Here is a 112380-nt window from a genome sequence, read left to right as displayed (position 1 = left end):
CGGGCACCTTGGCGGCCCGCAGTGCGGCGATCGTGTCGACGGCCAGCTCGGGACGCTTGTCCGCCGACAGCCGGCTGCAGTAGACGACCAGCAGCTCGTCGGGACGGGCGTACCGGGAGCGGAGGGCCTCGTCGGCGCGGCTCGGGTGGAACTGCCGCAGGTTGACACCGAGCGGCACCTCGACGAGGTTCGGCACGCCGAGGCGGCGGAACTCGGCCGCGGCGAACGCCGTGGTGCAGATGATCTGGTCGAACGCCTCGGCGGTGCGGCGGTTGAGCCGGTCGGCCAGGGAGTCCCGCGCCGGCATGCCCCAGACGCCGAGCAGCCCGGCCAGGCTCTCGTGCGAGACCATCATCGAGCCGACACCCCGCTCGCGGGCCCAGCGGCCCGTCCAGCGCAGCGTCGACCGGTCGGACACCTCGATGCGGTCCGGCTCCAGCTCGTCCAGCACCCGGGTCAGCTCGCGGCGGGACGCCAGCACGCGGTAGCCGCCCGTACGCGGAAGGTGGTGGCCGGGAAGCGTGATGACCCGGCCCTGGGAGGTCATCTCGTCGGAGCGTTCACGCCCCGGGACGATCAGGACGGGCTCGTGCCCCGCCTGCAGATATCCCTCGCCGAGGTTGCGCAGCGCAGTGCGCAGCCCGCCCGAACGAGGTGAGACGAAATTCGCCAGTCGGACGATGCGCAGTCCACGCTCACCCACTGATCGACCGCTCATTCAAGCCACTCCAGGGTTACTTGTCGGTGGTCCGTCGTGCCGCCCCCCGGCAAGCTCAGAGATCGTAGCGGGAGCCGGGCCGGACAACCTCCACCGGACCCGCGTAAGCAGCCGAGGCGGCCTCCACAGTAGATGCTTCGCTGACCCAGGCGGGAACCAGATGGGTCAGCAGGAGCTTGCCTACGTCGGCCTTGGTCGCCGCCTCACCCGCTTCACCCCCGGTGAGGTGCAGGTCAGGCGGATTTTCCACCCCGTCCAGGTAACTGGCCTCACACAGGAAAAGATCTGCGCCCTGCGCCAGACGCAGCAGCGAGTCGCACGGCGCGGTGTCCGAGGAGTACGCGAGAACCTTGCCGTTGTGCTCGACCCGCACGCCGTAGGTCTCGATCGGATGGTTGACGCGGTCGGCCGTCACCGTGAACGGGCCGATCGGGAACGTGCCCGGCTGCAGCCCGTAGAACGTGTAGACGTCGTCGACCGGCTCGTTCTCGGAGCTGTACGCGGCCGAGATGCGTTCGGCGGCACCCATCGGCGCGTAGACCGGCAGCGGCGGCAGCGGGCCACCCGGGGCGTACCGGCGCACGACGACGTACGTGCACGCGTCGAGCATGTGGTCGCAGTGCAGGTGGGTCAGCATGATGGCGTCGACGGCCCCGATGCCCGCGTACCGCTGGAGGGCCGACAGGGACCCGGAGCCGAAGTCGATCAGCAGCCGGAAACCCTCGGCCTCGACGAGGTAGGCGGAGCAGGCCGACTCGGGGCCGGGAAAAGAGCCGGCGCAGCCGAGAACGGTCAGTCGCATCTGGGTACCTCTGGTTCACGCTCGGTCGTCCACTCGCCCAAGATCCTTGCTCCTTGAAAGACGCTTGCCCCCAAGAATCGGCCCTCGGTCGAGACGGCAGACCAGTCAATCACGCTGCGCAGCCTACGCCGGGACCAGCGCGTCACGTAAACGTCTGATCGATTTGTCGCCAAATCGACAACGTATGTCACACCCGCCGTGAGCTGGGTCATTTTCCCATCCGTTACGCCACGTGAGTCGCATCCGTTGCACAGGGTGAAGGAACGACACCGGTCAAATCGGAGGGGCACTGTGACGACGACGGACGTGGAAGAACCGAGACGGACCCGGGTACCGGTCCAGGATTCTCCCGCGCCGGACGTGGTCCCGTTCGGCTGGGAAACCGGACCGGCGGACGCCCCCGAGCCGATCGACGGCGAAGAGGTGTATTTCCGCTTCCCGGGTGTCGACGATCCCGCCCCCGGCACGCGGCGGCTGCTGGCGATGTCCATCTACGCGTCGTTCCTCGGCCTCGCCGGTGTCGGCGTGGGGATCCGCGGTCTCGTCTCGCAGATCGGCGGCGGCGTGCCGGGCTGGTACGTGCCCGTGCTCGCGTTCCTCGGCATGGTCAGCGTCGCGTTCTCGGTGGGGGCGTTCCTGTCCATCCACCGGCGGGTGCTGCCGTGGTTGCTGCTGCTGGGCGCGGCCGTGCCGCTGATCGCGGACGTCATGCTGGCCGTGGCCTACTGACCCTGAGCAGGCGGGGCGGTGTGACCGCCCCGCCCCTTGCTCAGGCCCAGAGCTGACCTTCGAGGGCGTCCTCGGCCTCGGCCAAGGTGCCGCCATAAGCGCCGGTGGAGAGGTATTTGTAGCCACCGTCGCAGACCACGAAGGCCACGTCGGCCCGCGTGCCGGCCTTGACCGCCTCGTGGGCCACCGCCAGCGCCGCGTGCAGGATCGCGCCGCTGGAGAAGCCGGCGAAGATGCCCTCGACCTCGACCAGCTGCCGGGTCCGCAGCACCGCGTCACGGGTGCCGACAGAAAAACGCCTGGTCAGCACCTTCTCGTCGTACAGCTCGGGGACGTAGCCCTCGTCGATGTTGCGCAGGCCGTAGACCAGTTCGCCGTACCGGGGCTCGGCGGCGATGATCTGGATGCCCTCGACCTTTTCCCGCAGGAACCGGCCGGTGCCCATCAGCGTGCCCGTGGTGCCCAGACCGGCCACGAAATGCGTGATGGTCGGCAGGTCGTGCAGCAGCTCCGGCCCGGTCGACTCGTAATGGGCGCGGGCGTTGGCCGGGTTGCCGTACTGGAAGAGCATGACCCAGTCGGGGTGCTCCGCCGCGATCTGCTTGGCCGTCGCGACCGCCTGGTTGGAACCGCCCGCCGCCGGCGAGAAGATGATCTCCGCGCCGTACATCCGGAGCAGTTGCACACGCTCCGACGAGACGTTCTCCGGCATCACGCAGACCAGGCGGTAACCGCGCAGCTTGGCCACCATGGCCAGCGAGATGCCGGTGTTGCCGCTGGTCGGCTCCAGGATGGTGTCACCCGGGCGCAGACGGCCGGCCTCCTCGGCCTCGCGCACCATGAACAGCGCGGGACGGTCCTTGATGCTGCCGGTCGGGTTGCGGTCCTCGAGCTTGGCCCAGAGCCGCACCGGCGGTGCCCCCTCGGGCACCGTCGGCGAGAGGCGGGGCAGGCCGACGAGCGGCGTGCCCCCACAGGCGTCCAGGAGGCTCTCGTAACGAGCCATGAGCTAGTTGCCTTCAGTCCGCTTACGGGCGGCGGTGGGGTGGTTGGACGGGCGGCCGAGCAGGGCGGCCGCCGCCGCGAAGCCCAGCGCGCCACCGGCGACGGCCGGCAGGATCGTCACGGCGTCGCCGTCGTTCAGCTTCGCGTCGAGCGCGCCCAGGAAGCGGACGTCCTCGTCGTTGACGTAGATGTTGACGAACCGGTGCAGGCCACCCTCGGGCGTGAGCAGCCGGCCCTTGAGGCCCGAGTGCTTGGCGTCGAGGTCGTCGATCAGGCCCGACAGAGTCGCACCGGAGCCCTCGACGACCTTCGAACCACCGGTGTAGCTGCGCAGGATGGTCGGGACGCGAACTTCGATAGCCATGACTGTGATGCTCCTAGTAAAGAGAGAAGTCGAAAGAGTTCAGGGCAAGGTCGGCAGGGTCGCGTCAGCGACACTCGTAATAGACCGATGCGGGGCTCTGCCCGAACATGTACGACTGGACGGCGTTGCCGTCCGCACTCCCACTCACGCGTCAACCGTCGCATCCACGATGTTGACCTTTTCCTCGGTCACCACACCGTCCACGATACGGAACGAGCGGATCTCCTCGGAGTCCGGCTCGCGGGTCGAGACCAGCACGTAATGGGCACCCGGCTCCCCGGCGAACGAGATGTCGGTGCGGGACGGGTACGCCTCCGTCGCGGTGTGCGAGTGGTAGATGACCACCGGCTCCTCGTCGTTGTCGTCCATCTCGCGCCAGACCCGCAGCTGCTCCATCGAGTCGAACTCGTAGAACGTCATCGAGCGGGCCGCATTGTCCATCGCGATGTGCCGGGTGGGCAGGTCGCTGCCGATCGGGCCGGCGACGACGCCACAGGCCTCGTCGGGGTGGTCCCGGCGGGCGTGGGCGACGATCGCGTCGACGATCGCACTGTCGATGGTCAGCACGTTGTTCACATTACCGTGACACAGCGGAAGACAGGGCGTGGCAGTGCTCACGCGCGTACGACGCGGGTGCGGGGGTAAAGCTCCTGAAATGAAGCAGCGAACAATCGGAAACGTCCAGGTGGGCGCCATCGGGCTCGGCGGCATGCCGATGTCCATCGAGGGACGCCCCGACACCGACCGCTCGGTCCGGACCATCCACGCCGCGCTCGACGCGGGAGTGACGCTGATCGACACGGCCGACGCGTACCACCTCCACGCGGACGAGGTCGGCCACAACGAGTCGCTGATCGCCCAGGCGCTGAGCAGCTGGAGCGGTGACACCTCCGGCGTGCTGGTCGCCACCAAGGGCGGCCACCTGCGCCCCGGCGACGGCTCGTGGACGGTGGACGGCTCCCCCGCCCACCTGCGCGAGGCCGTCGAGGGATCACTCAAGCGCCTCGGCGTCGACGCGATCGGCCTCTACCAGTTCCACCGCCCCGACCCCGGCACGCCGTACGAGGAGTCGGTCGGCACCATCCGTGACCTGCTCGACGAGGGCAAGATCCGGCTGGCCGGCATCTCGAACGCCACCGTGGACCAGATCCGCCAGGCGCAGGAGATCCTCGGCGGCCGGCTGGCCTCGGTCCAGAACCAGTACTCGCCGGCGTTCCGCTCCTCGGAGCCCGAGCTGCGGCTCTGCGACGAGCTGGGCATCGCCTTCCTGCCCTACTCCCCGCTGGGCGGCATCGCCCGGGCCGGCGAGCTGGGTGACCGGTTCTCCGAGTTCGCCCGCATCGCCGAGATCCACGGCGTGAGCCCGCAGCGGGTCACCCTGGCGTGGATGCTCAGCAAGAGCGAGCACGTCATCCCGATCCCCGGTGCGAGCCGCCCCGAGTCGATCATCGACTCGGCCCAGGCCGCCGACCTGACCCTCACCGCCCAGGACCTCGTCCAGCTGGACGCGGTCTAGCGTTCCTGGATCTCGGGGAGCGCGTTGAGCAGGGATTCCTGGAGATAACCCAGGTACGCGTAGACCGAGAGCTGGAAGACCCGGCTCGAGGCGGGGTCACGGATCACGGCGTCGTCCAACTCGTCGCCGAGGTCCGTGTCGCCCTGGATGTCGAGCCGGGTGCCCATCGCGAGACGGGCGTCGTTGATCGCGCGCAGCCAGGCCTCGGCCTCCTCGCCGTCGAGGCGCACCTCACCGGGGCCGTCGTCGGGCAGGGCGGCGAGGATCGCACCGGCCTGATCGATCTTGCCCGTCTTGAGGTCACCCTCGGTGTAGAGGCGGAACTCGGCGGAGTCGTCGGGCCGGTCCGGGTAGATGTCCGGGAAGAGGCGCCCCACGACCGGATCGGTGTGGTCGAAACCGTCCATGAGCAACCCCACGACCTCGCCGGCGACCTTGCGCAGCACGCGCACCTCGTCGACGGCGAAGGTGGCCACGCACTGACTGCCGTTGCGTCGGAACATGTTGTCAGTTCACCCGCCCACTCACCCCCGGTCCACCGTCGCCCACAGACCGTAGCCGTGGAGTTGCGAGGCGTCCATTTCCATACGCTCGCGCGCGCCGGTCGACACGATCGCCTTGCCCTTGTTGTGCACGTCCATCATCAGCTGCTCGGCCTTGTCGTGGCTGTAGCCGAACAACTTCTGAAAAACCCAGGTCACGTACGACATGAGATTGACCGGATCGTCCCAGACGATGGTCACCCACGGCCGATCATCAGCCGGTACCTCCTCGATCTGCGGCGTCTCTGCGGGAGCGACCTGAGGCAACGCCATGCCCCCCATCGTGCCACGCCGATTCGGGCAGGGGTCGAACCGCCGACTCAACCGCGCCGTACGGGCGTGGGATATGGGCGTCCCCGAGCCCGTTCCGGCACCGGAGTCCCCGGCGGGCGCCCGGGTCCGCCCCGCCAGGCTGGACCCGGGCAGTCGCGCCGGCACCGCCGAACCGTATGGGACTCCGGAGGGTCCGGACAGATGTCTCATTACTCACCGTTTCCACCCCGGTTACTCATTCTCGAACGCGGTACGACCCGTGACCTGAAGGTGACGGATCTCGATATGCTGACGCGGTGGAGCACTGGGAATTCGTCGGTCGCGCCGACGAGTTGGCCCGCCTCACGACGGTCGCGACGATCGATGCCGAGCGTGGCCTGATCCTCAGCGGAGCCGCGGGCATCGGCAAGAGTCGCCTGCTCAACGAGGGTGTCGCCGAGCTCCCACCCGAGCACTACGCGGTGCACTACGCCTCGGCCAACATCGCCAGCTCCGGTCTGCCGTTCGGTGGTCTGGCCCAGATCCTGCCGCCCGATCCACCCGCCGGGCTCTCCCCCGCCGGGCTGCTGCGCTGGGCGGTCGACGGCCTGCACGACGCGGCCGGCGACCGGCCCATCGTGCTCGCGATCGACGACGCGCACCTGCTCGACGCACCCTCCGCCGCCCTGGCCCATCTCCTGGTGCGCGAGGGCGCCACCCTGCTGGCCACCCTGCGCATCGCCGAGCCGGTGCCGCCGCCGATCAGCGCACTGTGGACCGAGGGACTGCTCAGCCACGCCGAGCTGGCGCCCCTGACCGAGGACGAGTCGCGGGCCCTGCTCACCGGTCTGGTCGGCGGCCCGGTCGAGGCGGGTTCGGCGCAGCGGCTCGCACGCCTCGGCGGCGGCAACCCCCTACTGCTGCGCGAGCTGGTCCTGGCAGCGGTCGGCGGGGGTGAGCTTGTCCGGACGTACGGATTCTGGCGCTGGACCGGCCGTCTGACGCTGGCACCGAGCCTGGCCGACCTGGTCGACACCCGCATCGGCGGTCTCACCGGCGGCGTCCGCGACGTGCTGGAGCTGGTGTCCTTCGGCGAGCCGGTCGGGCTGTCGCTGCTGTTGCGCGCCGCGGAGCCCCGCGACGTGGAGACCGCCGAGGAACGCGGGCTGATCCGGGTCGGCGTCGACGAGCGCCGCCGCGACGTCCGGCTGGCCCATCCGCTCTACGGCGAGGTCGTGCGCCGCCGCTGCCCGGTCACACGGTCCCGGCGCCTGCTGGCGACCCTCGCCGACCTGGTCGAGGGGGCCGGCGCCCACCGCCGCGACGACCTGCTGCGGGTGGCGGTCTGGCGGCTCGACTCCGGGACGGCCCAGGGCGGCGCCCTGCTGCTCGACGCGGCCCGGCAGGCGTTCGCCCGGTTCGACATCGACCTCGCGCGCCGCCTCGCCGCGGCGGCCCACGACGCCGGCGCGGGTTACTCCGCCGCCGAGCTGCTCGCCACCGTGCTGCTCTTCGCCGACAGCCCCCAGGAGGCGCTGGCCGTCCTCGACGCCACCCCGGACGACAGCGCCCGCCGGCTGACCTCCCGCGCCGCGGTCGAGTTCTTCGGGCTGGGCCAGGCCGCCGCGGCCGACCGGCTGGCCGCCGCCGAGCTCGCCGATCCGGCCGAGGCCGCGCGGGTCCGGGCGTTCGAGGCGTTCATCCGGCTCCAGCTCGACGAGCTGGCCACGGCCCGGTCCCTCGCCCGCGGTGTGCTCGACGAGCCCGCATCCGGCGTCGCGACCAAGGCGCTGGCCCGGTGCGTGCTGGCGTTCCTGGCAGCGGCCGGGGGCGACCCGCGCGGCAGCGCCGAGCTGATCGCCGCGGTCGAGGCCGACACGGCGGCCTGGCGGCGCGACACCCCGACCCTCCAGTACGCCCTGCAGATGGCCGAGGGCACGCTGGTCAGCGTCTCCATGGACCTGCCCGCCATCGACAAGATCCTGGCCGCCGAGTTCGCCCACCTGGCCCAGGCCGGCGGTTTCGGTTTCGGCTCCGGCTGGGTCTCGCTGCTGCAGGCCCAGGCCTGCCTGCTGCGCGGGCAGACCGAGGAGGCGTTGCGCGCCACCGAGCAGGCCTGCGCGGCGCTCGCCCCCGCCCGCGTCTACGACGGCAGCGCCCACTTCGCCCGCGCCAACGCCGCGGCGCTCCGCGGTGAGGTCACCGTGGCCGTCGACTCCCTCGCCGTGGCCGAGGCGTCCGCGGGCACCGCCGTCGGCCTCTACTACGCCTGGCAGGAGCAGGCCCGCGCCTGGACCCTGGCCTGCCGGGGCGAGCTCGCCGACGCCGTACGGGTGCTGCACCGGTCCGCGACCCGGCTCCGGGCCGACGGATTCCACGCCCACGAGCTGCTCGCCCTCTACGACCTGGTCCGCCTCGGCCGCCCGGAGCTCGCCGCCGACCGCATGGACGCCCTGGCCACGACCGTCGGCGGGCGCGCGACACCGCTGCTCGTCCGGCACGCCCGGGCCGCCGCCGACGAGGCCGCCGAGGACCTGTTCGCGGTGGCGCGCGAGTTCGCCGTACTGGGATATCAGCTCTTCGCCGCGGAGGCCGCGGCCGGCGCGGTCCGGATCTTCCGGCAGGCCCGGGATCCGCGGGCGCTGGCCGCCAGCACGCTGATGGCCGACGTGCTGGCCCGCTGCGGTGTCATGCGCACACCCGCCCTGATGGCCGTCCAGCCGGCGCTCACCGTCCGCGAACGCCAGGTCGCCGAGCTGGCCGCCGAGGGTGTCCGCAGCCGCGAGATCGCCGACCGCCTCTACCTCTCGCCACGCACCGTGGAAAACCACTTACAGCGCGTCTACACCAAGCTGGGAGTCAACGGGCGGGTCGAGCTTGCGCCCGCGCTTCGCCTGCTCCCGCAATAAGGTTGGCGGCGTGACAACTCCCTTCGCGCCCGCGCTGCTGACCGACCAGTACGAGCTGACCATGGTCAGCGCCGCTCTCAAGGACGGCACGGCCGACCGCCGCAGCGTCTTCGAGGTGTTCGCCCGGCGGCTGCCCAGCGGGCGCCGCTACGGTGTGGTCGCCGGTCAGGGACGCCTCATGGAGCTCATCCGCGACTTCCGGTTCACCGACGAGGACATCACGTTCCTGCGCGGCGCCGGTGTCGTCGACGAGACCACAGCGGCGTGGCTCGCGGATTACCGCTTCACGGGCGACATCGACGGGTACGCCGAAGGTGAACTGTTCTTCCCCGGCTCCCCGATCCTGACCGTCTCCGGGGGCTTCGCGGAGTGTGTGGTCCTGGAGACGCTCATCCTGTCGGTGCTCAACCACGACTGCGCCATCGCGGCGGGTGCGGCCCGGATGGTCACCGCCGCCCGGGGACGGCCGATCATCGAGATGGGCTCCCGGCGTACGCACGAGGAGGCCGCGGTGGCAGCGGCCCGCGCGGCCTACCTGGCGGGTTTTGCCTCGACGTCGAACCTCGCCGCGGGCGGCCGCTACGGCATCCCGACGACCGGCACGTCGGCGCACGCGTTCACGCTGCTGCACGACGACGAGCCGGCCGCGTTCGCCTCGCAGGTCGCCGCGCTGGGCAAGAACACGACGCTGCTCGTCGACACCTACGACATCGCCCAGGGCATCCGCAACGCCATCGCGGTGGCGGGCCCGGACCTGCGCGCGGTCCGCATCGACTCCGGCGACCTGTCGGTGCTCGCGCAGCACTCCCGCGAGCTCCTCGACTCCCTCGGCGCCACCGAGACGAAGATCATCGTCTCGGGCGACATGGACGAATACTCGATCGCGACGCTCGCCGCCGAGCCCGTCGACATGTACGGCGCGGGCACAGCCGTGGTCACCGGCTCCGGCGCGCCGACGGCCGGCCTGGTCTACAAGCTGGTCGAGGTCGAGGGCCGCGCGGTGGTCAAGCGCTCCGAAAACAAGGCCACGGTCGGCGGCCGCAAGACCGCGATCCGGCGGCACAAGCCCACGGGTACGGCCACCGAGGAGATCGTCGTCTCCCAGGGAGTGCCGGACCACGTCGCCAACGACCGGCTGCTGCAGCGCTCGTTTGTCGTCGGCGGCGAGGTCACGGCCCTGCCGACCCTCGCGGAGTCCCGCGACCACCTGCGCCAGTGCCTGATCTCGATCCCCTGGGAAGGCCTGAAGCTGTCCGCCGGCGACCCGGCCATCCCCGTCACCGTCGTCCCGACCGCCTGAGAGGTTTCTCATGTCCCGCGCCCTCATCATCGTCGACGTCCAGAACGACTTCTGCGAAGGCGGCTCCCTGGCCGTGGCCGGCGGCGCCGGTGTCGCCGCCGGCATCACCCAGGCCCTGACCAGCGGTTCCTGGGACCACGTCGTGGCGACCAAGGACTACCACGTCGACCCGGGCGCCCACTTCAGCGCCCATCCCGACTTCGTCGACTCGTGGCCGGCGCACTGCGTGGTCGGCACCGGTGGCGCCGACTTCCACCCGGCGCTGGAGACCGGCAAGGTCGAGGCGGTCTTCCACAAGGGCGAGCACGCGGCGGCGTACTCCGGCTTCGAAGGCCACACCGCCGAAGGCCAGGGCCTGGCGGACTGGCTCCGCGCCCGCTCGGTCACCTCGGTCGACGTGGTCGGCATCGCCACGGACCACTGCGTCCGCGCCACCGCCCTGGACGCGGTAGCCGCGGGCTTCTCGACCACGGTCCTGCTCGACCTCACCGCGGGCGTGGCGCCGGCAACCACCGAGGCCGCGCTGACCCAGTTCGCCGACGCCTCGGTGGCCACGACCGGCCGGCCGGTGGTGAACTCCGTCTAACCGATTTGGGGTTGTCGTACCCCCGGCGCAGACTGTCCGCCGGAGGTTAGGACCGCAATGACACTCACGCCTTACCGGGAAACCCTCGCCCTGCCCGGGATCCGCTCCCTGCTCGTCGTGGCGACGCTCGCCCGCATCCCCATCACCGCCGGCACGGTCACCCTGACCCTGCACGTCACCCAGGACCTCAACCTCGGGTACGGCGCAGCCGGCCTCGTCGGAGCCGCCTTCACCGTCGGCAGCTCCGTGGGTGCCCCGGTGATGGGCCGCATCACCGACCGCAAGGGCCTGCGCCCGGTGCTGGTGCTGACCACGGTCGCCGAGGTCGCCTTCTGGACGTCGGCGCAGGCCATGCCGTACTGGGCGCTGCTCATCGCAGCCCTGGTCGGCGGCTTCCTGACCCTCCCGGCCTTCGCGGTGGCCCGCCAGTCGATCGCCGCCCTGGCCCCCGAGAGCCATCGCCTGCCGGCCTTCGCCCTCGACTCGATCACCACTGAGCTTTCTTTCATGACCGGCCCCGCCCTGGGCGTCCTGGTCTGCACCACCGCAGGCCCCCGCGTGGCGATGCTGGCGGTCGGCGCCGGCATCCTCATCTCCGGCGTAGGCCTGTACCTGCTGAATCCCCCCATCCGCGGCAAGGACGAGGCTCCGATCTCGGCGGCCTCCCGAGTCCCCCGCAACACCTGGCTCCGCCCCCGCCTGGTGGCCGTCCTCGCCATCAGCAGTGCCGCAACCCTGGTCCTGAGCGGTACGGACGTCGCCGTGGTCGCAGTCCTCCAGAACTCCGGCGAGGTGGAATGGACCGGGGCCGTGCTCGGCATGTGGGCGGCGTACTCGCTGGTCGGCGGCTTTGCCTACGGCACGGTCCGCCAAGGCCTCTCGCCTCTCACCCTGCTCGCCCCCATGGCTTTGCTGACCATTCCCGTAGGCCTGGCGGGCGGCCATTGGTGGCTCCTGGGCCTGCTGCTGCTGCCCGCGGGCGCCCTCTGCGCGCCCACCATCACAGCGACGGCGGACGCGGTCAGCCGCCTGACCCCGGCTTCGGCCCGCGGCGAGGCGATGGGCCTGCACAACTCGTCGCTCACCGTGGGGGTGGCCCTGGGGGCTCCGCTGGCGGGCGTTGTGATGGACACCTGGTCGCCGGCGTGGGGCTTCGCCGCGGTCGGCGGGGTAGGCCTTGTGGTGGCGGCGCTGGCACTGCCCGCAGAGCTCCAACGCCGCCGCGACGTGGCAACGTCGCCGTTGAACCCCGAACTCCCACCGCAGCAGACCGGCGGCATGCCGGCTGGGCCGGTCGACGCCGACGCCGACGCCCCACCCCAGCCGGCCGCCGACCGGCCGACCAGCTCGGCCGACGCGGGGGTCTAGCCCTGCCTTGATGGGCTTCACCCGCACACGGGGCCGCACAGGGCCAGACGATGCGCTGCGTTTGCTCGTCGGTGTTGGCCGGCGTCGTTATTCGGCGAGGCTGGGTGCCTGGCGGGACCAACGGTGCGCGTCGAGTTCCTCGACGATGAAGCGCGCGACGTCGGTGCGTGTGATGCGCCAGCCGCCCTGGGGTGTGCTGTTGTCGGTGGCGCGGTAGCCGCCGGTGGGTTCGCGGTCCTGCAGGTAGGTGGGTCGCACGAAGGTCCAGTCGAGATCACTGTCACGCACGATCTGCTCCATGCGGGTCATGTCGGCGTACAGGTCTGCGCCGATGGGGCGGATCAGACCCCGGTACCACCAGGCGTGGTGGGGGTCGTCGCGCCGGACGCCGACGGAGGTGATGGCCAGCAGCCGCTTCACCCCGGTGGCCTGCATTGCCGACACCGTGGCGCGGGCGCCGTCGGAATAGAGGTTGTCGGCTTTGCGGCCGGAGGCGCCGATGGCGGAGACGACAGCGTCGTGACCTTGGATCACGGCGCGCAAGTTGTCCGCGTCGCGGACGTCGGCACGTTCCACCCGGAGACCCGGGGCCGCCGGGACACTTGCGGGGCTACGGACGGCGGCGGTGACCTGGTGGCCGCTGTGCAGGGCCTCCGCGACGATCAGGCGTCCGGTGCGGCCGGCGGCCCCTAGAACCACGATGTTGAGGCTCATGCTGCTGCGTTCCTTTCAGCGGTGGGCAGGGCGAGGACGACGACGGCGCAGAGCACACAAGTGGCGGCCACGATGAGCGCGCCGGTGATCAGGGCGTGGGCCGGGGCGGCGTCGGCGAGGAAAACGGTGCCCAGGACGGCGACGCCGAGGGCGGTGGCGATCTGCTGGACGGCGTTGATGGTTCCGGAGGCGCTGCCCACCTCGCCGGGGGCGGCGACGGCGAGGGTGCTCTGGATCAGGGGGCCGAAGAGCAACCCCAGTCCGAGGCCGCTCACCAGCCCGGCGGCGGCGAATGCCAGGTCCGTCGGGCCGACGGCCGCCACAACGGCGAATCCGAGCACGCCGATCAGTTCCACGCCGAGTCCGATGTGAAGGAGGCGGCGGCCGAGGCGCGAGAACAGAGCTGGGACGAGCAGCGAGGAGGCCGCGATACCCACGGCCACGGGGGCGAGCGCCAAGCCCGTGTGCAGCGCCGAGTAGTGCAGGCCCAGCTGCAAGAACAGCGACAGGATGAGCATCAGCCCCCCGGTTCCGGCGAACAGCAGCACTGCCACGGACAGCCCGGCGACGAAGGGGCGCTTACGCAGCAGAGCCGGAGCGAGGATCGGAAAGAGACTGGTCGTCTGGCGTCGTGCGAGGGCGGCGAACGCGAGTACTGCGATGGCCGGCAGGGCGAAGGTCCACCACGGCCAGCCCGCTTCCCGGCCCTGGATCAGGGGCAGTACGAGCCCTGCGGACCCCGCCGCGACGAGTACCGCGCCGATCGGATCGAGACGTGCTGCGCGGTCGCCGTCATCGGCCGGCATCCAGGCCAGCGCTCCGAGGATGGCGAAGGCCCCCAGTGGCACGTTGATCAGGAAGATCAGGCGCCAGTCGAGGCCGCCGAGGTTCCAGGCGATCAGCAGGCCGGCGAGGATCGGACCACCGATCCCGGCCAGCGCGCTGACCGGGCCGAACAACGAAAAGGCTCGGCCGCGTTCCCGAACACCGGTGAACACGGTCGACAGCACGCCGAAGCCTTGCGGAATCATCAATGCGCCGAGTGCTCCCTGCGCCACCCGTGCCGAGATGAGCATCGTCGGCGACACGGCGAGCGCGCAGACCAGGGAGGCGAGCGTGAATCCGGTCGCGCCGATGAGGAAGAGCCGTCGTCGTCCCCACCGGTCACCGAGCCTTCCGCCGATGACGAGCAGGACACCGAACGGGAGCACGTAGCCCGCTGTCAGCCACTGCAGAGTGGCTTCTGTCCCGCCGAGCCCAACCCGTACGGAGGGACCGGCGACGGTCATCACGGTCGAGTCGAGCAGATCCATTACGCCGCCCGTCAGCACCACCACGAGCACCCACCAACGCTTCTCCATCACATCTCCTAACGAACGTTGTTCGTCACGAACCATGTTCGTTGCGAACGGGGTTCGTCAACAGCTAAGTTGATCCAGTGACTGACAGCACCGGCCGCGTCCGAGACACCCCGCGTACGCGCCCTGCCAAAGCGCCGTTGAGCCGCCACGCCGTCGTAGCAGCCGCACTACAACTGATTGACGAGGTTGGCTACACCGCGGTGACCATGCGCCGCGTTGCCCAGGCGCTGGACACCGGCCCGGCATCGCTCTACGTCTACGTGGCCGACCGGGACGAGCTGATGGCCGAGGTCTACGACCTTGCGCTGGCCGGAATCCACCTGCCGGGCCCGGCCGACGGCGACTGGCGGGCCCGGCTGGAGCTGCTCATCAGCCGGGCCATCACCACCCTCGCGAGTCATGACGACATCGCCCTCGTCGCCATCGCCCGGGTGCCGACCGGACCGCACGCCCTGCGCATCCTCGAAGCGACGATGACCCTGCTCCGCGCCGGCGGCATCGACGACAACCTCTGCCCGTGGGCAGCAGACCTGCTCGACCAGTTCGTGACCTCATCGGCCCTGGAGCTCGCCGCGAGGCTGCGCGACCAGCGGGCCTTGATCGCTGCCGAGGGTGCGGCCGGGGCCACCGAGAGGGCTATGTCCGAAGCCGCCGGGTCTGAACTCGACGCCGTCTACGGCGGCCTACCAGCCGACACCTATCCGACCATCCATGCCCTGCGCCCGGCCATGACCACCGCCGGCCGCGACGGCCACGCCTACGCCAACTGGAAACTCAGCGTCATCATCGACGGGCTGCTGACCCATCGCGGACCGTCGTAGAGACTGCCGCGTTCAGGGCCTACCCGTCGCCGTTACAGCAGTTGACGTCAGCCCACTCCGGCTGATCGGGCAGGATCGGTGGAGCCGACCGCTACGGCGCCACATCGGCCGAGCTGTCGAACAAGCTTCGGGCCGCTGCAAAAGGCTGGGAACGAAGCGACCCGCCCCGGGCGTCCGGGACGGGTCGGCTTTGCTGGTTCAGGTCAGTGCTTGTTGCGGTCGCTCAGGTCTTCCTGGTAGGTCGCGCCGCCGTCGGACTCGGAGGTCAGGGGGCGGGCGCCGCCTTCCGGCGGGCCGGCGACGGATTGGGCGCCGGCGGCCAGTTCGGGGAACTTCGCGTCGAAGGCCGGGCGTTCCGAGCGGATGCGCGGCATCTTGTCGAAGTTGCGGAGCGGCGGCGGGGAGCTGGTTGCCCATTCGAGGCTGTTGCCGGCGCCCCAGGGGTCGTCGACGGTGACCAGCTGGCCGACCTTGTAGGACTTCCACACGTTGTAGATGAACGGCAGGGTCGACGCGCCGAGCACGAAGGAGCCGATCGTCGAGAACGTGTTGAGGAAGGTGAAGCCGTCGCTGGGGAGGTAGTCCGCGTAGCGGCGGGGCATGCCTTCCGCGCCCAGCCAGTGCTGGACCAGGAACGTGGCGTGGAAGCCGAGGAACGTCAGCCAGAAGTGGATCTTGCCGAGGCGGTCGTCCAGCATTCTTCCGAACATCTTCGGGAACCAGAAGTAGATGCCCGAGAACACCGCGAACACGATCGTGCCGAAGAGCACGTAGTGGAAGTGCGCGATGACGAAGTACGAGTCGGAGACGTGGAAGTCGATCGGCGGGGCCGCGAGGAGCACGCCGGACAGGCCGCCGAAGAGGAACGTGATGAGGAAGCCGATGGCGAACAGCATCGGTGTCTCGAAGCTGATCTGGCCGCGCCACATCGTGCCGATCCAGACGAAGAACTTCATGCCTGTCGGTACGGCGATGAGGAAGCTCAGGAAGCTGAAGAACGGCAGCAGCACCTGGCCGGTGACGAACATGTGGTGCGCCCACACGCTCATCGACAGCGCCGCGATCAGCAGGGTCGCGCCGACCAGGCCCTTGTAGCCGAAGACGGGCTTGCGGCTGAAGACCGGGATGACCTCGGTGATGATGCCGAAGAACGGCAGCGCGACGATGTAGACCTCGGGGTGCCCGAAGAACCAGAAGAGGTGCTGCCAGAGCATCGGCCCGCCGGTGTCCACGTCGAAGACGTGCGCGCCGAGCACCCGGTCCGCGGCCAGGGCGAAGAGCGCCGCCGCGAAGAACGGGAAGACCATGATGACCAGGAGCATCGTGACCAGGATGTTCCAGGTCAGGATCGGCATCCGGAACATCGTCATGCCCGGGGCGCGCAGCGTGATCACCGTGGTGATGATGTTGACGCCACCGAGGATGGTGCCGAGGCCGGACAGTGCCAGGCCGACGACCCACATGTTGCCGCCGACGCCCGGCGAGTGCAGAGAGTCGCTGAGCGGCGTGTACGCGAACCAGCCGAAGTCAGCCGCGCCACCCGGCGTCAGGAACCCGCTGATGGTGATGGTGCCGCCGAACAGGTACAGCCAGTACGCGAACGCGTTGAGCCGCGGGAACGACACGTCGGGCGCGCCGATCTGGATCGGCACCAGGAAGTTCGCGAAGGCGAACACGATCGGCGTCGCGAAGAACAGCAGCATGATCGTGCCGTGCATCGTGAACAGCTGGTTGTACTGCTCGGGCGACAGGACCTGCATGCCCGGGCGCGCCAGCTCGGTGCGCATGAGCAGGGCCATGAAGCCGCCCAGGATGTAGAACACGAAGGCGGTGATCATGTACATGATCCCGATCTGCTTCGCGTCCGTCGTCCGCAGGATCCGCGCGAGGGCCGAGCCCTTGACCTGCTGCCGAACCGGCCAGGGCCGGGTCACGATCGGCTTAGGCGCAACGGTCGTCACGGATAGCCTCCGGTGTCTCGTTCGTCCCACTGCGTACACCCGAGTGGAAAGGCGTACCTCGCAGGCAGAATAGTCCCCCGCCGACCCCCGGCGGGCGCGGGGTGACCAAAGAGCACCCTGGTCTCAGAACGGTTCGGTCAGTCCCCTGTACTGATCCGCAAAGATCCGCTGACCCCGCCTCCGCAGCATAGGGTCGCGCAACGCCGGGGGCACATCACGGGTCCGATCCCGCTCCCGGGTCCGCTCGCGGACCTGGTCACAGCGCCCCTGGCGCCTCTTCTCGTACGCACTGAGCGCCGCCGGCACGTCGTGGGGGTTCGCCTTGAGCACCTCGCCGAGCACAACAGCGTCCTCGAGGGCCATTGCCGCGCCCTGCGCCAGCGTCGGTGCGGTCGCGTGGGCAGCATCACCGACCAGCAGGACGTGGCCCTTGGACCAGCCCTCGGGCACGACCTCGTCGGTGCGGGCGACCTGCACTTTTTCCATCGCGTCCAGGATGGCCGGGACGGGCCCGCCGAACTCTCCGAAGAGCTCGCGGACGCGGGCGAGCGGGTCGGCCGGGTTGGGTGTGTCGGGTCCGGCGGTCTCGTCGGCGTGGCAGTAGAGCCGCCGGCCGCCCATCGGCATCACGACGAACTGGGACCGGCGGCCGAGCAGGGCCGTCCAGTCGGTGATCGGCGGTCCACCGGCGACCACACTGCGGTAGACGATCTGGCCGGTGGGGACCGCGGGCCCGCCCAGCCCGGCCTTGTCCCGGATGGTCGAACGCCGGCCGTCGGCCCCGATGACCAGGTCGTACTCGGCGACGGCACCGGTGCCGAACTCGACCTTGACGCCGTCGTCGACGAGCTCGAGGTCGCGGACGACCGTGTCGTAGCGCACCTCGCCCCCGACGCCGGTGAGCAGCACCTGCTGGAGGTCGCCGCGGGACAGCGCACGGCTCTCGCCCACGCCCGCCCAGAGGCCGGCGACGTCCATCTCGAACAGCTCGCCGCCGTCGGAGTCCTGGAAGACCTGCCGGAAGATCAGGTGGCCGAGCGGCCGGAGCGGCGCGTCGAGGCCGAGCAGGCGCAGGGCCCTGGATGCGTTGCCGGGGAGGTAGATGCCGGCGCCGGGGACAGTCGTGGCGGGCAGCTCCTCGACCACGTCGGGCCGGAAACCCGCGACACGAAGCCCTCGGGCCGCCGCGAGGCCGCTGATGCCGGCGCCCACGACGAGGATGCGCAAGGTCATCGCAGCAACGCCTCCGAGGGGTGTTCGATACGCGTCGGAGCCAAGACACTACCCGCCGCCACCGGGAGGGGGAACCCACGATCATGTCCGCGTCCGATTTGTTCGAAACGAACAGTCGTCACTGCTCGGGTCGCTCCCCTCTGGAGCCCCGCGACGCCGCCACGGCGCTGGTCAGCTGACAAGGTCACCGAGGGGCACCCCTGCCAGCGCTTTCACGTCCCGGGAGAGATGCGCCTGGTCGGCGTAACCGGCCGTCGTGGACACCTCGGCGAACGGTCGTCCGGCCCGGGCCAGCCCCACCGCTCGCTGCATCCGCAGAATTTTGGCCAGCGACTTCGGGCCGTACCCGAAAGCGGTCCGGCAGCGACGCTGCAGCTGGCGCGGGCTGAGGCCGGACCGGTCGGCGATCGCGCCGACCGGTCGCCCGGCCCGCGCCTGAGCGGCAACGGCGACCATCACGCTGTCGGGCGCGTGCCAGCGGCGCCGGGTGAAGCGGTCCAGGGCGGCGAGCGGGTCATCGGCCTCGGACAGGGCTCTGACCTCGGCGGGTGCGCAGATCTGGTCGAGCGGGACTTGCCGGTCGGTGAGCTCGTCGGCGGGCAGGCCGAGCACTCCCGGACCCGTCCCGGCGGCGAAGCGCAGGGCGAAGAACGTGCTGCCCGCCGACGCACCGGAGACCTGCGCCGTGGTGTCGGGACCGGCGACGAACACCGTGCCGTCGTGCCAGATCACGTCGAGGCAGCCGTCGGGCAGGATGCGCGTGGGCGGGGTGCCCGGCGCCACCGTGCTGCGCCAGGCGATCACGTGCGGCAGCTCGGCCGCCCATTCGACGTACATGCCTCGACCCTGGCACGGGGGTACGACAGGTCTGCGAATGACAACTGTGTAACTCCGGCGGACAATCGTGGTATGACCGACCAGCTGGAGGAGTACCGACGGCGGCGGGACGCCCGGCGTACGCCGGAACCCGTGCCGCGTGCCCGGCCCCGCCCGACCACGGGGAACAGGTTCGTCATCCAGCAGCATCACGCCCGCAGCCTGCACTGGGACGTCCGGCTGGAGCGTGACGGCGTGCTCGTCTCGTTCGCCGTGCCGCGGGGTCTGCCTCGCGATCGCGCCCGCAACCACCTCGCCAAGCACACCGAGGACCACCCGCTCGAATACCTGGACTTCGCGGGCGAGATCCCGGCCGGTGAGTACGGCGGCGGCCGGATGACCATCCACGATCGGGGCACCTTCGAGACCGACAAGTGGCGCGACGACGAGATCAGCGTCACTTTCCACGGTGAACGCACCAGCGGGCGCTACGTCTTCTTCCAGACGGGCGGCAACGACTGGATGGTCCGCCGGATGGACCCCTCCGAGCCGGGCTGGGAGACCATGCCCGAGGCCGTCGAGCCCATGCTCGCGACCCGGGCCGCCGGCCTGCCGCCCGACGACCAGGACTGGGGGTACGAGCTGAGCTGGGCCGGCCGCCGCACCCTGATCCAGGTGTCCGGTGGACGGGTCAAGGTCACCGACGCCGAGGGCACCGACGTCACCTCGTGGTACCCGGAGCTGCGCCCACTGGGTGAAGCGCTCGCCCCGCTCGAGGCCGTACTGGATGGGGAGATCGTGGCTTTCGACGGCGCGCGGGTCTCTCCGGAGCTGCTGGAGCGCCGTAAGGCGCCGAAGGATTCCGCGGCCGCGCGCCGGGCCGCCGAGCGCACGCCGGTGCAGTTCCTCGCCTACGACCTGCTCTGGCTGGAGGGCCATTCCACGGTGGAGCTGGTCCGGTACGCCGAGCGCCGCGAGCTGCTGGAGGGCCTGGACCTGGCCGGTGACAACTGGCAGACGCCGCCGTACTTCTCCGGTGGCGGGTCGTTCGCGCTCGACGCCGCCCAGGCGCAGGGCCTGGACGGCGTCGTTGCGAAGCGGCTCGACTCCCCTTACCTACCGGGTCGCCGCAGCCGGCTCTGGCTCTCTGTCACTACCTAGGCGACGTCACTGCCTAGGCGACGAAGCTGGTCCGTCGCCGGCGAGCCACGAGGATGCCCGCACCGCCGGCGATCAGCAGGGCCAGCCCGGCCGCACCGACAGCACCCATCGGTCCGGTGACCGGCAGTCCGCCACCCGCGCCTCCACCGTCACCGTCATCGTCGGCGTTGACGACGATCGCCGACTTGTTGTTCGACAGGTCGAGGTCGTCGGCGAAGCGGTCGCACTCGCACGGCTCGTTGACAACAACGCGGCCCGAGGCGTCGGCGACAACCCGATCGATGCGCAGGCGGAAGTCGTACGTCTCGGAGTCACCCGCGACCAGCAGGTAGCTGCCGTCGCAGTAGTAGGCCCAGTTCTCGTCGCCGTCCCTGACGCAGGACTTGGGGGCGCCGACGACGGTGGTGCCCTGGGGGATGTTGACCCTGATCGTCGCGGCGGGTGAGCCGGCCCGGCCGAAGTCGAGCGTGGCCGGCCCGCTGTTGCGGACGCCGACGGTGGCGGTGACCACGTCACCGGCCGCCCCGGTCACCTTGTCACCGATGGCGACCAGGTCGGTGCCGTTCTTGCCGGTGGCGTTGACCTCGACGTTGGACCAGTTGTTGTCCGGGTTCGTGTCGGCCTGCCGGGTGGTCTTCGTCGTGTCGCGGCTGAGCTTCAGGACACCACCGTCGCCGGCGGCACCGCGCACCTCGCGGTCCTCCAGCTCTGCCGGTGTGAGCCACTCGAGCTGGTTGACGGCCGTGCTGGGGGCGTACGTGTCGGCCCGCAGCTTGTAGGGCGTGGCCGACCGGTAGGTCTCGCCGGGCGCGAGGGCCTGGTCGAAGACGCAGGCCCGGACGTCGCCGGCGGAGCTGTAGATGCAGTTGCTGAACTTCCTGGTCGACTCGAACGCGTAGTCGCGGTTGAAGATCACCGCGGCGCCCTCGGCCTCGGTCGAACCGGCGTTGCGGACCACCAGCGGCACGTCGAACGCCGCACCGGGCTTGCGGGAGAGGGTGAGGTCCGGACCGGCGGCCAGGTCGACACCACCGACGACCCGGACGGCTGCCGTCTCCGTGATCGGCGCGACGTCGTCGGCGCTGAACGTGGCCTTGACCGTGCCCGCGCTGCCGAGTTTCGCCGACTTGTCCGCCTTGATCAGCGCGGCGAAGTAGCCGGTGATGCCGTCGGGGCCGAAGCTCATCTCGTAGTTCTCGGAGCAGGCCAGCTTGGTCGGCGACTCGCTGACGCAGCTCCCGGCGCCGTCACCGTCGAAGAGCGCCACGTCGGTGAGACCGCTGAGCTCGTAGACCAGCTTCGCGCCGGTCAGGGTGACCTCCTGCTCCGCGTACCACTGCGGCCGGAGCTCGGATCCCGGACCGTTCAGGGCGACGGTGACATCGGAGACGATCATTTTTATGCCGGCGGCGGCCGGTTCGGCCGCGAACGCCGGGGTGCCGGCCGCGAGAGCGGCAGCGGCAACCGTGAGCCCGGCCAGCGCGCGCCGGACCGAAAGAGACAACATCGAGAAAATCCTCCCGTGAGCCAGTTGAGGCCGTCGCAGCCTAGGGCTGGCCACCGTTCCGCGCTGCCCCGCAACAGGAACATTTGCCACAAGGCTTCTCCGGATTTCCTTCAGCCCGGCGTGTACCACCCGATCTCAGGGGTTTGGCGGACCGAGCGACGGAAAGGTCTATACATAGATGCGTTGCCCGATGCCTGCACCAACCGTCGCTGTGAACTCGGATATGTCTGCTGATCTCTGGAATTCCGCTGCCCACGTCCTCGAGGCCAACTGGTCGCACGACCACATGGTCCCGTCCCGCCGCCTCTATCCCCATCAGTGGAGCTGGGACGCCGCCTTCATCGCGATCGGGCTCGCCTACACGAACCCGACCCGCGCCTGGCGCGACCTTCGCAGCCTCTTCGAGGCCCAGTGGCCCGACGGCCGGGTGCCCCACATCGTCTTCGACCCGGGTACGCCCGAGAACGACTACTTCCCGGGGCCGACCTTCTGGGACGTCCCCGCGTACGGAGGCCGGGCGGCCCGTGGCAGCACCGGTCTGGTGCAACCGCCGCTGCACGCGGTCGCCGCGTGGGAGGTCTACCGCCGCGCCGCCTCGCACGGCACCAGCTGCGCCCGCGCCGCCGGCGACGAGCTCGCCTGGCTGTACCCCCGGCTCGTCGCGCAGCAGGAATACCTGACCGGCCGCCGCGACGCCGGTGGCGACGGACTCGCCAGCATCGTGCACCCGTGGGAATCGGGCCTGGACAACAGCCCGTCCTGGGACGCCGCCATGTCGGCCGTCCCCGCCGATCTGACCCTGCTCACCCGTTTTCAGCGCCGGGACATCGAGAACGCCGACGCGGCTCACCGTCCGACCGACGTCGACTACGCGCGTTACCTGGGGCTGGTGCTGAATTACCGCGACGGCTCGTACGCGGACACCGACCTGGCCTGGCGGCACGACTTCGTCGTCGAATGCCCGTCCTTCAACTCGATCCTCGCGGCTGCCGAGCTGGCCCTGGTCCAGATCGCCGGGGTGGTCGGCGCCGACCCGGAGGTCCACCGCGCCCGCGCGCAGAAGATCACCGAGGCGATCTCCCGGCACCTGTACGACCCGGCGACGCGGACGTTCCGGTCACGTGACGTGCGTACGCGTACCTTGAGCCCGGCCCGGTGTGTCAACGGCCTGATGCCGCTGCTGCTGCCCGGACTGCCCACCGAGCAGGCGGAAGCCATCATGGCCGAGGCGGCCTCGCCGCGTTTCGGCCTGCCGGAGCAGACCGGTCTGCCCGTGCCGAGTTACGACCGGACCGCGCCGGACTTCGACCCGCTGCGCTACTGGCGCGGGCCGATCTGGATCAACGTCAACTGGCTGCTGCGCCGCGGCATGCTGGTCCACGGGTACCGCGGCGAGGCCGAGGACCTGCGGACGGCGATGGTCCGGCTGGTGCACCGGTCCGGGCATTTCGAATACTTCCACCCGGTGACCGGGGAGGGGATCGGCGCCCCGGCCTTCAGCTGGACCGCCGCCCTCTCCCTCGACCTGCTCGCCGACCGCAGCGTCCCCGCCTACGCCAGGGCCGCTTAGAAAATTTCGTCTCCGATGGTCGTGTCCGCACCGTGCCCGGTGTGCACGACCGTCGCGGGCGGGAGCGTCAGCAGCCGGTCCTTGATCGACCGCTCGATCGTGGGCTTGTCGCTGTATGACCGGCCGGTCGCACCCGGCCCGCCCTGGAACAGCGTGTCGCCGGTGAAGACGCACTCCAGCGAGGGCGCGTAGAGGCAGACAGCACCCGGGGCGTGCCCCGGCGTGTGCAGCACCCGCAACGGGCCGATCTCCTGCCCGTCGTGCAGCGGCGCCGGCATCGGCTCGCTCGGGTGGGTCAGCTTCCACAGGACCTCGTCGGCCGGGTGCAGCAGCAGCGGCGCACCGGTCTGCCGGGCCAGCTCGGGAGCGACCCGCACATGGTCGTCGTGCGCGTGGGTGAGGACGATCGCGGTCACCTTGCGGGCACCAACGACATCCAGGATCACGCGGACGTCGTGCGGGGCGTCGATCACCACGCACTCCTGGTCGTCACCGACCACCCAGACGTTGTTGTCGACGTCGAACGTCTCGCCGTCCAGCGAGAACGTCCCGTGTGTCACCGCATGATCGACCCGCATCAGAAGAGCACCACCGAACGCAGGACGCCGCCGGTGTGCATCTTCGCGAACGCCTCCTCGACCTGGTCGAGACGGATCTCCTCGGACACGAACGCGTCCAGGTCGATCCGCCCCTGCAGGTAGAGCTCGGTGAGCATCGGGAAGTCGCGGGTCGGCAGGCAGTCGCCGTACCAGCTGCTCTTGAGGGCACCACCGCGGCCGAAGACGTCCAGCAGCGGCAGCTCGATGGTCATCTCCGGGGTCGGCACACCGACCAGGACCACGGTCCCGGCCAGGTCACGAGCATAAAAAGCCTGCTTGTACGTTTCCGGCCGGCCGACCGCCTCGACGACGACGTCGGCGCCGTTGCCCCCGGTCAGCTCCTGCACGGCGGCGACGACGTCCTTGCCGCGGGCGTTGATGGTGTGCGTGGCGCCGAACTTGCGCGCCCACTCCAGCTTCTGGTCGTCGGTGTCCACGGCGATGATCGTCGTCGCGCCGGCCAGCGCCGCGCCCACGATCGCGCCGTCCCCGACGCCACCGCAACCGATGACCGCAACCGAGTCGCCCCTGGTCACGCCGCCGGTGTTGATCGACGCGCCGATGCCGGCCATCACGCCACAGCCGAGCAGGCCCACGGCCGCCGGGCGCGCAGCCGGGTCGACCTTGGTGCACTGACCGGCGTGGACCAGCGTCTTCTCGATGAACGCCCCGATGCCCAGCGCCGGCGACAGCTCGGTGCCGTCCTCGAGCGTCATCTTCTGCTTGGCGTTGTAGGTGTTGAAGCAGTACCACGGCTTGCCCTTGCGGCAGGCCCGGCAGTCGCCGCAGACCGCACGCCAGTTGAGCACCACGAAGTCACCAGGGGCCACATCGGTGACACCCTCGCCGACCGACTCGACGATCCCGGCGGCCTCGTGGCCGAGCAGGAACGGGAACTCGTCGTTGATGCCGCCTTCGCGGTAGTGCAGGTCGGTGTGGCACACGCCGCACGCCTGGATCTTGACCACGGCCTCGCCGGGACCGGGATCCGGCACGACGATCGTGGCCACCTCGACAGGGGCACCCTTGGCCCGGGCGATGACTCCGTTGACTCGCTGGCTCATGGTCACACTTTCTCACCTCCGCCTGTCTCCGCGTTCTGTCGGACCCAGGATCTACGGTGGGCAGGTGAAATTCCTGGGCCGCACGGCCGTTGCTCTCGTCGCGTTGTTGCTGCTGGCGCCTGCCCCTGCGCAGGCCGACGCGCCGTCCCGGCTCGCGGTCCAGGTCACCGACGCCGCGGGGGCGCTGGGCAGCCGCGCCGCCGCCGTCGACAGCGCCCTCGCCGCGCTGCAGCGCGACACCGACGTCCAGCTCTGGGTGATCTTCGTCGACTCGTTCGACGGCACGCCGGCGGAGCAGTGGACCGAGGCGACCGCCCGGCTGAGCGACCTGGGCGACAGCGACGCCCTGCTCGCGGTCGCGACCCAGGACCGCAGCTATTACGTCTCGTTCCCGGCGGACCCGCGCTTCACCGACGCCGAGCTCGCCGACGTGGCCAACCGGGATCTCGAGCCCGCCCTCTCCCGCGGCGACTGGCCCGGAGCCGTGATCGCCGCCGCCTCGGGCTACTCGGACGCCGCGAACAGCTCGAACAGCTCGCTGATCTGGGTCGTGGTGATCTTCGTCGTGATCCTGGCGGGCGCGCTCATCTGGGTCGTCCTCCGCCGCCGCCGGGCCCGGCCTGCGCCCGCCGCACCCACCGGCCCGCCGACCGCCGAGCTCACCGCCTCGGCGAACGCCCTGCTCATCGAGCTCGACGACGACCTGCGCGCCAGCGAGAGCGAGCTCTCCCTGGCCACCGCGCAGTACGGCGCCGAGGCCACCGCCCCGTTCAAGGCCGCGCTGGAGGCATCCCGCCAGGACGTCGCCGAGGCCTTCCGCCTGCGGATGACCTTGGAGGAGGTGCCCGCCCCGGACGAGGAGACCCGCCGCCGCACGCTCACCGAGATCATCGCGAAGTGCCGAGCCGCCGACGACCGCCTCGACGCCGAGTCCGAAGCCTTCGACCGCCTGCGTGACCTCGAAGGCCGCGCCGCCGAGGTCGCCACCGAGCTCGAAACCCGCCGCCTCACCCTCGAGGCCACCCTCCCGGCAGCGAGCAAAACCCTCCAGGACCTCACCCACCGGTACGCAGGCCCGACCGTCACCGGCATCTCCGGCAACCTCGACCAGGCCCGCGAACGCCTCCAGTTCACCGCCGAGGCGATCGGCCGCGCCCGCACCGCACTCCCGGCCAACCGCGCAGAGGCCGCCCTCGCCGTCCGCGCCGCCGAACAAGCCGCCGACCAGGCCGCCCAGCTGATCACCGCCATCGACCGCGCCGCCGCCGACTTCACCACCGCCCGCACGGCAGCCGACGCCCTCCTCACCGAGCTGGAGTCCGAGATCGCCGCCGGCCGCGCAGCCCTCACCGGCGGCAGCGTGGTGCCACCCGGCCTGGGTTCCGCGGTCACCGGCGCCGAGCAGGCCGTCGTCGAGGTCCGCACCCAGCTCGCCGCCCCCAAAACCGACCCGGTGACCGCCGTCGCGACACTCCAGGCCGCAGACGCCGCGCTCGACCATGCACTCGCGGAGGCCCAGGACGCCGCCGAGCGCACGGCACGCGCCCGCAGCCTGCTGGCCCAGGCCCTGCCCGTCGCCCGCGCCGAGGTCGCCGCCACCACCGACTTCATCACCACCCGCCGCGGCGCGATCACCACCACCGCCCGCGCCTCCCTCTCGGAAGCCCAACGCCACCTCGCCCTGGCCGAAAGCCTCGCCGCCACCGACCCCGCAGCCGCCCTCACCGAAGCCCAGCAAGCCCAGCAACTCGCCGCCGCCGCGGGCCACTCCGCCCACACCGACGTCCAAGGCTGGGGCGGCTACACCACCCAACCCACGGGCGGCTTCGACGCCGGCGCCTTCGCCGGCGCCGTCCTCGGCGGCATCCTCTCCGGCGGCGGCCGCTCCTACGGCGGCGGCCGGTCGGGCGGCTGGGGCGGCGGCGGCTTCGGCGGCAGCGCCACCCGAACCCGCCGAACAGGCGGCAGCTCCGGCGGCAGCGCCCGCCGAGGCGGCGGAGGCCGCTTCTGAGCCCCGAACCCACCCGCGGCTGGGGCGGCGGCGGCTTCGGCGGCAGCGCCATCCGAACCCCGCCGAACAGGCGGCAGCTCCGGCGGCAGCGCCCGCCGAGGCGGCGGAGGCCGTTTCTGAGCCCCGAACCCACCGGCGGCTGGGGCGGCGGCTCCGCCGGCAGCGCCACCTGAAGCCGCCGAACAGGCGGCAGCTCCGGCGGCGGAGGCCGCTTCTGACCCCCGAACCGGGTCTGACGCCCGCCTGGCTTCATTCGCGAGGTCGGGCGTCGGGTGCGCCGAAAGGTTCGCGGGAACCGGCACCACTCGTGGATCCTGGCCACAGGTCGTGCGGGCGGTAGCTCCGGAGGCCCGTTCACCGTCCGAATATGCGATCAGGGGGCGCACCGGGGGGGGTACGGGCCTCACATCCTGGCCGAGGCGTTCGATGGTGAATCACCACGTCAGCTCGCCGGCAAGAAACACGGCGGGGCAGATCATTAGGTGTTGGATCTGGTCAACGCCTGACGCGGCAAAACCACCAAGGGCCGTTGCGTTGCTCGCCGGCCTGCCCGGTGGGCCTACGACCCCGTGCCCATACTCGGCGCGACGCTCAGGATTCGCCGCGGGCCTTCGTTCGCGGCGCGATGATGACGGCCCAGGCCGCCACACCCAGGGCCGAACCCAGCCCGACACCGAGAGCGACGTTGTCGAAGAGAACCCCGGCGAGGACGCCGGCGGCGGCGCCGAATGCGACCCAGATCCCGAGATTTCCCCAGATCCCCAGACCTGCCGCGCGCGGGGGCGTGTCGTTACTCGTCATCGCATCTCCCCAGAATGTGGGTGGAAGGCTGACAATCTGGCGGCCCACCGCGACGGAGGGCGCACGCACCTTCGCCCACAAGTTATCACCGGACATCAAAGGCCATCGTCGTCGAGGAATCGGTCACCGCGCCGTCGCCTTCACCCGCTTGCCAAGATCACCAGCCCCGTTCATGGATGCACACCACCGGGACGGCCTGGGCTCATTCGAACGCAGGCCCGAGCGGTCCGGCGCAGACCGCGCTCCATCGACAGGTCCTGCGTCGCGCGTCAAGAACGGTGAGGCCGAGGGCCAGGACGGCCGCCCAGGCCAAACGGCTAGGGCCAAGCACAGGCCGCCCAGACCAAACGGCAAAAGCCGAGCACAGGTCGCCCAGACCAAAACCAGACGCGGGCCGGCCGGGTTGGCCGGGGTGACCCGGGTGGCCGGGCTGGCGGGGTGGCCGGGCTGGCCGGGGTGGCCGGGCTGGCGGGGTGGCCGGGGTGGCGGGGTGGCCGGGGTGGCCGGGGTGGCCGGGGTGGCCGGGGTGGCCGGGGTGGCCGGGGTGGCCGGTCGGACCGTGACTCTCAAGACTGGCTGGCTACGGCGGGCGGGTTGTGGGCTTGCGAGCATGCAGCTGGCAGGGTGCGGGCGGCTGTTTACGAGCCGCTGGGCGAGTGGCCGGTCGCGCCCGGTCTCGGCGTGAGCGACGGTCAGTGCCATGCAACCAGGCACGACACGGTTCAGATCTTGACCTTGCCCGGAGAGCTGATCACGTTGTGTCGGGGCGTTTGGGGTCGGGCGGTTCGAGGAGGGATTCGCAGAGTTTGGCGAGTTGTTTGACCTGAGGGGCGGTCAGGCGGTCGAAGACGAGTTCCTGGACGGCTGCGGCGTGGCCGGGGGCGGCTTCGATGACTTTTTGGAGGCCGGCGTCGGTCAGGACGGCGATCTGGACGCGGCCGTCCTCGGGGTCGCGTTCGCGGCGGACCCACCCTTGGGCTTCGAGGCGGGCCACGACGTGGGAGAGGCGTGACAGGGAGGCGCTTGCCTGCCGGGCCAGGCGGCTCATGGGGAGGCGGCGGTCTTCGCGCTCGGAGAGGGTCGAGATGACCTGGTAGCCCATGTGGGTGAGGCCTGCTTCGCGCTGGAGCTGGCCTTCGAGCGCTGCCGGGACCTTGACGAGGACTTCGACGAAGCGGCGCCAGGCCTGCTGTTCCTCGTCGGTCAACCACCGGGGCTCGTCCATGGCTGCAGGTTAGTAACCCGGGGTGGACGGCTCTTCGGCCGGGTGGCCCGATCTTGGGTGGGGGCGGGAGGTGTGAAGCGCAAACCTTCGGGAAACGCAGGCAGAACAATCGGGCACGTCGATCGACTTCCTTGAAGTGTCAAGAGTAGGGTTCGCGGCAGACTTTCCACCTCGATACAGCGCCGGGGCCGGCTGGCTGGGGGGCCTCGGCCGGCCCCGGCGTTGTGTCGCTTCCGGGGCCGCGCCGGACCGGGGTTTCCGCCGTCGTTGGCGCGACCGGCCGGGCCGGACACCGGAGTGCCCGGCCTCGCCGGGGATGAGCCTCGTGAGCCTCGCGGGATAAGCCTCGTGAGCCTCGCAGGGATGGCTCAGGAGGACGGCGGCTCGTCCTTGCCGGCTTCCTCGAGGCGGTCGGCCTCTTCCTTGGTGTGGTGGACCGCACCTTCGGCGTGCTCGGCCGGGCCGTAGATCGTGTAGAGGACGAGTGGGTTCGGGCCCTCGTTGGTGAAGTTGTGCTTGCGGCCGGCGGGGACGACGACCAGGTCACCGGCGGCGACCTTGCGGGTCTCGCCGCTGATCTTGGCTTGGCCGACGCCGCTGACGAAGGTCAGGATCTGGTCGACCTCGTGGACTTCCTCGCCGATCTCACCGCCCGGCGGGATTGTCATGATCACGAGCTGGGTGTGCTTGCCGGTCCACAGGACGCGGCGGAAATCCGGGTTCTTCTCGGCAACGGTGGCGATCGTGAAGTGTTCCATGACCCCGAGTTACCCGGATCAGGCCCGGTTTGAACGCCTCAACCGGGTCTGCGGGCGCAGCTCCTCGACGGGCGCCGGGCGGCCGATGAGGTAGCCCTGGACGAAGTCGACGCCCAGCTCACGCAGCATGCGCAGGGTGGCCTCGTCCTGGACGAACTCGGCGACCGTGTGGATGCCGTACGCCTGGCAAACCTGCACGAGGGCGCGGACGAGGACCTGGTCCTCGGGGTTGCGGACAAGATCGACCACGTACTCGCCGTCGATCTTCACGAGGTCGATCGGGAAGAGGCGGAGGTAGCGGAACGAGGCGTAACCCGAGCCGAAGTCGTCGAGGGCGAGCTGGCAGCCGAGGTCACGGATGCGGTCGGCGAAGTGGCGGGCCTCGCTCAGATTGCCGATCAGGGCCGTCTCGGTGATCTCGAACGTGAGCTGTTCGGGGTTGACGGCGTACCGCTCGATGAGGGCCTCGACCTCGGCGGTGAGGCGTGGGTCGCCGACCGAGCGGCCCGACAGGTTGATCTGGAGGGAGAGGTCGCTGCGTTCGGCGGCGAGCTCCAGGGCGCGTTCGACGACCCACAGGTCGATGTCGTAGATCGCGTCGAGGCGTTCCGCGGCGTCGAGGACGTGCGTCGGTGACTGGTGGCCGCCGGCCTCGTCGAGGACGCGGAGCAGGAGCTCGTGGCGGAGGACGCGGTTGGTCTGGAGTTCGAGGATGGGCTGGGCGTACAGGGTGAAGCGGTCGGTGCCGAGCGCCGCGGCGACGCGGTCGCGGTAGGTGCCCTGGCGGTCGCGGACAGCGATCGGGTCGGCGACCAGGGTGACCGGGCGGTTGGCTTCGCGGGCCTGGCGCCAGGCGTGGTCGGCGTCGATGAGCAGGTCGTGGCTGCCGGCCTCGCCGCCGGGGCGGAACCGGACCAGGCCGGCCCAGGCGCGGGCGCGGAGCCAGGCGTCCGGGAGCACGAACGGCTGGGTGCGGAGCGCTTCGACGAACAGGTCGGCCTGCCGGCGGGCCATCACCCAGGACGCGCCGGGGAGCAGGACGGCGATCTCGTTCGGGCCGGCGTGGCCGAGCATGTCGTCGGGGCGGACGATGCCCTCGAGGACACGGGCGGCGCGTTGCAGCAGCTCGGTGTTGCCGTCGAAGCGCACACCGTCGGTGTGGTCGGGCTCGACGCGGACGATGAGCAGCGCGCCACCGCCGCGGCGCTGGGCGCGGTCGAGCTCGTCGGCGAAGCGGGCGCGGGTCATCAGGCCGGTCGACGGGTCACGTTCGATGACCGACGCCTGGACGGTCTCGCCGCGGCGGCTCAGGCGGGCGACCTCGCGGCGGGCCCGCTCGCGGGCGGAGACGTCACGCAGGGTGCCGCGGAGGCCGTGGACGGTGCCGTCGGGGTCGGTGATCGGCTCGAGGCGGCAGTCCACGTCGAACCAGCCGCCGTCGGAGCGCACCAGCCGGACCGTCGTACGGACCGGCTCGCGCCCTGTCCAGGCCTGGGTGATCGCGCCGAGGGCCTTGGAGTGGTCCTCGGTGTGCACGTGCTTGGAGAGGATCTGGCGGCTCAGCCCGCTGTCGGTCGCCGGACGGCCGAGCAGCACGGCGAGCCCGTCGGACCAGACGATCTCCTCGCCGGCCGCACGGTAGGTGAACCACGCCTCGTCCTCGACGGGCGTGCGCGGCTCGGGCAGGGGCAGCTGGGGGCCTTGATTGGGGCTCATCCGGGGGCGACGGGAGAGGCGGTCGCGCAGGGCGCGAGGACGGGGGAAACGTTCGTCTGGTGCCGTCATGTGCCGTCGTAACCTCCCGCCCGAGTGAGTCGAAGTCCCTGACCTATTACGACCCGTCACGGGTCGATGTAACAGGGCACGCCGCCGACAATGTTTTCGCAGCTGGCCCAACAAAACAAAGAACTGCGGTTTCTCCACCGTTCAGAGAGTGAATTTAGCTGATCGGATGAACGCCACGCTGCGCCGTGTTCTCACCCGGTTACGGTCGGATCCATGACGGACAGTTACTGGCAGTGGTGACTGTGGAACCTACTGCGACACCTACCCCCTGACCTCGGTCGCCATGCACACAAAGCTGCGACAGGTATGCGCCCCGTAACGAGATCGGGAGGCGGTGGATATGGTGGCCCTTCGGACACGTGAGCGAGGACGACGACGCATGGGCATCATTCGGGACATGCAGCGGGCGCACGCGACGCAGGCGGCCGCGACACACCGGTCACAGACCGCCGCGGAACAGCAGCGCCAGCTGATCAGGCGCAACGCCGACCTGGCGGTCGCCGCGGCGCAGCAGGCCGCCTCCGACGCGGAGCGGCAGCGCGAGCACCGCCGCCTGTACGCGGAAGCACGCACCGCCGACGCTGCGGCAGCCAACGCCGACGTGCGGGCACGCCTGTCTGACCTGGACTCGCTGCTGCTCTCCACGTTGGACGTCGACGACCACATCGACCTGGACCGCTTCAAGAAGCCGGTGCAGGTGCCGCCCTTCGACCCGGGCAAACTGGGCCGGCCGCTCCCCCAGCCCTCGTGGGACAGCTTCGCGCCGCCCGAGCCGCGGGGTGTCGGCAAGATCCTCGGCGGTGAGCGCATCCACCAGCAGCAGGTCGCCGCGGCGAAGCAGGCGTTCCAGGCCGCCCGCGACCGCTGGGTCGACGCGGAGACCCGGCGGCTGCGGCAGCTGGGTGAACGCGAACGGCAGTACGAGGCGAACCGCAAGCGCTACGAGGCGAAGCTGATCTCGTACAACGCGGAGGTGGACCGGTTCGCGGCGGCGGTGGCCGGTGCCGACCCGTCCTCGGTTGTCGAATACTTTGCGATGGTTCTCGGCAATTCGGTGTACCCGGACGATTTCCCCCAGCATTTCCGGCTCGCGTTCCTGCCGAAACAGGGAAGTCTGCTGGTCGAGTACCACCTGCCGCCGGTCGAGGTGATCCCGGTGGTGAAGGAGTACCGCTACGACCGGGTCCGCGACGACCTGACCGCGGTGCCGCGCGACGAGGGTGAGATCCGGCGGCGCTACACCGAGATCATCTCCATGGTGGCGCTGCGGACCGTCCACGAGATCATCGAGGCGGACCGGGGCGGGCTGGTCGCCGAGGTGCTCTTCAACGGCATCGTCGACACGATCGACCGCCGGACCGGGCGCTTCGTGCGCCCGTGCCTGGTGTCACTGCGCACCGACCGGGACACGTTCGCCGCGATCAAGCTGCGCCGGGTCGACCCGGTCGCCTGCCTCAAGCACCTGCAGGCCGGTCTGAGCGGTGCGCCGGACCAGCTCGAGGGCGTCACTCCGGTGATCGACTTCGACCGGGAGGCCGAGCACGACTTCACCGGCGAGTTCAACGTGCTGGCCGACATCGACGAGCGCCCCAACCTCGCGACCATGGATGCCGACGAGTACGAGCAGCTGCTCTGTGACCTGTTCGGCAATATGGGCCTGGAGATGGGCCCGGCCGGTGAGGGCCCGAGCTGGCTCGCCACCGACCCGCGGCCCCTGTTCGGCGGCACGGTGGTGATCCACGCCGTCCGTGGCGCGGCGGTCGGCGCGGACACCGCGGTGGCCGTGGCCGAGGAGGTCAGCGCGTCCGGTGCCACCAAGGGCATCCTGGTCGCCCTCGACGGGTACGAGGCCGAGGTGCACGAGGCGGTCTCGGGCCGCCCGCTGGAGCTGCTGGACGGCCCGGCCCTGCTCAACCTGCTCGCCGAGCACTCCAGGGTGAAGGCGCGGATCGAGGCGCCGGCTAAAGCTTGAGGGTGTGACCGGTCGTCGCGTCCACGTGGTCGGGGACGTCGTCGTGCCGGTCGCCGACGGTCGGTGTGCCGGTGGGCTCGAACATCAGGATGTGCGCGCCACCGGGTGACGACGGCTTGTGCTCGGTGCCCTTCGGCACGGTGAAGACGTCGCCTTTGTGCAGCTCGACCGTGCGGTCCCGCAGTGCGATCTGCAGGTCACCGTCGAGGACGAGGAAGAACTCGTCGGTGGTGTCGTGGGTGTGCCAGAGGTGGTCGCCCTGCACCTTGGCGACCCGGACGTCGTAGTTGTTGACGCTGGTCACGATGCGCGGGCTCCACAGCTCGTCGAAGGAGGCGAGGGCGGCGGCGAGGGAGATCGGGTCGTTGGTCACCCTCTCATCGTCCGGCTTGTCCGCGGGTACGCGGGAGTGCTAGGAATCGCACATGCCGCAAGAATCCTTGCACCGAGTCGTCGTGATCGTCGACGCGAACTCGAACCCGTTCGAGCTGGGCTGCGCCACGGAGATCTTCGGCCTGCGACGCCCCGAGCTGGGCCGTGACCTGTACGACTTCCGCCTGTGCTCACCCGAGCCCAGCACCCTGATGCGCGACGGCTTCTACACGCTGAGCGGCGTCGCGGGCCTGGAGGCGACCACAAGCGCAGACACGGTGATCGTGCCGAACCGGCCCGACGTCGAGGTCCCCCGCCGGCCAGCGGTGCTGGAGGCGATCCGGCAGGCGCACGCCCGTGGGGCCCGGCTGCTGGGCTTCTGCAGCGGCGCGTTCACGCTGGCCGAGGCCGGTGTGCTCAACGGCCGCCGGGCCACCGCGCACTGGCAGTGGGCCGACGACTTCCGTGCGCGCTTCCCGGCTGTGACCCTCGAACCGGACGTCCTCTTCGTCGACGACGGCGACATCCTCACCTCGGCCGGCAGCGCGGCCGCCCTGGACCTGGGACTGCACGTGGTCCGCCGCGACTTCGGCGCGGAGATCGCCAACGCCGTCAGCCGCCGCCTGGTCTTCGCGGCCCACCGCGACGGCGGCCAGCGTCAGTTCGTCGAGCGGCCGATGCCGGTGGTCCCGGACGAGTCGCTGGCGCCGCTGCTCGCCTGGGTGCAGGAACACCTCGACCGGCCGCTGACCGTCGCGGACCTGGCCGCCGAGGCCGCGGTCAGCCCGGCGACGCTGCACCGGCGTTTCCGGGCCGAGCTCGGCACCACACCGCTCGCCTGGCTCACCGGCGAACGGGTCGCCCTCGCCTGCCGGTTGATCGAGCGCGGCGAGTCCCGCTTCGAGGTCGTGGCCCGGCGTACGGGCCTGGGCACCGCGACTAACCTGCGGTCTCTGCTGCGCCGGGAGACGGGTCTGAGCCCGACGGAGTATCGGCGGCGGTTCGGAACGGCGCCACGTTGAGCTCCTCGATGCGCTGCCAGAGCGGTCGCAGGGCCGCCTCGGGCTCACGGGCGAAGATGCTGCCCCGGATGCGGACGAAGACGCAGTTGCCGACACGTTCGAGCACCGCCTGCCGGCGCATGTCGCTCTCCCACTGCTCCGGCCCGTGGTACGCGTCCCCGTCGCACTCGATCGCCAGCCGGCGCCCGTCCGGGGCGTTCAGGACGAAGTCGATGCGGTAACCGCCGATGCGGAACTGCGGTGTCGGGCGGTAACCGCGTTTCACCAGCCGGCGCAGCACGTCGCGTTCGAAGCCGGATTCGCAGAGGAGTTCCAGGTCCGGTGCCGTGGTCTGCACCGGCAGGTTCTGCGCGTAGTTCAGCAGCAGCGCGCGGGCGTCGTCGGCCAGCAGTGACTGCGGGCGTACCGAATGGAAGATCCAGAGTTGGTCGCGGGCGCGCGACGCCGCGACGTTGACCCGGCGGTGATATTCGCGCTTGGTGAACGCCGCGAGCCGCCCGTCGTTGTCCGAGACGACCATCGACACCAGCACGACGTCCCGCTCGTCGCCCTGGAACGTGTAGGCGTCACCGACACGCAGCCGGCGAGCCTCCATCTCGTCCTCGCCGATCGCCTCGCGCAACGCCTGGAGCAGGTAGTTCGCCTGGCCGCTGGTGCTCAGCAGGCTGATCACACCGAGGGTCTTGCCGCGGTAGTCCGGGTCGGCGACGATCGCCGCCACCTGCGCCACCAGCGCATCCGCCTCCGCGACGTTCACATCGCCGTACGGCGGCAGCGGCTGGCGGACACCGTCGGCGATGAAAACGGGCCGGACCGGCGTGGACAGCGGCCGGTCCGCGCGCAACGGCTGGATCTTGCCGTCGTAGTAGTGCCGCGACGAGAACTCGATGATCTGCGGCACACACCGGAAGTGCTCGGTCAGCAGGATCCGCTCGGGCGAACGCCGTACCGCGTGGTCGTACAGGGAGGACTCCGGGTCGAAGTGCTCGGCCGACGGCACGTCGTCGAGGTGACTGTGGATCAGTCCGGAGACCGAGCCGACAAACCCGAGCTGCGGCCCGATCTGCTGATCGTCACCGACGACCACGGCGCGTTCGGCCAGCGACAGCACCGGCAGCGCGAACAGGTCCGCCTGCGACGCCTCGTCCACGATCACCACGTCGAAGTGCGCGCCACCGGCGAACTGCTCGATCGCCCGGTCCACCGACATGACCCAGACCGGCACGGCCTCGACGGCGGACTCCATCGCCCGCTGGGCGTGCGCCTGCCAGGCCGCGGCGGTCCGGCCGGTGCCCTTGCCGATCTTGCGCAGCGCGGTGGTCCAGTCGGCCAGCGCGGCCCGGCGGCGGTCGTCGAGCGAGCGAGCCACCTCGAGCCACGCCGACGCGACGACCAGGTCACCGGTCAGCCGCCGGATCTTGTCGCGGCCGAGCTCGACGCGGCGGTTGAGCACGGCCGGGTCGACACTGCCGACCACCAGGTCGAACCACGTCTGCGCCTGCCGCCACTGCCAAGCGTGCAGACAGGCGGTCCCCGGGACGGCCGGCACCTGCCCGGCGTCGATCTGGCCGGCCCACTCCGGCGCGAGCTCACCCAGCCGGTCCAGCAGCTCGACATAACGGGCGGCCTCGGGCCTGATCGCCGTCAGCCTCCGGGCCTCCGCAACCAGACCGTCCCACTCGGCCAGCTCCGGATCGAACCAGGCCGCGGCCAGCTCCGGCCACGGCACCAGCGAGTCGGCCACCGCACGGTCCCGCGCGTCCAGCTCATCAAGATCAAAAACGACCGGGCTGTCGTCCAGCAGGGCCGCGACCTCCGCCAGCCGGGCAGCGTCGAGATCCAGCTCCTCCTGCGGTACGAGCACACGCAGGCGCGCGGACAGCTCGGGCCACTCACGGGCGTCCCAGCCGAGCGACTGCGCCGCCTCGGCGAGCAGCGTTCCCGCCCACACCTCCGGGTCGCCCTGCCGCGCGGGGATGCCGAGCCGCTGGATCCACTCGGCCCAGTGCTCGCCGAGCCGGCGCTGCGCCTGACCACGGCGGACCCACGCGGCGGCCAGGTCGACGTCCTCGACCGTGCGCAGCGGTTCGCCGTCGACGCGTACCTCCTCGGCGATGCGCCAGAGGCCGGCCTGCAGCAGACGGTTGACACCCTTGCCCGCGGCGAACCGTTCCCGCAGCTCACCGAGGCCGGCGAGGAGGCGCTTCGGCTCGGCGGCCAGCGCGTTCGCGACGGTGACGCGGTGCCCGCCGAGCAGCCGGGCCAGGTCGGCCAGCGCCCGCTGCAGGTCCTCGGTCGCGGTGACGTGGTCGGTCCACACCGTCGCCCAGTGCGGGTCGGCGAGCAGCCGGCCCAGCCGGTCGGTCCAGGTGCCTTCGCGGCGGTGGAGCCAGGCGATGGCGTCGGTCAGCCCTTCGCGGAGTGCCGCTACGGGGTTGGGGCCGTGTGCGCGTACGGAATCGGTGTCGACGCCGGCCAGCTCCAGGCGGGACACGCGGTCGGCGGCCGCGTCCCGGTCGGCTCGCGCCTGTTTTGCTGTTCGGGCGTCGGGCAGGGCCGCGACGTCCGGCAGCGGGCGCAAGGCGGCCGTCCGGTCGGCGTGCGTGATCCGCGCGGCCAGGGAAAGCAGCGTCGCGAACTCGTCGGCGGACAGCGGCGGCCGGTCGGTCGGCGCGATCGGATCGGGGATCCCACCGTGCGCGGCGTGCTCCCGCAGCCAGGCCCCGACATCAGCGGGCGACAGATCAACATCGTCGATCCTGTACGTCGCGGACTCGTTCTCGGCGATCGCCCGGAGACCGCCCAGCGCGGTGGCCAGGTCGCGCTCGGCATCCTCGAGGCGCTTGGTCAGGCGCTCGACCCGGCCCGCCTCGGCCGTCTTGTCCAGCGTCGCGGCGCGGTCCGACAGCTCCCGAGCGGCCAGCTGCAACTGCACCAGCTGATCGGTCGTACGCCCGAGGACCGCCAGGCAGAGCGCCTGCACCTCCTCGGGCAGCCCGTCACGCAGCACCCGCAGCGGATCTTCCTTCTGCGCGACGACGAGGACCCGCTTGCCGTTGGCCATCAGGTGGCAGATCAGGTTGCGGATCGTGTGGGTCTTGCCGGTGCCGGGCGGGCCCTGCACGGCGACGTTGCGGTGCTGGGCGAGCCGGCGGGCGATCGACTCCTGCGCCTCGTTGGTCGGCAGTGGCATGAGCAGCCGCTCCCCCACCCGGTGCCAGTTCTCGGGCTGGTCGTCGGGCATCCGCAGCTTGCTGGGCTCGTGCGCGACGATCGCGGCGAGCGCACCGATGCTGCTGGTGTCACCGGCGAGCAGCCGGTCGCGCAGGCTCTCCAGGAACCCGCGCAGCAGCCGCTGCTTCGGCCGGGCAAACAGGACACCGGTGTCGACAAGATGTGGCCCCACGGCGCTCTCACCCGGCTTGATCACCCGGCGGTCGTAGCCGAGCCGTCCGAGGGCCCGCTCGAAGAGCTCCTGTCGTTCGAGGACGTCCCAGAGGTCCACCTCGAGCGTGCCGGCCGGACCGGCCAGACCGAGGAGCTGGCTCAGGTACCGCTCGTCGAGCCCGGCCAGCGCGTCGGTCTGCAGCCGTGACGGACCCTGCGGCGAGACGGTGATCAGCGACCGGTCCGGCTCGTACTCGATGATTACCGGGGTGGCGACCAGCGGGTACCGCACCCGCTGCTCACCGATCGTCGTCTCCAGCAGACCGTGACCCCAGACCAGCTCGGTGGTCGCGGCGGTCATGTCGACCTGGTGCATCAGATCGAACAGCTGCCGGTGCAGCGTCCGGGTCTTCTCCGCCTCCTGGCTGAGCAGCGACCAGGGCCGCCACACCTCGTCACGCCAGGTCTCGAACTCGTCGTCCTCGTCACCGACCTTCGGCTCGTCCGTGGCACTGACCTGGTTGAGCCGGCGCCGCAGCTCGGCCGGCACCGCCACCGGCGGCGGCAGATCGGGCAGACCCACCCGCAGCCAGCTCGTCCCGTCGAGGGCGGGCCCGACCTCGACGGCCGGATGCGCGGGCAGCCCGTCGAGCCGGTGCGCATCGGCGGGAACCGTCCGCGCCGGGCGCTCCATGTGCGCCCGCACCGCCAGCAGGTAGTCCGCGACGGAAACAGCCCGGTCCCGGATGACGGTGGGCGACTCGGACGGCATTCTTCGGAGGTTATCCGACGTCCGCAGCCCGGGTGCGGCCACGTGAGACCCTTCTCCAGGGGTAACCATGACGCAGTTCTATCCGCAGGACCCGTTGGTCAGCGGCGACTTCAACGGCTGGTGGCGGCGCAGCGTCTGGCTCATCCGGGCGGGCTGGCGGCCCATGGCCCTGGTGCAGGTCGTGGTCACGGTCCCGATCGCGGCCATCGTGATCCCCGCCTTCTCCCGCTTCGAGAAGGAGCAGGCCGAAGCCCACAGAATCATGGAGACGACCGACCTCACCCCGGGCCTGATCTTCGCGGGCTGGACGTCCCTCGTGCCCGTCATCGTGATCGGCAGCCTGCTCTACCTGCTCGGCCAGCTGGCCGTCGCCCAGCTGGTGATCTCCCTGGCCACCGGACGGGGCACCGCTCTGGGTCCCGCGGTCGCGACCGCCGCCCGCCGAACCCCGGCGCTGCTCGGCTGGTTCCTTCTGGCCGTGCCGGTCCTGCTGATCTCCCTGGCCCTCTGCTTCTTCCCGGCCATCTACGTCGGCGCGGTCATCACGATCCTGCCCGTGGTCGTCCTGGTGGAACGCCGGCGCGGGATCGGGCGTTGCTTCCAGCTCTTCAACGCGGACCTGGGGCTCTCCATCGCCCGCATCGCGACCATCATCGGCCTGACCTTCGCCGCCAGCCTGGCCCTGACACTGGTGACGACGCTGGTGGACGTGGTCGCCCCGAACCTGATCGGCACAAGCCTGAAGGTTCTGCTGGAGACGTCGTACTACATCGTCTCCGGGGTGGTCGTGACCACGATGGTGGTCACGGCCTATGCGGACATGCGCTCACGCCACGAACGGTTCTCCAGCGCCGACCTGATCTGACCGGCCGTCAGGCCTCTTCGGGGTCGCGGCCCTGGGCGGCGCGGCCGCCGTCGACGGGCAGGACCACGCCGTTGATGAAGCCGGCCGCGTCCGAGAGCAGGAACGCGACCGCATCCGCCACCTCGTCCGCGCGTCCCATCCGGCCGAGTGGCTGCAGCAGCCGGATTTCCCGGGCGAAGTGTTCGGCACCGGCCTCGTCGAGACCCGCGACGTGCGCCTCGGACCGCTCGGTGGTGATCGAGCCGAGCGCAACGGCGTTGACCCGGATGCCCCGCGGCCCGTAGTCCACGGCCAGTGCCCTGGTCAGGCCCTCGATCGCGGCTTTGGCCGTCGCGTAGGCCAGCGCACCGCGGACGACCCGCTGCGCCTGGTGCGACGAGACGTTCACGATCGCACCGGCCCCCTGCGGCAGGAACGCCCGGACGGCCGCCGCGCTGCCCACGACCACCGGGTCGAGGTTGCGGCCGATCAGCGCCAGCACCTCACCCGGCGGCACCTCGTGCAGCCACGCGTCGCGGAACACGGCCGCGTTGTTGACCCAGCCGGACAACGGCGACGGCACCGCGGCCACGGCACGGTCGGCGACCGCCGGGTCGGACGCATCACCGACGACCGGAACGATCCGGCCGGCCGGGTGCTCCTCGATCCAGTCGAGCGCCGCCGGGTCGAACTCGATCACGGCGACGTCGTCACCCGCCGCGGCCAGGCGTTCGACGATCGCCCGGCCGACTCCCCGGCCACCGCCGGTCACCACGTGGGACGCCATGGTCAGACGATGGCGCTGTAGGCGTTCAGGGCGGGCTGACCGCCGAGGTGGGCGTACAGGACGGTCGAGTCCTTGCTGATCTCACCCCGGCTGACCAGGTCGATCAGGCCGGCCATCGACTTGCCCTCGTACACCGGGTCGGTGATCATGCCTTCGGTCCGGGCGGCGACCCGCATCGCGTCGAGCGTGGCCTCGTCGGGGATGCCGTAGATGCCGCCGTGGTAACGGTCGTCGAGCAGGATCTCGTCGTCGCGCAGGTCGCGGTCGACACCGATGAGGGCGGCCGTGGCGCGCGCGATCCGGGAGACCTGGTCGTGGGTCTCCACCGGCTTCGCCGAGCCGTCGATGCCCAGGACGCGGCGCGGCCGGTGATCGCCGAGCGCGGCAAAACCGGCGATCATCCCGGCCTGGGTGCTGCCGGTCACCGAGCACACCACCACCGTGTCGAAGAAGACGCCGAGCTGCGCCTCCTGCTCCGCGACCTCCCGGGCCCAGTTCGCAAACCCGAGTCCGCCGAGGCGGTGATCGGAGGCGCCGGCCGGGATCGCGTACGGCTTTCCGCCGCCCGCCTCGACCTCGGCGATCGCGGCGTCCCAGCTCTCCTTGAAGCCGATGCCGAACCCGGCCTTGACCAGGCGCACGTCCGCACCGGCAAGCCGGCTGAGCAGGATGTTGCCGACCTTGTCGTAGACGCTGTCCGGCCAGTCGACCCAGCTCTCCTGGATCAAGACACACTTCCTGCCCGCGTACGCCGCGACCGCCGCAACCTGCCGCGTGTGGTTCGACTGCACGCCACCGATCGAGACGAGCGTGTCGCACCCCTGCGCGATGGCGTCGGCGACCAGATATTCGAGTTTCCGCGTCTTGTTCCCGCCGTACGCGATGCCCGAGTTGCAGTCCTCGCGTTTCGCCCAGACCGCCGCACCGCCGAGGTGGCGGGTCAGCCGGTCGAGCCGGTGGACGGGCGACGGCCCGAACAGCAGCGAATACCGGTCGAAGTCGTCCAGTGCCATGCCAGCTCCTCAGTCGGTTCCGCGCCCCATGCTGCCAGCACTTTCTGTGCTCCGTCACCGTGATCGCGCAGTCGGGAACCTTCGACCAGTTCTGAAAGTGCAGTCAGGAGGAGAAGTCAGCGAGCATCCCGGTGTAGGCCTTCGGCAGCGGTGGTGCGTATTCGTTGCGGGTCGAGGTGCGTAGACCCAGGGTGATCAGCGACTGCACGAACACCGTTGCCGCCGCTACTCCGTCGACGACGGGGACGCCGAGCTGCGCCGATACCTTTCCGCAGAGGTCGGCCATGCCCGCGCAGCCGAGGACGATGACGTCGGAGTCGTCGCGGTCGAGGGCGGCCCGGCCGACGGCCACCACCCGGTCGACCACGTCCGGGTCCTTGTCGAGTTCGAGCACCGGGATGTCGCAGGCGTGGACGCCCCGGCAGGTCTGCCCGGCGCCGTATCGGGCGGCGAGGTCCCAGGCACGTCCCCGGGTGCGGTCGAGCGTGGTGACCACGCTGAAGCCGCGGCCGAGCATGGCCGCCGCGTGCATGGCGGCTTCGGCGATGCCGACGACCGGGCCGGCGGCGAGTTCGCGGGCGGCGTCCAGACCGGGGTCGCCGAAGCAGGCGAGGACGTAACCGTCGACGCCGGCCCGCTCCCCCTCGGCGATCTCCGCGAGAGTGCCGGGAACGCTCAGCGCCTCGTCGTAGTGGCTCTCGATCGATGCTGGTCCCATGGCGGGGTTGACCGCGTCGAGGCGGGTGCCCGGGCCGGCGACGGCCCGGGCACTCTCCTCGATCTTCCTGGTCATCTCCGCGGTGGTGTTGGGATTGATGACCCGGATGTGCATCGTTACGCGACCTCGTCGAGGATCCGGCTGCGCTCCTGCACGCGCATCCGCGGGGCCAGGCCGAGGTAGACCACAAAGCCGAGCGCCATGCCGATGAACCAGCTGTACTGCGCCGTGGTGTGCATGCCCGGACCGCCGGTCCAGAGCACCGGCACCATGGCGACCACCGCGCCGACGGCCGTGGCGATGATGGCCGGCGGGTTGTAACCCTTGGTGTACCAGTAGCGCCCCTCGGGCGACATGGTGAACATGTCGTCGACCGAGACCTTCTGCTTGCGCACGATGTAGAAGTCGGCGATCAGGACACCGAACAGCGGGCCGATGAAGGCGCCGAGCGTCTCCAGCGTGTAGTGGATGACATCGGGGTTGTTGTAGAGGTTCCACGGCGTGATCAGCACCGAACCGACCGCGGCGATCATGCCGCCGGCACGCCAGCTGATCCGCTGCGGGCTCACGTTGGAGAAGTCGAACGCCGGCGAGATGAAGTTCGCGACGATGTTGATGCCGATGGTGGCGATCGTGAATGTCAGCGCACCGAGCACGATGGCAAAGGTGCTGTCGATGCGGGCGACCGTCGCCACCGGGTCGGTGATCAGCTCGCCGAAGACCGGGATGGTCAGCGACGCGGTCACCACGACCAGGATCGAGAACGCGAGGAAGTTCAACGGGAGACCGAGCAGGTTGCCGGTCTTCACCGCCTTGAACGACTTGCCGTACCGCGAGAAGTCACCGAAGTTGAGCATCGGCCCGGAGAAGTACGAGACGACCAGCGCGATCGCCCCGAGCATGACCGGGATGGCGCTGGCACCGCTGTACTTGACCTCGCCCAGGCTGAGGTTGATGTTGCCCCAACCGGCCTTCCAGATCAGGTACCCGGTCAGCACGATCATGACGACGTAGACGGCCGGGCCGCAGAAGTCGATGAACTTGCGGATCGTCTCCATGCCGGTCCAGAACACCGCCGCCTGCAGGACCCAGAGGATCGCGTACGTGCACCAGCCGAGCAGCGGCAGTCCGAGGAAGCCGTACTGGTTGACGTCCGCGTAGGGCATCAGGTCGGGGAACAGCTTCAGGACGACCACGTCGAGGGCGGCCGAGGCGAGGTAGGTCTGGATGCCGTACCAGGCGACGGCGATCAGCCCGCGGATGATCGCGGGCACGTTCGCCCCGAGCACCCCGAACGCCGATCGGTTGATCACCGGATAGGGCACACCGGTCAGCTGGCTGGGCTTCGCGACGAGGTTGCAGAAGAAGTAGACGATCGTGATGCCGACGAGCAGCGAGACGAGCACCTGCCAGCTGGAGAGGCCGAGCGCGAACAGGCTGCCCGCGGTGACGTACCCGCCGACGCTGTGCACGTCCGACATCCAGAAGGCGAAGATGTTGTAGGAGCCCCAGGTCTGCTTGCGCAGCGGGGCGAGGTCCTCGTTGGTGAGGCGGGGGTCGTATCCGGGCTTGATCTCCCCCGAGCCGACGGGCATGCCGGCTGCTTCGATGAGATCGGAGTTTTTGGCGACAGTGGTATCGGACATGCCCACTCCTGGGGTCGAGCGGCTTCGTTGCGCTCACGCTAGGAATGGGCTGTTTCGGCAAGATGAGCGGAGAGATATATCTATTCAGCTATCTCTCAGGCAGGCTCGGCTTCTCAGCCAGGCTCGGCTTCTCAGGCAGGCTCCGCGAACAGCCCGGTGTCCTGTGGCAGGCGGGCGATGAGGGTCTGGAGACGTTGGTGGTGGTCGCCGCACACACCGATCAGCGCCTCGGCGTCGCGAGCCGTGAACGCCGCCAGCATGCCCGCGTGATCACGGTGCAGCAGCTCGCGTTCGGCGGCGTCCAGGTGTGACATGGGCTGCAGCGGTTCGGTCATGTTCCAGGCCGTGCTGAGCATGTGCAGCAGCCGTCGCATCCGGCACGGCTCGATGAGAGCCAGGTGGAAGCGCCGGCTTTCGCGATGATGAGCGCGTCCGTCGCCGGCGCGGATCGCCGCCTCGAGGGCAGCGTGCGCGGCCCGTGCCTGCTCGTCGTCGCTGTTGCCCGCCAGCTCGACGGCGACCCGCAGCGCCGCCGTCTCCAGCGCCTCGCGCACCAGATAGATCTCCCCGAACTCCGCCACGGTCATCTTCGCGACGCGATATCCGGTCCGGGCCCGGTGATCGACCAGCCCTTCACCGATCAGGGTCATCAAGGCTTCGCGGACGGGGATGCGGCTCACTCCGAACGAGGCGGCGACCCCGTCGACCGGGATGGGGGAACCGGGTGGCACCTCGCCGTCGAGGATGCAGCGGCGCAGCTCGTCGAGGATCTCGCTCTGCGAACTGCCCTGCGGCTTGTTCACCAACCGTGAGAGCAGCACCGATCGGACGCGCGGGTGGGGCATGGCCTCTCCCTCCCCTCAGCCGAGGACGTGAGAGCTGACCATATTCCCGTCGCGTTATCGCCGTGTTGCGCATCAGCGATCAGAACGCCTGATGAACAGCCAGGTGGCCACCAGATAGGCGATCACGAGGAGCCCGCCGAACCACGCGACGGCCGTCCAGGTCGCCGCCACGTCGGGCCGCCCGGCCATGAATCCCCGCAGCGCCTCGATGACCGGCGTCAACGGCTGATGCCCAGCAAAGCCACGCAGCGCCGCCGGCATCGTCTCGATCGGCACGAACGCGCTGCTCAGGTAGGGCAGGAAGAGAATGACAAAGCTGAACGAGGAGGCACTCTCCACCGACCCGGCCACCAGTCCGAAGCAGACGGACAGCCAGGACATCGCGGTGATGTAGAGCGTCAGGACCACCAGCGCGAGCAACCAGTCGCCGGGACCGGCGCCGGGCCGGAAGCCGATCGCGAACGACACCGCCAGCACCAGCAGCGTCGAGAACAGGTTGCGCAGCACGCTTGCGGTGACATGGCCGACCAGCACGGCCGAGCGCAGGATCGGCAGCGACCGGAAGCGGTCCATCGCTCCCGTCGTCATGTCCTGTGCGACGGGCACGGCGGTCCCGGCCGCACCGTAGCCCGCGCACAACAGCACGATGCCGGGCACCACGTACGTCAGGTAGCCGCCCTCACGGGAGATCGCGCCGCCGAACACGTACACAAAAAGGAGCAACATGATCAGCGGCAGGAGGACACCGATGAGGAGGGTGTCCAGGGCCCGGCGGGTGTGCAGCAGGCTGCGCCCGATGAGGATGGAGGCGTCGGTGAGCACGGCTCACCCTCCCGTCACGGTGAGGAAGACGTCGTCGAGCGTGGGGCGGTGCACGGCAACCGTGTCGACCGGGATGTCGTGGGTGTGCAGGAGGTTGAGCAGCTCGCGAACCTCCGCCGCGCTGCCGCTCGTCCCCACGGTCACCGTGCCGCGGGTGGCATCGGAGGTCGCTCCGGACCCGAGCACGGTGGCGGCGCGGCCGAGCTGCCCGGCGGGCAGATGCAGCTCGACGCGTTCACCGGCGAGCTGGGCCTTCAGCCGCCGCGGTGTGCCGTCCGCGATGATCGCGCCCCGGTCGAGGAAGGCGACCCGATCGGCGAGCTGGTCGGCCTCCTCCAGATATTGCGTGGTGAGGAAGACGGTCACACCCTCGGCGGCGAGCGCGCGGACGGCTGCCCAGGTCGTCTGGCGGCTGCGGGGGTCGAGACCCGTGGTCGGCTCGTCCAGGAAGAGCACCTCGGGGCGGCGGACGAGACTCATCGCCAGGTCGAGACGCCGCCGCATGCCACCCGAGTAGGTCTTGGCCAGACGACCACCGGCGTCGGTCAGATCGAACTGCTCGAGCAGCTCGTGAGCGCGTCGCCGGGCGCCGGCGCGGCCCAGGCGGCGCAACCGGCCGAGCATCACGAGGTTTTCCACTCCGGTGAGCAGCTCGTCGACCGCGGCGAACTGCCCGGTCAGGGTGATCGCCCGGGCCACCCCGCGCGGATCGCGGAGCACGTCGTGACCGGCGACCGTGGCGGTGCCGGCGTCGGGACGGGTCAGCGTGGTGAGGATGCGCACCAGCGTCGTCTTGCCGGCGCCGTTGGGCCCGAGCAGGGCGAACACGCTGCCGGGCGCCACTTGCAGGTCGATGCCGCGCAGGACGGTCACGCCGCCGTACGCCTTGGAGAGACCTTCGGTCCGGACGCCCATTGCCACCCCCGTTATTGTGTATGGCGTATAGCTGTGTTTAGGTTATACACAGTTCTAGGATGGGGGTCAATGGACATCTCCCACCTGCCGCCCTCGCTCCAGGTCCTGTGGACCAGCAAGCAGCACCACCGGCGCGGGCCACGACCGGCGTTGACCCTCGACGCGGTGGTCGGCGCGGCCATCGACATCGCCGACGCCGACGGCCTCGGCGCCGTGTCGATGAGCCGTGTGGCGGAACGGCTCGGCTTCACGCCGATGTCGCTGTACCGCTACGTGAAGAGCAAGGACGAGTTGCTGCTGCTCATGGCCGACGCCGCCAACGAGGCGCCGCCGTCACCGCCGGCGACGGACGACTGGCGGGAGGCGATCGAGCAGTGGGCGCGGCTGGTCTTCGCGACGTTCCGGCGACACCCGTGGCTGCTCCAGGTGCCCGTGAACGGCCCACCGGCAGGCCCGTCACAGCTCAGGTGGATGGAGGCCGGGCTGCAGAACCTCGCGGGCACCGGCCTGCACGAGGGACGCAAGCTGCAGATCATCCAGCTGCTGCACGGTTACGTCCGCGGCGAGGCGCAGCTCAGCAACGACCTCGCCCACCCGGACCCGGCGGAGTCGACAGCCGGTCAGTACGGCGCGATCATCCGGACGGTGACAGCGCCCGAGACCCACCCGGCGCTGACCCGGATGCTCAGCAGCGGACTGCTGGACGGCCCGACCGAATACGACGAGGACATCGATTTCGGCTTCGGACTGGGGACCATCCTCGACGGCGTGGCACTGCTCGTCGATCGGGAGGGATTTCACGGCTGACACAGACGACCGTCGCCTGCACTGCACAGGCGACGGGCGAACTGCTGTTGAGGCTAAGGGAATTGCATGCGGCGGGGGCGCGGGATGACCGGGGGCGGGAGGGGCAGATCGTCGAGATGACTCCAGTTGAGCGAGCCGTTGTCCGTCGACTTGATCTCGCCGAGGCAGGCGCGGAGCAGACCCAGGTTGGGTGCTCCGGCAAACCCGGCGATCACGACCTCGGGCCGTGGGCTGATCGTCGCGATGGCGGCGCAGATCTTCGCGACCTCACGCTCGTCGACGGCGTCGAGCGGGAGCGGAGCCTCGGCCTGCGAACGACGCCACGGCGGACCGAAGCGGCGCAGCAGCTCGCGGGCGAGACGACCGAAGGATCGGCCGACCTCAGCATCCTTCATGGACATGCCGGCCGACTGGCCGTAACACCACGGCACCACAACGTGGCCGTTGATGACGACAAGTTGGTAGACCGACTTGGGGACACTGATGATCTCGGCTCCGGGCAGAGTGCCGAGAAACAGGACCAACTCCTCGTACGGCAAGGGCCATCGCGGGTTGGCGAGCACTCGTTCGGTGGTCGTCGTCGCAGTGGGGTGAGCGTTGACCTCGCGGTCGATCGCGGTGCTCAACGCTTCGGGAACTCGGGTCCAGAGCTCAGCGGCAACCTTGTCGCCGAACTGTTCGACCACCCACTCACTAGGACCGACCAGAACGTCTGGGCGCATTCGGTACCACCACCGTCCGTGTCGCTGGCGCTACGTCTGGCTAGAAGAGTTCCACTCACGGAGATCGACAGGAAGACAATTCTCCCGCGATCTCAAAAACATCCGTGAATGAAACCGTCAGGACGGTCAAACCGTTGCCGCGACAGTGGAGCAGCAGGTCCGCGACCCGCGAAACATGCAACTTGCACGGCGAACCGCCCTGCAAGTTGCATGCTGGATCGCGGATCAGTCCTCTATTTGACAGTAAAGCCCTCCCATATTTCGAGCTGGTGACTGTCCTGCGAACAGCAACCGACAGTGATCGAGGTCTCGCTGCGGCGTCAGGCGGTTGGTAAGGTGCCCGGCTGTGATCAACCGGCCCCGCATCGACCGCTGGGTCGCGGTCTTCGGGGTGTTGGCTCTGCTCTGCGGTGGACTCCTCGCCGCCACCATCAGCCGCAGCCGATCCGCCGCGGCGCGCGTCGACAACGCCGAAACCACGATCCGGGCGGCCCTCGACCGCCAGGGCGCCGCCTTGCTGCGCGGCGACAGGACCGGATGGCTCAGCAGCATCGACCCGTCACTGTCCAAAGAATGGGACCGCCTGTACGCGAACCTCCGCGGTTTGCAGGTGTCCGGCTGGCTCCCCCGCACCCGCCACGTCGAGGAAGGTGCGGTGTGGCAGGCCGAAGTCCAGATCCGCATCTGCTTCGCCGCACCGATCTGCCCCCGTACGCCCGAGACGTACGTTCCGACGGGTGATGTGATCTCCGCCCGTACGAGATGGACCGTGACCGGAGACCGTGCGGTCCTGACCGGGTTTGCGCAGTTCGACACCACCGGCTCGGTGCCGTGGAAAACCGAGGCGCTCGCATTCGCGACCGGCAAACGGGTCGTGGTCGCAGCACCGAAAGGCCTGGCGGGCACGACGCCGGCCGAGTGGCTACCGGCGGCGGAACGCGCGGCCCAAGTCGCCGACCGCTACGCCCTGACGGACCCGAAACCCGGCCGCTACTTCGTGTTCCTGGCCGGCGAAGGCGAATGGAACCAGACGGTCGGAACCGACCGCGACGCGGCCGCCTTCGTCGACAGAACCAGCGAGGCGAGCGCGTTCGCCGTGGTCGACGCCTCAGGCTTCGGCGCGGACTTCGGCGACGAAAACCTCCTCCGCCACGAACTCGGCCACATCGCCACCCTCCTCGGCACCCTCGACCACCACGACGACTGGGCGGTCGAAGGCCTCGCCGAACACATCGCGTACGCCGACCGCCCGGCGTCGTCCTACGAGCTGCTCCCCGACGCCCGGTGGCACGTCGAACAGACCGGCTGGGACGGTCGCCTGGACCTCGAGTGGTCCGACGAGCCGCGGGACCGCTACGGGTTCTACGCGATGGGATTCCTGGCGGTGCGCTGCATCGCCGACACCTACGGCGAGCGGAGACTGCTGAACTTCTTCACCCGGGTGGTCCGCCGCAGCGAAACTCCCTCGCAGGCTGCGCCGGAGGCTTTGAACACCCCGTGGGAGGCAGTCGAAAGCACCTGCCACCCCAAGATCAAAGCCTGGCTCGCCGCCTCACCACCATGAACGCGACCAGCCCAGCCAGAACCAGAACCCCCGCACCAGCGAGCAGAGCAACCGGAATGCCGGAGTCTTCACTGTGCGAACCGGAACGAGGCACGGTCCGCGGCTTGGAAGCTGCCGCCGACGCAACCGGCTGCGGCTTCATCTTGCCTGCCGCATCGAGCGCAGCAATCAGGTCCAGCTCACCGTTGCCATAGGCATCGTCGCGACCAGCGGGACCCTTGTCGACGGCGGTTGATTCGAGAGCTTCGACGACTTGGGCGGCGGACAGCTCGGGATACTCGGACCTGATCAGCGCGGCCGCCCCGGACACGATCGCCGCGGAAACACTGGTGCCTTCCACCTGGTCGTATTCGTCATCGGGGAAGCCGTTGGCCACCGTTACATCCGCGCCAGGAGCCACGAGATCCAGGTGCGGGCCCTGGTGGGAGAAGGACGCGACTTTGCCGTTCCGGTCCGAAGCGCCCACCGCGATGACCTCGGGATAGGCGGCCGGGTACTCGTAGTCCTCGGTCTCCGACTCCTCGTCGTTGCCGGAGCCGGCGACCAGGACAACGTCAGCATCGGCCGCCCGCCGGATCGCTGCTGCCAGCCCGTCACCCTCGAGGACAAGGAAGGACATGTTGATGACCTTCGCACCGTGCTCGACGGACCAGTCGAGGGACTTGATCACTGCCAAGGACCCCAGCGCTGGGGCGGTAGGGAGAATCTTCGCCTCCGGTGCGATTCCGAGCACGCCCTTGCCACCGGAACGGCCTCGGCCGGCGATGACACCCGCCATCCCCGTCCCATGACCATCGGGATCCTGGCGGGCATCTCCCTTTCCAAGAGCGTCGTAGCCGGGCATAACGGCATTCTTCAGATCCGGGTGACCTGCCCATACTCCGCTGTCGATCACACCAACGGTGACGCCGGCGCCCCTCGTGACCTGGTGCGCTTGCGCGATCTTCAAGTCAGCGAGATACCACTGCCCATTCCGAACCTGATCGGCATGGGCGGGCGGCGGCCACACCGCGATGGTGATGAGAAACGCCATCGTCGCGGCGGCAGCACGTCGTCCGGCCTCGAGTAACCTCACTCATGCCACCCGATGACACCGGGACCTGGATCGTGGCGGTGGACTTTGCGGGAAGGCTCGATGACCGGAGCGACCCCCTCGGCTGTCGCCCACGGGTTGTCGGGATCAAAAGTCATCCCGCCCTCCTGATCTTCATCGGGCCTCCTTGCACCGGTTGCAGGCAACATCGGCGAAGAATTCGAGCGCCGGCCGGTGGCAGCACCGCCTCGCGCAGGCTGTCCTGACGGGGGCGGAAGCCAGGAGGGAGTTGCAGGTTTGGTAGCTGATGCACCGCCGCCGCGCACCGCGCCCGCCCCACCGCGCTGCGGCCCGACCCCGAACGGGCTGAAGCCGCCTCGGGCGGACCCGGCCGAACCTCCGGCGAAGCCGCCGCCTATCCCACCACCGATGACCAGGCCCTGGCCAGGCTGGCTGGCGGGTAGGCCGCCCGGCGCTGACGGCTGAATCGGCGCCACCGGGGAGCCCGAAGTCACAGGTGGTGTGATCACTCCGGCCAGACCTGGTCCGGCCGGAGGAGGTGCCGGCTGGTCGGTGGACCCGAATCCGTTGCCAGGTGCGTCGGGCCCGGCGAAGCCTGGAAGCGTTGGTGGCGGGTTGTGAGGCACCTGGAAGTCGGCCACCCCGGTGCCACCTCGGCTGACTCCACTTCCGCGGCCACCTTCGGTCTCATCCGACCCTCCGACCGGCCTGTCGACGAACTTGCGCGGTGCGAACTCATAGACCTCAGGCGGGGTGATCGCGTTTTCCGGCTTGGCGATAACTTGTTCGGCCTGGCGCATCCGAGCACGCGCCTGGCCGTCCAGTTCTTCCTCGGCGTTGTCCCACCATCCTGGAACCCAGTCGTCACTCTTCTCCAAGTAGGACTGGTACAGCGGGGCGATGTCCTTCTTGGCCTGCTGCAGCTCTCCTAGAACACGTCCCAGCGCAGCTGCGTTCTTGTCCGCGGTCTTGCGATCCTCCTCCATGTTGAGAAGGACGTAATCAATCATGCGAACGAACGCGGCGGCGGCTTTGCTGTCGCCTGGCGGCCAGGCGTCGATCAGCTTCTGTTTTGAGGCTTCGAGGCGGGATTTCTGGTCGTGGATCAGTCCGGCCATCGAGCTGAGTGCGGCCACCTGCTGCCACGACTCCGGGTTGTCCTCGTTGGCGACCATCGCCCAGATGCGGGGGGTGTTGTAAGCGGGCCACGGTGTCATGCCGCCCGGTGTGAAGAAGCCGTCGCTCATGACGCCTCCCCGGCGGTCGGGCTGTCGGGGAAGCGGGTCGCGCGGGCTCGCTGCGTTGCCGTGGTGAGCATGTAGTTGATGTTGTGGATGCTGCGTTCCGAGCTGTCGTCCACCGCCCGGTAGTCGCGGGCCGCCTGCTCGGCTGCCTCGGCGAGGATCTTCGCGGCTTCGACGAAGCGGGTCAGGTTGGTCAGGGAGTTCGTCAGGGTCTCGGCGTATTTCTCTTTCAGGGCAAGCACCTCGACGCTGGCGTTATTGGTGCCGAAGGTGACGCCGGCGGAGAAGGCTTGGCGGGAGCGGTCTATGTCCTGGGGGTCGATTTCCTGGGCGTAGAAACCCACGTCTCCGGCGAACTTCGACAGTCCGCCGGTTTCCACGTTGATCGATCCGTCGCTCATGGTTCCTCCCGCTTCGGCACCCGTCAGCAGGGTATCGAAGTGGGTCACCGTGTGTCGTCCCGCGCTTACCGGTCAGGGGCGGGACTGGCTGAGGTGGGCGAGCATCGACTGGTTGGCTTCCCAGCCGTCCGGGAATTTGACCGGGACTCCGAGGTGGACCGGTTCGGTTGACGGGTGGGCGTCGAGCAGTTCCGCGATGCCGGCCCGGGCGACCACCACGCAGGCGTGCCGGTGGCGGGAGGTCAGGACGCACAGCCGGCCGGATTCGAGGTGGAAGGCGGTGGCGTCGCGGCGGCCGGACAGGGGGTGGAGGACGACGGTGAGGTCGTACTCGCGGCCTTGGAGGCGGTTGGCGGTGTCGACCGTGATGTCTTTGGCGTGGTCCGGGAGGAAGGCGCGGATGGCGGCGACCTGGTCGCGGTGGGCGGCGCCGATGGCGATCCGGTCGGCGGTCAGGGGTGCCTCGCCCGCTTCGGAGACGGCGACTGCGCCGCGGGACAGTGCTCGGGCTGCGATGAGGGCGCAGGCTGCGGCGGCTTCGGCGTCCGTGCGGACTGTGAAGCGGGCCGGGAGTTCGTGGAGGCCCCAGCCCGTCGCCGCGGCCACGTCGAGGACGGCGTCGAGGTCCGAGGTTGCCGACGAGGTGAAGGCGAGACTGCGGTCGGCCGGCCCCGTACCGGATCGGAAGCCTGTGAAGGGGTAGAAGGCGGCCGCGACCACCGGTGCCGCGGAGGCCGGGAGGCGCCAGGAGACGGGCAGGCGGTGGACCGGGAGTTGGGGGTTGTGGCGGAGCAGGACGGCGACGGCGCTCTGCATCGGGTCCCAGGAGAGGCCGGTCCAGCGGTCGACCTCGACCGTCGAGAACGGGTCGAGCTGGCCGGGGTCGCCGACGAAGAGTGCCCGGTCGAAGCGGGGGGCGACGCGCAGCAGGGCGTCGGAGCGCATCTGGTACGCCTCGTCGACGATCGCCCACGGCCAGGTGCCCTCGGTGACGGTGGCCCACTTCGCGGCGGTGCCGATCGTCACGGGCGGGCCGCCGAGCTCGGCCACCTTGGCGCCGACGCGGCAGGACGGGTGGGAGCGGACGCGGTCGGTGGCCGCGTAGTCGACGGCGGAGAGGCGGCCCACGGACAGGGTCGGTGAGGCCACGCCGAGGCGGGCGATGAGGTCGTCGACCTGTTCGTTGGTCTGCGCGACGATCATCAGGGACTCGCCGGTGGCTGCGAGGACACCGGCGGCCCGGACGACCAGGGTGCTCTTGCCGGCGCCGGGCGGGGAGTCGACCACCACGCCGCGGTGCTCGGTGGTGGCCAGGTCGCGCAGCACCGCGTCGACGACGCGGGTGGCGGCGCTGCCGGGGGTCTCGAGAGACAGGGTCACCGGGGCACCGTATCCCGTCACGGCGGAGTCCAGGATCTTCACCAGGGGTGAGTAAACCCGTCCACATTGTTACTCGTCGGATATCTGACGCTACTTTGAGTGAATGACCGATGGTGTCTACCGGCCGATTCTGCGGCCCCGTCGCGGCGAACTGGCCGCCCTGCACCACCTCGACGCGGACCTGGCCCAGCGGGTGATGCCGATCATCGAGCTCGCCCCGGACGACCGGTTGCCGCAGCTGGTGCGCCAGATGCCGCCCCGGACCGGCGCGATCGCGGTCGACCTGGGTGCCATCGCCGACCCCGCCGACACGTTGTCCTCGCCACCACTCGACCTCGCCGAAGAGTTGGCCGACGTCGGTGTGGCGATGCTGCCGGTGCTGCGGGCGTACGACAGTCGTCGCCGGCTGGTGGAGCACGGCCTGGCCGCTCGCATGCACCTGATGCGGGCTGTGCTGCGGCTTCAGCCGCATCTCGACGCACGGAACGCGACCGCCGCGACCAAGCTGACCGACCGGATGCTCGCGGGTGCGGGCCTGGAGGCCGAGCGGGTCGACCTGGTGATCGACCTGGCCGAGACCGCCTGCGCCGCCCACGCGGACCGCTTCGAGGAGCGGGCCCGCAACGTCCTGCGCTGGGCGCGCGCCGAGGACTGGCGGTCGGTCACGGTCGCAGCCGGCGCGATGCCGCCGAACCTCGACGACCTCCCGACCGACGAGCCGGTCGCCGTCGGCCGGCTCGACGCCCAGGTCTGGGCCCGGCTGTCCGAGCCCGGCGTCGGTTATGCGGATTACGGCGTCACCTCACCGGTACGCCGTCACGGCATCAACCACCGCCAGCTGCCGACCCTGCGCTACACCGCCGAGCACGACTGGTGGATCTACCGCTGGGCACGGCGCGGCGGGCGCAGCGACGATCGGTGTCACGACCTGTGCCGCACCCTCGTCGACTCGCCACAGTGGCCCTCGACCGGCGCGCGCTTCTCCTGGGGTGACGCCCAGATCGCCCGTCAGTCGCGCAGTGCACGCGGGGGTGGCAGTCCGGCGAGCTGGATCGCCTGGAGCACGTCGCACCACATCGCGCACGTGCTCCGGACGATCGCGCCTAGCTGATGTTCCAGGAGGCGATGATGTCGATCAGGGGGTACTGGAAGACGATGTCGCCCTTGGTGTCCGGGACGTCGAAGACGATGGTGCTGCGGTAGGTGCGGCCGGCGGACAGACGGCGGACGAACGAGCCGTAGCCCTTCTCGCAGGCGCTGCCACCGACCGAGGGCAGCCACGAGCCGTCGGCCTGCTGGACGCGGAAGTCGTACTCGCTGACGTCCGGTTCTCCCTGGAGCACCTTCACGGTCAACTCGGCGGGCAGGTAGCCGCCCAGTTCGGGCTTGACGGCGTACGGGCTGCAGGCCGACCGGCGGAGCTTCTTGGCCTTGACGGTGACCTCGAACTTCGCGTCACCCTCGCCGACGACCAGGAACTTCTCGCCGTTCTTCAGGCGTTCCGGTCCGAAGCGGGCACGCAGCGGACCGGACGGCTCGATCGGCGCGGGGGTGCGACCCCTCGCCGATCCCCCGGCCGGCACCGGAACCGCGGGCGCGGATCCGCGCGCAGTGGGCGCCGTGGTCGTCGCGGTCTGGCCGTAGACCTGGACCGCCAGGTAGAACACCGCGACCGTGCCGGCCAGCAGCAGCGCAAGACCGCCCGCAAAATACGCCGTGATCAGCTTTTTCGACAGCTTGCCCCGGGGACGCCGCCCGATCAGGACGGGCTTGACCGGCGCGGCGGAAAAAGGCGCGGGGCCAAAGGGCGGGGCCGAAGAAGGCGGGGCGGAAGAAGGCGGGGCGGAAAACGGGGCGGCGGGCATGGTGTCGTCGTCCGGCACCGAATTGTCGAGACTCTCGATCGGCGGCACGTCCGGAGGCACAGGATCGCCGTGCGGCTCCTTCGTCACGGGGGTGGTTCTCCTCGGGCAAACAGGGGACAGCGGGGAAAGTGAGCGCAGCATAATCGGGACCGGCCAGGTCCGCGGACCCCGCTCAGCGCAGTCGCCAGCTGCCGAGCGGCTCGCCACCGTACGGCGTGTAACCGAGCAGCCGGACCGAGGTGGCCGCGAACCCGATCCGTACCGAGGCGGAGGGTGCCGAGCAGAAAGCCGACCCGGGCACCCGCTCACCCTCCGCGGTGGTCAGCGTGAAGGCGGACGGTACGACCGGAGCTGCCCCCGAAACAGTGACGTCCACCACGACAGTCGCCGTGCTCACCGGCGCACATCTGCCGGTGCCGACCTCGACGCCGTCGAGGCGTACGCGGGCCGGGCCGCCGCCCCCGGTCAGCAGCAGGTCGGCGCCGATCGTGAGGTCCTGGGTCACGGGTTCGCGGGCCCGCAGCAGCGTCTGCCCGTCCGTGCTGGGCGGTCGCGCCGACCCGGACGGCCGCAGGAGGAACCCGGCTCCCGCGGCGAGCAGGCCCAGCAGCAGCACGGCGCCGAGGACTGCACGGGCGCCGGGCAGCACGGCCGGGGGCGGCCTCTGCTCGGCGTCCCAGTCCCACATGGCCCGGCAGCATAGGGCACGGCGAAGGGCTGCGGGAGCCGCGTTTTCTTCGTACACTTGTGCCAATGCTGCTCGAATCCGCGCTTGCGTACGCCCGGCACGGGATCCCCGTCCTGCCGGTGCACACGCCTGCGGCCGACGGCTCGTGCTCGTGCGGACGCCCGGATTGTGCACGCCCGGGGAAACATCCACGGCTGCGCCACGGCCTGACCGAGGCGAGCACCGACCCGCGCCGGATCGAGCTGTGGTGGGAGAGGTGGCCCGACGCCAACGTCGGTCTGCGCACCGGCATCGTCATGGATGTGGCCGACGTCGACTCCCCCGGCGGGTGGCACGGCCTGCGGCAGCTGCTCGGCGGGGCGGTGCCACCAGGTCCGCAGGTCCGCACGGGTGGTGGCGGCTGGCACTTCTGGTTCGCCCCGCTCGGGCACGGCAACAGGGTGCATCTGCTGCCCGGGCTCGACTGGCGTGGCACGGGTGGTTATGTGATCGCGCCACCGTCGCGGCACGCGCACGGCACCTCTTACTACTGGGTGGTCCGGCCCGGTGATCCTCCCGCTGCGCCGGCCCTGCTGCGCAATCTGATCGCGGGCCCGGATGCACCCTCCGTGACAGCGGGACCGGTCAGCCCGGCGGTCATAGTCCACCCCGATCGTTATGCGGCTGTGGCCCTGGAGGCCGAGACGGCCCGGGTGGCGCACGCACCCGTGGGCGCCCGCAACGACACTCTCAACCGGGCGGCGTTCGCTCTCGGCCGGCTCGTCGGGTCGGGCCTGCTGGACGCGGCGACGGTCACCCGCGAGCTCACCGCGGCCGCCCGCTGGGCCGGGCTCGGCCGCACCGAGACCATCCGCACGATCCGCTCGGGTCTGAGCGCCGGCGAGCGCCAGCCGCTGGACCCCGGCCGCCGCAACGTGGCGTGAGGTGATCCGTCCGGGGTAAGCAGCGTGGCGTGATCCGGCCGGGAAGACCAGGATGGACGGTATGACCGAGCACAGCGAGCCCAAGCCGTACGACGTGGAGCAGCCCGTGGCCGCGGGCCGCGACGAGGTGTGGGACGCCGTGACTCAGCCGCCTGTGCTGCGGCAATGGTTCGGCTGGGACCACGACGGTCTCGACCACGAGATTCAACAGATCTTCGTCGACGAGGCGACGCTGACATCACCCGAGCGAATGGGCTGGCCCGACAGTTCCTTCCTGGAGGTGACGGGCGACGACGACCGCAGCACGGTCCGGGCTGTGCGCATCGGCGATCCGGCCGCCGACCCCGTGGCGTTCGATGCCATGGAGGAGGGGTGGCGTGTTTTTCTCGCGCAGTTGCGCTTCCTGCTGGAGGAGCGGCCGGAGGGCCTGCGCCGCACGGTTCACCTGACCGGGTCGGCGAGGGGTCGCGGAGTGCTGGCGCTGGCCGATGGTGAGGCACTGCCGCTCGGCACCAGGACAGCGCAGGTCATGACCGCCGACGGGCAGCTGGTGCTGGTTTCCGGGCACGAGCCTCTCGACAGTCCCGAGGCCGGTCGCATCGAGGTTGTCGTCTCGACCTTCGGGCTGGGGGACGACGCGTTCGCCGAGGTCCGGGACGACTGGACCCAGCGCTGGGCTGCTCTGGCGCGGGAGGCCGTGGTCACCGTCGCCTGATCTCCCTGCTGCCGACCCGCCCGGAGGCGGGTAACCTGGCTCTTCGGTCTGCCGGGGGGCAACTGTTGTTGGAGGGGGCATGGCGGAAGACGCCGAGGCGGTTGCCGGGGGGAAAGCGGGCAGTCTCGCCGATCCCGCACGTCTGCAGTCCCTCCAGCGCGTCTGCGTGGGCGCCGAGCCCGACGCTGCCTTCGACCGCTTCGCGAGCCTGGTCAAGCGGCTGCTGGACGTGCCGGTGGCGCTGGTCTCCCTGGTCGACGACGAGCGGCAGTTCTTCCCGGGTCAGGTCGGCCTGGCCGAGCCGTGGAGCGGCAAGCGCGAGACACCCCTGACCCACTCGTTCTGCCAGTACGTCGTGGTCGAGGGTGTGCCGAAGGTCTTCCCCGACGCCCGGATCTACGCCCAGGTGCGTGACAACCTCGCCATCCCCGAGCTGGGTGTCGTGGCGTACGCCGGCATGCCGTTGACCGACGCCGACGGCCGGACACTCGGCTCGCTGTGCGCGATCGACACCAAGCCGCGCGCCTGGACCCGCGCCGAGCTGGAGACGCTGAACGACCTGGCCGAGGCCTGCTCGTCCGAGCTGCGGCTCCGGATCGAGCGGGAGCTGGCCGAGGAGGCCCGCCGGCACGCGGAGAACGCGCACGACCAGCTGGCGATGCTGGCGGAGCTGACGGAGACGCTCGCCACGACCATCGACATCGACGAGGCGCTGAGCAGCCTCGGTTCGGCCGTCACACCGCGGCTCGCCGACTGGTGCCTGATCTCGCTGGTCGACCCCGACGGTTCGGTGCGGCAGGTCTCCGCCGCGCACCACGATCCCGCGCGGGCGGAGGACGTCACCCGGTTCGCCGAGCTGATGACCACCGGTCTGGGCGCCAAGTCGATCGTGCTGGCCGTGCAGCGCACCGGCATGGCCATCCGCCGCGACGGTGAGACACCCGCGAACATCCTCGACCGCACCTCGAACCCGGAGATGGCCGACCTCGCGGCCCGCCTCGGGTACGCGTCGTTCGTGGTCGCGCCGATCACCGCGCCGGTGAATCACCGGGTGCTCGGCTCGATCACGCTGGTCAACGGCCCGTCCCGGCCGCCTTTCGGTGACGCCGACGAGCGCACCGGCACCGACATCGGCCGGCGGGCCGGGCTGGCCCTCGACAACAGCCGCCTCTACCGCCAGCAGCGGCACGTGGCCGAGGTGCTGCAGCAGAGCATGCTGACCGAGCTGCCGACGATCCCGGGTGTCGAGCTGCACGCCCGTTACCTGCCCGCCCAGGACGGTGCGGCCGTCGGCGGCGACTGGTACGACGCGTTCGCCCAGCCGGACGGTTCGGTCATGCTGGCCGTCGGGGACGTCTCCGGGCACGACATCGAGGCCGCGGCCACGATGGGACAGCTCCGCAACCTCGTCCGCGGTGACGCCTACGGCCGTGAGGACGAGCCGGGCCCGCTCCTGACGCAGCTGGACCGTGCGGTGCGCGGCCTGCGGGTTCCCGCTTCGGCGACCGCGATCCTGGCGCGGATGAGCCGCGACGGCGACGACTACACGGTGGCGTTCTCGAATGCCGGCCACCCACCGCCGCTGCTGCTGCTCCCGGACGGCACGGTCGAGATCTGGTGGGTCCGGCCGGAGCCGTTGCTGGGTCTGGCCCTGCGCAACGAGCGGTCCACCCATCACCGCCGGGTGCCGGCCGGGTCGACGCTCGTGCTCTACACGGACGGCCTGGTGGAGACGCCGGGGCGGATGCTCGACGACGGCATCGCCACGATCGAGGCGGCCCTGCACGGCAACGCCGCCCTGCCCGGTGAGGAGTTGTGTGCGCGTCTGCTCGACGCCGCCGCCCGCCGTGCGGACGACATCGCGCTACTGCTGATCCGCGTCGGCTGACACAGCACTGTTCTCCGGGCTGCGTTGATCCGGCACCGGCGGGCCGCCGTGCGTCCACGGGGTCTGGTCCGGCTCCGGGAAAGCCCCACCCGGCCGGTACGCCTCGCTCAGCGTGGTGAACAGCAGCCGCTCCCCCGCCTCGGGCACGCTGCCGGGCTCGGCGATCAGCTTGCGGCCCATCCCGCCGGAGAGCTCCAGCAGCACCTCGGTCTTGGTGTCGTCGACCGCGGTCACCGAGATGACCAGGGCTTTCTGACCGGGGCGGACGGGTGAGGTGAGCGTGGCGCCCTTCTCGACGCGTACGGGCTCGGAGGTGACGACCATGATGCGCGGGCGCAGCACCGGGCGTTTGCCGCTGTCGTCGATCCGGTCGGCCTTGGCCAGGGTCACGTCGCCGACGAAGGCTGCACCGGTCAGGCGGTATTCGGCCATCACGAGCGGGTCGTCGAAGGCGCGCTGGACGGCGTAGCGGGTGGCGGCGTTCTCCAGGCGGCTCAGGCGGGCGGCTGCCGCGACCGCGCCGTCGCGCCGGGGCTGGGGCGGGCCACCGTCGGCCAGGTGCTGCACGAAGCCCGAGAAGGTGTCCCGGTCGCTGTCCCAGCGACCGGCCACCCGGGAGCCGGCCGGCAGCTCACGCAGCAGGTCGAGGGTGCGCCACATCAGCTCCCAGGTGGGGAGCAGCTGGGCGCGCAGCACCTCGGTCAGCGCCTCGACGTCCGGATCGGCCGTCGACATCAGCGGCGCGAGCACGTGGTTGTCGAAGGACGGATCGGTGGCGGGTCCGGCCGGTGGCCACACCGCGGGGTTCTCGGCGGCCAGCGCCGCCTCGGCGCCGGTCCGGCCGGGCGGGGGCGAGATCCAGCCCAGCAGGGCCGCGAGCTGGGCGTCCTCCGCGCTGCTCTGCCCGGTCGCCCAGTGCAGACCCAGGGCCTGTACGGCGTTGAGCAGCAGCGACGACCCGGCGACCTCCGCAGTCCCGGCGAAGAACGTCAGCCAGCGGCCGAGCAGGGGCACCGACGGCGGTACCGCGTACTCGCCGTCGATGCTGCGGAAACGGGTCGATCGACCGAACAGCTTGAGGAAGTCGACGCCTCCGGTGTTCGGCACCCACAGCTGCGGTGCGTCGGCCGAGCGGTACCGCACGTCCCGTCCCCGGTCGACGGCCACGGCCTCAGTCAGCTCCGCGAAGCTGTCCACGTACGGCACGAGCACGTCCGCCAGCTCGGCGGCGAAGGCGAAGCGGTGGTCCCGGTTGCGGGGCTGCGCGACGACCAGCAGCCGGGGCTCGTCCGCGTCGCTGCCGACCATCGCCGCCAGGGGCGCGTTCGCCTCACCGGCCATCACCAGCGGGACGAGCACCAGCGGGCGGGAGTGGACGTGCAGGTGGCGTACGGTCGCGGTCCGCTGGGCCCGGCCCTCGACGAACGCCTGTGCACGGGCGAGGGCGGTGAGCGTACTCATAGGATCTCGGCGCGCAGGCGGGCCGCGGCCTGGAGCACCGCGGCGGCCTCGGCCTGTTCCTCGGTCGGGGTGAGGGTGCCGGCGGCGAGCGCGAGCGCGTCGGTGATGGTGTCGACGCCGCCGAGCGCGTCGCGGACCGGCCGGCCGAGGGCCGCGGTGCTGCCGGACGCCTCGTGGCGGCAGTAGACGGACAGTTCACAGGCCGACAGGCATTCGGGCGCGTAGCGGGCCTCGATCCGGCCGAGCGCCGTGATCAGCTCGGCCGGCGGCAGGGCGAGGTCGAAGCTGACGGACTCGGGCAGGGCGGCGGCCAGCGACGACACCGACGCGAGCCGGGTGAGCTGCCGTTTGAGCGTGGAGAGCTGTTTGCGGACGTCGAGCACCACGGCGGTCGGCTGCAGCGAGAAGTTCGAGGTGCAGACGAGCACCACGTCGTGGCTGACCAGGGCGGGGTCGTGGCCCAGCTCCTCCAGCAGGCGGCGCAGGGCGAGCACGTAGACGGCGGCCTGCACGGCGGCGGCGGAGACCTTGGCGCTGTCGGCCTGACCGTCGACGATCGCGAACGACTTGATCTCGACGACGTGCAGCCGCCCCTCGACCTGGAACGCGATCAGGTCCGGTTCGAGGAAGACCCGCTGGCCGGCCACGTCGAGGGTGAGCAGCGGATGGTCGATGAGCGCGGCGCCGGCGGCTTCGGCGGCCAGCAGCTTGCGAGTGCGGCCGTGCCGGGCGGCGAGCGTGTCGTCGGCGTCCTCACCGAGATCGTCGTAGGTCACCCCGGCCGGCTCGAGCTGCAGGCACTCCGCGAGGGCAGCCAGCAGCAGCTCGCAGTTGTCGGCCTTGAGCATGGCCTCGAAGCCGTTGCCCCGGGCCAGGGCGAACCGGGACTGCCCGAAGTTGCCGGGGAAGCCGATCTGCTGCGAGAGCTTCGGCTTGTCGACACCGGCCGCGTCGAGCACCGCCCGGCGCGTGCAGCCGGGGTTGGCGGTGAGGGCGGCGATGGTCCGGGCGTTGTGACGCTTGGGCGGGGTGCCTCCGCGCAGCCGGTCGAGTGCGGCGCTCACCGGCGGCCCCGCTGCTGCGGCACACCGAGCACACCGAAGAGCTGCTGACGCCTCTCCAGGCCGGCCCAGCGGTCGGCGATCCCCGGCGGCAACGGCACACCGGCCGTCTCCGCGAGAGCGGTCCGGGCGGCGTCGGCCAGAGCCACCGGATTGTGCACCGCGTAGGCCTCGGGACCGCCGGGCACGTCCTCGGCGAGCCGGCGCAGCAACGCCGCGGCGGCCGGGCCGGCCGTCTCGCGCATGGCGACAAATTCCGCTGTCCGGACGACCGCGGCGAGGGTGTCGGTCGCCGGCGCGGTGATCCGGCCGGCCACCGGCCAGGTCGAGAGCGTGATCAGGCCGCGGGCCGCCGTCAGGTCCGGCTGCAGGGCCGGGCAGATCGTGTACGCGGCCTGAGCGTCCCCGGCGAACTCCCGCTCCTCGTCGCGCAGCAACGCGGCCAGCGCGGGGATCGACAGGTCGCCGTCGAAAAGGGCGCCGTGGACGTCGACGACCAGCCGTGCGGGCGCGGGCGCACCGATCAGCAGCAGGGCACGACGGGCCTGCTCGCGGGTGCTCGGCAGCGTGCTCAGGCGGATCATGGGGCCGCTTCCGTGGGGGGATCGTGGCTGATCGACTCTAGATCTTCGTACAGGACGCAGGCAATGTGCGGACGACCCGGCACGTTTCACCCACGGGAGGCGAATAAACCGCGCGTATCGGACAGTGCCCGGACGGCGCGCTACGTTCGGGGTATGCCGAAGGCCATCTGGAACGACGAGATCATCGCCGAGAGCGACGACACCGTGGTAGTCGAGGGCAACACCTACTTCCCGCGTTCGTCGGTGCGGGAGGAGTTGCTGCGTCCGTCGGACACACACTCCATCTGCCCGTGGAAGGGCAAGGCGTCCTACTACTCGATCGAGTCCGGTGGGCAGGTCAACGAGGACGCCATCTGGTATTACCCCGAGCCCAAGCCCGACGCCAAGGCCGTCCGCGACCGGGTCGCCTTCTGGAAGGGCGTCAAGGTCGAGGTCTGATGGTCATCGCCGGCGCGGGCTCGTCAGGGTCCGCGCCGCCTACCCGATCCTCGGGTGCGCATCCTCGATGACCGGCACTTCCAGGTAGTCCAGCATGTCCTTCTGCTCCTCCGGCCCGAGCGCGTAGAACGCCTCGTAGGCCGAGGACCGCGAGTGCGGCGTCTCCGCCGCCAGCAACGCGATGATCGCCGACCACGCCAGCGAGACCCGGTCGAAGAGCCGTGCGGTCCGCAGTGACGTCAAGCGGCTGAGCATCGCCACCTTGGTCGCCGCGTCGTCGTCCGCCGCGATCCGGTCCGACAGCTCGAAGAGCGCCTTCCCCCGGTACGGGTGTTCGGCCTCGACCAGCCGCGCCAGCTCGGCGTTGTCCATCCGGTCGACCGGTGGTGCGGGTCCCCGGCGCGGTAGCCGGGGCCTGGAGTCGTCAGCGGGCACGACTGTCCCGTCCGCTCTCGAAGCCCACTCCCGGCACCTGGTGCGGCAGCGTCGGGCGGCTCTGGAACGTGGGGAACGGCGGCGAGGGCATCACCGGCTCGGGCCGCTCGGGCCCGGTCTCGGTGTCGGCAGTCTCCGGGACCGCCTCGTCGACCTCGTCACGCACCTTGTCCTCCGCGTCCTCCACATTCCGTCCCAGCACAGTTTGTCCTCCGTTGCCGACTTTTGCTGTGTTGGCGTCCTATGAGATCACGCCACGTCAACCCCGGCGAGCCCGCCACCGGGCAACTCCCGGACATCACCCGACCCGGCGACAGCCGTAATGTTGCGGCAATACATTGATCGTTGCCGGTCGGCAAAGATCGCCGACATGTACTGAGAGTAGGTGTCCGTGGACGGGGGGACGAGCACCACCGGTGCGACACCCGAGTGGCGTTCCGCCATGGTCGACGTTTCCGGGCTCTCGCTCGCGGAACTGGGGGCGGACACCGCACCGGACCCGGCGGACGACTCGGCCCTGGCGCAAAGCCTGCGCCGGCTCGCGGACGATCTGGCCCGGCCGGGTGAACCGATCGCCGGCTTCAACTCGGCTCTCTGACCTGCGGATGACCCGATCCCGGACCGCCGCTGTGCGCCCGCACCGGCTCAGCGACCCGGCCTTCGCCGCCCTGGGGGCCGGCCGCCCCGACGCCGAGACGGTGGCCGAGCTGCGGCGGGCCCAGTTCAGCCGTCACCTGCTGCTGCTGCGGGAGATCCGGGCGGCCGCTCCGGGCGCGTCGTGGTCACTCCTGGTGGCTGCGGAGCGCGACGACCGGGACCGCGTGCGGGCGGCGATCGCCCGGCCGCTGACCGGCGTCTGGGCCGCACGCTGCCTCACGGCACTGCGGGCCGGAAAGCTGCCCGAAGAAGCAGGTGTGGGATACCTGGAGGACCTCGCCGCGCCACCGGCCGGCCCCGTCCCCCGCCGCCTGGTCGCGGACCACGACGGCCTGACCATCTCGGTACGCCTCGAGGACCGCCACCCCCTGCGCGCCCAACTGGGCCTGACCCCCGCCGACCCGCTGACCGATGCGGAGGCGGCACGCTGGCAGGAGTTGTTCACCGACGCCTGGCAGCTGCTGACGCGCGTCGTGCGCCCGCAGGCCGAGGTGCTCGCCCAGGTGCTCGACTGCATCGTGCCCGTACGCCCCGACCCGTCGGCCCGCGGCATCAGCGCCACCTCGGCCGACGCCTTCGGTGCGGTCGCGATGTCCGAGCCCGCCGACGCCGCCGCACTGGCCGTCGGACTGTTGCACGAGACACAGCACAGCCTCCTGAACGCCGTGCACTACCTCTTCGACCTGCACCGGGAGCCGGACGCCCTCGGTTATTCACCCTGGCGCGACGATCCCCGGCCGGTCTCCGGGATCCTGCACGGCGCGTACGCCTACCTCGGCGTCACCCGTTTCTGGCGGGCGAGGCCCGGTGACCCGATGGCGGCGTTCGAGTACGCCCGCTGGCGTTCGGCCGTGGCGGACGCGACCGACGACCTGCTGCGGCGCGGCGGGCTCACGCCGGCGGGCACCCGCTTCGTAGCCTCCCTGCACGCCGAGGTCCGCCCCTGGCTGGACGAACCCGTGGACCCCGCGGTGGCCCGGCTCGCCGCCGGCGCCAACACCGACCACCACGTGCGCTGGCGGCTGCGGAACAGGCACGTCGAGCCCGCCGACGCCCGCGCGCTGGCCGAGGCGTGGCGGCGTGGCGCTCCCCCGCCGCGGGTCACCTCCGAGCTGCGACGGGCCCCGCGGCGGGCGCTGGAGGCGAGTGCGCGGCTGGATCTGACCCACGCGCTGCTGCGGGGCGAGGTCGTGGACGGGTCTGCGGGTGATCTTGCGTACCTGCGTGGTGACGAGGAAGCGGCCGTCCGGGCGTACCGGGAAAGGGTGATCGCGGATCCGCGGGATCACGCAGCCTGGGCCGGTCTGGCCCTGGGCGGCGCGCCGGAGGTCGTGGCCGCCGCCTATCAGGCGCTGGACGACCCGGAGACCGACCCGATCACGTTCGCGGCCTGGGTTTCTTCCTGAGTTCGCCTCAGGTCCGGGCGTCCGGAACCGATCTGGCCACCTGTTGGAGGTGAGTCATGGGTCGGACCGGCAAAACCATGGATCGGATCCGTCGTGGTGTCGACGACACCATGATTTTCACGTCGCTGCTGCTGCTCGCCTGGCCCGCGATGTTCGACGACGTCGTCCGCGGCGACGCGGGAGTGCCCGGCCTGATCATCGGCATCGCCACGGTGTTCTTCCTCGGCGTCGGAGTGATCCTGCTGGCCGGACGCTGGCCGCTGCTGCAGTACGCACCCGTCGCCTCGGCCGTCATCATGGCCGGCTTCTGGTTCGGCCGGAACGACACCATCAGCCCCGAGCTGACCTGGCTCATCATCGCCGTCGCCGCGATCATCCTGATCCGCCAGTTCCTCGGCGCGCGCACCAACGAGGGCCTCGTGCGGGACCTCACCCGGCAGCGCGCCCAGCTGGCCCGGCAGGCTTTCCGCGACCCGCTCACCGAGCTCGGCAACCGCAAGCTCTTCATGGACCACGCCACCGACGCCCTCGCGGACGCCGACGACACGATGACCGCCGTGATCCTCTTCGACCTGGACGGGTTCAAGGAGGTCAACGACACCTACGGCCACGCCACCGGCGACGAGCTGCTGCGCACGGCGGCCGAGCGCCTGACCGCGAACGTCCGCACCAACGACACCGTGTCCCGCCTCGGCGGCGACGAGTTCGTGGTGCTGCTGCCACGGCTCGTCGACGACCAGATCGCCGACACCGTCGCCAACCGCATCCTCCGCGACCTCTCCCAGCCGCTGGTCATCGGCGACACCGTCCTGACCATCCCGGCCAGCGCCGGCATCGCCATCACCCGCGGCAGCGGCATGGCTGTCGACGACGTGATCCGCGAGGCCGACCTGGCGCTCTACCAGGCCAAGGCCGACGGCAAAGGTGTCGCCCGCCGCTTCGACCCGGCGCAGTTCGCCGAGGCCGAGAAGCGCCGCCGGGAAGAATCCGACCTGCGCCGGGCGCTCGACGCCGGCGAGTTCGAGGTGCACTACCAGCCCATCGTCGACCTCGACGGCGAGCGGACGGTCGGCGTCGAAGCCCTGGTCCGCTGGAACCACCCCGAGCGTGGCCTCCTGCCACCCGCCGCCTTCCTGGAAATGGCCGAGGCCCTGGGCCTGCTGCCGCGGCTCGGCGGCTGGGTGCTCTCCGAAGCCTGCCGCCAAGCCGCCGAATGGCAGCGGCAGGAACCCGGCTTCGAACTCAACGTGAACCTCTCCGCCAGCCAGCTCGGCAACCCCGACCTGATCGACGAGGTCCGCGCAGTGCTGGAGAGCACCGGCCTCCCGCCCGCCCAGCTCGTCCTCGAGCTGACCGAGTCGGTCGCCCTCGTCGACCTGGTCGAATCGGCCCGGATCCTGGGCGCCCTCAAGACCCTCGGCGTCCGGATCGCGCTCGACGACTTCGGCACAGGCTTCTCGTCCCTGAGCCACCTCGGCACCCTGCCGGTCGACGTCGTCAAAATCGACAAGTCGTTCGTCCAGGCCATGCAGGAAAGCAGCGGCGCCTCGGTCGCCGAGGCCGTACTCCAGATCGCCCGCACGTTCAACCTCGCTCCGGTCGCCGAGGGTGTCGAGGACGCCGGGCAGGCCAGCCGGCTGCGCGAGCTCGAATGCGCCCAGGCCCAGGGTTACCACTTCGCCCGCCCGATGCCGGCCGGCGAACTCACCGACCTCCTCGACCGCCAGTCCGCACTCTCGGCCTGACCGGCACGACCTTCACGCCCGGCCAGGCCTTTCGCCGCGGCCGGCCAAGGCCTTCTCGCCGCGGCCGGCCAGGGCCTTCTCGCCGCGGCCGGCCAGGGCCTAGCCGGCCAGCACGGCCACGGCTTTCCGCCCGGTCGGCCAGCGCGGCCGGGGCCTAGCCGGCCAGCAGGGCCACGGCTTTCTGCCCCATCGGCCAGCACGGCCAGGTCCTAGCCGGCCAGCAGGGCCAGGGCTTTTTCGGCCTCGGTCCGGTCGCCGACGGGGATCTCCTGTCCGGCCACCGTCGAGGCGGCCGAGGCGGCGACCGCGACCGCACCGACCTGCTCGGCGGTCACGTGCTCCGGGTCGCCGGAGTCGGCGGTGCGGGTCCGCACCGGCCCGAGCACCAGCGCGAAGACCCGCTTCTCACCGCCGAGCTCGGCGGTGACAACCCGCTGCATCATCAGCACGGCGGCCTGCTCCATGCTCACCAGACCACTTCCCGGTACGGGCCAGGACGCCGAACCTCCGACGATCACCGTGTACGCGCCCCGGGCACCCAGTCGCGGCAGGACGGCCCGCAGCACGGCCATGTGTGCGGTGGCGAGTCCGGTGAAGGCGCTCTGCCAGTCCGTGCTGCTGATCTCCCAGAGGCGCTTGCCGGCCCACCAGCCGCCGATGGGCGCGACCACGTCGTCGATGCCGCCGAGCCGGGACACCATCTGCTCGGCCAAGTCCTCGGCACCGGCGAACGTCGTGTAGTCGTGCACCACCAGGTGCAGCCGGTCGGTGGCCGCGTCGCCCAGCACGTGCCGGAACTCGTCCGCGCGCTGCTGCGTACGGGTGGGGACGACCACGTCCGCGCCGGCGGCGAGGTACCTGCGGACAACACCTTCGCCGACGGCACCGGTACCGCCGGGGACCAGGACACGGCGACCGGACAGATCTGTCATGACTGCACTCCTCATACGTTGGTGTAACCAACATTGGTATCGCCAACGTAGCCGGGCGAACGTTGGCCTGTCCAACGTTTAGAGTGGTCTCATGGATCACACCGTGCGACCCCCGGCCCGGCTCCGCGCCCTGGTCAGCTGGCAGACCAGCAAGGTGTCGACCCTCGGCGCACGGCTGACCGCCCCCCGCATGCCACTGGGTGCCCGCGCCGACTTCGCCGTCCTCGCCGCGCTGGAGGAGTACGGCCCGCTCAGCCAGGCCGAGATCGGCCGCCGGCTGGGCCTCGACCGCAACGACGTCAATGGCATCCTGAACCGCCTCGAGGGCAACGAGCAGGTCGAGCGTCAGGCCGACCCCGCCGACCGGCGCCGCAACATCGTCACGCTCACCGACACGGGCCGCGCTCACCTCGACGACCTGCAACAGCACGCCGACGCCGTCCAGGACGAGCTCCTCGCCGGCCTCGACCCCGCGGAACGCCGTCAGCTGCAGACCCTGCTCGGCAAGCTCCTGAGCAACCACCAGCCACAATCAGCCTGAGCTCGCCTAGGGCCCGCGAGCCCAGGGCCGCGAGCCCAGGGCAGCGAGCTCAGGGCAGCGAGCTCAGTGAAGGGCGAGCCCAGGGCAGCGAGCCCAGGGCAGCGAGCTCACGGCAGCGAGCTCAGCGCAGGGCAGGGCAGCGAGCTCAGCGCAGGGCAGTGCAGGGCAGCGAGCTCAGCGCAGGGCAGGGCAGCGAGCTCAGCGCAGGGCAGTGCAGGGCAGCGAGCTCAGCGCAGGGCAGGGCAGCGAGCTCAGCGCAGGGCAGCGAGCTCAGCCCTCGCCGGCCTGCCCCAGCACTGGCTCCAGGGCGACGGAGTGAAGGGCTAGCTCAGGGCAGGGCGGCGAGCCGGAACGGGCACGCCGACGAGGCCGTGCTGTGGTCGTGCGGGCCGAGCTCGGCCAGCTGCTGGACGGCCAGCCTCAGGTCGTCGTTGGCGCAGGGCTTGAGCAGGACGGCACAGGGCGCAGCCGCGACAGCGCGCGGGTCCTCGGGCAGCAGCGACCCGGTCAGGATCGCGATAGGTGTGTCGCGCAGGTCCGGGTGCTCCCGGACTGACCGGCTCAGCTCGAGACCGTCCATGCGAGGCATCCCGAGGTCGGTCAGCACCACCTGCGGCCGTATCTGGGAGGCGAGGGCCAGCGCGGCCACGCCGTCTGGTGCGTGGTGCACGACGTGCCCCGCACGTTTCAGCACTCTGGTGAGGATGAAGGCGATTTCTTCGTCGTCCTCGGCGATCAGAACAGCTGCCATGGAAAAGCCCCCGCAACTCCGGCTCGAATCGCGCGGCTTACCCCGGGAAAAGAATCTGAATCACTCAGGACCAGGCCATTTTGCTGCATCCTGCGGAATGCAGTAACGGGGATCACCACCGATGGGTGACAAGACGTTCCAGATTGATGATTCAGGGCATGCGGGGCCCCGCTCGCGGCCCGCGAGCGTCCCGCGCCTGGAGATGACGGTATCGGATGCTGACGGTTGATGAGGCGTTGCTGCGGGACCCGTCGCGGCTGGCGGCGGTGGCAGACCTGCGCCCTGCGCTGGCCGCTCTTCCGGTGCTGCTGGACTCGGTCGCCGCGGTCGCCGCCCGTTCGCTCGCAGCCCCGATCGCGCTGGTGTCATTGGTCGGCGAGAGTCAGGAATACCTTTACGGCACTTACGACCCGGCCGGCGCACTGGCCGGTCGGGAAACCATTCCGCTGGCGACCTCGATGGGAAAATATGTTCTCGGTGCGAATGGTTGTGTCCGTTCGACCGGAGTTTCACCGGCTGCCCGTTTCGGGGTGAGTGCCTTTGCCGGCGTACCGCTGAAGGATCACGGGAATCGGCCGGTCGGCTGCCTGGCGGTGCTCGACACCGAGAACAGACGATGGTCGGCCGGACAGACGTCGCTGTTGTCCGAGCTGGCGCGGATCCTGAGCCCGGAGGTGCTCGCGAGCATTGCCCCCACGGCACCCACGGCCGCCGCGGATGCGGCGGAGGACAACGACCGCTTTCTCGCCGCGATCCTCGACAGCCTGGCCGTGGGGGTGATCGCCTGCGACGAAGCGGGGAAGATCGTGCTGGTCAACCGGGCGCTGCGTGATGTGCAGTCGCTGCCCGGCGACCGCGTGCCGGAGGACTACGCCGAACGGGCGGAGACCACCCTGGTCCACTCCGACATGACGCCGATGAGCTGGCAGCAGACACCGCTGATGCGCGCCCTGCGCGGTGAGCACGTGCGGGACAGCGAGGTGCTCGTCCAGGCTCCGGGGCATCGGCTCCGCACGTTCGCGACCAACGCACAGCCGATCATCGGTGCGGGAGGCCGCCGGCTGGGCGCCGTGGCGGCGGCGCACGAGGTCACCGCCATGCGTCGCGCCGAGCATTTCCGGCAGTGCCACCTCGCCGTGGCGCACATCCTGGCTGCCTCCGACTCACCGGAGCAGGCGGCCTTCGGCGTTCTCCGGGTTGTAGCCACAACACTGCGCTGGCCGTACGCGGAAATGTGGTTGATCGACGAGGCGACCGACAGCCTGCGCTCGATCGGGCACTGGAGCGAGCCCGGTCTCAAGGCCGGGAAACTCAGCCGCCGCGCCGTGACCAAGGGCGTCGGTGTCACGGGCCGGACCTGGGCCACGGGCAGACCGGTCTGGATCCACGACATCACCAGTGAGGCGGCGGCGGAACCCCACCCCCGCATCGAGGCCTGCCTGCGCCTGGGGTTCCGCACCGTGCTGTCCGTACCGGTTCGTGACGGCGACACGATGCTCGGCGTGCTGACCTGCTATTCCGACGCGCCCGAGCACCATGAGGACCTGCTCACCGTGCTGCTTGACGGCGTGGCCGCACAGTTCGGTGTTTTTGTGGCTCTGCGCCGCGCCGCCGCGCTGGCCCAGGAACTCGACCGGGCCAAGGACGACTTCATCGCGCTGGTCGGGCACGAGATGCGGACGCCTCTGACGACGATCGCCGCGACCGCCGGGATGCTCCGTGAGGAAGCGGAGAGTTTCGAGCCCGAGACGCAGCACATGCTGGCGGCAATCCACCGCAACACGATTCTGCTGCAGGACATCGTCGGCAAGCTGCTGGACCTGGCCGGACTCGAGGCCGGGCACATCGGTCTCACGATCGCGCCGGTCGACCTCGTGGAAGTGATCACCGAGGCGATGACCGCGGCCCGGCCGGCGGCGTCCGCGAACGGCCTGACCCTGATCGCCGAGCTGCCGGACCGGCTCACGGTGGAGGCCGACGCCGGCCGGTTCCGCCAGGTCGTCGACGACCTGCTCTCGAACGCGGTGAAGTACAGCCCGGGCGGCGGCGACATCCACGTCCGCCTGTCCGCCGACGACACCACGGCCGAGCTGGTGATCACCGACGGTGGCATCGGTGTCCTCGACACCGAACGTGAGCACCTGTTCGACCGTCTCTACCGCGGCAGCAACGTCCGCCACCAGGGCACCACCGGCAGCGGTCTCGGTCTGAGCCTGGCCCGCACCATCGTCGAACTGCACGGCGGCACCATCACCCTGACGGGACGCGAGACCGGCGGCACCACCGTGCAGGTCCGTCTGCCCCTGCAGGCGACGTCCCCGTCATCCCGCTGATCATCTTGGAGACCCTCACGTGGCCGACATCCTCGTCGCCGAAAATGTCCTCGACCTGCAGGACGTCCTCCGGCGGCTGTTCCAGCGTGCGCGGCACGAGGTCCGCGTCACCGGGAACGGCACCGACACCCTCGAGCAGGCCCTCGAACAGGCGCCGGACCTGCTGGTCATGAACCCCGCCCTGCCCGAGATCGACGGTCTCGAGGTCTGCCGCCGGCTCCGCGCCGACCTCCGGACCCGGGACGTGCCCATCCTGATCCTGTCGGTTCATCAGTACCCCGCCGAGAAGGACGCCGCCCGGCAGGCCGGTGCCGACGAATACCTCGGCAAGCCGTTCCATCCGGCCGAGCTCCTGAGCCGAGCTCGCGTGCTGCTCGCCCGGAACACCGGCTAGAGCGGCGGGGGCTCGATCTCCGTCTCGAGGCGCAGGCCCTCGGCGGCGCGGGCCAGGAGACGGTGGTCCTCGCCGTAGACCTTCTCCAGACCCTCCACCGCGAGGTGCATCGACGGCTCGTCACCGGCGTCCAGCGCCACATTGAACGCACAAGCCAGCGTGTCGGGGTGTTCGGCGCCGCGCAGGGCGCGCGAGCGGACGAGGGTGTCGCCGGCGATCTCGCGGGCCTGCTGCGCCTCGCCGGTGGCGACCAGGTCGGCGGCGAGGCCGTTGGCGCAGCTCAGCGTGAACGGGTGGTCGGCGCCGACACTGCGCCGCAGGCCGCCCAGGGCCTCGGCGTCGATCGTGCGGGCCTCGGCGAAGCGGCCCGTGGCGCGGACGACACCGGCCAGGTCGGCCGCCGCGGCCAGGGTGAACGGGTGCTCGTCACCCAGCACCGCGTGGTATCGGGCGACGGCGCGTTCGAGGAGCCGGTGCGCCTCGTCCAGGTCACCGTCGTCGCGGGCGCAGTTGGCCAGCGACACGAGCGCGCCGAGTGTCTCGACGTTAAGGTCGCCGAATTTCTGCCGGTAGAGCTCCACGTTGGTCTCGGCCAGCTGCCGGGCCTGCGGGAGGCCGCAGCGCCGGGCGGCGATCGCTGCGAAGCGCCCGGCCCAGAGCGCCATCGGGTGGTCGGCGCCGAGCGCCTCGGCGTGGCCGTTGCTCAGCAGCTCGGTCGCGCCCGCGTAGTCACCCAGGCCGAAGAGGTCGAAGGCGAGCCCGGCCCGGGAGGACAGGGTCTCGGGGTGACCCTCCACGAAGATCATCTGCCGGTGGCGCAGCACCTGCTCGTCCAGCGCCCGAGCGCCCCGGAAGTCACCGAGCAGGCGCAGGTCGGCCGCCAGGTTGTTGGCACAGCGCAGGGCGGTCGGGAAGCTCTCACCGAACAGCCGGCGGTAACGGACCAGGTTGTCCGCGTCGAGCTGCCGGGCCTGCCCGAAGTGGCCCTGCATGCGCAGGTCAGCGCCGACGCTGTTGGCCGTGGCCAGCGTGGTCTCGTCGTCGTCGCCCAGCACGTCACGCTGCGAGCGGAGCGTCTGTGCGTTCAGGGCGCGGGCGTCCGCCGTCCGGCCGACCGCACGCAACGCGTTGGCCAGGTGGAACGACGCCAGCAAGGTCTGCTCGTCGGTCTCGCCCAGGCTGTCACGCCAGCGGGCCACCGCCTGGGTCGCCAGGTCCCGGCTCGAGTCCCAGTCGCCGCGGGCGTAGAGAAACCGGATGCAGTTGATCACCAACTGGCGGATCTCCTCGGCGTCGCCGCCGAGGACGTCGGAGTGGACCAGGTGCGGGACGATCGCGGCGTACCGGGACCAGTGCGCCGGGTTGTCCGGGTCGCCGGGGTCGGCGGCGGCGAGCATCGCGCGCACCGAGTGCAGCAGCGCGGCGTGCCGCTCTGAGCTGAGCTGCTGGCCGAGCATGCCCCGGACCAGCGGGTGCACGAGCACACTGGCGCCGGGCGGATCGAGGTCGGCCAGGCCGTACCGGCCGATCAGGCGCAACGCGGCCTTGAGGCGCCGCTCGATCCGGACCGTGCGGGCCAGCTCGGCGCCGACCTGACCGCGGGCCGCCCAGAGCAGCTCCCACGACACGGGCGCGCTGGCCAGGAACGCACACAGCTCGAGCAGCTCGAACGCCGGTGGTGAGGCCTCACCCAGGGCGTCCGCGGCCAGACCCCAGGCGATGCGGATCGGTGTCGGGAACGCCAGCTCGGCCGCCCGCTCGTCGTAGCGGCGGAGATATTCGGTGATGCTCCAGCCCGCCGCGGCGCGGACCGCGGCCGCCAGGTCGAGCGCCATGGGAACGTCACCGAGCCGCTCGGCCAGCCGCTCGGCGTCGGAGGCGGACAGGTCGGTAGCGCGGCGCTGCAGGAAGTCGACACTGTCACCGCGGTCGAAAACGGCGACCGGGACCGCCTGCGCGACCTCGGACGTCCACCGCGGATTGCGCGAGGTGACCAGGACGTGCCCGGCACCGCTCGGCAGGTACGGCTTGATGTCCTCGGGGCGGTTGGCGTTCTCGAAGACGACCAGCCAGTTGCGGTACGGCTCGCCCCGGCTCAGCGCGTCACGGACCGCGCCGAGCGTGCGGTTGATGTCGCGCGCCTCGGGCAGCTTGAGCTCCTGCGCCAGCCCGACCAGCGCGGCCCGCATGCCGGCGGTCTGCTCGGCGGGAATCCACCACACCAGGTCGTACGTGTCGGCGTACCGGTACGCGTACTCCACGGCGAGCTGGGTGCGCCCGGTGCCGCCGAGCTGGTGCTCGGGTGCCGGCAGCAGCACCACAGGGCCGTTGCCGAGCAGCCCGCGGACGTCGGCGAGAAGTCCCTCCCGCCCGACAAAACGCGGATTGCGCGGCGGCAGATTGCCCCGGATCGGCACGCCGCCCTCCCACCTGGTGACTCGGCCATCTACTGTCGTTGTGCCGATTACCGTACGTGGAATCGTCACCACAGCGGAAGCTGTCGCCGAACGGAAAGGCCCCGGTGTCCGAGGAACCCGTAACGAGTCTCGTCCGCGAAGCCGACGTGGTGACCGTGAACCTGCGCGGCGAAGTGGACGTCCTGACCGTCGACCAGGTCCGCGTCGCGCTGGTGGAGGCCCTGGAGAGCCGTCCCCGCACCGTCGTGGTCGACCTCTCCGACCTGTCCTTCATCGACTCGACCGGCCTGGGCGCACTGATCTTCGGCTTCCAGCGGGCCCGTGACGCGAACATCGCCTTCCGCCTGGCCCACCCCAGCCGCGGTGTCCGCCAGATCCTGGTCCTCAGCGGTCTGCTCGAAGTTGTCGAGCTGACCGAGTAGATGCGTCCCCGACTGATCGCCGAGACGACCGTGCCCGGGCTCCGCTGGGTGGAGCCGATCGCCGGGGCCGGCTGGGTCGTCACCCAGCCGGAGACGCCCGCTCTGACCGTGCTCGACACCGAGCTGCGGACGTTGGCGACCGTCGGCCTGCCGGCCGGCGACCGTGACATGCAGGCCGCCGCGGACGACACCCTGCTGGCCGTCGGCACCGGCCAGGAGCTGATCGCCCTGGAGCGGGACGGGCAGATCCGGTGGCGGCGGTCCTTCGGTGCGGGGCGGCCGGACCCCCACTTCGATGATCACGGCGTGCTGTGGGTCCACCTGCCGCCCGCCGACGAGCTGCTGGCCGTCGAGGCCGCCACCGGGCGTGAGATCGACCGGGTGCCGCTGGACTCGACCCACGGCGGCGCGTTGTTCACCCGGCACGCAGGTGGCGAGTGGACCGGGCTGCACGTGGCCATGGGTCAGGACGGCTCCCAGAGCTGGCTGGTCCGCCTCGACGGCGGGAAGATCGTGCTGCGCGAGCTGGCCGGCGAGTGTGTCACGGGCTTCCTGCGTGCCGGGGAGCTCTACTTCTCGACGCCCCACAACGACGAGCAGCTGTCGATCCGCGAGGTCGCCACCGACGCCGTCGTGGCCGAGCACGCCATCGAGGACGTGCCCGGTCTGCCGGAGCTGGGCGAGGACCTGATCCTGCTCGAGGCCGCCACCGTCGTGTCCGACGATTTTGTGCTGGTCGCGGTCAACACCGACGACTTCGACACCGATCTCGAGGATCACCTGCTGCTGTCCACGAGCACGCTGGGCTACCGGGCCACGATGCTGTACCCGTACGAGATGACCCACAACTCGATCTATCCGGCCGACGCGCCCGGTCGCTGGCTGACCGTCGACTACGGGGAGAACGTCCTGCGGCTGTGGCAACTCGAGGACGAGCCGGAGCCCGGACTGTTCTGACCGGGCCCCGGCGCTGCGTCAGCCGACCCAGGTGAACTCGCGGGCGGGTACGGCGGCCGCGGAGCGGAAGAGGTTGTTGACCGTGGACGCCTCGGTCGAGTTCGGGTTGGGGTTGGTGCAGGAAACGGGGGCGCTGCTGCCCGACATCAGGTCCGAGCACAGGCCGGTGCGGCGGTCCGGCAGGCCGAGGATGTGGCCGAACTCGTGCGCCGCGATCCGCGGCTGGTAGTAGCCGTCGTTCACGGCTTCGCGGCCCATGTACCAGCGGCCGTTGCCCAGCGACGTCGAGTACGTCCGCGGCCAGCCGTTGTCGGCGTAGACGCGGATGTTCGGGGTCCGGCCGGCCGGGACGGGCTGGAGCTGGACGTTGGCGACCCGGCTGTTCCAGATCTGCGCGCCCTGCGCGACGACGGCCTTGAACTCCTGCGCCTGGCTCGCGTCGTAGTACAGGATCCGCGGAGCTGCCGCGGCCGGACCGGTGGTGGCGACCTGCAGTCCGACGAGCATGGCGATGGCCAGCAGCGCGGCGGACAGTCTTTGACGCAGCATCGGGGGGACCTCCCTGGGGTGGTGGACGGCTGTCCACACCGTAGCCAGAAAGAGACGCCTATCGATGCAGGTCCGTCATACCGGTTGCTGCCTCCTGGCCGTGTGATGGCGGGAAGGCCAGGCCGATGCCCGGTCCGGCCGGGCCGATGTCCTTGCGGCGCTTGCCCATGAGCAGCATCAGCGAGAGCAGGGACGCCGCCAGTGCGAGCGCGCCGGCGCCGTACCAGGCCGCGTCGTAGTTGCCCAGCTGGTCGCGGACCAGGCCGGCCGCGGTTGCCGCGATCGCCGCGCCGAACTGGTGGGAGGCGAAGACCCAGCCGAAGACCACGGCACCGCTCGCACCGAAGTATTCGCGGCACAGGGCAACCGTGGGCGGCACGGTGGCGACCCAGTCCAGGCCGTAGAAGAGGATGAAGATGACCATGCTGGGGTGGGCGGTTGCGGCGAACAGCGACGGCAGGACCAGCAGGGACAGCCCCCGCAGCGCGTAGTAGCCGCCGAGCAGCCAGCGGCTGTCGACCCTGTCGGTGAGCCAGCCCGAGGCGATCGTGCCGGCGATGTCGAAGAGGCCGACCAGGGCCAGCAGGCTCGCGGCGGTCGTCTCGGTCATGCCGTGGTCGTGCGCGGCCGGGATGAAGTGGGTGCCGACCAGCCCGTTGGTGGTGGCACCGCAGATCGCAAAACCACCCGCGAGCAGCCAGAACGGCCGGGTCTTGGCGGCGTCCTTGAGCGCGCGCAGGGCGTTGCGGGCGGCGCTGCCGGGTGCCACCACCGGCAGTGAAGCCACGTCGTCGGGCCCGGCGCCGTACGCGGTCACCCCGAGATCGGCCGGCCGGTCCCGCAGCCGCCACCAGACCAGCGGCACGACGATCAGCGCCGCCGCCGCGACCGTCAGCGCCGCCACCCGCCAGCCCTGGCTGTCGGTCAGCCGGGCCAGCACGGGCAGAAAGACGAGCTGCCCGGCCGCGCCACCGGCGGTCAGCACACCGGTGATCAGGCCACGCCGGGCGACGAACCAGCGGTTCGCCACGATGGCGACGAAGCCGAGCGCCATCGAGCCGGTGCCGAGCCCGACGAGCACACCCCAGCACAGGATCAGCTGCCAGCTCTGCTGCATGAAGACCGTCAGGCCGCTGCCGGCCGAGACGAGCAGCAGCGCACCCGCGATCACCCGGCGCATGCCGAACTTCTCCATCAGAGCGGCCGCGAACGGGGCTGTCAGGCCGTACAGGAGGAGGTTGACCGAGACCGCCGCGGAGATCGTGCCGAGCGACCAGCCGAACTCCTCGTTCAGGGGGCGGAGCATCACGGAGGGCGTGGCGCGGAAGCCGGCCGCGCCGACCAGGGCGATGAACGCGATGGCGGCGACGTACCAGGCGGGGTGCAAGCGGCGAACGGTCACCCGATCATTGTGCGGAGCGCGGCCCGGACGGACGAGTGGCCGGGAGGCCATGATGCGCAAGAATCAGGCCATGACCCATACGATCGCGATGCTGGCGCTCGACGGCGTGGTCGGTTTTGACCTCGGTGTGCCGCCCCAGGTCTTCGGCGCCGCCCGGGCCGCGGACAACACGCCGTTCTACTCGGTCACCACCTGCGGTGTCGGCGGCCGGCCGGTCCGGCCCGAGCGCGGCGGCTTCCAGGTCGTGCCCGATCACGACCTCTCCCCGCTGGCGACCGCCGACACCGTCCTGGTGCCCGGGGTCAGCGGCGGCCCGACGATGACCACCGGACTCGTCGATCCCGAGGTCGTCGACGCCCTCCGCGCCGCACACACCCGTGGCGCCAGGATCATCTCCATCTGTACGGGCGCCTCGGTGCTCGCCTCCGCCGGTCTGCTCGACGGGCGTACCGCGGCCAGCCACTGGGCCTGGGCCAAGCGCTTGGTACGCCTCTACCCGCAGGTCAACTGGGACTTCGACGTACTCTTCATGGACGACGGCGACGTGCTGACCTCGGCGGGAGTCGGCGCCGGGATCGACCTGTGCCTGCACGTCATCCGCCAGGACCACGGCACCGCGGTCGCCAATCAGGCCGCTCGCCGCTGCGTGGTGCCGCCGTGGCGCGACGGCGGTCAGGCGCAGTACATCGAGCAGCCCGTCCCGGCGGCGCACGGCAGCGGCACCGAGCTGACGCGGGCCTGGGCCCTGAACCGCCTGGCCGAGCAGGTCAGCCTGGAACAGCTGGCCGGGCACGCGCGGATGAGCGTGCGCACCTTCACCCGGCGCTTCCGGGACGAGACCGGGCTGAGCCCGCAGAAGTGGCTGCTCCAGCAGCGGGTCGCGCACGCCCGGCTGCTGCTCGAGGCGACCGATCTGGCCGTCGACGTGGTCGCCCGGCGCTCCGGGCTGGGCAGCGCCACGGCCCTGCGGCAGCACCTGCAGGCCTCCATCGGCGTGCCGCCGAGCACTTACCGCAGGACGTTCCGCCAGACATAACCCGTCACCAACGGCCTCAGGAACGGCCTTGAGTATCCGATGGGACAGACGTACCCCGAACGTACGTTTCCCTGAGGATGTCATGGACCAGACCTTCCGTCCCCTGCTGGACGCGCTGAAGCAGATCGGCATCGACCCGGTCGCGGTCGACGCCGCTGCCGACGAGGCGCAGCGCAGCGGGCGGTCCGTGCGAGCGGTCCTGATCAACGACCAGGTGGTCACCGAGGAGCAGCTGACCTCGGCTGCCGCGACGGCGTTCGGCATCAACACCCTCGACCTCGTCGGCTTCTCCCCCGACCCGGCCGCACTCAAGCGCATCCCGCTGCCGGTCGTGCTGCGTCACCGCGTGCTGGGCCTGTCGATGTCCGACGGCGAGCTTGTCGTCGGTGTCACCGACCCGGGTGACGTGGTCGCGCTCGACGACATCCGTGCCTCGACCGGCATGACGATCCGGCCCGTCGTGGTGGCCCGCAGCGAGGTCCGCCGGATCATCGAGCGGCTTCAGCGCGAGGACAGCGACCTCGGCGACCTGGCCGACCAGAACCTCGACGACCTGCCGATGGCCGCCCAGGCCACCAGCTCGGACGACGCGCCGATCGTGCGCTACGTCAACAACCTGATCGAGCAGGCTGTCCAGAACCGGGCCTCCGACCTGCACCTCGAGCCGACCGAGGACGAGATGCGGGTCCGCTACCGCATCGACGGCGTGCTGCACGAGCTGGACACCGTGCCGCGCGGCGTGATGGCCGCGCTGACCTCGCGCCTCAAGATCATGTCCGGCGTCGACATCACCGAGAAGCGCATCCCGCAGAACGGCCGCATCACCGTCCTGATCCGGGACCGCCAGGTCGACCTGCGGACCGCGACGCTGCCGACCGTGTGGGGCGAGAAGATCGTCCTGCGCGTGCTCGACACCGGCGGCATCGACCTCGACCTGGCCAAACTGGGCTTCACCCAGCACAACCTGACCCGCTTCGCGGAGTCCTTCACCAAACCCCACGGCATGCTCCTGGTCACCGGTCCGACTGGTTCCGGCAAGTCCACCACCCTGTACGCGACGCTCGGGCGCATCAGCAAGCCGGAGATCAACGTGATCACGGTCGAGGACCCGGTCGAGTACCGCCTGCGCGGCGTCAACCAGGTGCAGGTCAACGCCAAGGCCGGACTGACCTTCGCGGCCGTGCTGCCGGCGATCCTGCGGTCCGACCCCGACGTCGTGCTGATCGGTGAGATCCGGGACGGCAACACGGCACAGATCGCGGTCGAGGCGTCCCTCACCGGTCACCTCGTGCTCTCCACGCTGCACACCAACGACGCACCCGGCGCGGTCACCCGGCTCACCGAGATGGGCATCGAGCCCTTCCTGGTCGGCTCGTCGCTGGACTGCGTGCTGGCCCAGCGGCTCGCACGCCGGCTGTGCGACTGGTGCAAGGAGGCCTACCTGCCGACCGAGGAGGAGCTCGAGGGTGCGCGCTGGCCGCTGCACGACCTCAAGATTCCCGAGGCGCTCTACCGGCCGGTCGGCTGCCGCAACTGCGCCAACACCGGGTACCGCGGCCGGATCGCGCTGCACGAGGTCATGCCGATCTCGCCGGAGATCGAGTCGCTGACCATCCGCCGCGCCTCCTCGAACGAGATCCGCGAGGTGGCGCTCGCCCAGGGGATGTACGAGCTGCGCTCGGACGGCCTGGCCAAGGCGGCCGGCGGCCTCACCTCGATCCGCGAGGTCTCGCGCGTCGCCATCTGAGCGGCGTCGAAGCGTACTCCGCCGGTCGGCGTCCCGCACATTTCTGGCGGAACAGGTCCTAAACCAGCGGATCGCGATGCCGAATGAGGAGGCGTCAGACATCACCAGGAGATTGCCGGTGCAGCCCATGTACACGCTCGACCAAGAGGTACCGCACCAGGCGGCTCCGGTGGACACGACCGTGCCCGGGTCGGACGACCTGGCCGTGCTCGACCAGATGCTGGTCACGCTGGTCGAGTCCCGCGGCTCCGACCTGCACCTGACCGTCGGTTCCCCGCCGATGATCCGGGTCGACGGCAGCCTGCGCCCGCTCCCGGGGTACGGCAAGCTCAACAGCTCCGACACCGCCCTGCTGGCCCGCGCCGCCGTCTCCGCCGAGCAATGGAAGACGTTCGAGCGCGAGCAGGAGATGGACTTCGCGCACAGCATCGTCGGCGTCTCGCGGTTCCGCGGCAACCTCTACATCCAGCGCAACTCGTGCGGTGCGGTGTTCCGGGCCATCCCGCACGCCATCAAGCCGCTGGACGAGCTCGGTATGCCCGACTCGGTCTCCCGATTTGCCCATCTGCCCCGCGGCCTGGTGCTGGTGACCGGCCCGACCGGTTCCGGCAAGACCACGACGCTCGCCTCGGTGCTGGACCTGGCCAACCGCAGCCGGTCGGCGCACATCATCACCATCGAGGACCCGATCGAGTTCCTGCACCCGCACAAGCGCAGCCTGGTCAACCAGCGGGAGGTCGGCTCCGACACGGAGACCTTCCCGCAGGCGCTCAAGCACGCGCTGCGCCAGGACCCCGACATCATCCTGGTCGGCGAGCTACGTGACCTCGAGACGACCGCGACGGCCCTGACCGCCGCGGAGACCGGTCACCTCGTCCTGGCGACCCTGCACACGCAGAGCGCGACGCAGACGATCGACCGGGTCATCGACATCTTTCCGCCGCACCAGCAGCTGCAGATCCGCGCGCAGCTCGCGGCGAGTCTGCAGGGCGTCGTCACGCAGGCGCTGGCGCCCCGGGCCGACGGCAAGGGCCGGATGGTGATCTGCGAGATCCTCACCGCCACGCCCGCCATCCGGAGCCTGATCCGCGAGGGCAAGTCGCACCAGATCCCGTCCTTCATGCAGGCCGGCGGCAACGACGGCATGTTGGCCTTCGACCAGCACCTGGCCGAACGCGTCCGCGAAGGGCTGGTCACGATGCAGGCCGCCCTCGAGATCTGCCACTCCCACGAAGAGCTCAAGCGCCTGATCGGACGGATGTGACATGCCGGCGACCAAGACGTTCCACTACAACAGCATCGACGCCTCGGGCCGCAAGACCAAGGGCACGGTAGAGGCGGCGAACGAGATCGCGGCGACGCACCTGCTGCGTCAGCGCGGTGAGGTCCCGCTGGAGATGAGCGCGGCCGGTCAGGGCCTCAACAAGGACCTGAAGATCCCCGGCCTGGGTAACCGCACCAAGCTGAAGGACCTCGCGGTCTTCTCGCGCCAGTTCTCCACGATGACCGCCTCGGGCATGTCGCTGCTGCGCTCCCTGGCCATCCTGGAGGAGCAGACCACCGCCGTCACGCTGAAGAAGGCGACCGGCGAGGTGCGTACCGATGTGGCCGGTGGTGTGTCGCTGTCGTCGGCGATGGCCAAGCACGACAAGGTCTTCCCGCGCCTGATGATCGCGATGATCCGCGCCGGCGAGGCCGGCGGCATGATCGACCAGGCCCTCGAGCAGATCGCGGCCAGCCTGGAGAAGGACACCGCGCTCCGCGGCAAGATCAAGAGTGCGCTGACCTACCCCGCGATCGTGCTGAGCTTCACCTTTGTGCTCATCGCGGCGGTCCTGATCTTCATCGTCCCGATCTTCGAGCAGATGTTCAAGAACCTGGGCGGTGAACTGCCGGCCATCACGCAGTTCCTGGTCGACGCCAGCCACAACATGTGGTGGATCGGGCCGCTGGTGCTGACCGTCGGCATCACCGGAACGGTCGCCTACAAGCGCAGGATCCGCGAGAGCGAGGACTTCCGGCTCTCGGTCGACAAGCTGAAGCTGCGGATGCCGGTCTTCGGGCCGCTCTTCCGCAAGCTCGCGATGAGCCGGTTCTCGCGCAACCTGGGTCTGCTGCTCAACGTCGGCGTACCCGTCATGCAGGCGCTCGCCGTGGTCGGCGAGACCACGGGCAACGAGGTCATCAACCGGGCCATGCGCGACGTGCAGTCCGCGGTCCGCGACGGCCAGCCGATGTCCTCGGCCATGCGCCAGCACAAGGTCTTCCCCGAGATGGTCACCCAGATGATCGAAGTGGGCGAAGAAAGCGGTCAAATCAGTCAGATGCTCGACAAGGTTGCCGATTTTTATGACAGGGAAGTCGACAGCGCCGCCGAGTCCCTGACCGCCTCGATCGAACCGATCATGGTCCTCGTCATGGGAGCCGTGGTCGGCGGAATGGTGATCTGTCTCTACCTACCGATGTTCACCATCTACCAGAACATCCAGAGCAACTGACGCCCTGGAAGCAGGAAACGACCGGTCTCCGGTCGACGTCGGGCACCCGAGCCCGGAACACCCCATCCCCGCCCCACCCCTGACGCCACAACGGAGGCACCCCCAATGCAGGAAATCATCGCCCGGATGCGCGCCAAGAAGCAGGACGAGGGCTTCACCCTCATCGAGCTCCTGGTCGTCGTGGTCATCATCGGCGTGCTGGTCGCGATCGCTGTCCCGGTCTACCTGAACTACCGCCAGGGCGCGGCGGACAAGTCGGCCCAGTCCGACGTCCGCGGTGCGGTCAGCGCGGTCGAGCAGTTCTACACCGACAACGGCAACGCGTACCCGGCCGCCGACGTCACCGTCGACAACTCGGCCGGCGCCACCTCGAGCAAGGAGCTCGCCACGGGCTCGGCCCAGAAGTTCACCGTGTCCGACAAGACCACGCTGCAGTACCACCTGAGCACCGACAAGCTCTCGTACAAGCTCTGCGCGGTCAACGCCGGCGGCAGCAAGAAGTACTACCTGTACGACAGCTCGAAGGGTGGTTCGGTCGCGGCTTCCACGGCCATCACCACCGCCAACTTCGCCACCTGTGGCTGACCTTCCGTAACGCCCGAACACCTGCCGCGAGATCGAGGAGGGCCCGACATGCCGCAGCCCCTGCTGCTCAGCATCGTCGGCCTGCTCGGTCTCGCGGTGGGCTCGTTCCTGAACGTCGTGATCTACCGGGTGCCCCGGGGCGAGTCCCTGGTCCGGCCCGGCTCGCACTGCCCGCAGTGCGGCAACGAGGTGCGCAACCGGCACAACATCCCCGTCCTCGGGTGGCTGCTGCTGCGCGGCAAGTGCGCCGACTGCAAGGCACCGATCAGTGCCCGGTACCCGCTCGTCGAGGCCGGCACGGCACTGCTCTTCGTGGCCGTCGCCGCCCGCTTCGGCTGGTCGTGGGTGCTGCCCGCGTACCTGTACCTGGCGGCCGTCGCGATCGCGCTCGCCGCGATCGACCTGGACGTGCTGCGCCTGCCGGACCAGATCGTCCTGCCGTCCTACACCGTGGCCCTGCTGCTGTTCCTCCCGGCGATGATCGTCGAGGACGGCTGGGGGGCCGCGACCCGCGCCCTGATCGCCGCCGGCGTGCTGTGGATCGTCTTCGAGATCATCAGCCTCTTCGGGATGGGCCGCGGCGACGTCAAGCTCGCCCCGCTGCTCGGCCTCTACCTCGGCTGGCTCGGCTGGAGCTGGGTGGCCGTCGGCACGTTCTCGGCGTTCCTGCTCGGCGGGATCGTCGGCATGGTGCTGATGCTGCTCAAGGTCGCCGGCCGCAAGACCCGCATCCCGTTCGGCCCCTACATGCTCGCCGGTGCGTTCCTGGCGGTCTTCGCCGCGGCGCCCATCGCCGGCTGGTACACGTCCCTGCTCATCCCCACCGCCTGAGGCAAGGAAGGAAAACCGATGGCTAGCGTCAATCCGATCGGGCTGGACATCGGCTCGTCGTCCATCCGAGCCGTGGAGGTCAAGCGGGCGAAGGACGAGTACACGCTGACCAACTTCGGCCAGGTGCCGCTGCCGCCCGGCACCGTCCAGGGTGGCATCCTCGAGGACCCGGTCGCGGTCACCTCGGCGCTCAAGCAACTCTGGGCCGCCTGCAAGTTCAACACCAAGCAGGTCGTGCTCGGCGTCACCAACCCGCAGCTCGTCGTCCGCGAGATGTCGGTGTCGAACCTGCCGGCCAAGGAGATGCGCAAGTCGCTGCCGTTCCAGGTCCGCGACATGCTGCCGCTGGCCGTCGAACGCTCCCTGCTCGACTTCCGCCCGCTCGAGGAGCCGGGTGACAGCCCGACCGTGCGCGGGCTGCTCATCGCCATGCCCAAGGACGCCGTGATGTCGCTGGTCCAGGCGGTCGAGCGGGCCGGGCTGCACGTCGTCGACGTCGACCTCGCGTCCTTCGCCATGCTGCGTGCCGCCTCCCGGCTGGACGCCCAGGTCGAGGCCATCGTCGACATCGGCGCCGAGGTCACCAGCGTGGTCGTGCACGCCGACGGTGAGCCGCTCATCGTGCGTACCGTGCCGCGGGGCGGTGTCGAGATCACCGCGAGCATCGCGACCCGGCTCGGCATCACGCCGCCCGAGGCCGAGGCGCTCAAGTGCCGGTACGGCCTGCACGGCGACGGCCGGCCCGACACGGCGGCTGCGGCCGCCGACGCGATCCGGCCGCTGGTCAACGAGCTGCGGAGCTCGTTCACCTACCTGGCCTCCGGCGAACGGCAGAAGCAGGTCACCCGGGTCTCCCTCTGCGGTGGCAGCGCCCTGATGCCCGGGCTCGCCGAACACGTCCAGCAACAACTCGGCGTCCAGGTCATGTACGCCGACGCCGCCGGCCGCCTGCGTGACACACGCCGGGCCCGCCAGCGCGGCTTCGACAGTTTCGTGCCATCGGCAGCGGTGTCGATCGGCCTGACCCTGGGAGCGGCAGCCTGATGGCCACCACCCTGATGCCCCTGGACCCCGCGGTCTCACCGCAGCGGGTCACCCGGCTTCTCACCATCTCCGCGAGCCTGCTGCCCGAGGAGGTCATCGCGGGGCGGCGCGCACGGCGTACCCGGGCCTGGGTGATCGTCGTGGTCGTGCTGGTCGCCGGGCTGCTCGGTTCCTGGTTCGCCTATGCCCGGCACCAGACGACGCTGGCCGACGACAAGCTGTCCGAGGTCACCGTCCAGGTCACCGACCTGCAGCGCGACCAGCACAAATATGCGGACGTCGTGGAAGTGCAGAACCAGACGAAGAACATCACCAAGCAGCTCAGGACGCTGATGGCGAACGACCTGCCGTGGGCCTCGCTGCTGGACACGCTGCGCACCACCGGTACGGCGTCGGGCATCGAGGTGACCGGGGTCAACGGCATCCTCAACGCCACCAACGCCAGCGCCTCCGACACGGCCGCGGACCTGCCCAGCACCAGTGGCAGCACGTCGATCGGCTCGCTGATCGTGACCGGTACCGCGCCCGACAAGGACACGATCGCCAAGTTCGTGGACGCGCTGAGCACCCAGACGGTGGTCGCCGACCCGTACCTGACCAGTGCCACCAAGGGCAGTGACGACGACAACCTGCAGTTCAGCCTGCGGGTCGACATCACCGGCGAGGCCCGCTGCGGCCGCTTCACCGCGCCGTGCAAAACGGGAGGCAAGTGATGGGTGCACGGCACGCCGACCGGCTCTGGATGTTCGCCGGCGCCCTGGTCATCCTCCTGCTCGCGGCGGTCAGCTGGTTCGTGCTGATCAGCCCGCAGTACGCCGAGGCCGAGGAGATCCGGTCGCAGACCGGCACCTCCCAGGACCAGATCGTCGGCCTCAACAAGACGATCGCCCAGCTCAAGAAGGACCAGGCCAAGCTGAAGGCGCTGCGGGCCACGCTCGCCACCAACCAGGAGGCGCTGCCGGAGGACTCCGGTGTCCCGGACTTCCTGCGTCAGCTCCAGTCCTCCGGCGACAAGATCAACGTGAACGTCAGCGGTGTCACGGTCAGCACCCCGGTGCAGGTCGAGGGGACAGCCCGGGTCTGGGCCCTGCCCATCACCCTGACCGCCGACGGCACCCCGGCGAACCTCGGCCTGTTCCTCGACGAGCTCCAGTCGGGCCAGGCCCGGGCCGTCCTGATCGATTCGGCCAACCTGGCTCCTAATACCACCGAGTCCGATGCCGATAGTGGCGGCAACGAACCCGAGTCGATGAGCCTCAACCTCACCGTCAAGGCGTTCGTCGCTCCCCCGGCCGGTGCAGGTGCGCCGACCGTCACGACAGACGACTGAGCGGGGTACGCCATGACCAGGAAGGCTCCGGGAGACGCCGGCTTCACGCTGGTGGAGGTGCTCACCGCCCTCGGCGTCATCGGTGTCGTCGCGACCGCGGTGACCACGTTCTTCGTCCGCTCGATGGTCCTGATCGACATCGAGGGCACCCGCCAGACCGCGATCCAGGTCGCCTCGCTCGGCATGGAGCAGCTGCGGTCCCAGCCGGCCGCGACCGCGCTGACCTGGCTGACCGACCACCGCCTGGAGAAGGTCGAGAAAGTGCAGCCCGAGGGTGCCGACGGCAAGACGTTCAAACGCTGGTGGGACGTGCCGGCCGCGGGCAGCCTGATCCCGGCGACCGTGCACGTCACCTGGACCGAGCGCGGCTGCACCCCCGAGCGGTGCAGCTACACGACCACCACGATGATCAGCACCTCGACACTCGAGCCCGTCTTCGACTCGGTGGCGAAGTGATCGCCCGGTTCCGCCGCCGCCCGGCGGACGACGCCGGCTTCTCGCTGACCGAGATCCTGGTCGGCATGTCGGTCATGTCGGTGGTCATGGCGATCGCCACCCAAGGTCTGATCAGCATGTTCCACACCACCGACCGGGCCGAGTCGGCGGCGACGGCTCAGAACAGCATCCAGGCGTCGTTCGAGAAGCTCGACCGCGAGGTCCGCTACGCCGAGCGCATCAGTGACCCGTACGCCGTGACCGGCGGTTTTGCCGTCGACTTCGTCATCCCCGACGAGAACGGCGTCGACCAGTGCATCCAGCTGACACTGCCGGCCGACGGCGGCACGCTGATGCGCCGGCAGTGGCCGCAGCTGTCCCGCCCGTCGGCCGCGGCGACCGCGGTCACCCCCAACCTGATCTCCGCCAACGTCACGGTCGCGGCGGACGGCTCGAAGACCTTCAAGACCCCGTTCACGCTGGCCACGGCCGGTACGGGCGGCAGTGACCTGGACCGGCTGACGGTCAACATGAACAGCACGGTGGGCCTCGGCGACCTGGGCACGACCCGCAACTACAGCCTGGTCTTCACCGCCATGAACACGCTGGCCCGCGCCAAATATCCGCTGGTCTGCACGAAGTAATGAGCACGGGTGAGGTCGAGGGTGCCATGCAGACCCCCGACGGCCAGTGGCGCGTCGAGATCGTGCGCCGCCGCCGGACCCGCTGGTACAGGATCGTGCACGGCGAGGATGTGCTCGACTGGCTCTCCATAGCCGCGGTCGAGCGCATCCTCGACGAGGCCGGCGTGGACCGCCGCCTCCTGATCGAGGTCGGCCCGGCCGCCTGACTCAGTGCGGCAGCCGCGGCCGGCTGCGTTCCAGCTCGGCCAGCTGCTCCGGGGTGAGGCTCTCCCGCAGCCGCCGCCGGGTCTCCGCCATCTCGGCCAGCTGTTCCGGGCTGAGCTGCGCCATCAGCTCCTGCCGGCGGGCAGCCATCGCTTCCAGCTCCTGGGGTGTGTAGGTGTGTTCCACCGCGGTCATCTCCTCGATCAGCCGGATCAGGGTCGCCGCGGACGGGTCGCCCTCGGCGTCGAACTGCCCCAGCACCTGCTCGATCCGGCTGTGCAACCGCCGCGCCCGGGCGATACGGTCGCGTACCTGATCGAGCTGACCCTGCAGGAGCTCGCGGGGATCAGGCCCCGCGCCGTCCAGCAGCGCCGCGATCTCGGCCAGACCGAACCCGAAACCGCGCAGCGCGACGATCCGGTGCAGCCGCCGGAGGTCGGAGTCCGTGTACCGGCGGTGACCGGCCGCACTGCGCCGCGACGGCCGGGCCAGGCCGATCTCGTCGTAGTGGTGCAGGGTGCGCACGGTCAGACCGGTTGCCGCGGCGAGTTCGCCGACGCTCCAGGTCTCCTCCGTGCCCATGCGATCGACGCTAGGACCTTCCGTGGCGTCAGGTGCAAGCCCTCGGTCTCAGGGGATGCGCCAGACCGTTGTCGGTCCGGCCGACGTCGGGCAGGCCAGGTACGGCGCCAGCACCGTGCACCCGTACGGCGCTGCCGTCTCGAGGAAGCCGACCGTGTGGACCGCGCCGTCCCCCGCGTGTGAGTCGGTGACGTTGACCCAGGTACGGCCCGGGATGCGGGTGTCGGCGCGCAGCTCCGTGCCGCCGGTCACGTACGTCTGCCCGAGCTTGCGCACGACGGAGCCGGTGCGCGCGTCGAGGATCGCGGACTCGGGGATCTCCTGCTGGCCGTAGGCGAGCAGCCGTCCGTCGCTGAGCGGTGAGGCGTTGCTCCAGGCCGGATCGGACCAGCGCACCGCGCCGCTGCCCGGGTCGAGGCCGCTCACCCAGCGGGTGTCGGAGATGCAGAGCACCGGCCCGCAGTCGTGCACGAACCCGGCGGGACCACCTTCCGTCCGCCACTTCTGGGTCAGGTCCGGCAGCCCGAAAGCGGTCAGCGAGGCCCGGCCGTCGTCGCGGCGCGACATGTAGAGCTGGTCACCGGAGACGGTGATGCCGACAAAATCGGCCAGGAAGGCGCCGTCGAGCTCCACCGGCAGCCGCACGCCCAGGTCACCCTCGCCGAGCACACTCCCGTCGGCGAACTGGACCGTGGTGACGTGCCCGTCGACACCCAGGACCACGATCCGGTCCGGGTCGTCCTCGAACAGGTCGTCGTTGCGGATCTCACCGACGCCCTCCAGCACGCGTTGCCAGATCGGCGCCCCGGTACGCGCGGAGACGAGCCGCAATTCCGTACCCGTCCCACCGTTGTCCGATCGCAGCAGCACCCGGCCGCGGCTCATGGTGACCACCGACGTGCCGGGGTCGTTCAGTCGCCAGAGGACCTTGCCGTCGTTGATGTCGAGGAACGACATCCGCGCGTCGGCGCCGGAGCGAGCCAGCAGGATGCCGCCGTCGAGCACCAGGTTCTGCACGTTCTGGGCCAGCGACGTCGCCCAGAGCTGCTCGCCACCGGGCAGCGCATAACGACGAACCCCGGATTCGCTGTTCGGATTCTGCTGGCCGAAGCTGGCGGTGTAGAGGGCGTCCGGGCCGAGGGTGAAGGCCGCCGCGGCGGTGCCACCGGCAGACAGCACCGGCCGCATCGTCCTTGCGGGTGACACTGCCGAAGCCGGCACGAACAGCGCTGCGATCAGGACGGCCAGAACGAGGACGGGGCGCGGCACCGTGATCCGCGGGCGCAGCGATTCCGTACCGGCCGGCGCGCGAGGCGTCACATCCAGGTCAATGAGGGGTACGGCGTCGGCCACGTGTTCAGCATGACTCGCAAAACCCGCCCCGGGTACAGTCCGCTGCCCATCATCACTGTGGGTAGGCTGCCGGTATGTCCTACACGGTCCCGCCGACCCGTACGGCGGCGGTCGTCCGCCAGCTCCGTAACGAGATCGTCACCGGTGAGCTGCCCCCCGGCACGTTGATCAAGGATGCTGAGCTCGCCGGCCGCCTCGGCGTCAGCATCACGCCGGTGCGCGAGGCGATCGCCCAGCTCTCGGTCGAGGGCCTGATCGACATCGCCCCGAACCGCACCCGGCACGTCACCAAGGTGACCCAGAAGAACGCCCTCGAACTCATCGACGTGATGAGCGTCCTCGCCTGCGCCGGCTTCGAGTGGGGCGTCGAGAACCTGACGCAGACCCACATCGACCTGATGCGTCAGCGTCAGAAGGAGTTCGTCGAAGGCCTGCGCTCGGGCAACGTGCTCGCAGCGACCGCCGCCGGCGCCGACTTCAGCACCATCGCCATCCTGGCCAGCGGCAACCGCGAGCTGCAGTCGATGGTCGACCTGGTGGTCGCCCGCACCAACCGCATCCTCGCGATGAGTGCCGAGAGCAACCTCTGGGACACCTGGATCACCGGCCACGACGAGATCCTCGAGCTGCTCGAGGCGGGCAACACGGCCGGTGCGCTGGCGCGTTACCAGCGCATCTACGTCGAGTACCGCGCGAAGGTCGAGCAGGACCTCTTCGACGACTGAGGCTTCACGCCGTTGCGGCCAGCCGGGGCAGCAGCGGGGTGAGGGCGTCGACCGCGGCGCGGCGTACGGCGTACCGCGTGATGCCCCACCGCTCGCGGTGTGCGCGCACCGCCGCGACGATCTCGTCCTCGGTGCCCACGAGCTGGAACGGCACCTGCTGCAGGTCGGTCTCGCTCATCCCGAGCCGCCCCGCGTCCTCGGCCAGCGCCGACCCGGCATCGTCGGTGATCTCGACGCGCTGGACCAGCGCCTCCAGTGTCGCGGCGCCCCCGGCCCGGGCCAGCTCGACCTGCGCGTCGATCTCGGCCAGCTGCCAGCGGGCCTCGTGCTGGTGCCCGTCCGCCAGCGTCCGGCCGAACCCGGTCAGGCCCACCGTGTCCGCGTGCTCTCCGGCCCAGCGCAGCAGCCGCGAATTGGCCGTGCCGATCGTCAGCGGCACCCGCTCCTGCACCGGCCGCGGCTCGGTCAGCTCGGCCGCGTACATGGTCAGCTCCGGGGTGTCGACGGTGACCTTCTCGCCGGCCAGCAGTGCCATCGTCGCCCGGGCGACGGCGATGCACCGGTCGACCCGTCCCCGCACGTCCGGCCGGGTGCGGCCGATCGCGTCCCACTCGGCCGGCGTGTGCCCGGCACCGAGGCCCAGCACCGCCCGGCCACCCGACACGACGTCCAGCGTTGCCACGTCCGTGGCCAGGAGAATCGGCTCCCGCACCGCGGCATTCGACACGTACGACCCGAGCCTGATCGTCGTGGTGACCGCGGCGGCCGCGGCCAGCGCGACGAACGGCGACGCGCAGGCACCCGGGTGATCGGCCGCCAGCAGCGTGTCGAACCCGGCCGCCTCCGCACGGCGGGCGAGGTCGAGCCAGTCGGCGGCGTCGGTGGGCTGAGCTTGGAGCGCAAAGTCGGCCATCCGGCGATTCTGGTCGTGTCCGGGGCGTCCGGCAGTCCCGCACGGCCCGCTTTCGCTGTCGGCGTACCCGCCGGATGGCGGGGACTTTCCGCCACATGGCGCTCGTCGCCGCGGCCAGGCCCGGCCCATCCTGGTGACAGCGGTCACACGGTTGTGATCTGCTCGACATCAGGAGGCCGGTCATGACCCTGTCCGTGGAGACCAACCCACCGCCGTTCGACCCCGAGCTCGGTGCGGCACTGCAGGCGATCGCCGAGATGATGCCGTCCGCGCTGACCGCGGACATGATCCCGGCCATGCGCTCCGGTGGCGCCCTGGCCGCGCCGACCGACGACGACCTGCGCCGCGACGGCAAGTTCACGGTCGAGGAACGGTCGGTCCCCGGGCTCGACGGCGACCCCGAGATCTCCCTGCTGATCGTGCGTCCGGCAACGGTCACGGGCACCCTCGGCTGCGTCTACTTCACCCACGGCGGCGGCATGATCCTCGGCGACAACCGCACCGGAGTGCTCGAAGCGCTCGACTGGGCGGAGGAGTTCGGCATGGTCGTGGTGTCGGTCGAATACCGGCTGGCGCCCGAGGTCCCGCACCCGGGCCCGATCAACGACTGCTTCGCCGGCCTGGTCTGGACGGCGGCGCACGCGGACGAACTCGGCTTCGACCCCGCTCGCATGATCGTGGCCGGTGGCAGCGCCGGAGGTGGCCTCGCGGCAGCCCTGGCCCTGATGGCCCGCGACAAGGGCGGTCCGGCCCTCGCCGGCCAGATGCTCATCTACCCGATGCTGGACGACCGCAACAACACATTCTCCTCCCGCCAGATGGCCGGCCGCGGCATCTGGGACGCCACGGCCAACGAGACCGGGTGGACGGCGCTGCTCGGCGACGCGCGTGGGGGGCCGGACGTCTCCCCGTACGCCGCACCGGCCCGGGAGACCGACCTGTCGAACCTCCCGCCGGCCTTCATCGACGTCGGCTCCGCGGAGACGTTCCGGGACGAGGACGTCGCGTACGCGACCCGCATCTGGGAGGCCGGCGGCCGCGCCGAACTCCACGTCTGGCCGGGCTGCTTCCACGGCTTCGACGCCATGGTCCCCCAGGCGGCGATCTCCCAGGAGGCGCAGGCCGCCCGCGTTCGCTGGCTGCACCGCCTGCTGGACGTCTAACCTCGGCCCATGAAGGACCTCGCCGTCCGGCTGGCCGCGCTCGACGCCGACGCGGGCGCGGCCCTGCGGGTCATCTCGTACTTCGACTCGCTGGCCGAAGCTCGCGCGGGCCTCCAGCCCATCGTCCGCGGCGCGGCGGTCCTGGCCGACTGCCCGGCCCGCCTCCTCGACCCCACCCGCCGCGTCCGCATCCGCGTGACCCAGACGGGCCTGGCCGACTGGCGTCAGGAAGCACCGGACGAGACCTGGATGTCGGTCCCGGCGGGCACCGCCACGCTGTGGCTCGAACGCCCGGGCCCCGCCGGCCCGGTCGAGGCGATGATCCTGGAAAGAGCGGCCGGTGCGGCCCGCGCGGTCCTCGACCGGACCCGCGGCCGCGCCCCGGCCACCGACCCCGCCTCGGTCGAGCTGATCGTCGACCCATCAGCTCCCCCGGACGTACGCCTCCAGGCGGCCCGCCGCCTCGGCCTCACGGACACGGGTTACGTGATCGCCCTCGAAGGCGCGATCCGCGTGCTGTCCGGTCCGCTGCCCACCCTCACCGGCCGAGCCGGCATCGGCCCCACCACAGCCCTGCTGGACCTCCCCACCTCCTGGGAGGCGGCCCGTACCGCCCTGCGCTTCGCCGCCGACGGCACCGAGGAAGACCCCGGCGACCAGGTTGTCCACGCCGCTGACCTCGGCGGCCTCGCCCTCCTCGCCACAGCTGGCGACCAGTCGGCGCTGCCGGACGTGAAGGCCCTGGAACACGCGGCCTCGGCGGCCTCCTGGATGCTCACGACGCTGCACGCGGTGGCCGCGAGCATCAGCCTCCGCGCGGCCGCCACGACCCTCCGCATCCACCACTCGACCCTCCAGGACCGCATCACCCACGCCGAAAACCTGCTGACCTGGAACGTCCGCGACCCCCAGGGCCGCCTCCGCCTCCAACTCGCCCTCGCCCTCCGCCACCTCCACCGCCACCGCTGAGCGATCACGCGAGGTTGCCGGCACACCGGCCGGCGCGACAGGTGGGGTCAGCCGCGGGGAAACGGTGGTTCGGGCAGGTACGGATGACGGGATCGTGGCGGTAGGTTCGCGGGGACGGCCGAAGAAACGCTGAAGACCGGGAGGCCGGGTGCGGTTCGAGCTGCTCGGTCCCTTCCGGGTGCGGACGCCCGCCGGCGCCGATGTTCCGCTGCCGCCCCGCCATCGGGCCCTGCTCGCCGCGCTGCTGGTGGCCGACGGTCATCCGATGTCGGCGGAACGGCTGGTGGCCGAGGTGTGGCCCGACGGCGCACCGGCCACGGCCGCTTCGGCTCTGCAGGTGTACGTGTCGGGCCTGCGCAAGGCCATCGGCGATCGCCTGCGGACGACGCAGGCCGGCTACCTGCTGGACGTCGCCGGTGACACCGTCGACGCCCGCGAGTTCGAGCGGCTGCTGTCGTCGGCCGGGGACCGGCTGGTTCTTCTCGACGAGGCGCTGGCGTTGTGGCACGGGCCTGCGTTCGACGGTGTGGCTGCCGGGCCGGCCGTGCACGCGGCTGCCGCGCGGCTGACCGAGCTGTTGCTCGCCGCCCGCCGCGAGTGGGGCGGGCTGGCCCTGGCCGCCGGGCGCACGGGTGAGGCCACGGCCGAGCTGACCGGCTGGGTCGCTCAGCATCCGGCCTCGGAACCCCTGGTGGCGCTGCTGATGCTGGCGCTGCACCGCACGGGACGCACGGCTGAGGCGCTCGGCGTTTTTGCGCGTACCGAATCGGCTCTGGCGGATCTGGGGACCCGGGCGGGCGCCGAGCTGGCCACGCTCGCCGAGGCGGTGCGGCGGCACGATCCCACGCTGACCCCGCCGGCGCCTGGGCTGCCCGGCGGTCGCAACAGGTTCATCGGGCGGCGCGCCGAGCTCGACCGGGCCATCACTCTCCTCGGCACCGGACGGTTGCTCACCGTCGCCGGTCCCGGTGGCTGCGGCAAGACCCGGATCTCGTACGAGATGACGCGCGAAGTGGCCACCGAATATCCGGGCGGGGCGTACGTGGTGGAACTGGCCGGTCTTGCCGCCGGAAGTGGTGCGGAGGCGCTGACCGCACACGTCGCCGCCGCGGTGGGGGCGCGCGAGGCTGCGGGCGTACCGATTGCGGAGACCTTGAACCGGCATCTGGGCTCGGACCGGGCCCTGCTGCTGCTCGACAACTGCGAGCACGTAAGGGCGGACGTGGCCGCACTTGTTCACGGGTTGCTCGCGGCTTGTCCGGGCGTACGTGTGGTCACGACCAGCCGGGAACCGCTCGGCCTGCCCGGTGAGATCGTTCTTCCGCTGGGCGGGCTGGCGCTGCCGGCGCCGGGCGCACCGGCGCGTGAGGCCGCACGCAGCGACGCGGTCCGGTTGCTGGCGGACCGGGTGGCCGCGGCCCGGGGTGGCACACCGCTGAGCGCGGCCGAGGAGCCGGTCGCGGCCGAGTTGTGCCGGCGTCTCGACGGGCTGCCGCTCGCTCTCGAGCTGGCCGCGGCCCGATTGCGCGCGCTGAGCCTGACCGAGGTCGTGTCGCGTCTGGACAGGCGCCTGGACCTGCTGGTCGGGCAGCTTCCGGAGGGGCGCCACCGCACCATGCGGGCCGCCATCGACTGGGGTCACGACCTGCTCGACGAGCCGCAGCGGATCGTGCTGCGCCGGCTCAGCGTTTTTGCCGGCGGCTTCGACCTGGCCTCGGCGCAGCAGGTCGGTGCCGACCCGGACGGCAAAGCCCCGCACACCGGCGACGCCGTCCTCGACCCGCTGCTGCAACTGGTCGACCGTTCCCTGCTGGAACGCACCGCGACCACCGACGTCAGCCGCTACCGCATGATCGAGACCATCCGCGAATACGCGGCCGAACGCCTGGCCGACGAGAGCACCGACGGCGAATCGGCCCGCGCCCGCAGCCGCCACGCCCAGCTCTGGGCCGACCTGCTGGCCCCGCCACCCCCGGTCGAGGGCCCGGCCCACGCCGCCTGGCTCGCCACGGTCGGCGCCGAGTACGACAACATCCGCGCCGCCCTGCTGTGGACCCTCGACGGCGACGGCGACGCCGAACTCGGCCTGACCATCGCCGCCGCGATGTGGTGGTACTGGTGGATCACCGGCCGCATGCTCGAAGGCCGCTCCTGGCTGGGCCGCGCTCTGGAAGCCACACCGGCCGAGGCGACACCGCTGCGCGGCCGGGCCCTGCGGGTGGCGGCGTCCCTCGCCCGCAACAGCGGCGACCTCGAAGCGGCGCGCGCCCTCGGCGAGCAGGGCCTGGCCACTTTTCGCAGCCTGAACGATCGCGCGGGTGTCATCGCGGCCCTCAACAACCTGTCGATCACCGCCCAGGGCCAGAGCGACTTTGCGGCCTCCCTCGCGTACGGGAACGAGAGTCTGCACCTCGCCGCCGAGGACGGCAACGCCCGCGCTGTGGCCGCGGCGCAGAACAACACTGCGGGCACTCTGCGCTGCATGGGCCGCCTCGACGAGGCATCGGCGCTGTTCACGCTGGCCCTGGCCGGCTTCCGCGACATCACCGAACGCCGCGGCGAGGCGGCCGCCCTGGCCAACCTGTCGATCGTGGACCGCCGCCTCGGCCGCCTCACCGCCAGCCGTACCGGGATGATCGAATCCCTGCGCCTCTACACCGAGCTGGAGATCGCCGAAGGCCAGGTCGACGCGATCGAGGGCCTGGCCCAGCTGGCCATCCTCGAAGCCCGGCCCGCCGAAGGCCTGACGCTCCTGGCTGTCGCCGAACGCGAACGGTCCACGCTCGGCGCCCCGATCTTCACGCCCGACGAAGCCGCCGACCGCGACGCAGCGGAGTCCGCGGCCCGCACAGCCCTGACCTCCAGCGACATCGCGGCGGCCTACCGCAGCGCAACGGCAACATCCTTGACCGCGGCGGTCGAGGCGGCGCTGCGCTCATGAAATCCCGGCTGCGGAGACTGCACCTGGACGGCCGGGTCTTCACCTGGAAGGGGGAGGTCCGCCACGCGGGCACCCGTCGGTTCATCCGGGTCCGCGCCTGGGGCGCCGGCAAGAACAGCCGCCCGCTCCAGGCCGACCTCCACGAACGCCCGAACCAGACCTACCCGTACCCCACCGCCGACGACGTCCGGACGCTGGTGACCCACGCCCTGGCCGCCGGCTGGACCCCTGAAGCCCACGGCGCCGCTTTCGTACTCACGAACGTCTCGCTGCCCGCGTTCACGGTGTGACGTCCGGCCGCCGGTCAGTAGAGCTTGGGCGGCGATCCCTTCCGGTCGACAACCGTCCGGACCTGCGCCTCCCACTTGAAGATCACGTCATTCCATTCCGGCGAGCCGAAATAGTCGTCGAGCGACGTACCGAGATCGAACTCGGGCATGTACATCCCGGCGACGCCGCGTTGCAGCATTCCCTCCGGGATCACACCCTCCTCCCGCAGGATCAGGATCGGCAGACCGAGCTGGTACGCCATCGCCGGCTCGATCTGCGACCACGGGCTGGTCGTCCACCTGCCGTCGACCTCGTAACTCTGCCGGTCACTGAGATCAGTCCGGTGGTTCCCGGTGCCCTTCTCGATATACGTCCGCCGGAAAGCCACGGTGATCAGGCCGTTGGACTCCAGCATGAGCCGCCGAACCGCCTTCAACGGCGCATCGAGGTCGTAGTCGGTCACTCCGAGGGTGCGGGGACTGAAGCCCCGGTCGTCGAGATATCCGCAGATGCGCTCGATGAAGGCCTGCTGACGCTGCATGAACGGCTTCGGATAGCTCAGGAAGACCGACGCCTTGAACCGCGTCCTAGACCCGGCAGAGGTGGTCATCGCGTCACTTCGCTCTCGGCCGACGGATCCGCTGTCAGGCGGTCTGGCAAACAAGAAAGGCTCGGCCGATGGCCGAGCCTTTGTCCAAGGGTGGAGCTGAGGGGACTCGAACCCCTGACCCCCACACTGCCAGTGTGGTGCGCTACCAGCTGCGCCACAGCCCCTTGCCGTCCCCGGGGCTCCCCGGGCACTCACGGAATATTACACACTCCCCGGGCCCCCTCGTGCGGAGGGGGCGTCAGTTGAGGGAGACGTCCGGGGGGAAGTGGGCGACTGCGGCCAGGATGTCGCCCTGGCGGCGCAGGACCATGGCCCACAGGTCGTCGGGGCGGCTGACGAACGGGTCACCCGGGAGTGCGTCGAAGACGAACCACGAGCCCGCGGCGATCTCCTCCTCAAGCTGGCCGGGGGACCAGCCCGAGTATCCGGCGAAGACCCGGATGCCCGCGACGCTGTCGCGGAGGCGGTCGGGGTCGGCGGACAGGTCGACCGTGCCGAGGGCGCCGGACACCTGGTGGAAGCCGGACACACGTTTTTTCACCTGCGGGCGTGTCCGGGCCAGGCAGATAGCGGATTCGGGCTGGACCGGGCCGCCCTCGAAGAGCACGGCCGGGTCGCCGGCGAGTTCGCCCCAGTTGCCCAGGACGTCGGCGACGGGCACCTCGGTCGCGCGGTTCAGCACCACGCCCAGGGCGCCGCCGGTTTCGTGGGCGACGAGCAGCACGACCGTACGGTCGAAGTTGGGGTCTTTGAGGGTCGGGGTCGCGACCAGTAGCTGACCGGTCATCGACTCCATAGACCGACCTCCGATGCGCTGCTCTTCACTGAACACGGCAGCCCACCCTGTGCCGCGCGAGGCCTTCGGTCAACGCCATGCTTGGCACATTAGCTTGCGTTTCAAGCCACCGATAAGGTCTGCGCATGAACGAGCGACCCCCAGAGGCGGAGATCGGCGTCATCGGCGGATCCGGGCTGTACGCCCTCCTCGACGGCGCGACGGAACATCAGGTGTCCACGCCCTACGGTGAGCCGTCGGATCCGATCACTGTTGCCGACGTCGGCGGGCGGCGTGTCGCGTTCCTCCCCCGGCACGGTCGTGATCACCGGTTCCCCCCGCACAAGATCCCTTACCGGGCCAATCTGTGGGCGTTGCGCTCGCTGGGCGTACGCCAGATCATCGCGCCGTGTGCGGTCGGTGGCCTGCGGCCGGAGCTCGGACCGGGCACCTTTGTGGTCCCTGACCAGCTCATCGATCGCACCAGCGGGCGTGAGCAGACGTTTTACGACTCCGGCGCGGTGCACGTCTCGTTCGCCGACCCGTACTGTCCGGACGGCCGCCGGGCGGTCCTGGCTGCCGGTGAGACGGTGAGCCCGGTCGACGGCGGGACCATGATCGTCGTGGAGGGTCCGCGGTTCTCGACGCGGGCCGAGTCGCGCTGGTTCACCTCGATCGGCGGCGCCATCGTCAACATGACGGGCCACCCCGAAGCCGTCCTGGCCCGCGAGCTTGCTCTCTGTTACACGGCGATCGCACTTGTCACAGATCTTGACGCGGGCGTCGAGGGCGACCACGGTGTCACCCAGGAGGAGGTCTTCAAGGTCTTCGCCGACAACACCGCCAAGCTCCGCGACGTGCTGCTGGATGCCGTCGGCCGGCTGCCGGCCGAGCGCACCTGTTCGTGCCGGACCGCGCTCGACGGCATCAAGCTCCCGTTCGATCTTCCCTGATCCCCCGAACCCCCCGACGGAGGAAACCTCGTGAAGCGGCTCTGGAGCCGGATCGGCATCCGGCTCGCCTCGGTGTGCCTGCTCGCCACCGGCCTGGTCGGCGGCATCTACCTGGGCCAGAACGCCTCGGCCGAGCCGGGCACAGCCGCCCCCGACGTCCTCCAGGCCGAGGCCGCGGACATGCAGCTGCTGAAGCTGCGCCAGGGCGCCCACGCAGCCGCCCGCGCCCAGCAGCGTCAGGCGGAGGGCAACGCCGCCGAGAGGGCCACCGCAGAGGCCCGGTCAGCCGCCGCCAAGGGCAGAAAACTCGAGGCTCGTGCAATCGCCGTGAAGAAGGCGGCCGCGGCCCGCAAGAAAGCCCTGGAGAACGGCGGCCCCGTCCCGTACGCCGGCCCCATCCCCTCCTCGTGCAACGACTACAGCGGCAGCCGCGCCATCGGCTGCGCCCTGATGCTGGACAAGGGCTTCGGCCTCGACCAGTTCCCCTGCCTCGACAAGCTGTGGAAACACGAGAGCGGCTGGAACTACCGGGCCGAGAACCGCAGCTCCGGCGCGTACGGCATCCCGCAGGCCCTCCCGGGCAAGAAGATGTCCTCCTCCGGCGCCGACTGGAAGACCAACCCGGCCACACAGATCAAGTGGGGTCTGGGCTACATCAAGGGCCGCTACAACACCCCGTGCGGTGCCTGGTCCAACTTCCAGAACAACGGCAACTACTAGAGAACGTGAGCCATGCGTACGCGCAGGTTCACCACGGCCTCGACCCGGCTGTGCGCACCGAGCTTGCCGAACGCGTTCTCGAGGTGTTTGTCGACGGTCCGCGGGGCCAGACCGAGGCGGCGGCCGATCTGCTGGTTGGAGAGGCCACCCGCCACCAGGGCCAGCACTTCGAGCTCCCGGCCGGTCAGGGCCGGAGCTGTCCCGGCGGCGGCGATAGCCGGGCCTGACCGCACCGCCCACCGCACCCTCTGCCGCCGCGTGTGCACCACCCGGTAGGCGTCAGGCGCCTCCAGCGAACGCCGTACGGCCGCGCGGACGTGCGGCTCGACCAGCCGCAGCAGGTCACCCTCGCGACGGCTGAAGGCCCGCCCCTGCCGCCCGAGGGTGATGGCGTGCCCGTTCCCGTCGTTGAGCGAGAACACCAGGGCCAGCTGGTCACCGAAACCGAGGTGCCGGAGCGACTCCCGGTAGACGGCGTTCTCCCGCCACTCCCGCCGGGACACCAGCTCGGAAACACCGATGACGCCGGGACCGGGATGCCGGACAAAATGCCGGATGAGCGGCGACTCGTGCATGACGGCCGGGTAAGGCTCGAGAACCGTGGCGAACGAGTCGTGGTCGGGCCACGGAACGCCGTACTCCTCCAGCTCCGGGCCCAGCGCGATCTGGTGGTAGACCGCGATCTCGGCGCCGGTGGCGGCGGCCAGGGCGGGCAGCAGCTGCGACTGCACCTCACCCACCGTGCGGCACTCGGCCGCGACAGCTGCCACGTCGAGGGCCATCTGCACACCGGACAGAGACATCAACCGCCAGCGTACGGGCCCAGCACCGTACGCAGAACCACGCATTTTCCCGGCGGGCACCGAACCCGAGACTGAGCCGACAGCTCCCGTCCGGTGATGAGGAAAACGATGACCGTCAGCAAACCCGTCAGTGCCGCCGCGGTGGTCGTGGCGATCGTCCTGGGCGCCTGCGCAGCCGGAGGCGGAGACGAGCCACCCCCACCCCCGGCACCACGCCCCAAGAAGCAGACCGTTAGCAAACCCGCCCAGCGCTCCGCCGCCCTGGTGCTCACCCAGAACGGTCTCCCCGGCCTCGAACTCAACCGGCAGGTCCTCGACGTCAGCACCTCCGACATGGAGGCCGCGTTCGACAACCACGACTTCCTCAACGCCGGCCAGACGAACACCTGCGGCCTGGCCGCGAACGAGGACCTCGGCGTAGCCGCCATCACCAACACGGATCTGGCCGTGGTCGCCTTCGTCGTGGAGCGGCCCGACACCGCCACCACCGAGGGCATCCGCCTGGGCAGCACCACCGACGACATCATCAAGGCCTACGGCAAGAACGCCGTGTACGCCCGCGACGTCCCCTCGAGGGCGGGCGGCCAGCTCATCTGGGTGACCGACCTCGACTCCCCCGACTCGGAACCGTCAGCCTCGTCGCTCCACTACGCCTTCGAAACCGACACGACCGGCACCGTGACGCGCCTCCGAGCCGGCTTCTGGCCCCACGTGGCTCACATCGACTTCTGCTCCGACAAGGCCACCCGTACCAAGGAAACCGGTTGGCCCTTGACCTGACCGCCGTGTGTCGGCAGCCCCTGGACTCAGCGCAACGCCGCTGCCAGGTCGGCAGCGATCTCGAAGGTGGGCGCCGCCCGCCCGGTCTCGTCGGCGTTCAGCGCGATGCGCTCCACCCGGGCCAGCATCTCCACTGCGGTCTCCCGGTCATCGAGCGCGATCGCCAGCTCCGCCCGGTACACCACAACCTCGACGTGGGTGACGGGGTCATCGTCGTCCTGCGGCCGAGCCAGCGCACTGTCGAGGATCCGGGCCGCCTGCCCCACGTCCCCCTTGGAGTCAGCCAGCACAACGGCATTCGCCAACGCTTTGGCAAGTCGCCCGGCCGCCGCAGGTGCCGTCGCAGACATCGTGTCGGGCTTCTGAAAAACACGAATCCAGTTGCCGCCCGGATCAACGACGCTGAACCCGCCCACCCCGTCGGCGTTCTTCCGAGCCCGGGGCCGCGTCATCCGAGGCACCCCAGCCACCAGAACCTTCCCGTACGCGGCCCGCATGCCGGCAGCAAAAGCCCTGTGCAGCCCCGCAATGTCCTCGGTGAGCACAAGACAGGACCCGTAGGACTGCTCCGGCTCGAACCCCGCAATCTCAAAAAACTGCAGATGCAAATCCTCCCGCCGCAAACCCACCGCGGCGTTGGGTTTGCGCTGCTTGTACGTAGTACTGAAGCCAAGAACCCCATAAAAGTTCTCAATGTCGTCGATCGACCCGCAGGGCAGCAGTGGAACGGTCACCTCGTTGCTCATGCGTCCTTCCTAAGCGCCCCACCCACCCCCTCGCACATAGAAATAGCCGATCGTCGCCCGCGCCCACCCATTCAGCCGATGCAACCCAGTCAGCATCAGCCCCACCGAACGCCGCCCAGAACAACCACCCACCACCCGCAACACGGCGGGAAACCCGGAACTCGACCCCGGAGCAGACATCACGAGGCCCCCCGATCCGCGCCTTCCGCGAAAGAGAGGGCCTCAGAACCTCGTGGAGGTGCCGGGAGCAGATATGCGGCACCGAACGCCGCGCAAAGGAACCATCCGCCATGCGCAACGTGCCGCACCGTGAGGGCTTCCGGAGGCTAGGCCCCGGAGCAAACATGCGGCATCAAACGCCGCGCAGAGCAACCCCCGCCATGCGCAACGCGCCGCACCGTGGGGGCTTCCGGAGGCTAGGCCTCGGAGCGAACATGAGCTACCACCCATCACGCGCAACGTGCCGCACCGTGGGGCTTCCGGGGGCTCGGCCCCCGGAGCAGACATGACGAGGCCCCCCAGTCCGCGCTTTCCGCGGACAGGAGGGCCTCAGGACCTCGTGGAGGTGCCGGGAATCGAACCCGGGTCCTTCGTTGTTTTGTCAGGGCTTCTCCGAGCGCAGCTCACTATGTCTCTACTCGGCCCCGGCAATCACGTGAGCGAGTTGCCGTGACGGGCCCAGTCGCTAATTAATCTCGCCGTGAGGACCCCGCGACCGGGTCCTGTTGGCCATCCTCCTAGCTGATGCCGGTTACTGGGCCGGAGGAACTCCCAGACCGACAGACTCTAGCTACTCGCCTCAGGCGGCGAGAGCGTACGAGTCAGCGCTATTCTGCTTGGCGCTTATAAATTTCCGACGACCGATTCTCGAGACGACGTCGGCTTCCTCGGCTCGCTTCCCCTGTCTCCACGTACGAAGTCGAAACCAGTCACCCCCCAGTTGTGTACCCGTCAACTCTAACGTGTCCGGGCCCGGAGTTCATTCCGGTATCAGCTCATGCGGCACGGCGCGCCGTTGATCGTGCAGGCGGTGGGGCTGATCTTGTCTCTGACCTGCTTGGTTGCTTCGAAGCCGAAGCTGGCTGAGGCGCCCGGGGCGAGGGGGCCGCCGGTGAAGGAGCTTCCGTCGCGCTGGGCGTTCCAGACGTTGGTGATGCGTACCCCGGCCCGGGACGGGTAGCTGATCTTCACGGTCCAGGTGGCGGCTGTCTGGCCGGTGTTGGTGATCTGGACCCAGCCGACGAAGCCGCGGTCCCAGCCGGCACCGACCTGGTACCGCGCGCTGAGTGAGGCGGGAACGGGCGTCGACGTCGTACGGGCGGGCGTCGGTTTGGGAGAGGCCGAGTCGGAGGCCGAGACAGAGACGGAAGCCGACGCCGACGCTGACGCCGACCGGGAACGCGACGGTGAGGGCGACGACCGGGGCGAAGGCGAGCGGGACGGGGACAGCGAGGGCGACGGGGACGCGGACGGGGACGGCGCAAAGGACGTGTCCCCGACCGGGATCGTCGGCTGCATCATCAGCGGCGTCCGGTTGTCCTGCGACACCGGCCCGACCGCTCGCACGGCCACCCAGGCGACCAGAACCACGAGGAGGGTCGCTGCCCCGGCGATGAAGCCGTACCGCCTCAGGGGGAAGGCGGTGGAGTGCTTGGCGGACAAACTGCGGTCCCTTCGCGCGACGGGTGGGCCGCGGCGAGATTACCGGTCAGTCCATGCCTTTGCTACGGCGGCCCATCGCCTTGTTGATCTCACGCTGGGCGTCCCGGCTCGCGAGGTCCTGGCGCTTGTCGTACGCCTTCTTGCCCTTGGCCAGTCCGAGTTCGACTTTGGCGTACCCGTTGTTGAAATAGACCGAGAGGGGCACCAGGGTGACGCCGTCGTCGCGGAGCTTGCCCATGAGTTTGGCGATCTCGTCGCGCTTGAGCAGGAGCTTGCGGACGCGGCGGGGTTCGTGGTTGGTCCAGGTGCCCTGGGTGTATTCCGGGATGTGCATCCCGTGGAGGAAGATTTCGCCGTTGTTCTCGTGGCCGAACGCGTCGACCAGCGAGGACCGGCCGAGACGCAGCGACTTGACCTCGGTGCCGGTCAGCACCATGCCGGCCTCGTAGGTGTCGAGGATGGCATAGTCGTGCCGTGCCTTGCGGTTCGAGGCCACGACCTTGCGCCCCTGTTCGCGTGGCATCAGGAACTCCTTGGAAAAAAGGCAAAAGAAAGGCCCGGCCGTCTGGCCGGACCTCTCCAATGGTACGCGCGGACGCTCAGCAGAGGCATCCGGGTAAATAGTTGAGCGGGTTCTTGGGGACGCCGCCGAACCGGGTCTCGAAGTGCAGGTGGAAGCCGGTCGAGGCGCCCGTTGTGCCGACGCGTCCGATGACCTCGCCGCGGCGGACGTACTCGCCGACGTGGACGAGGATCTTGGACTGGTGGCCGTAGCAGGTGGAGAAGCCCCGGCCCTGTTTTTTGCCGTGGCTGATGCACGTGTAGTTGCCGTAGCCGCCGGCCCAGCCCGCCTGGATGATCCGGCCGCTGGCCGCCGCGTGGATCGGTGTGCCTCCACCGGCGGCGAAGTCCGTGCCCGCGTGGAGTTGCCAGACGCGGTAGTACGGGTCGTACCGGGTGCCGTAGTCGCTGGATTTCCAGCCGTGGACGGGCATCAGCAGCTTGCCGCCGAGGTACGTGCTGCCGCCGGTCTTCTGGTCCCAGTTCCGGAGCGCGTCCTGGATGCGGGCTTCCTCGGCCTTGGCGGCCTCGTACTTCGCCAGCACCGCCGAGCGCTGGGAGCGGGCCACGGACAGCGCCTGCCGCCGGCTCTGCGCGAGCTCGATGACGGCGGCACGGGCTCGCCGCGCCGCCACCTGGGCGTCCTTGGCGGCCTCGAGCTTGTCGGCCGCTTCCTTCTCGGCCTCTTCGGCCACCCGCTTGGCGAGTCCGGCCCTGTCCTGTTCGGTACGCGCGGAGCGCCGCGCCCCGAGCAGCTGGTCGACACCCTCCTGCTGCTTCTGCATGACCTGGTCGACGAGTCCGAGCCGGTCCATGGCGTCCTGGGGCCCGCGGGCGCCGACGAGGACGTTCAGCGTGGCGAAGTTGCCACCCATGTACGACGCGGCGGCGATCTCGTCGACGCGGTCGCGGGCCTCGACGACCTGTTCCTGGGCCTGTTCGAAGCGGTCGGCGACCTTCCCGTAGGACGCTCGTGCGGCGTCGGCCTTGCGGCGCGCCGTGGCGGCCTCGACGGAGGCGGCCGCGACGATGCCGCGGGTGGTGGCGACCTTCTTCTGCGCGGTCGGCAGCGCGGCGGTCGCGGTTTCCAGGCGCCGGGCGGCGTTGCGGGCGGTGGCGGTGGCGTGTTCGAGGATCGCTTCCGCTCGCTCCACGGCACGTCCGGCGCGCTTGGCGTCGTTGTCGGGCCCCGCCACGGCCGCGCCAGGTGCGGCCAGTGACAGCCCCGCGGCGCAGAGCACGCTCAGTACGACGGCGATCCGGCTGTGTCGACGATGAGAGAACTCCACGAAGAGTCACCGTACTCCGACTATTAGTGACAATTGGCCGGATCGGGCGGTTAACCGTCCGAAAACCACAATCGCCGCGCACCCCGGTGGGATGCGCGGCGATCGGAAGCGGAAGGTGTCAGACCTTCAGGTAGAACCGCAGGGTGATCCAGGCGGTGATCGCACTGACGCCGGCTCCGACACCGGCGAGCAGCGGCAGCATCAGCCACACGTTGCCGTCCGGGATCGGGGTCAGAACGTTCGTCAGGGCCTGCAATCGGCCGTCCAGCAGGACCACCTTGCCGATGAAGATGAACACGAAGCCGAGGATCGCGCCGATGAGGCCGGCCACCACCGCCTCGAGCACGAACGGCGCCTGGATGAACCAGTTGGACGCACCCACCAGCTTCATGACCGCGACTTCTCGCCGCTTGCTGTAGGCGGCCACCTGGATCGTGTTACCGACCAGCAGGAGCGCCGCCAAGGCCATGAAGCCCGCGACAACCAGAGCTCCCACCTGGATCGCGTTGAAGATCTTGAAGACCTTGTCGAGCAACTCACGCTGGTCGACGATGTCCTGGATGCCCGGAAGGCCCTGGATCTGCTCGGCGAACGCCTGGTATTGCTCCGGGTCCTTGAGCTTGACGCGGAACGACTCCGGCAAGCTGTCCGGTCCGACCGACTTCACGAAGTCGGGCGAGTCGCGCCAGAGCACCTTGAACTTCTCGAACGCCTGGGCGCGGGTCTCGTACGTCTTGCTCTGCACGAGGCCGTTGGTGTCGATCGCCTGGGTGATGGCGGCGCGCTGAGCCTCGGTGACGTCCTCACGAAGGAAGATCGAGACCTCGATCTCCCCGTAGTAATAGCTCTTCATCTGGTCGACCTGCATGTACATCAGCACGCTGGCGCCGAGCATGGTCAGGGAGACCGACATGGTGATGATCATGGCGATGGTCATCGTGACGTTTCGCCACAGGCCGACCAGCACCTCGTTGAGGACGTACTTGAAACGCATCGGGGGTTCCTTCCGGGACTCCGCGGCTTACATCAAAAGCAGTTGGGGGGCGCGGCCCGGCTGTCAGCCGTAGACGCCGCGGGCCTGGTCGCGGACGATCCGTCCGCTCTCGATCTCGATGACCCGTCGGCGCATCTGGTTGACGATGTTGGAGTCGTGGGTGACCATCACGACCGTCGTGCCGGTCCGGTTGATCCGGTCCAGCAGCCGCATGATCTCGATGGAGGTGTCGGGGTCGAGGTTACCGGTGGGCTCGTCGGCCAGCAGGATCAGCGGCCGGTTGACGAACGCCCGGGCCACGGCGACACGCTGCTGCTCACCACCCGACAGCTCGTGCGGGTAGCGGTGCTCCTTGCCACCGAGGCCGACCAGCTCGAGAACCTCGGGCACCACCCGGCGGGCGACGGCCTTGGTCTTGCCGATCACCTCGAGGGCGAACGCCACGTTCTCGTACGCGGTGCGGTTGGGCAGCAGGCGGAAGTCCTGGAACACACAGCCGATCGAGCGGCGGAAGTGCGGGATCTTCCACGACCGCATGGTGGTGACGTCCTTGGCGTTAACCACCACTTTGCCGCGCGAGGGGGCCACCTCGTGCAGCAGAAGCTTGATGATCGTCGACTTGCCGGAACCCGAAGGGCCGATGAAGAAGACGAACTCACCCTTCTCGATTCCGACGCTGACATCGTCCAGCGACGGCCGAGACGCCTTTGGATACGTCTTAGTCACGTTCTCAAGCTGAATCACGGGTCGAGAGTCTACGCGGTGTAACGAAAACGCCAACCCCGGCGGTCGCTGGATTTTGGCACAGATGATGCGGACGTCGTGGACCTCCCCCGCGCGGACGGCCGGGTTCACCGGTCCGGCGGACGCCGCCTGAACGAACGGTCAGGCGGCGTGTCGCACCCCTAGCCCGCCGCGATCTGGGTCTGCTTGCGCCACCGGATGCCCGCCTCGATGAACTCGTCGAGCTCACCGTCGAACACCGACGAAGGGTTGCCCGTCTCCTGCTCAGTACGCAGATCCTTGACCATCTGGTACGGGTGGAGGACGTAGCTGCGCATCTGGTCGCCCCACGATCCGGTGGTGTCCTGCTTGAGGCCGGCCATCTTCGCCTCCTCCTCCTGACGCTTGCGTTCGAGCAGTCGCGCCTGGAGCACCCGCATCGCGGAGGCCTTGTTCTGAAGCTGGGATTTTTCGTTCTGACACGTCACGACGATGCCCGTCGGAATGTGCGTGAGGCGCACAGCCGAGTCGGTCGTGTTAACGCTCTGTCCACCAGGCCCGGACGAACGGTAGACGTCCACCCGCAGCTCGTTGTCCGGAATGTCGATATGGTCCGTCTGCTCGACAACCGGCATCACCTCGACACCGGCGAAGCTCGTCTGCCGGCGGCCCTGGTTGTCGAACGGGCTGATCCGCACCAGACGGTGCGTGCCGGACTCGACGCTGAGCGTCCCGTACGCGTACGGCACCTTGACGGCGAAGGTCGCGGACTTGAGGCCCGCCTCCTCGGCGTACGAGGTCTCGTAGACCTCGGTCGGGTAACCGTGGCGCTCGGCCCAGCGCAGGTACATCCGCATCAGCATCTCGGCGAAGTCGGCGGCGTCGACACCACCGGCACCCGCACGGATGGCCACGACGGCCTCGCGGGAGTCGTACTCGCCGGACAGGAGGGTACGAACCTCCATCTCCTCGACGGCCTTGGTCAGGGAGACGAGCTCGTCGCCGACCTCGGCGATGGAACCCTCGTCGTCGGCGTCCTGGGCCATCTCGAGGAGCAGCTCGGCATCGTCGATGCGCTGCCGGAGCTTCTCCATCCGGTGGATCTCACCGGTCAGGTACGAGAGCCGGGAGTTGACCTCCTGGGCCCGGGCCTGGTCGTCCCACAGGTCGGGGGCGGAGGCCTGCTCCTCGAGCACCGCCCGGTCACGACGCAGCTTGTCCACGTCGAGGACGTTCTCGATGTTGCGGAGGGTGGCGTCGAGGGCTTTGAGCTGTTCAGGGAAGTCGGCTGCACTCACGACTGTCGAGAATACGCCGCCCGGCCGGTCAACCGGCCGGGCGGCCGGTAGTTCGTGCTTCGGTGATTACTCGGCGGGAGCAACCTTGAGCCAGCTCAGGGCTGCTTTGTGGTACGCCACAGCGAACTCGAGGGCGGCCGCACCGTAGGCGTCGCCGGCCTTCTTCGCTTCCTTGGCCTGCTCGCGCGCCATGGCGAGAGCCTCGGAGTGGTACTCGTTGGCGCCCGTGTAGAGCGTCTTGAGCTGATTGCCGGAATGCTGGCTGCCGAAGGCGACCCGCAGGGCGACCGGGTTACGGATCGCGTCACGACCCGGGGACTCGGCCAGCCAGCGGCTGAAGGCGCGCTTGCCGCTGGCGGTGATGGCGTAGGGCTGGCTGGACCGCGGTCCGGGCTTGCCGAGGCGGACGAAGCCCATCTCGGCGAGCACCGGGAGTTCGCGGTAGACCTGGCTCCGCGTCATCGACCAGTACGGCCCGAGGCGGCGTTCGGCAGCCGCCATGAGCTGTCCACCGGTCATCGGGCCCTCGTGGAGCAGGCCCAGAAGGGCGGCAGCCGTGGGATTGATTTGAGAGTCGGGCATGCCTTCTAAGCTGCCACTTTGTCGTCCCGGCGTCCAGGATTTCGCCCGATCCGCCCAATTTGCGTCTCCACAAGCGACTGTCCCGCACAGACAGTCCGACCACGAGGGTCGTGACCGGGCGTTTTGCCCTTGTGGAGCGATCTCGCGCGGTAAAATGGTTCACGAAAACGGTCAGACGGCGCTGTAGGTCGGCAACCCTTCCAAAGGCCGCGGCCCCCGGGCACAAAAACGTGGGCCGCCACGTGAAGAACACGCAACGGCCCACAAAGAGGACAATCATCCCATGTGGGGATAGCGCCAGTCGGTCGGCGCCTCGAACGTTTCCTTGATGGTCCGCGGCGAGACCCACCGGTGGAGGTTCAGCACCGAGCCGGCCTTGTCGTTCGTGCCACTGCCGCGGGCACCGCCGAAGGGCTGCTGCCCGACGACCGCACCGGTCGGCTTGTCGTTGATGTAGAAGTTGCCGGCCGCGTTGCGCAGGGCTCCGGCCGCCCAATCCACCACTGTGCGGTCGGTGGCGAAGATGGAGCCCGTCAGCGCGTACGGGGAAACGGCCTCGGCCTGGGCCACCGCGGTCTCGAAAGCACCGTCCTCGTAGACGTGGACGCCGAGGATCGGACCGAAGTACTCGGTCGTGAAGATCTCGTGTGCCGGGTCGGTCGACTCCACGAGCGTCGGCGCGACGAAGAAGCCCTCGCTGTCGTCGGCCGTCCCGCCGGCCAGCACGGTGCACGAGGCGCTGTTCTTGATCCGGTCGAGAGCCGAGGCGTGCTTCGCGAACGCCCGTCCGTCGATCACGGCGCCGCCGAAGGTCGACAGATCGGTCACATCGCCGTACCGGATCGAGGAGACGGAGGCCGCGAGCCGGTCACGCAGGCCGCCCTCCCAGATGGAACGCGGCACGTAGGCCCGGGACGCCGCCGAGCACTTCTGACCCTGGTACTCGTAGGCGCCGCGGATCAGCGCGGTGTGCAGCATGTCCACGTCGGCGCTGGCGTGCGCAAAGACGAAGTCCTTGCCGCCGGTCTCCCCCACGAGCCGCGGGTACGCCTTGTAGCGGTCGATGTTCGACCCGACCTCACGCCACAGGTGCCGGAAGGTCGCCGTGGAGCCGGTGAAGTGGATGCCCGCGAGGTCGGGATCGGCCAGCACCACGTCGGACACAGCCAGCCCGTCACCGGTGACCATGTTGATGACGCCGGGCGGCAGACCCGCGGCCTCGAAGAGCCGCATCGTGAAGTGCGCCGACAGCTGCTGGGTCGGCGACGGCTTCCAGACCACCGTGTTGCCCATCAGGGCGGGCGCCGACGGGAGGTTGCCGGCGATGGCGGTGAAGTTGAACGGCGTGATCGCGTAGACGAAACCCTCGAGCGGGCGGTGGTCGAAGCGGTTCCACACGCCGGGCGACGACTGCGGCTGCTCGCCGAGGATCTTCTCGCCGAACGCGGCGTTGAAGCGCAGGAAGTCGATCAGCTCGCAGGCCGCGTCGATCTCCGCCTGGTAGACGGACTTCGACTGGCCCAGGATCGTCGCGGCGTTGAGGGTGTCACGCCAGCCACCGGCGAGCAGCTCGGCGGCCCGCAGGAAGACCGCGGCGCGCTCGCTGAACGGCAGGGCACGCCAGCCCGGAGCGGCCCGCTTGGCCGCCGCCACGGCCGCCGTGGCGTCCGCGTGAGTGGCGTTGCCGGTGACACCGAGCACGTGGCTGTGCTTGTGCGGCTGAACGACGTCGATCGTGTTCCCGCCACCCATGGTCCGGGTGCCGTCGATCGTCATCGTCAGGTCCAGCCGCTCGCCGGCCATGGCATCGAGCCGCGCCTGCAGCGAAGCCCGTTCGGGGCTGCCGGGGGCATAACTGCGGACCGGCTCGTTCCGGGGCTCCGGCACGGCAAGCAGGGCGTCCATCACGTACTCCTCGACCTCGTGGGTGCTTGTGTCCTGACATCGTGTGTCGCGTTCCATCCTCGCACGCAGCAAACGCCTCTCCGGGGGCGTCAGGAGGCGCTGCGGGCCCGCGTACCCTGAGGCGCATGAGTGAGGTGGACAGCGAGGTCGAGGCGGCCGAGAGCGCTCAGGAGGGCGCGGAACGGGCACCTTCCAACGGCATCCTGCTGGCCGCTGTCGGCGTCGTCTGGATGGCCGCGATGCTGTGGTCCGCCCGGGCCACGATCACCGGCCGCGCGGACGTCGAGATGGAGGTCACCTCCACGGCGTACGCCCTGCCCGGCGCGATCTCCGCCAGCCTCGTCGCGGGCGCGGCCGTCGCGCTCGCCGTCCTGGCCTTC

108 protein-coding genes, 1 tRNA gene, 1 other RNA gene and 1 pseudogene (2 of these 111 running past the window's edge) are annotated in these 112380 nt (G+C 70.3%); 49 read left to right on the top strand and 62 right to left on the bottom strand.

Translation table 11 applies throughout. The annotated features are described in order from the left end of the window. A protein-coding gene (locus tag AFR_RS06440) for a glycosyltransferase (protein WP_052359333.1) crosses the window boundary here: on the bottom strand, window positions 1-718 show its 5' portion. The gene continues 539 nt to the left of window position 1, outside the view; the window shows 718 of its 1257 coding nt (coding positions 1-718); its start codon is at window positions 716-718; its stop codon lies off the left edge, out of view. Between the two features lie 55 nt (window positions 719-773). After that, window positions 774-1520 carry an MBL fold metallo-hydrolase gene (locus tag AFR_RS06435; RefSeq protein ID WP_023359092.1) on the bottom strand — a complete coding sequence of 249 codons (747 nt, stop codon included), beginning with the start codon at window positions 1518-1520 and terminating at the stop codon, window positions 774-776. A gap of 306 nt (window positions 1521-1826) precedes the next feature. On the opposite strand from AFR_RS06435, the gene AFR_RS06430 reads away from it, so the two are divergent. Further along, on the top strand, window positions 1827-2249 hold the full coding sequence (locus tag AFR_RS06430; RefSeq protein WP_052359661.1) for a hypothetical protein: 423 nt from the start codon (window positions 1827-1829) through the stop codon (window positions 2247-2249). A gap of 40 nt (window positions 2250-2289) precedes the next feature. On the opposite strand, the gene AFR_RS06425 is transcribed toward AFR_RS06430, so the two are convergent. From AFR_RS06425 to AFR_RS06415, 3 genes and pseudogenes are all read right to left on the bottom strand, one after another. Next, the gene (locus AFR_RS06425) at window positions 2290-3255 is read right to left on the bottom strand and encodes a PLP-dependent cysteine synthase family protein (protein ID WP_023359090.1); all 966 of its coding nucleotides are present in this window, start codon (window positions 3253-3255) and stop codon (window positions 2290-2292) included. A 3-nt stretch (window positions 3256-3258) separates the two neighbouring features. Beyond that, complete coding sequence (locus tag AFR_RS06420; protein WP_023359089.1) at window positions 3259-3618, bottom strand: MoaD/ThiS family protein; 360 nt, start codon at window positions 3616-3618, stop codon at window positions 3259-3261. A 64-nt stretch (window positions 3619-3682) separates the two neighbouring features. Then, window positions 3683-4185 (bottom strand): annotated as a pseudogene (locus AFR_RS06415) (M67 family metallopeptidase). Between the two features lie 88 nt (window positions 4186-4273). On the opposite strand from AFR_RS06415, the gene AFR_RS06410 reads away from it, so the two are divergent. Further along, the gene (locus AFR_RS06410) at window positions 4274-5134 is read left to right on the top strand and encodes an aldo/keto reductase (protein WP_023359087.1); all 861 of its coding nucleotides are present in this window, start codon (window positions 4274-4276) and stop codon (window positions 5132-5134) included. Here the strand turns inward: AFR_RS06410 and AFR_RS06405 are convergent. Further along, the gene (locus AFR_RS06405; RefSeq protein WP_023359086.1) at window positions 5131-5637 is read right to left on the bottom strand and encodes a DUF2017 domain-containing protein; all 507 of its coding nucleotides are present in this window, start codon (window positions 5635-5637) and stop codon (window positions 5131-5133) included. The two genes, AFR_RS06410 and AFR_RS06405, sit on opposite strands and share 4 nt — an antisense overlap. A gap of 21 nt (window positions 5638-5658) precedes the next feature. Further along, a complete protein-coding gene (clpS, locus tag AFR_RS06400; RefSeq protein ID WP_023359085.1) occupies window positions 5659-5949 on the bottom strand; it encodes an ATP-dependent Clp protease adapter ClpS in 291 nt (96 codons plus the stop codon). 296 nt (window positions 5950-6245) lie between these two features. On the opposite strand from clpS, the gene AFR_RS06395 reads away from it, so the two are divergent. The 4 genes from AFR_RS06395 (at window position 6246) to AFR_RS06380 (ending at window position 12091) form a co-directional block, all read left to right on the top strand. Further along, on the top strand, window positions 6246-8837 hold the full coding sequence (locus AFR_RS06395) for a helix-turn-helix transcriptional regulator (protein WP_023359084.1): 2592 nt from the start codon (window positions 6246-6248) through the stop codon (window positions 8835-8837). A 61-nt stretch (window positions 8838-8898) separates the two neighbouring features. Next, the gene (locus AFR_RS06390) at window positions 8899-10137 is read left to right on the top strand and encodes a nicotinate phosphoribosyltransferase (RefSeq protein ID WP_052359660.1); all 1239 of its coding nucleotides are present in this window, start codon (window positions 8899-8901) and stop codon (window positions 10135-10137) included. A 10-nt stretch (window positions 10138-10147) separates the two neighbouring features. Next, the gene (locus AFR_RS06385; protein ID WP_023359082.1) at window positions 10148-10723 is read left to right on the top strand and encodes an isochorismatase family protein; all 576 of its coding nucleotides are present in this window, start codon (window positions 10148-10150) and stop codon (window positions 10721-10723) included. A 57-nt stretch (window positions 10724-10780) separates the two neighbouring features. Further along, a complete protein-coding gene (locus AFR_RS06380; protein WP_023359081.1) occupies window positions 10781-12091 on the top strand; it encodes an MFS transporter in 1311 nt (436 codons plus the stop codon). An 87-nt stretch (window positions 12092-12178) separates the two neighbouring features. Here AFR_RS06380 and AFR_RS06375 read toward each other — a convergent pair whose 3' ends face one another. Together AFR_RS06375 and AFR_RS06370 are read right to left on the bottom strand one after the other, a co-directional pair. Then, window positions 12179-12805 (bottom strand): NAD(P)-dependent oxidoreductase, encoded by a 627-nt coding sequence (locus AFR_RS06375; protein ID WP_023359080.1) that lies wholly within the window; start codon window positions 12803-12805, stop codon window positions 12179-12181. After that, window positions 12802-14166, bottom strand: a complete 1365-nt coding sequence (locus AFR_RS06370) for an MFS transporter (protein WP_023359079.1) — start codon at window positions 14164-14166, stop codon at window positions 12802-12804. The genes AFR_RS06375 and AFR_RS06370 overlap by 4 nt, the downstream gene beginning before the upstream one ends. A 206-nt stretch (window positions 14167-14372) precedes the next feature. Between AFR_RS06370 and AFR_RS06365 the strand changes: the two genes are divergently transcribed. Then, entirely contained in the window at window positions 14373-14987 is a 615-nt protein-coding gene (locus tag AFR_RS06365; RefSeq protein WP_023359078.1) for a TetR/AcrR family transcriptional regulator C-terminal domain-containing protein, read from the top strand. A 203-nt stretch (window positions 14988-15190) separates the two neighbouring features. Here the strand turns inward: AFR_RS06365 and ctaD are convergent, their stop codons facing one another. The 3 genes from ctaD to AFR_RS06350 all read right to left on the bottom strand — a co-directional run bounded on the left by ctaD (window position 15191) and on the right by AFR_RS06350 (window position 19018). After that, window positions 15191-16948: an aa3-type cytochrome oxidase subunit I gene (ctaD, locus tag AFR_RS06360; RefSeq protein ID WP_023359077.1), complete on the bottom strand. Its 1758-nt coding sequence runs from the start codon at window positions 16946-16948 to the stop codon at window positions 15191-15193. 123 nt (window positions 16949-17071) lie between these two features. Next, window positions 17072-18181, bottom strand: a complete 1110-nt coding sequence (locus tag AFR_RS06355; RefSeq protein ID WP_023359076.1) for an FAD-dependent monooxygenase — start codon at window positions 18179-18181, stop codon at window positions 17072-17074. A gap of 171 nt (window positions 18182-18352) precedes the next feature. After that, window positions 18353-19018, bottom strand: coding sequence for a helix-turn-helix domain-containing protein (locus tag AFR_RS06350; protein ID WP_023359075.1), 666 nt, complete (start codon window positions 19016-19018; stop codon window positions 18353-18355). Between the two features lie 72 nt (window positions 19019-19090). Between AFR_RS06350 and AFR_RS06345 the strand changes: the two genes are divergently transcribed. Beyond that, window positions 19091-20158, top strand: a complete 1068-nt coding sequence (locus AFR_RS06345; protein ID WP_023359074.1) for a DNA polymerase ligase N-terminal domain-containing protein — start codon at window positions 19091-19093, stop codon at window positions 20156-20158. A gap of 13 nt (window positions 20159-20171) precedes the next feature. Here the strand turns inward: AFR_RS06345 and AFR_RS06340 are convergent, their stop codons facing one another. Then, window positions 20172-21665, bottom strand: coding sequence for a hypothetical protein (locus AFR_RS06340; protein ID WP_023359073.1), 1494 nt, complete (start codon window positions 21663-21665; stop codon window positions 20172-20174). A gap of 223 nt (window positions 21666-21888) precedes the next feature. Between AFR_RS06340 and AFR_RS06335 the strand changes: the two genes are divergently transcribed. Then, window positions 21889-23235, top strand: coding sequence for an MGH1-like glycoside hydrolase domain-containing protein (locus AFR_RS06335; RefSeq protein ID WP_023359072.1), 1347 nt, complete (start codon window positions 21889-21891; stop codon window positions 23233-23235). On the opposite strand, the gene AFR_RS06330 is transcribed toward AFR_RS06335, so the two are convergent. Together AFR_RS06330 and AFR_RS06325 are read right to left on the bottom strand one after the other, a co-directional pair. Beyond that, window positions 23232-23813 (bottom strand): MBL fold metallo-hydrolase, encoded by a 582-nt coding sequence (locus tag AFR_RS06330; RefSeq protein ID WP_023359071.1) that lies wholly within the window; start codon window positions 23811-23813, stop codon window positions 23232-23234. The genes AFR_RS06335 and AFR_RS06330 overlap by 4 nt on opposite strands. Next, a complete protein-coding gene (locus AFR_RS06325) occupies window positions 23813-24898 on the bottom strand; it encodes an S-(hydroxymethyl)mycothiol dehydrogenase (RefSeq protein WP_023359070.1) in 1086 nt (361 codons plus the stop codon). Before AFR_RS06325 ends, AFR_RS06330 begins: the two co-directional genes overlap by 1 nt. A gap of 64 nt (window positions 24899-24962) precedes the next feature. On the opposite strand from AFR_RS06325, the gene AFR_RS48340 reads away from it, so the two are divergent. Then, a complete protein-coding gene (locus AFR_RS48340) occupies window positions 24963-26909 on the top strand; it encodes a TPM domain-containing protein (protein ID WP_023359069.1) in 1947 nt (648 codons plus the stop codon). A 591-nt stretch (window positions 26910-27500) separates the two neighbouring features. Here the strand turns inward: AFR_RS48340 and AFR_RS06315 are convergent. The 4 genes from AFR_RS06315 to AFR_RS06300 form a co-directional block, all read right to left on the bottom strand. Then, window positions 27501-27710 (bottom strand): hypothetical protein, encoded by a 210-nt coding sequence (locus tag AFR_RS06315; protein ID WP_023359068.1) that lies wholly within the window; start codon window positions 27708-27710, stop codon window positions 27501-27503. A gap of 751 nt (window positions 27711-28461) precedes the next feature. Continuing rightward, window positions 28462-28935, bottom strand: a complete 474-nt coding sequence (locus tag AFR_RS06310) for a MarR family winged helix-turn-helix transcriptional regulator (protein ID WP_023359067.1) — start codon at window positions 28933-28935, stop codon at window positions 28462-28464. Between the two features lie 368 nt (window positions 28936-29303). Continuing rightward, window positions 29304-29693 (bottom strand): cupin domain-containing protein, encoded by a 390-nt coding sequence (locus tag AFR_RS06305; RefSeq protein WP_023359066.1) that lies wholly within the window; start codon window positions 29691-29693, stop codon window positions 29304-29306. 18 nt (window positions 29694-29711) lie between these two features. Continuing rightward, window positions 29712-31478: an EAL domain-containing protein gene (locus AFR_RS06300; protein ID WP_238547240.1), complete on the bottom strand. Its 1767-nt coding sequence runs from the start codon at window positions 31476-31478 to the stop codon at window positions 29712-29714. Window positions 31479-31857: 379 nt separating this feature from the next. Between AFR_RS06300 and AFR_RS06295 the strand changes: the two genes are divergently transcribed. Next, complete coding sequence (locus AFR_RS06295; RefSeq protein WP_023359064.1) at window positions 31858-33450, top strand: restriction endonuclease; 1593 nt, start codon at window positions 31858-31860, stop codon at window positions 33448-33450. Here AFR_RS06295 and AFR_RS06290 read toward each other — a convergent pair. Next, complete coding sequence (locus tag AFR_RS06290) at window positions 33440-33823, bottom strand: cupin domain-containing protein (RefSeq protein ID WP_023359063.1); 384 nt, start codon at window positions 33821-33823, stop codon at window positions 33440-33442. The two genes, AFR_RS06295 and AFR_RS06290, sit on opposite strands and share 11 nt — an antisense overlap. A gap of 52 nt (window positions 33824-33875) precedes the next feature. On the opposite strand from AFR_RS06290, the gene AFR_RS06285 reads away from it, so the two are divergent. Continuing rightward, complete coding sequence (locus tag AFR_RS06285) at window positions 33876-34844, top strand: GlxA family transcriptional regulator (protein WP_041840649.1); 969 nt, start codon at window positions 33876-33878, stop codon at window positions 34842-34844. Here the strand turns inward: AFR_RS06285 and AFR_RS06280 are convergent. Beyond that, window positions 34762-39003: a PDDEXK-like endonuclease domain-containing protein gene (locus AFR_RS06280; protein WP_023359061.1), complete on the bottom strand. Its 4242-nt coding sequence runs from the start codon at window positions 39001-39003 to the stop codon at window positions 34762-34764. The two genes, AFR_RS06285 and AFR_RS06280, sit on opposite strands and share 83 nt — an antisense overlap. Before the next feature lie 67 nt (window positions 39004-39070). On the opposite strand from AFR_RS06280, the gene AFR_RS06275 reads away from it, so the two are divergent. Next, a complete protein-coding gene (locus AFR_RS06275) occupies window positions 39071-39868 on the top strand; it encodes a hypothetical protein (RefSeq protein WP_023359060.1) in 798 nt (265 codons plus the stop codon). Between the two features lie 7 nt (window positions 39869-39875). Here AFR_RS06275 and AFR_RS06270 read toward each other — a convergent pair whose 3' ends face one another. The 7 genes from AFR_RS06270 to AFR_RS06240 form a co-directional block, all read right to left on the bottom strand. Further along, window positions 39876-40634, bottom strand: a complete 759-nt coding sequence (locus AFR_RS06270) for an SDR family NAD(P)-dependent oxidoreductase (RefSeq protein WP_041840648.1) — start codon at window positions 40632-40634, stop codon at window positions 39876-39878. Window positions 40635-40636: 2 nt separating this feature from the next. Further along, entirely contained in the window at window positions 40637-41647 is a 1011-nt protein-coding gene (locus AFR_RS06265; RefSeq protein WP_023359058.1) for a 1-aminocyclopropane-1-carboxylate deaminase, read from the bottom strand. A gap of 103 nt (window positions 41648-41750) precedes the next feature. Continuing rightward, complete coding sequence (locus AFR_RS06260) at window positions 41751-42479, bottom strand: aspartate/glutamate racemase family protein (RefSeq protein ID WP_023359057.1); 729 nt, start codon at window positions 42477-42479, stop codon at window positions 41751-41753. A 2-nt stretch (window positions 42480-42481) separates the two neighbouring features. Next, window positions 42482-44011 (bottom strand): NCS1 family nucleobase:cation symporter-1, encoded by a 1530-nt coding sequence (locus tag AFR_RS06255; protein WP_023359056.1) that lies wholly within the window; start codon window positions 44009-44011, stop codon window positions 42482-42484. Between the two features lie 131 nt (window positions 44012-44142). Then, the gene (locus AFR_RS06250; RefSeq protein WP_023359055.1) at window positions 44143-44856 is read right to left on the bottom strand and encodes a GntR family transcriptional regulator; all 714 of its coding nucleotides are present in this window, start codon (window positions 44854-44856) and stop codon (window positions 44143-44145) included. Between the two features lie 72 nt (window positions 44857-44928). Then, complete coding sequence (locus AFR_RS06245) at window positions 44929-45678, bottom strand: ABC transporter permease (protein WP_023359054.1); 750 nt, start codon at window positions 45676-45678, stop codon at window positions 44929-44931. A gap of 3 nt (window positions 45679-45681) precedes the next feature. After that, window positions 45682-46593, bottom strand: a complete 912-nt coding sequence (locus AFR_RS06240; RefSeq protein ID WP_023359053.1) for a daunorubicin resistance protein DrrA family ABC transporter ATP-binding protein — start codon at window positions 46591-46593, stop codon at window positions 45682-45684. Between the two features lie 69 nt (window positions 46594-46662). On the opposite strand from AFR_RS06240, the gene AFR_RS06235 reads away from it, so the two are divergent. After that, window positions 46663-47400 (top strand): TetR/AcrR family transcriptional regulator, encoded by a 738-nt coding sequence (locus AFR_RS06235; RefSeq protein WP_023359052.1) that lies wholly within the window; start codon window positions 46663-46665, stop codon window positions 47398-47400. Between the two features lie 53 nt (window positions 47401-47453). Here the strand turns inward: AFR_RS06235 and AFR_RS06230 are convergent, their stop codons facing one another. Beyond that, entirely contained in the window at window positions 47454-48122 is a 669-nt protein-coding gene (locus AFR_RS06230) for a hypothetical protein (protein WP_041840647.1), read from the bottom strand. 346 nt (window positions 48123-48468) lie between these two features. Here AFR_RS06230 and AFR_RS06225 point away from each other — a divergent pair, with 346 nt between their 5' ends. Then, the gene (locus tag AFR_RS06225) at window positions 48469-49686 is read left to right on the top strand and encodes a hypothetical protein (RefSeq protein ID WP_023359050.1); all 1218 of its coding nucleotides are present in this window, start codon (window positions 48469-48471) and stop codon (window positions 49684-49686) included. On the opposite strand, the gene AFR_RS06220 is transcribed toward AFR_RS06225, so the two are convergent. From AFR_RS06220 to AFR_RS06205, 4 genes are read right to left on the bottom strand one after another with little or no spacing between them, the layout of a single operon-like run. Further along, window positions 49655-50761 carry a S8 family serine peptidase gene (locus tag AFR_RS06220; RefSeq protein WP_041840646.1) on the bottom strand — a complete coding sequence of 369 codons (1107 nt, stop codon included), beginning with the start codon at window positions 50759-50761 and terminating at the stop codon, window positions 49655-49657. The genes AFR_RS06225 and AFR_RS06220 overlap by 32 nt on opposite strands. Further along, on the bottom strand, window positions 50758-51987 hold the full coding sequence (locus AFR_RS45875; RefSeq protein ID WP_148307882.1) for a hypothetical protein: 1230 nt from the start codon (window positions 51985-51987) through the stop codon (window positions 50758-50760). Before AFR_RS45875 ends, AFR_RS06220 begins: the two co-directional genes overlap by 4 nt. Beyond that, complete coding sequence (locus AFR_RS06210) at window positions 51984-52433, bottom strand: hypothetical protein (protein ID WP_041840645.1); 450 nt, start codon at window positions 52431-52433, stop codon at window positions 51984-51986. The genes AFR_RS45875 and AFR_RS06210 overlap by 4 nt, the downstream gene beginning before the upstream one ends. A 24-nt stretch (window positions 52434-52457) precedes the next feature. Then, entirely contained in the window at window positions 52458-53765 is a 1308-nt protein-coding gene (locus AFR_RS06205; RefSeq protein ID WP_148307881.1) for an AAA family ATPase, read from the bottom strand. 103 nt (window positions 53766-53868) lie between these two features. On the opposite strand from AFR_RS06205, the gene AFR_RS06200 reads away from it, so the two are divergent. Next, entirely contained in the window at window positions 53869-54876 is a 1008-nt protein-coding gene (locus tag AFR_RS06200; protein ID WP_023359045.1) for a beta family protein, read from the top strand. Here the strand turns inward: AFR_RS06200 and AFR_RS06195 are convergent. After that, the gene (locus AFR_RS06195) at window positions 54869-55717 is read right to left on the bottom strand and encodes a DUF4352 domain-containing protein (RefSeq protein ID WP_023359044.1); all 849 of its coding nucleotides are present in this window, start codon (window positions 55715-55717) and stop codon (window positions 54869-54871) included. The two genes, AFR_RS06200 and AFR_RS06195, sit on opposite strands and share 8 nt — an antisense overlap. Before the next feature lie 85 nt (window positions 55718-55802). Next, the gene (locus AFR_RS06190; RefSeq protein ID WP_023359043.1) at window positions 55803-56318 is read right to left on the bottom strand and encodes a hypothetical protein; all 516 of its coding nucleotides are present in this window, start codon (window positions 56316-56318) and stop codon (window positions 55803-55805) included. Window positions 56319-56383: 65 nt separating this feature from the next. Here AFR_RS06190 and AFR_RS06185 point away from each other — a divergent pair, with 65 nt between their 5' ends. From AFR_RS06185 to AFR_RS06175, 3 genes are all read left to right on the top strand, one after another. After that, window positions 56384-57241, top strand: a complete 858-nt coding sequence (locus AFR_RS06185; protein WP_023359042.1) for a bifunctional DNA primase/polymerase — start codon at window positions 56384-56386, stop codon at window positions 57239-57241. 61 nt (window positions 57242-57302) lie between these two features. Then, complete coding sequence (locus AFR_RS43385; RefSeq protein ID WP_023359041.1) at window positions 57303-57956, top strand: SRPBCC family protein; 654 nt, start codon at window positions 57303-57305, stop codon at window positions 57954-57956. A 79-nt stretch (window positions 57957-58035) separates the two neighbouring features. Beyond that, window positions 58036-59844 carry a SpoIIE family protein phosphatase gene (locus tag AFR_RS06175; protein ID WP_023359040.1) on the top strand — a complete coding sequence of 603 codons (1809 nt, stop codon included), beginning with the start codon at window positions 58036-58038 and terminating at the stop codon, window positions 59842-59844. Here AFR_RS06175 and AFR_RS06170 read toward each other — a convergent pair. The 3 genes from AFR_RS06170 to AFR_RS06160 are packed head-to-tail and all read right to left on the bottom strand — an operon-like array spanning window position 59821 to window position 62950. Further along, window positions 59821-61305 (bottom strand): hypothetical protein, encoded by a 1485-nt coding sequence (locus AFR_RS06170; RefSeq protein ID WP_023359039.1) that lies wholly within the window; start codon window positions 61303-61305, stop codon window positions 59821-59823. The genes AFR_RS06175 and AFR_RS06170 overlap by 24 nt on opposite strands. Further along, window positions 61302-62369, bottom strand: coding sequence for a hypothetical protein (locus AFR_RS06165; protein ID WP_023359038.1), 1068 nt, complete (start codon window positions 62367-62369; stop codon window positions 61302-61304). The genes AFR_RS06170 and AFR_RS06165 overlap by 4 nt, the downstream gene beginning before the upstream one ends. Further along, the gene (locus AFR_RS06160) at window positions 62366-62950 is read right to left on the bottom strand and encodes a hypothetical protein (RefSeq protein WP_023359037.1); all 585 of its coding nucleotides are present in this window, start codon (window positions 62948-62950) and stop codon (window positions 62366-62368) included. Before AFR_RS06160 ends, AFR_RS06165 begins: the two co-directional genes overlap by 4 nt. 153 nt (window positions 62951-63103) lie before the next feature. Between AFR_RS06160 and AFR_RS06155 the strand changes: the two genes are divergently transcribed. After that, window positions 63104-63388, top strand: a complete 285-nt coding sequence (locus AFR_RS06155; RefSeq protein ID WP_023359036.1) for a DUF427 domain-containing protein — start codon at window positions 63104-63106, stop codon at window positions 63386-63388. Between the two features lie 39 nt (window positions 63389-63427). Here the strand turns inward: AFR_RS06155 and AFR_RS06150 are convergent, their stop codons facing one another. Beyond that, the gene (locus AFR_RS06150) at window positions 63428-63760 is read right to left on the bottom strand and encodes a hypothetical protein (RefSeq protein ID WP_023359035.1); all 333 of its coding nucleotides are present in this window, start codon (window positions 63758-63760) and stop codon (window positions 63428-63430) included. 52 nt (window positions 63761-63812) lie between these two features. Further along, complete coding sequence (locus tag AFR_RS06145; protein ID WP_148307880.1) at window positions 63813-64025, bottom strand: hypothetical protein; 213 nt, start codon at window positions 64023-64025, stop codon at window positions 63813-63815. A gap of 183 nt (window positions 64026-64208) precedes the next feature. On the opposite strand from AFR_RS06145, the gene fxsA reads away from it, so the two are divergent. From fxsA to AFR_RS06130, 3 genes are all read left to right on the top strand, one after another. Continuing rightward, window positions 64209-64421 carry an FxSxx-COOH cyclophane-containing RiPP peptide gene (fxsA, locus tag AFR_RS44485; protein ID WP_238547239.1) on the top strand — a complete coding sequence of 71 codons (213 nt, stop codon included), beginning with the start codon at window positions 64209-64211 and terminating at the stop codon, window positions 64419-64421. Window positions 64422-64428: 7 nt separating this feature from the next. Then, complete coding sequence (locus AFR_RS48335) at window positions 64429-65886, top strand: aKG-HExxH-type peptide beta-hydroxylase (protein ID WP_052359332.1); 1458 nt, start codon at window positions 64429-64431, stop codon at window positions 65884-65886. Between the two features lie 77 nt (window positions 65887-65963). Beyond that, window positions 65964-67631 carry a putative bifunctional diguanylate cyclase/phosphodiesterase gene (locus AFR_RS06130; RefSeq protein ID WP_084298337.1) on the top strand — a complete coding sequence of 556 codons (1668 nt, stop codon included), beginning with the start codon at window positions 65964-65966 and terminating at the stop codon, window positions 67629-67631. Window positions 67632-67840: 209 nt separating this feature from the next. On the opposite strand, the gene AFR_RS06125 is transcribed toward AFR_RS06130, so the two are convergent. Next, window positions 67841-68563, bottom strand: a complete 723-nt coding sequence (locus AFR_RS06125) for an SDR family NAD(P)-dependent oxidoreductase (RefSeq protein ID WP_023359030.1) — start codon at window positions 68561-68563, stop codon at window positions 67841-67843. A gap of 91 nt (window positions 68564-68654) precedes the next feature. Between AFR_RS06125 and AFR_RS06120 the strand changes: the two genes are divergently transcribed. Beyond that, entirely contained in the window at window positions 68655-69104 is a 450-nt protein-coding gene (locus AFR_RS06120) for a MarR family winged helix-turn-helix transcriptional regulator (protein WP_023359029.1), read from the top strand. A gap of 328 nt (window positions 69105-69432) precedes the next feature. Here the strand turns inward: AFR_RS06120 and AFR_RS06115 are convergent, their stop codons facing one another. After that, the gene (locus AFR_RS06115) at window positions 69433-69855 is read right to left on the bottom strand and encodes a response regulator (RefSeq protein ID WP_023359028.1); all 423 of its coding nucleotides are present in this window, start codon (window positions 69853-69855) and stop codon (window positions 69433-69435) included. A 215-nt stretch (window positions 69856-70070) separates the two neighbouring features. Here AFR_RS06115 and AFR_RS06110 point away from each other — a divergent pair, with 215 nt between their 5' ends. Together AFR_RS06110 and AFR_RS06105 are read left to right on the top strand one after the other, a co-directional pair. Then, window positions 70071-72188: an ATP-binding protein gene (locus tag AFR_RS06110; RefSeq protein ID WP_023359027.1), complete on the top strand. Its 2118-nt coding sequence runs from the start codon at window positions 70071-70073 to the stop codon at window positions 72186-72188. Window positions 72189-72207: 19 nt separating this feature from the next. Continuing rightward, entirely contained in the window at window positions 72208-72582 is a 375-nt protein-coding gene (locus tag AFR_RS06105) for a response regulator (protein ID WP_023359026.1), read from the top strand. Here AFR_RS06105 and fxsT read toward each other — a convergent pair. After that, a complete protein-coding gene (gene fxsT / locus AFR_RS06100) occupies window positions 72579-74999 on the bottom strand; it encodes an FxSxx-COOH system tetratricopeptide repeat protein (protein ID WP_023359025.1) in 2421 nt (806 codons plus the stop codon). The genes AFR_RS06105 and fxsT overlap by 4 nt on opposite strands. Before the next feature lie 104 nt (window positions 75000-75103). Here fxsT and AFR_RS06095 point away from each other — a divergent pair, with 104 nt between their 5' ends. Further along, window positions 75104-75421, top strand: a complete 318-nt coding sequence (locus AFR_RS06095; RefSeq protein WP_023359024.1) for an STAS domain-containing protein — start codon at window positions 75104-75106, stop codon at window positions 75419-75421. Further along, a complete protein-coding gene (locus tag AFR_RS06090) occupies window positions 75422-76378 on the top strand; it encodes a hypothetical protein (protein WP_023359023.1) in 957 nt (318 codons plus the stop codon). It abuts the gene before it with no gap. 18 nt (window positions 76379-76396) lie between these two features. Here the strand turns inward: AFR_RS06090 and AFR_RS06085 are convergent, their stop codons facing one another. Continuing rightward, entirely contained in the window at window positions 76397-76927 is a 531-nt protein-coding gene (locus AFR_RS06085) for a snapalysin family zinc-dependent metalloprotease (RefSeq protein ID WP_023359022.1), read from the bottom strand. A 58-nt stretch (window positions 76928-76985) separates the two neighbouring features. Then, window positions 76986-78380, bottom strand: a complete 1395-nt coding sequence (locus AFR_RS06080) for an MFS transporter (protein ID WP_193786354.1) — start codon at window positions 78378-78380, stop codon at window positions 76986-76988. Between the two features lie 19 nt (window positions 78381-78399). Between AFR_RS06080 and AFR_RS06075 the strand changes: the two genes are divergently transcribed. The 12 genes from AFR_RS06075 (at window position 78400) to AFR_RS06020 (ending at window position 88685) form a co-directional block, all read left to right on the top strand. After that, entirely contained in the window at window positions 78400-79365 is a 966-nt protein-coding gene (locus AFR_RS06075) for a GlxA family transcriptional regulator (RefSeq protein ID WP_238547238.1), read from the top strand. 82 nt (window positions 79366-79447) lie between these two features. Further along, a complete protein-coding gene (locus AFR_RS06070; RefSeq protein WP_023359019.1) occupies window positions 79448-81112 on the top strand; it encodes a GspE/PulE family protein in 1665 nt (554 codons plus the stop codon). Window positions 81113-81239: 127 nt separating this feature from the next. Then, a complete protein-coding gene (locus AFR_RS06065) occupies window positions 81240-82376 on the top strand; it encodes a type IV pilus twitching motility protein PilT (protein WP_023359018.1) in 1137 nt (378 codons plus the stop codon). A gap of 1 nt (window position 82377) precedes the next feature. Further along, window positions 82378-83610, top strand: coding sequence for a type II secretion system F family protein (locus tag AFR_RS06060; protein WP_023359017.1), 1233 nt, complete (start codon window positions 82378-82380; stop codon window positions 83608-83610). Window positions 83611-83715: 105 nt separating this feature from the next. Further along, window positions 83716-84195, top strand: a complete 480-nt coding sequence (locus tag AFR_RS06055) for a prepilin-type N-terminal cleavage/methylation domain-containing protein (RefSeq protein WP_023359016.1) — start codon at window positions 83716-83718, stop codon at window positions 84193-84195. A gap of 48 nt (window positions 84196-84243) precedes the next feature. Further along, entirely contained in the window at window positions 84244-85026 is a 783-nt protein-coding gene (locus AFR_RS06050) for a prepilin peptidase (protein ID WP_023359015.1), read from the top strand. A gap of 18 nt (window positions 85027-85044) precedes the next feature. Then, window positions 85045-86070: a type IV pilus assembly protein PilM gene (gene pilM / locus AFR_RS06045; protein WP_023359014.1), complete on the top strand. Its 1026-nt coding sequence runs from the start codon at window positions 85045-85047 to the stop codon at window positions 86068-86070. After that, window positions 86070-86783 (top strand): PilN family protein, encoded by a 714-nt coding sequence (locus tag AFR_RS06040; protein ID WP_023359013.1) that lies wholly within the window; start codon window positions 86070-86072, stop codon window positions 86781-86783. The genes pilM and AFR_RS06040 overlap by 1 nt, the downstream gene beginning before the upstream one ends. Then, a complete protein-coding gene (locus AFR_RS06035) occupies window positions 86783-87400 on the top strand; it encodes a type IV pilus inner membrane component PilO (RefSeq protein ID WP_023359012.1) in 618 nt (205 codons plus the stop codon). The genes AFR_RS06040 and AFR_RS06035 overlap by 1 nt, the downstream gene beginning before the upstream one ends. 12 nt (window positions 87401-87412) lie before the next feature. Then, window positions 87413-87856, top strand: coding sequence for a type IV pilus modification PilV family protein (locus AFR_RS46665; RefSeq protein ID WP_023359011.1), 444 nt, complete (start codon window positions 87413-87415; stop codon window positions 87854-87856). Continuing rightward, on the top strand, window positions 87853-88479 hold the full coding sequence (locus AFR_RS46660; protein WP_023359010.1) for a prepilin-type N-terminal cleavage/methylation domain-containing protein: 627 nt from the start codon (window positions 87853-87855) through the stop codon (window positions 88477-88479). Before AFR_RS46665 ends, AFR_RS46660 begins: the two co-directional genes overlap by 4 nt. Continuing rightward, entirely contained in the window at window positions 88479-88685 is a 207-nt protein-coding gene (locus AFR_RS06020; RefSeq protein ID WP_023359009.1) for a hypothetical protein, read from the top strand. Before AFR_RS46660 ends, AFR_RS06020 begins: the two co-directional genes overlap by 1 nt. 1 nt (window position 88686) lies before the next feature. Here AFR_RS06020 and AFR_RS06015 read toward each other — a convergent pair whose 3' ends face one another. Together AFR_RS06015 and AFR_RS06010 are read right to left on the bottom strand one after the other, a co-directional pair. Then, entirely contained in the window at window positions 88687-89265 is a 579-nt protein-coding gene (locus AFR_RS06015; RefSeq protein ID WP_023359008.1) for a MerR family transcriptional regulator, read from the bottom strand. A gap of 48 nt (window positions 89266-89313) precedes the next feature. Beyond that, window positions 89314-90618, bottom strand: coding sequence for an outer membrane protein assembly factor BamB family protein (locus tag AFR_RS06010; RefSeq protein ID WP_023359007.1), 1305 nt, complete (start codon window positions 90616-90618; stop codon window positions 89314-89316). 74 nt (window positions 90619-90692) lie between these two features. Between AFR_RS06010 and AFR_RS06005 the strand changes: the two genes are divergently transcribed. Then, window positions 90693-91343 (top strand): GntR family transcriptional regulator, encoded by a 651-nt coding sequence (locus AFR_RS06005; protein WP_023359006.1) that lies wholly within the window; start codon window positions 90693-90695, stop codon window positions 91341-91343. Between the two features lie 4 nt (window positions 91344-91347). Here the strand turns inward: AFR_RS06005 and AFR_RS06000 are convergent, their stop codons facing one another. Then, on the bottom strand, window positions 91348-92256 hold the full coding sequence (locus tag AFR_RS06000) for an LLM class flavin-dependent oxidoreductase (RefSeq protein ID WP_023359005.1): 909 nt from the start codon (window positions 92254-92256) through the stop codon (window positions 91348-91350). Between the two features lie 182 nt (window positions 92257-92438). Between AFR_RS06000 and AFR_RS05995 the strand changes: the two genes are divergently transcribed. From AFR_RS05995 to AFR_RS05980, 4 genes are all read left to right on the top strand, one after another. Beyond that, window positions 92439-93419 carry an alpha/beta hydrolase gene (locus AFR_RS05995; RefSeq protein ID WP_023359004.1) on the top strand — a complete coding sequence of 327 codons (981 nt, stop codon included), beginning with the start codon at window positions 92439-92441 and terminating at the stop codon, window positions 93417-93419. A 9-nt stretch (window positions 93420-93428) separates the two neighbouring features. After that, entirely contained in the window at window positions 93429-94388 is a 960-nt protein-coding gene (locus AFR_RS05990) for a helix-turn-helix domain-containing protein (RefSeq protein ID WP_023359003.1), read from the top strand. 148 nt (window positions 94389-94536) lie between these two features. Then, window positions 94537-97329, top strand: a complete 2793-nt coding sequence (locus AFR_RS05985; protein WP_023359002.1) for an AfsR/SARP family transcriptional regulator — start codon at window positions 94537-94539, stop codon at window positions 97327-97329. Continuing rightward, window positions 97326-97619 (top strand): hypothetical protein, encoded by a 294-nt coding sequence (locus tag AFR_RS05980; protein WP_023359001.1) that lies wholly within the window; start codon window positions 97326-97328, stop codon window positions 97617-97619. Before AFR_RS05985 ends, AFR_RS05980 begins: the two co-directional genes overlap by 4 nt. Before the next feature lie 14 nt (window positions 97620-97633). Here AFR_RS05980 and AFR_RS05975 read toward each other — a convergent pair whose 3' ends face one another. The 3 genes from AFR_RS05975 to AFR_RS05965 all read right to left on the bottom strand — a co-directional run bounded on the left by AFR_RS05975 (window position 97634) and on the right by AFR_RS05965 (window position 99005). After that, window positions 97634-98209 carry a hypothetical protein gene (locus AFR_RS05975; protein ID WP_023359000.1) on the bottom strand — a complete coding sequence of 192 codons (576 nt, stop codon included), beginning with the start codon at window positions 98207-98209 and terminating at the stop codon, window positions 97634-97636. Between the two features lie 91 nt (window positions 98210-98300). Further along, a tRNA-Ala gene (locus AFR_RS05970) sits at window positions 98301-98373 on the bottom strand. 74 nt (window positions 98374-98447) lie between these two features. Beyond that, window positions 98448-99005: a YqgE/AlgH family protein gene (locus AFR_RS05965; protein WP_023358999.1), complete on the bottom strand. Its 558-nt coding sequence runs from the start codon at window positions 99003-99005 to the stop codon at window positions 98448-98450. 125 nt (window positions 99006-99130) lie between these two features. Here AFR_RS05965 and AFR_RS05960 point away from each other — a divergent pair, with 125 nt between their 5' ends. Together AFR_RS05960 and AFR_RS05955 are read left to right on the top strand one after the other, a co-directional pair. Next, window positions 99131-99937 carry an S-methyl-5'-thioadenosine phosphorylase gene (locus AFR_RS05960; RefSeq protein ID WP_023358998.1) on the top strand — a complete coding sequence of 269 codons (807 nt, stop codon included), beginning with the start codon at window positions 99131-99133 and terminating at the stop codon, window positions 99935-99937. Between the two features lie 30 nt (window positions 99938-99967). Next, window positions 99968-100657: an aggregation-promoting factor C-terminal-like domain-containing protein gene (locus tag AFR_RS05955; protein ID WP_023358997.1), complete on the top strand. Its 690-nt coding sequence runs from the start codon at window positions 99968-99970 to the stop codon at window positions 100655-100657. Here the strand turns inward: AFR_RS05955 and AFR_RS48330 are convergent. Next, window positions 100654-101460, bottom strand: a complete 807-nt coding sequence (locus tag AFR_RS48330) for a response regulator transcription factor (protein ID WP_274519491.1) — start codon at window positions 101458-101460, stop codon at window positions 100654-100656. The two genes, AFR_RS05955 and AFR_RS48330, sit on opposite strands and share 4 nt — an antisense overlap. Before the next feature lie 108 nt (window positions 101461-101568). On the opposite strand from AFR_RS48330, the gene AFR_RS05945 reads away from it, so the two are divergent. Beyond that, the gene (locus tag AFR_RS05945) at window positions 101569-102240 is read left to right on the top strand and encodes a hypothetical protein (protein WP_023358995.1); all 672 of its coding nucleotides are present in this window, start codon (window positions 101569-101571) and stop codon (window positions 102238-102240) included. A 26-nt stretch (window positions 102241-102266) separates the two neighbouring features. On the opposite strand, the gene AFR_RS05940 is transcribed toward AFR_RS05945, so the two are convergent. The 10 genes from AFR_RS05940 to pruA form a co-directional block, all read right to left on the bottom strand. Beyond that, entirely contained in the window at window positions 102267-102986 is a 720-nt protein-coding gene (locus tag AFR_RS05940; protein ID WP_023358994.1) for a DUF8817 family protein, read from the bottom strand. A 557-nt stretch (window positions 102987-103543) separates the two neighbouring features. Beyond that, window positions 103544-103923, bottom strand: a transfer-messenger RNA (tmRNA) gene (ssrA, locus tag AFR_RS44480). A 53-nt stretch (window positions 103924-103976) separates the two neighbouring features. Then, on the bottom strand, window positions 103977-104648 hold the full coding sequence (locus AFR_RS05935) for a cellulose binding domain-containing protein (RefSeq protein WP_023358993.1): 672 nt from the start codon (window positions 104646-104648) through the stop codon (window positions 103977-103979). A gap of 46 nt (window positions 104649-104694) precedes the next feature. Beyond that, the gene (smpB, locus tag AFR_RS05930) at window positions 104695-105171 is read right to left on the bottom strand and encodes an SsrA-binding protein SmpB (RefSeq protein WP_023358992.1); all 477 of its coding nucleotides are present in this window, start codon (window positions 105169-105171) and stop codon (window positions 104695-104697) included. A gap of 76 nt (window positions 105172-105247) precedes the next feature. Further along, window positions 105248-106498: a M23 family metallopeptidase gene (locus AFR_RS05925; RefSeq protein ID WP_041840643.1), complete on the bottom strand. Its 1251-nt coding sequence runs from the start codon at window positions 106496-106498 to the stop codon at window positions 105248-105250. Window positions 106499-106616: 118 nt separating this feature from the next. Beyond that, window positions 106617-107492: a permease-like cell division protein FtsX gene (ftsX, locus tag AFR_RS05920; protein WP_023358990.1), complete on the bottom strand. Its 876-nt coding sequence runs from the start codon at window positions 107490-107492 to the stop codon at window positions 106617-106619. Window positions 107493-107555: 63 nt separating this feature from the next. Then, on the bottom strand, window positions 107556-108236 hold the full coding sequence (ftsE, locus tag AFR_RS05915) for a cell division ATP-binding protein FtsE (protein WP_023358989.1): 681 nt from the start codon (window positions 108234-108236) through the stop codon (window positions 107556-107558). 161 nt (window positions 108237-108397) lie between these two features. After that, window positions 108398-109513, bottom strand: coding sequence for a peptide chain release factor 2 (gene prfB / locus AFR_RS05910; protein WP_023358988.1), 1116 nt, complete (start codon window positions 109511-109513; stop codon window positions 108398-108400). Window positions 109514-109579: 66 nt separating this feature from the next. Continuing rightward, entirely contained in the window at window positions 109580-110095 is a 516-nt protein-coding gene (locus AFR_RS05905) for a PadR family transcriptional regulator (RefSeq protein WP_041840642.1), read from the bottom strand. A 276-nt stretch (window positions 110096-110371) separates the two neighbouring features. After that, complete coding sequence (gene pruA, locus AFR_RS05900; protein ID WP_023358986.1) at window positions 110372-112000, bottom strand: L-glutamate gamma-semialdehyde dehydrogenase; 1629 nt, start codon at window positions 111998-112000, stop codon at window positions 110372-110374. 125 nt (window positions 112001-112125) lie between these two features. Here pruA and AFR_RS05895 point away from each other — a divergent pair, with 125 nt between their 5' ends. Next, window positions 112126-112380, top strand: partial view of a hypothetical protein gene (locus tag AFR_RS05895; RefSeq protein ID WP_238547237.1) — the start only. 777 nt of this gene lie beyond the right edge of the window; the window shows 255 of its 1032 coding nt (coding positions 1-255); it begins with the start codon at window positions 112126-112128; the stop codon falls past the right edge of the window.

The sequence above is a fragment of the Amorphoplanes friuliensis DSM 7358 genome (genome assembly GCF_000494755.1).
Taxonomy (GTDB): domain Bacteria; phylum Actinomycetota; class Actinomycetes; order Mycobacteriales; family Micromonosporaceae; genus Actinoplanes; species Actinoplanes friuliensis.
The sequence above is the reverse complement of the archived record's forward strand: the minus strand, read 5'-3'. Positions and strand labels throughout refer to the sequence as shown.

Excerpts from the sequence above, each read along its gene's own strand:
- AFR_RS06070 (WP_023359019.1), top strand. The coding sequence starts at position 79,448 with ATGGACCAGACCTTCCGTCCCCTGCTGGACGCGCTGAAGCAGATCGGC.
- AFR_RS06250 (WP_023359055.1), bottom strand. The coding sequence starts at position 44,856 with ATGCCCCACCCGCGCGTCCGATCGGTGCTGCTCTCACGGTTGGTGAAC.
- pilM (WP_023359014.1), top strand. The coding sequence starts at position 85,045 with ATGGCTAGCGTCAATCCGATCGGGCTGGACATCGGCTCGTCGTCCATC.
- AFR_RS06065 (WP_023359018.1), top strand. The coding sequence starts at position 81,240 with ATGTACACGCTCGACCAAGAGGTACCGCACCAGGCGGCTCCGGTGGAC.
- AFR_RS06055 (WP_023359016.1), top strand. The coding sequence starts at position 83,716 with ATGCAGGAAATCATCGCCCGGATGCGCGCCAAGAAGCAGGACGAGGGC.
- AFR_RS06035 (WP_023359012.1), top strand. The coding sequence starts at position 86,783 with ATGGGTGCACGGCACGCCGACCGGCTCTGGATGTTCGCCGGCGCCCTG.
- AFR_RS06190 (WP_023359043.1), bottom strand. The coding sequence starts at position 56,318 with ATGTGGGACTGGGACGCCGAGCAGAGGCCGCCCCCGGCCGTGCTGCCC.
- AFR_RS06305 (WP_023359066.1), bottom strand. The coding sequence starts at position 29,693 with ATGGAACACTTCACGATCGCCACCGTTGCCGAGAAGAACCCGGATTTC.
- AFR_RS05995 (WP_023359004.1), top strand. The coding sequence starts at position 92,439 with ATGACCCTGTCCGTGGAGACCAACCCACCGCCGTTCGACCCCGAGCTC.
- AFR_RS06355 (WP_023359076.1), bottom strand. The coding sequence starts at position 18,181 with ATGACCTTGCGCATCCTCGTCGTGGGCGCCGGCATCAGCGGCCTCGCG.
- AFR_RS06310 (WP_023359067.1), bottom strand. The coding sequence starts at position 28,935 with ATGGACGAGCCCCGGTGGTTGACCGACGAGGAACAGCAGGCCTGGCGC.
- AFR_RS06230 (WP_041840647.1), bottom strand. The coding sequence starts at position 48,122 with ATGCGCCCAGACGTTCTGGTCGGTCCTAGTGAGTGGGTGGTCGAACAG.
- AFR_RS06075 (WP_238547238.1), top strand. The coding sequence starts at position 78,400 with ATGACCCATACGATCGCGATGCTGGCGCTCGACGGCGTGGTCGGTTTT.
- AFR_RS06005 (WP_023359006.1), top strand. The coding sequence starts at position 90,693 with ATGTCCTACACGGTCCCGCCGACCCGTACGGCGGCGGTCGTCCGCCAG.
- AFR_RS06280 (WP_023359061.1), bottom strand. The coding sequence starts at position 39,003 with ATGCCGTCCGAGTCGCCCACCGTCATCCGGGACCGGGCTGTTTCCGTC.
- AFR_RS06015 (WP_023359008.1), bottom strand. The coding sequence starts at position 89,265 with ATGGGCACGGAGGAGACCTGGAGCGTCGGCGAACTCGCCGCGGCAACC.
- AFR_RS06125 (WP_023359030.1), bottom strand. The coding sequence starts at position 68,563 with ATGACAGATCTGTCCGGTCGCCGTGTCCTGGTCCCCGGCGGTACCGGT.
- AFR_RS06085 (WP_023359022.1), bottom strand. The coding sequence starts at position 76,927 with ATGCTGCGTCAAAGACTGTCCGCCGCGCTGCTGGCCATCGCCATGCTC.
- AFR_RS06365 (WP_023359078.1), top strand. The coding sequence starts at position 14,373 with ATGCGCCGCGTTGCCCAGGCGCTGGACACCGGCCCGGCATCGCTCTAC.
- AFR_RS06425 (WP_023359090.1), bottom strand. The coding sequence starts at position 3,255 with ATGGCTCGTTACGAGAGCCTCCTGGACGCCTGTGGGGGCACGCCGCTC.
- AFR_RS06080 (WP_193786354.1), bottom strand. The coding sequence starts at position 78,380 with ATGGCCTCCCGGCCACTCGTCCGTCCGGGCCGCGCTCCGCACAATGAT.
- AFR_RS43385 (WP_023359041.1), top strand. The coding sequence starts at position 57,303 with ATGACCGAGCACAGCGAGCCCAAGCCGTACGACGTGGAGCAGCCCGTG.
- AFR_RS06050 (WP_023359015.1), top strand. The coding sequence starts at position 84,244 with ATGCCGCAGCCCCTGCTGCTCAGCATCGTCGGCCTGCTCGGTCTCGCG.
- AFR_RS06170 (WP_023359039.1), bottom strand. The coding sequence starts at position 61,305 with ATGAGTACGCTCACCGCCCTCGCCCGTGCACAGGCGTTCGTCGAGGGC.
- AFR_RS06115 (WP_023359028.1), bottom strand. The coding sequence starts at position 69,855 with ATGGCAGCTGTTCTGATCGCCGAGGACGACGAAGAAATCGCCTTCATC.
- AFR_RS06385 (WP_023359082.1), top strand. The coding sequence starts at position 10,148 with ATGTCCCGCGCCCTCATCATCGTCGACGTCCAGAACGACTTCTGCGAA.
- AFR_RS05980 (WP_023359001.1), top strand. The coding sequence starts at position 97,326 with ATGAAATCCCGGCTGCGGAGACTGCACCTGGACGGCCGGGTCTTCACC.
- AFR_RS06160 (WP_023359037.1), bottom strand. The coding sequence starts at position 62,950 with ATGATCCGCCTGAGCACGCTGCCGAGCACCCGCGAGCAGGCCCGTCGT.
- AFR_RS06040 (WP_023359013.1), top strand. The coding sequence starts at position 86,070 with ATGGCCACCACCCTGATGCCCCTGGACCCCGCGGTCTCACCGCAGCGG.
- AFR_RS06155 (WP_023359036.1), top strand. The coding sequence starts at position 63,104 with ATGCCGAAGGCCATCTGGAACGACGAGATCATCGCCGAGAGCGACGAC.
- AFR_RS45875 (WP_148307882.1), bottom strand. The coding sequence starts at position 51,987 with ATGAGCGACGGCTTCTTCACACCGGGCGGCATGACACCGTGGCCCGCT.
- AFR_RS06405 (WP_023359086.1), bottom strand. The coding sequence starts at position 5,637 with ATGTTCCGACGCAACGGCAGTCAGTGCGTGGCCACCTTCGCCGTCGAC.
- AFR_RS06175 (WP_023359040.1), top strand. The coding sequence starts at position 58,036 with ATGGCGGAAGACGCCGAGGCGGTTGCCGGGGGGAAAGCGGGCAGTCTC.
- AFR_RS06325 (WP_023359070.1), bottom strand. The coding sequence starts at position 24,898 with ATGAGCCAGCGAGTCAACGGAGTCATCGCCCGGGCCAAGGGTGCCCCT.
- AFR_RS06315 (WP_023359068.1), bottom strand. The coding sequence starts at position 27,710 with ATGACGAGTAACGACACGCCCCCGCGCGCGGCAGGTCTGGGGATCTGG.
- AFR_RS06020 (WP_023359009.1), top strand. The coding sequence starts at position 88,479 with ATGAGCACGGGTGAGGTCGAGGGTGCCATGCAGACCCCCGACGGCCAG.
- AFR_RS05975 (WP_023359000.1), bottom strand. The coding sequence starts at position 98,209 with ATGACCACCTCTGCCGGGTCTAGGACGCGGTTCAAGGCGTCGGTCTTC.
- AFR_RS06285 (WP_041840649.1), top strand. The coding sequence starts at position 33,876 with ATGCCGCAAGAATCCTTGCACCGAGTCGTCGTGATCGTCGACGCGAAC.
- AFR_RS06375 (WP_023359080.1), bottom strand. The coding sequence starts at position 12,805 with ATGAGCCTCAACATCGTGGTTCTAGGGGCCGCCGGCCGCACCGGACGC.
- AFR_RS06260 (WP_023359057.1), bottom strand. The coding sequence starts at position 42,479 with ATGCACATCCGGGTCATCAATCCCAACACCACCGCGGAGATGACCAGG.
- AFR_RS06270 (WP_041840648.1), bottom strand. The coding sequence starts at position 40,634 with ATGGCGTCCCACGTGGTGACCGGCGGTGGCCGGGGAGTCGGCCGGGCG.
- AFR_RS06200 (WP_023359045.1), top strand. The coding sequence starts at position 53,869 with ATGACCGATGGTGTCTACCGGCCGATTCTGCGGCCCCGTCGCGGCGAA.
- AFR_RS06345 (WP_023359074.1), top strand. The coding sequence starts at position 19,091 with ATGACCGACCAGCTGGAGGAGTACCGACGGCGGCGGGACGCCCGGCGT.
- AFR_RS06275 (WP_023359060.1), top strand. The coding sequence starts at position 39,071 with ATGACGCAGTTCTATCCGCAGGACCCGTTGGTCAGCGGCGACTTCAAC.
- AFR_RS06185 (WP_023359042.1), top strand. The coding sequence starts at position 56,384 with ATGCTGCTCGAATCCGCGCTTGCGTACGCCCGGCACGGGATCCCCGTC.
- AFR_RS06110 (WP_023359027.1), top strand. The coding sequence starts at position 70,071 with ATGCTGACGGTTGATGAGGCGTTGCTGCGGGACCCGTCGCGGCTGGCG.
- AFR_RS06340 (WP_023359073.1), bottom strand. The coding sequence starts at position 21,665 with ATGTTGTCTCTTTCGGTCCGGCGCGCGCTGGCCGGGCTCACGGTTGCC.
- AFR_RS46665 (WP_023359011.1), top strand. The coding sequence starts at position 87,413 with ATGACCAGGAAGGCTCCGGGAGACGCCGGCTTCACGCTGGTGGAGGTG.
- AFR_RS06335 (WP_023359072.1), top strand. The coding sequence starts at position 21,889 with ATGTCTGCTGATCTCTGGAATTCCGCTGCCCACGTCCTCGAGGCCAAC.
- AFR_RS06370 (WP_023359079.1), bottom strand. The coding sequence starts at position 14,166 with ATGGAGAAGCGTTGGTGGGTGCTCGTGGTGGTGCTGACGGGCGGCGTA.
- AFR_RS06130 (WP_084298337.1), top strand. The coding sequence starts at position 65,964 with ATGGATCGGATCCGTCGTGGTGTCGACGACACCATGATTTTCACGTCG.
- AFR_RS06435 (WP_023359092.1), bottom strand. The coding sequence starts at position 1,520 with ATGCGACTGACCGTTCTCGGCTGCGCCGGCTCTTTTCCCGGCCCCGAG.
- AFR_RS05940 (WP_023358994.1), bottom strand. The coding sequence starts at position 102,986 with ATGAGCAACGAGGTGACCGTTCCACTGCTGCCCTGCGGGTCGATCGAC.
- AFR_RS06390 (WP_052359660.1), top strand. The coding sequence starts at position 8,899 with ATGGTCAGCGCCGCTCTCAAGGACGGCACGGCCGACCGCCGCAGCGTC.
- AFR_RS06295 (WP_023359064.1), top strand. The coding sequence starts at position 31,858 with ATGGGCATCATTCGGGACATGCAGCGGGCGCACGCGACGCAGGCGGCC.
- AFR_RS06150 (WP_023359035.1), bottom strand. The coding sequence starts at position 63,760 with ATGGACAACGCCGAGCTGGCGCGGCTGGTCGAGGCCGAACACCCGTAC.
- AFR_RS06090 (WP_023359023.1), top strand. The coding sequence starts at position 75,422 with ATGCGTCCCCGACTGATCGCCGAGACGACCGTGCCCGGGCTCCGCTGG.
- AFR_RS06060 (WP_023359017.1), top strand. The coding sequence starts at position 82,378 with ATGCCGGCGACCAAGACGTTCCACTACAACAGCATCGACGCCTCGGGC.
- AFR_RS06330 (WP_023359071.1), bottom strand. The coding sequence starts at position 23,813 with ATGCGGGTCGATCATGCGGTGACACACGGGACGTTCTCGCTGGACGGC.
- AFR_RS06410 (WP_023359087.1), top strand. The coding sequence starts at position 4,274 with ATGAAGCAGCGAACAATCGGAAACGTCCAGGTGGGCGCCATCGGGCTC.
- AFR_RS06000 (WP_023359005.1), bottom strand. The coding sequence starts at position 92,256 with ATGGCCGACTTTGCGCTCCAAGCTCAGCCCACCGACGCCGCCGACTGG.
- pruA (WP_023358986.1), bottom strand. The coding sequence starts at position 112,000 with ATGGACGCCCTGCTTGCCGTGCCGGAGCCCCGGAACGAGCCGGTCCGC.
- AFR_RS05990 (WP_023359003.1), top strand. The coding sequence starts at position 93,429 with ATGAAGGACCTCGCCGTCCGGCTGGCCGCGCTCGACGCCGACGCGGGC.
- AFR_RS48335 (WP_052359332.1), top strand. The coding sequence starts at position 64,429 with ATGACCCGATCCCGGACCGCCGCTGTGCGCCCGCACCGGCTCAGCGAC.
- AFR_RS06235 (WP_023359052.1), top strand. The coding sequence starts at position 46,663 with ATGGACATCTCCCACCTGCCGCCCTCGCTCCAGGTCCTGTGGACCAGC.
- AFR_RS06380 (WP_023359081.1), top strand. The coding sequence starts at position 10,781 with ATGACACTCACGCCTTACCGGGAAACCCTCGCCCTGCCCGGGATCCGC.
- AFR_RS05905 (WP_041840642.1), bottom strand. The coding sequence starts at position 110,095 with ATGCCCGACTCTCAAATCAATCCCACGGCTGCCGCCCTTCTGGGCCTG.
- AFR_RS05960 (WP_023358998.1), top strand. The coding sequence starts at position 99,131 with ATGAACGAGCGACCCCCAGAGGCGGAGATCGGCGTCATCGGCGGATCC.
- clpS (WP_023359085.1), bottom strand. The coding sequence starts at position 5,949 with ATGGCGTTGCCTCAGGTCGCTCCCGCAGAGACGCCGCAGATCGAGGAG.
- AFR_RS06255 (WP_023359056.1), bottom strand. The coding sequence starts at position 44,011 with ATGTCCGATACCACTGTCGCCAAAAACTCCGATCTCATCGAAGCAGCC.
- AFR_RS06265 (WP_023359058.1), bottom strand. The coding sequence starts at position 41,647 with ATGGCACTGGACGACTTCGACCGGTATTCGCTGCTGTTCGGGCCGTCG.
- AFR_RS06350 (WP_023359075.1), bottom strand. The coding sequence starts at position 19,018 with ATGTACGTCGAATGGGCGGCCGAGCTGCCGCACGTGATCGCCTGGCGC.
- AFR_RS06300 (WP_238547240.1), bottom strand. The coding sequence starts at position 31,478 with ATGACGGCACCAGACGAACGTTTCCCCCGTCCTCGCGCCCTGCGCGAC.
- AFR_RS05945 (WP_023358995.1), top strand. The coding sequence starts at position 101,569 with ATGACCGTCAGCAAACCCGTCAGTGCCGCCGCGGTGGTCGTGGCGATC.
- AFR_RS48330 (WP_274519491.1), bottom strand. The coding sequence starts at position 101,460 with ATGTCTCTGTCCGGTGTGCAGATGGCCCTCGACGTGGCAGCTGTCGCG.
- AFR_RS06420 (WP_023359089.1), bottom strand. The coding sequence starts at position 3,618 with ATGGCTATCGAAGTTCGCGTCCCGACCATCCTGCGCAGCTACACCGGT.
- smpB (WP_023358992.1), bottom strand. The coding sequence starts at position 105,171 with ATGCCACGCGAACAGGGGCGCAAGGTCGTGGCCTCGAACCGCAAGGCA.
- AFR_RS06240 (WP_023359053.1), bottom strand. The coding sequence starts at position 46,593 with ATGGGCGTCCGGACCGAAGGTCTCTCCAAGGCGTACGGCGGCGTGACC.
- AFR_RS06120 (WP_023359029.1), top strand. The coding sequence starts at position 68,655 with ATGGATCACACCGTGCGACCCCCGGCCCGGCTCCGCGCCCTGGTCAGC.
- AFR_RS05965 (WP_023358999.1), bottom strand. The coding sequence starts at position 99,005 with ATGGAGTCGATGACCGGTCAGCTACTGGTCGCGACCCCGACCCTCAAA.
- ftsX (WP_023358990.1), bottom strand. The coding sequence starts at position 107,492 with ATGCGTTTCAAGTACGTCCTCAACGAGGTGCTGGTCGGCCTGTGGCGA.